97 protein-coding genes, 5 tRNA genes, 2 pseudogenes and 1 riboswitch (1 of these 105 running past the window's edge) are annotated in these 115343 nt (G+C 57.0%); of the genes and pseudogenes, 63 read left to right on the top strand and 41 right to left on the bottom strand.

Annotation, left to right across the window (positions count from 1 at the left end; all coding sequences use genetic code 11):
- On the top strand, positions 1-1228 hold the 3' portion of the coding sequence (gene guaA / locus ACWORE_RS06290; RefSeq protein ID WP_012730993.1) for a glutamine-hydrolyzing GMP synthase. The gene continues 347 nt to the left of window position 1, outside the view; only the last 1228 of its 1575 coding nucleotides appear in the window; its start codon lies off the left edge, out of view; its stop codon occupies positions 1226-1228.
- 85 nt (positions 1229-1313) lie between these two features.
- Here guaA and ACWORE_RS06285 read toward each other — a convergent pair whose 3' ends face one another.
- Complete coding sequence (locus ACWORE_RS06285; protein ID WP_052292322.1) at positions 1314-1778, bottom strand: hypothetical protein; 465 nt, start codon at positions 1776-1778, stop codon at positions 1314-1316.
- Between the two features lie 433 nt (positions 1779-2211).
- Between ACWORE_RS06285 and ACWORE_RS06280 the strand changes: the two genes are divergently transcribed.
- From ACWORE_RS06280 to ACWORE_RS06270, 3 genes are read left to right on the top strand one after another with little or no spacing between them, the layout of a single operon-like run.
- Entirely contained in the window at positions 2212-3084 is an 873-nt protein-coding gene (locus ACWORE_RS06280) for a hypothetical protein (protein WP_455303182.1), read from the top strand.
- Positions 3081-4802 (top strand): Y-family DNA polymerase, encoded by a 1722-nt coding sequence (locus ACWORE_RS06275; RefSeq protein ID WP_455303181.1) that lies wholly within the window; start codon positions 3081-3083, stop codon positions 4800-4802. The genes ACWORE_RS06280 and ACWORE_RS06275 overlap by 4 nt, the downstream gene beginning before the upstream one ends.
- A 31-nt stretch (positions 4803-4833) precedes the next feature.
- On the top strand, positions 4834-5937 hold the full coding sequence (locus ACWORE_RS06270) for a sucrase ferredoxin (protein WP_455303180.1): 1104 nt from the start codon (positions 4834-4836) through the stop codon (positions 5935-5937).
- Between the two features lie 16 nt (positions 5938-5953).
- Here ACWORE_RS06270 and ACWORE_RS06265 read toward each other — a convergent pair whose 3' ends face one another.
- The 3 genes from ACWORE_RS06265 to ACWORE_RS06255 are packed head-to-tail and all read right to left on the bottom strand — an operon-like array spanning position 5954 to position 8741.
- Positions 5954-6724, bottom strand: a complete 771-nt coding sequence (locus ACWORE_RS06265; protein ID WP_406605543.1) for a methionine ABC transporter permease — start codon at positions 6722-6724, stop codon at positions 5954-5956.
- Positions 6724-7851: a methionine ABC transporter ATP-binding protein gene (locus ACWORE_RS06260; protein WP_455303179.1), complete on the bottom strand. Its 1128-nt coding sequence runs from the start codon at positions 7849-7851 to the stop codon at positions 6724-6726. Before ACWORE_RS06260 ends, ACWORE_RS06265 begins: the two co-directional genes overlap by 1 nt.
- On the bottom strand, positions 7851-8741 hold the full coding sequence (locus ACWORE_RS06255) for a MetQ/NlpA family ABC transporter substrate-binding protein (protein ID WP_296137218.1): 891 nt from the start codon (positions 8739-8741) through the stop codon (positions 7851-7853). Before ACWORE_RS06255 ends, ACWORE_RS06260 begins: the two co-directional genes overlap by 1 nt.
- 600 nt (positions 8742-9341) lie before the next feature.
- Between ACWORE_RS06255 and ACWORE_RS06250 the strand changes: the two genes are divergently transcribed.
- Positions 9342-12533, top strand: coding sequence for an error-prone DNA polymerase (locus tag ACWORE_RS06250; protein ID WP_455303345.1), 3192 nt, complete (start codon positions 9342-9344; stop codon positions 12531-12533).
- A gap of 37 nt (positions 12534-12570) precedes the next feature.
- Here ACWORE_RS06250 and ACWORE_RS06245 read toward each other — a convergent pair whose 3' ends face one another.
- Together ACWORE_RS06245 and ACWORE_RS06240 are read right to left on the bottom strand one after the other, a co-directional pair.
- On the bottom strand, positions 12571-13158 hold the full coding sequence (locus tag ACWORE_RS06245; protein WP_455303178.1) for a tRNA (cytidine(34)-2'-O)-methyltransferase: 588 nt from the start codon (positions 13156-13158) through the stop codon (positions 12571-12573).
- Between the two features lie 74 nt (positions 13159-13232).
- Positions 13233-13997, bottom strand: coding sequence for an SDR family NAD(P)-dependent oxidoreductase (locus tag ACWORE_RS06240; protein ID WP_455303343.1), 765 nt, complete (start codon positions 13995-13997; stop codon positions 13233-13235).
- A gap of 724 nt (positions 13998-14721) precedes the next feature.
- Between ACWORE_RS06240 and ACWORE_RS06235 the strand changes: the two genes are divergently transcribed.
- Positions 14722-17442, top strand: a complete 2721-nt coding sequence (locus ACWORE_RS06235) for an ATP-dependent Clp protease ATP-binding subunit (RefSeq protein WP_455303177.1) — start codon at positions 14722-14724, stop codon at positions 17440-17442.
- A gap of 33 nt (positions 17443-17475) precedes the next feature.
- Here ACWORE_RS06235 and ACWORE_RS06230 read toward each other — a convergent pair whose 3' ends face one another.
- Positions 17476-18519 (bottom strand): A/G-specific adenine glycosylase, encoded by a 1044-nt coding sequence (locus ACWORE_RS06230; RefSeq protein WP_455303176.1) that lies wholly within the window; start codon positions 18517-18519, stop codon positions 17476-17478.
- 227 nt (positions 18520-18746) lie between these two features.
- On the opposite strand from ACWORE_RS06230, the gene ACWORE_RS06225 reads away from it, so the two are divergent.
- Positions 18747-19469, top strand: coding sequence for a carbonic anhydrase (locus ACWORE_RS06225; RefSeq protein WP_406605549.1), 723 nt, complete (start codon positions 18747-18749; stop codon positions 19467-19469).
- A 115-nt stretch (positions 19470-19584) separates the two neighbouring features.
- Positions 19585-20298 carry a hypothetical protein gene (locus ACWORE_RS06220; RefSeq protein ID WP_296137228.1) on the top strand — a complete coding sequence of 238 codons (714 nt, stop codon included), beginning with the start codon at positions 19585-19587 and terminating at the stop codon, positions 20296-20298.
- A gap of 150 nt (positions 20299-20448) precedes the next feature.
- Here ACWORE_RS06220 and ACWORE_RS06215 read toward each other — a convergent pair whose 3' ends face one another.
- On the bottom strand, positions 20449-21108 hold the full coding sequence (locus tag ACWORE_RS06215; RefSeq protein ID WP_455303175.1) for a hypothetical protein: 660 nt from the start codon (positions 21106-21108) through the stop codon (positions 20449-20451).
- Positions 21109-21320: 212 nt separating this feature from the next.
- On the opposite strand from ACWORE_RS06215, the gene ACWORE_RS06210 reads away from it, so the two are divergent.
- The 3 genes from ACWORE_RS06210 to rlmB all read left to right on the top strand — a co-directional run bounded on the left by ACWORE_RS06210 (position 21321) and on the right by rlmB (position 24414).
- Complete coding sequence (locus ACWORE_RS06210; protein ID WP_455303174.1) at positions 21321-21911, top strand: CarD family transcriptional regulator; 591 nt, start codon at positions 21321-21323, stop codon at positions 21909-21911.
- A gap of 40 nt (positions 21912-21951) precedes the next feature.
- Positions 21952-23373 (top strand): cysteine--tRNA ligase, encoded by a 1422-nt coding sequence (cysS, locus tag ACWORE_RS06205; RefSeq protein WP_455303173.1) that lies wholly within the window; start codon positions 21952-21954, stop codon positions 23371-23373.
- Between the two features lie 81 nt (positions 23374-23454).
- Positions 23455-24414 carry a 23S rRNA (guanosine(2251)-2'-O)-methyltransferase RlmB gene (gene rlmB, locus ACWORE_RS06200; protein ID WP_455303172.1) on the top strand — a complete coding sequence of 320 codons (960 nt, stop codon included), beginning with the start codon at positions 23455-23457 and terminating at the stop codon, positions 24412-24414.
- On the opposite strand, the gene ACWORE_RS06195 is transcribed toward rlmB, so the two are convergent.
- The 3 genes from ACWORE_RS06195 to ACWORE_RS06185 are packed head-to-tail and all read right to left on the bottom strand — an operon-like array spanning position 24368 to position 27166.
- A complete protein-coding gene (locus ACWORE_RS06195; protein ID WP_455303171.1) occupies positions 24368-25342 on the bottom strand; it encodes a metal ABC transporter permease in 975 nt (324 codons plus the stop codon). The genes rlmB and ACWORE_RS06195 overlap by 47 nt on opposite strands.
- A 16-nt stretch (positions 25343-25358) precedes the next feature.
- Entirely contained in the window at positions 25359-26138 is a 780-nt protein-coding gene (locus ACWORE_RS06190; protein ID WP_406605554.1) for a metal ABC transporter ATP-binding protein, read from the bottom strand.
- Between the two features lie 8 nt (positions 26139-26146).
- Positions 26147-27166 carry a metal ABC transporter solute-binding protein, Zn/Mn family gene (locus ACWORE_RS06185; RefSeq protein ID WP_448234548.1) on the bottom strand — a complete coding sequence of 340 codons (1020 nt, stop codon included), beginning with the start codon at positions 27164-27166 and terminating at the stop codon, positions 26147-26149.
- Positions 27167-27353: 187 nt separating this feature from the next.
- Between ACWORE_RS06185 and ACWORE_RS06180 the strand changes: the two genes are divergently transcribed.
- The gene (locus ACWORE_RS06180) at positions 27354-28547 is read left to right on the top strand and encodes a LacI family DNA-binding transcriptional regulator (protein WP_455303170.1); all 1194 of its coding nucleotides are present in this window, start codon (positions 27354-27356) and stop codon (positions 28545-28547) included.
- A gap of 59 nt (positions 28548-28606) precedes the next feature.
- Here the strand turns inward: ACWORE_RS06180 and ACWORE_RS06175 are convergent, their stop codons facing one another.
- The 5 genes from ACWORE_RS06175 to thrE form a co-directional block, all read right to left on the bottom strand.
- Positions 28607-29464 carry a trehalose-phosphatase gene (locus ACWORE_RS06175; RefSeq protein ID WP_455303169.1) on the bottom strand — a complete coding sequence of 286 codons (858 nt, stop codon included), beginning with the start codon at positions 29462-29464 and terminating at the stop codon, positions 28607-28609.
- Between the two features lie 8 nt (positions 29465-29472).
- Positions 29473-29844, bottom strand: a complete 372-nt coding sequence (locus ACWORE_RS06170; RefSeq protein ID WP_455303168.1) for a 2Fe-2S iron-sulfur cluster-binding protein — start codon at positions 29842-29844, stop codon at positions 29473-29475.
- The gene (locus ACWORE_RS06165; RefSeq protein ID WP_455303167.1) at positions 29837-31366 is read right to left on the bottom strand and encodes an alpha,alpha-trehalose-phosphate synthase (UDP-forming); all 1530 of its coding nucleotides are present in this window, start codon (positions 31364-31366) and stop codon (positions 29837-29839) included. Before ACWORE_RS06165 ends, ACWORE_RS06170 begins: the two co-directional genes overlap by 8 nt.
- Positions 31367-31591: 225 nt before the next feature.
- Complete coding sequence (locus tag ACWORE_RS06160; protein WP_455303166.1) at positions 31592-32059, bottom strand: histone; 468 nt, start codon at positions 32057-32059, stop codon at positions 31592-31594.
- A 102-nt stretch (positions 32060-32161) separates the two neighbouring features.
- A complete protein-coding gene (gene thrE / locus ACWORE_RS06155; RefSeq protein ID WP_296137254.1) occupies positions 32162-33769 on the bottom strand; it encodes a threonine/serine exporter ThrE in 1608 nt (535 codons plus the stop codon).
- A gap of 227 nt (positions 33770-33996) precedes the next feature.
- Here thrE and ACWORE_RS06150 point away from each other — a divergent pair.
- Positions 33997-34069, top strand: a tRNA-Thr gene (locus ACWORE_RS06150).
- Positions 34070-34188: 119 nt separating this feature from the next.
- Here the strand turns inward: ACWORE_RS06150 and trhA are convergent.
- A complete protein-coding gene (gene trhA, locus ACWORE_RS06145; protein ID WP_455303165.1) occupies positions 34189-34899 on the bottom strand; it encodes a PAQR family membrane homeostasis protein TrhA in 711 nt (236 codons plus the stop codon).
- A 130-nt stretch (positions 34900-35029) separates the two neighbouring features.
- A complete protein-coding gene (locus ACWORE_RS06140; protein WP_406605563.1) occupies positions 35030-37111 on the bottom strand; it encodes an alkaline phosphatase family protein in 2082 nt (693 codons plus the stop codon).
- Positions 37112-37418: 307 nt separating this feature from the next.
- Between ACWORE_RS06140 and ACWORE_RS06135 the strand changes: the two genes are divergently transcribed.
- The 5 genes from ACWORE_RS06135 (at position 37419) to ACWORE_RS06115 (ending at position 41082) form a co-directional block, all read left to right on the top strand.
- Positions 37419-38048, top strand: a complete 630-nt coding sequence (locus tag ACWORE_RS06135; RefSeq protein ID WP_455303164.1) for a hypothetical protein — start codon at positions 37419-37421, stop codon at positions 38046-38048.
- Positions 38049-38106: 58 nt separating this feature from the next.
- Entirely contained in the window at positions 38107-38322 is a 216-nt protein-coding gene (locus ACWORE_RS06130; protein ID WP_455303163.1) for a hypothetical protein, read from the top strand.
- 86 nt (positions 38323-38408) lie between these two features.
- A complete protein-coding gene (locus ACWORE_RS06125; protein WP_455303341.1) occupies positions 38409-39383 on the top strand; it encodes an ATP-binding cassette domain-containing protein in 975 nt (324 codons plus the stop codon).
- 30 nt (positions 39384-39413) lie between these two features.
- Positions 39414-40178, top strand: a complete 765-nt coding sequence (locus tag ACWORE_RS06120) for an ABC transporter permease (RefSeq protein WP_221924145.1) — start codon at positions 39414-39416, stop codon at positions 40176-40178.
- Between the two features lie 103 nt (positions 40179-40281).
- Complete coding sequence (locus tag ACWORE_RS06115) at positions 40282-41082, top strand: fructosamine kinase family protein (protein WP_455303162.1); 801 nt, start codon at positions 40282-40284, stop codon at positions 41080-41082.
- Between the two features lie 51 nt (positions 41083-41133).
- Here the strand turns inward: ACWORE_RS06115 and ACWORE_RS06110 are convergent, their stop codons facing one another.
- A complete protein-coding gene (locus ACWORE_RS06110; protein WP_455303161.1) occupies positions 41134-42228 on the bottom strand; it encodes an AbrB family transcriptional regulator in 1095 nt (364 codons plus the stop codon).
- 190 nt (positions 42229-42418) lie between these two features.
- Between ACWORE_RS06110 and ACWORE_RS06105 the strand changes: the two genes are divergently transcribed.
- Both ACWORE_RS06105 and ACWORE_RS06100 read left to right on the top strand, forming a co-directional pair.
- Positions 42419-43123 carry a response regulator transcription factor gene (locus ACWORE_RS06105; RefSeq protein ID WP_204582289.1) on the top strand — a complete coding sequence of 235 codons (705 nt, stop codon included), beginning with the start codon at positions 42419-42421 and terminating at the stop codon, positions 43121-43123.
- A 134-nt stretch (positions 43124-43257) separates the two neighbouring features.
- A complete protein-coding gene (locus tag ACWORE_RS06100) occupies positions 43258-45099 on the top strand; it encodes a sensor histidine kinase (protein ID WP_455303160.1) in 1842 nt (613 codons plus the stop codon).
- Here ACWORE_RS06100 and ACWORE_RS06095 read toward each other — a convergent pair.
- Complete coding sequence (locus ACWORE_RS06095) at positions 45074-46054, bottom strand: esterase/lipase family protein (protein WP_455303159.1); 981 nt, start codon at positions 46052-46054, stop codon at positions 45074-45076. The genes ACWORE_RS06100 and ACWORE_RS06095 overlap by 26 nt on opposite strands.
- A gap of 51 nt (positions 46055-46105) precedes the next feature.
- Positions 46106-46540, bottom strand: coding sequence for an HIT family protein (locus tag ACWORE_RS06090; RefSeq protein ID WP_303124522.1), 435 nt, complete (start codon positions 46538-46540; stop codon positions 46106-46108).
- A 72-nt stretch (positions 46541-46612) separates the two neighbouring features.
- Here ACWORE_RS06090 and purD point away from each other — a divergent pair, with 72 nt between their 5' ends.
- The 6 genes from purD (at position 46613) to ACWORE_RS06060 (ending at position 55705) form a co-directional block, all read left to right on the top strand.
- Positions 46613-47893, top strand: a complete 1281-nt coding sequence (gene purD, locus ACWORE_RS06085) for a phosphoribosylamine--glycine ligase (protein WP_455303158.1) — start codon at positions 46613-46615, stop codon at positions 47891-47893.
- Between the two features lie 22 nt (positions 47894-47915).
- Positions 47916-49196: a pyridoxal phosphate-dependent aminotransferase gene (locus ACWORE_RS06080; protein WP_455303157.1), complete on the top strand. Its 1281-nt coding sequence runs from the start codon at positions 47916-47918 to the stop codon at positions 49194-49196.
- A gap of 193 nt (positions 49197-49389) precedes the next feature.
- Positions 49390-50802 carry an adenylosuccinate lyase gene (gene purB, locus ACWORE_RS06075; protein WP_455303339.1) on the top strand — a complete coding sequence of 471 codons (1413 nt, stop codon included), beginning with the start codon at positions 49390-49392 and terminating at the stop codon, positions 50800-50802.
- A gap of 86 nt (positions 50803-50888) precedes the next feature.
- On the top strand, positions 50889-52295 hold the full coding sequence (locus ACWORE_RS06070) for an alpha/beta hydrolase (RefSeq protein WP_455303156.1): 1407 nt from the start codon (positions 50889-50891) through the stop codon (positions 52293-52295).
- A 114-nt stretch (positions 52296-52409) separates the two neighbouring features.
- Positions 52410-53303 (top strand): phosphoribosylaminoimidazolesuccinocarboxamide synthase, encoded by an 894-nt coding sequence (locus tag ACWORE_RS06065; protein WP_455303155.1) that lies wholly within the window; start codon positions 52410-52412, stop codon positions 53301-53303.
- 104 nt (positions 53304-53407) lie between these two features.
- A complete protein-coding gene (locus ACWORE_RS06060; RefSeq protein WP_455303154.1) occupies positions 53408-55705 on the top strand; it encodes a S9 family peptidase in 2298 nt (765 codons plus the stop codon).
- 6 nt (positions 55706-55711) lie between these two features.
- On the opposite strand, the gene ACWORE_RS06055 is transcribed toward ACWORE_RS06060, so the two are convergent.
- Positions 55712-56320: a TetR/AcrR family transcriptional regulator gene (locus ACWORE_RS06055; RefSeq protein WP_455303153.1), complete on the bottom strand. Its 609-nt coding sequence runs from the start codon at positions 56318-56320 to the stop codon at positions 55712-55714.
- A gap of 139 nt (positions 56321-56459) precedes the next feature.
- On the opposite strand from ACWORE_RS06055, the gene ACWORE_RS06050 reads away from it, so the two are divergent.
- From ACWORE_RS06050 to ACWORE_RS06010, 9 genes and pseudogenes are all read left to right on the top strand, one after another.
- Positions 56460-56951, top strand: a complete 492-nt coding sequence (locus ACWORE_RS06050; RefSeq protein ID WP_455303152.1) for a carboxymuconolactone decarboxylase family protein — start codon at positions 56460-56462, stop codon at positions 56949-56951.
- Positions 56872-57384 carry a cupin domain-containing protein gene (locus tag ACWORE_RS06045; RefSeq protein WP_455303151.1) on the top strand — a complete coding sequence of 171 codons (513 nt, stop codon included), beginning with the start codon at positions 56872-56874 and terminating at the stop codon, positions 57382-57384. Before ACWORE_RS06050 ends, ACWORE_RS06045 begins: the two co-directional genes overlap by 80 nt.
- 117 nt (positions 57385-57501) lie before the next feature.
- A pseudogene (locus ACWORE_RS06040) lies at positions 57502-58881 on the top strand (cation:dicarboxylate symporter family transporter); the annotation flags it as partial.
- Between the two features lie 54 nt (positions 58882-58935).
- Positions 58936-59424 carry a glutathione peroxidase gene (locus ACWORE_RS06035; protein ID WP_406605577.1) on the top strand — a complete coding sequence of 163 codons (489 nt, stop codon included), beginning with the start codon at positions 58936-58938 and terminating at the stop codon, positions 59422-59424.
- 84 nt (positions 59425-59508) lie between these two features.
- Entirely contained in the window at positions 59509-59802 is a 294-nt protein-coding gene (gene purS / locus ACWORE_RS06030) for a phosphoribosylformylglycinamidine synthase subunit PurS (RefSeq protein ID WP_455303150.1), read from the top strand.
- On the top strand, positions 59802-60470 hold the full coding sequence (purQ, locus tag ACWORE_RS06025) for a phosphoribosylformylglycinamidine synthase subunit PurQ (protein WP_296137293.1): 669 nt from the start codon (positions 59802-59804) through the stop codon (positions 60468-60470). The genes purS and purQ overlap by 1 nt, the downstream gene beginning before the upstream one ends.
- Positions 60471-60473: 3 nt before the next feature.
- On the top strand, positions 60474-63065 hold the full coding sequence (purL, locus tag ACWORE_RS06020; protein ID WP_455303149.1) for a phosphoribosylformylglycinamidine synthase subunit PurL: 2592 nt from the start codon (positions 60474-60476) through the stop codon (positions 63063-63065).
- A gap of 246 nt (positions 63066-63311) precedes the next feature.
- Positions 63312-64618: pseudogene (locus ACWORE_RS06015) on the top strand (glycosyltransferase).
- A 210-nt stretch (positions 64619-64828) separates the two neighbouring features.
- Positions 64829-67174, top strand: coding sequence for an ArnT family glycosyltransferase (locus ACWORE_RS06010; protein WP_455303148.1), 2346 nt, complete (start codon positions 64829-64831; stop codon positions 67172-67174).
- Positions 67175-67263: 89 nt separating this feature from the next.
- Here the strand turns inward: ACWORE_RS06010 and ACWORE_RS06005 are convergent, their stop codons facing one another.
- On the bottom strand, positions 67264-68325 hold the full coding sequence (locus ACWORE_RS06005; protein WP_406605580.1) for an acyl-CoA thioesterase: 1062 nt from the start codon (positions 68323-68325) through the stop codon (positions 67264-67266).
- A 101-nt stretch (positions 68326-68426) separates the two neighbouring features.
- Here ACWORE_RS06005 and ACWORE_RS06000 point away from each other — a divergent pair, with 101 nt between their 5' ends.
- From ACWORE_RS06000 to purM, 3 genes are all read left to right on the top strand, one after another.
- A complete protein-coding gene (locus ACWORE_RS06000; protein WP_296137305.1) occupies positions 68427-68801 on the top strand; it encodes a sterol carrier family protein in 375 nt (124 codons plus the stop codon).
- A gap of 56 nt (positions 68802-68857) precedes the next feature.
- Entirely contained in the window at positions 68858-70471 is a 1614-nt protein-coding gene (gene purF / locus ACWORE_RS05995; RefSeq protein WP_455303337.1) for an amidophosphoribosyltransferase, read from the top strand.
- 198 nt (positions 70472-70669) lie between these two features.
- Complete coding sequence (gene purM, locus ACWORE_RS05990; protein WP_455303147.1) at positions 70670-71782, top strand: phosphoribosylformylglycinamidine cyclo-ligase; 1113 nt, start codon at positions 70670-70672, stop codon at positions 71780-71782.
- A gap of 148 nt (positions 71783-71930) precedes the next feature.
- On the opposite strand, the gene ACWORE_RS05985 is transcribed toward purM, so the two are convergent.
- Positions 71931-72113, bottom strand: a complete 183-nt coding sequence (locus ACWORE_RS05985) for a DUF3073 domain-containing protein (protein WP_012731053.1) — start codon at positions 72111-72113, stop codon at positions 71931-71933.
- Between the two features lie 254 nt (positions 72114-72367).
- On the bottom strand, positions 72368-73678 hold the full coding sequence (gene ygfZ, locus ACWORE_RS05980; protein WP_455303146.1) for a CAF17-like 4Fe-4S cluster assembly/insertion protein YgfZ: 1311 nt from the start codon (positions 73676-73678) through the stop codon (positions 72368-72370).
- Between the two features lie 84 nt (positions 73679-73762).
- Between ygfZ and ACWORE_RS05975 the strand changes: the two genes are divergently transcribed.
- Complete coding sequence (locus tag ACWORE_RS05975; protein WP_406605583.1) at positions 73763-74710, top strand: aminodeoxychorismate lyase; 948 nt, start codon at positions 73763-73765, stop codon at positions 74708-74710.
- 103 nt (positions 74711-74813) lie between these two features.
- Here ACWORE_RS05975 and ACWORE_RS05970 read toward each other — a convergent pair whose 3' ends face one another.
- Positions 74814-75683, bottom strand: a complete 870-nt coding sequence (locus tag ACWORE_RS05970; RefSeq protein ID WP_455303145.1) for a hypothetical protein — start codon at positions 75681-75683, stop codon at positions 74814-74816.
- Between the two features lie 369 nt (positions 75684-76052).
- Positions 76053-78995, bottom strand: coding sequence for an FAD-binding and (Fe-S)-binding domain-containing protein (locus ACWORE_RS05965; protein ID WP_455303144.1), 2943 nt, complete (start codon positions 78993-78995; stop codon positions 76053-76055).
- 270 nt (positions 78996-79265) lie between these two features.
- On the opposite strand from ACWORE_RS05965, the gene ACWORE_RS05960 reads away from it, so the two are divergent.
- From ACWORE_RS05960 to ACWORE_RS05950, 3 genes are all read left to right on the top strand, one after another.
- Entirely contained in the window at positions 79266-79808 is a 543-nt protein-coding gene (locus ACWORE_RS05960) for a YceI family protein (protein WP_406605586.1), read from the top strand.
- A gap of 145 nt (positions 79809-79953) precedes the next feature.
- A complete protein-coding gene (gene hchA, locus ACWORE_RS05955) occupies positions 79954-80850 on the top strand; it encodes a glyoxalase III HchA (RefSeq protein ID WP_455303143.1) in 897 nt (298 codons plus the stop codon).
- A gap of 73 nt (positions 80851-80923) precedes the next feature.
- Positions 80924-81859 (top strand): esterase/lipase family protein, encoded by a 936-nt coding sequence (locus tag ACWORE_RS05950; RefSeq protein ID WP_455303142.1) that lies wholly within the window; start codon positions 80924-80926, stop codon positions 81857-81859.
- 15 nt (positions 81860-81874) lie between these two features.
- Here ACWORE_RS05950 and ACWORE_RS05945 read toward each other — a convergent pair whose 3' ends face one another.
- Both ACWORE_RS05945 and ACWORE_RS05940 read right to left on the bottom strand, forming a co-directional pair.
- Positions 81875-82609, bottom strand: a complete 735-nt coding sequence (locus ACWORE_RS05945) for an FABP family protein (RefSeq protein ID WP_455303336.1) — start codon at positions 82607-82609, stop codon at positions 81875-81877.
- Between the two features lie 70 nt (positions 82610-82679).
- The gene (locus tag ACWORE_RS05940; protein WP_455303141.1) at positions 82680-83573 is read right to left on the bottom strand and encodes an LmeA family phospholipid-binding protein; all 894 of its coding nucleotides are present in this window, start codon (positions 83571-83573) and stop codon (positions 82680-82682) included.
- Positions 83574-83713: 140 nt separating this feature from the next.
- Between ACWORE_RS05940 and ACWORE_RS05935 the strand changes: the two genes are divergently transcribed.
- From ACWORE_RS05935 to ACWORE_RS05900, 8 genes are all read left to right on the top strand, one after another.
- Entirely contained in the window at positions 83714-84391 is a 678-nt protein-coding gene (locus ACWORE_RS05935; protein WP_296137325.1) for a winged helix family transcriptional regulator, read from the top strand.
- 149 nt (positions 84392-84540) lie between these two features.
- Positions 84541-85617, top strand: a complete 1077-nt coding sequence (gene mshD, locus ACWORE_RS05930) for a mycothiol synthase (RefSeq protein ID WP_455303140.1) — start codon at positions 84541-84543, stop codon at positions 85615-85617.
- Between the two features lie 176 nt (positions 85618-85793).
- On the top strand, positions 85794-86909 hold the full coding sequence (pstS, locus tag ACWORE_RS05925; RefSeq protein WP_455303334.1) for a phosphate ABC transporter substrate-binding protein PstS: 1116 nt from the start codon (positions 85794-85796) through the stop codon (positions 86907-86909).
- Between the two features lie 101 nt (positions 86910-87010).
- A complete protein-coding gene (pstC, locus tag ACWORE_RS05920; RefSeq protein WP_406605590.1) occupies positions 87011-88075 on the top strand; it encodes a phosphate ABC transporter permease subunit PstC in 1065 nt (354 codons plus the stop codon).
- 63 nt (positions 88076-88138) lie between these two features.
- Positions 88139-89080, top strand: a complete 942-nt coding sequence (pstA, locus tag ACWORE_RS05915; protein WP_455303139.1) for a phosphate ABC transporter permease PstA — start codon at positions 88139-88141, stop codon at positions 89078-89080.
- A 52-nt stretch (positions 89081-89132) separates the two neighbouring features.
- Positions 89133-89909 (top strand): phosphate ABC transporter ATP-binding protein PstB, encoded by a 777-nt coding sequence (gene pstB, locus ACWORE_RS05910; RefSeq protein WP_012731068.1) that lies wholly within the window; start codon positions 89133-89135, stop codon positions 89907-89909.
- Between the two features lie 346 nt (positions 89910-90255).
- On the top strand, positions 90256-90972 hold the full coding sequence (deoD, locus tag ACWORE_RS05905; protein WP_448234496.1) for a purine-nucleoside phosphorylase: 717 nt from the start codon (positions 90256-90258) through the stop codon (positions 90970-90972).
- Between the two features lie 10 nt (positions 90973-90982).
- Positions 90983-92416 (top strand): MFS transporter, encoded by a 1434-nt coding sequence (locus ACWORE_RS05900; protein ID WP_455303138.1) that lies wholly within the window; start codon positions 90983-90985, stop codon positions 92414-92416.
- Here the strand turns inward: ACWORE_RS05900 and phoU are convergent.
- Positions 92413-93147 (bottom strand): phosphate signaling complex protein PhoU, encoded by a 735-nt coding sequence (gene phoU, locus ACWORE_RS05895; RefSeq protein WP_296137337.1) that lies wholly within the window; start codon positions 93145-93147, stop codon positions 92413-92415. The two genes, ACWORE_RS05900 and phoU, sit on opposite strands and share 4 nt — an antisense overlap.
- A 75-nt stretch (positions 93148-93222) precedes the next feature.
- On the bottom strand, positions 93223-94326 hold the full coding sequence (gene dusB, locus ACWORE_RS05890) for a tRNA dihydrouridine synthase DusB (RefSeq protein WP_455303333.1): 1104 nt from the start codon (positions 94324-94326) through the stop codon (positions 93223-93225).
- Between the two features lie 322 nt (positions 94327-94648).
- On the opposite strand from dusB, the gene ACWORE_RS05885 reads away from it, so the two are divergent.
- Positions 94649-96163: an acetyl-CoA hydrolase/transferase family protein gene (locus ACWORE_RS05885; RefSeq protein ID WP_455303137.1), complete on the top strand. Its 1515-nt coding sequence runs from the start codon at positions 94649-94651 to the stop codon at positions 96161-96163.
- Positions 96164-96320: 157 nt separating this feature from the next.
- Positions 96321-96393: transfer RNA gene (locus ACWORE_RS05880), tRNA-Lys, on the top strand.
- A gap of 44 nt (positions 96394-96437) precedes the next feature.
- Here ACWORE_RS05880 and ACWORE_RS05875 read toward each other — a convergent pair.
- The 4 genes from ACWORE_RS05875 to ACWORE_RS05860 form a co-directional block, all read right to left on the bottom strand.
- The gene (locus ACWORE_RS05875) at positions 96438-97505 is read right to left on the bottom strand and encodes an ABC transporter substrate-binding protein (protein WP_455303136.1); all 1068 of its coding nucleotides are present in this window, start codon (positions 97503-97505) and stop codon (positions 96438-96440) included.
- Positions 97506-97610: 105 nt separating this feature from the next.
- Positions 97611-98273, bottom strand: a complete 663-nt coding sequence (locus ACWORE_RS05870) for an ABC transporter permease (RefSeq protein WP_455303135.1) — start codon at positions 98271-98273, stop codon at positions 97611-97613.
- Positions 98270-98920, bottom strand: a complete 651-nt coding sequence (locus ACWORE_RS05865) for an ABC transporter permease (protein ID WP_455303134.1) — start codon at positions 98918-98920, stop codon at positions 98270-98272. Before ACWORE_RS05865 ends, ACWORE_RS05870 begins: the two co-directional genes overlap by 4 nt.
- Positions 98917-99729, bottom strand: coding sequence for an ABC transporter ATP-binding protein (locus ACWORE_RS05860; RefSeq protein WP_455303133.1), 813 nt, complete (start codon positions 99727-99729; stop codon positions 98917-98919). Before ACWORE_RS05860 ends, ACWORE_RS05865 begins: the two co-directional genes overlap by 4 nt.
- Before the next feature lie 205 nt (positions 99730-99934).
- Here ACWORE_RS05860 and ACWORE_RS05855 point away from each other — a divergent pair.
- Positions 99935-100007: transfer RNA gene (locus ACWORE_RS05855), tRNA-Glu, on the top strand.
- A gap of 193 nt (positions 100008-100200) precedes the next feature.
- Here the strand turns inward: ACWORE_RS05855 and ACWORE_RS05850 are convergent.
- From ACWORE_RS05850 to ACWORE_RS05840, 3 genes are all read right to left on the bottom strand, one after another.
- Positions 100201-100641 carry a hypothetical protein gene (locus ACWORE_RS05850; protein ID WP_455303132.1) on the bottom strand — a complete coding sequence of 147 codons (441 nt, stop codon included), beginning with the start codon at positions 100639-100641 and terminating at the stop codon, positions 100201-100203.
- 454 nt (positions 100642-101095) lie between these two features.
- Positions 101096-102181 (bottom strand): glycerophosphodiester phosphodiesterase family protein, encoded by a 1086-nt coding sequence (locus ACWORE_RS05845; protein ID WP_296137352.1) that lies wholly within the window; start codon positions 102179-102181, stop codon positions 101096-101098.
- Positions 102181-103656 (bottom strand): MFS transporter, encoded by a 1476-nt coding sequence (locus ACWORE_RS05840; protein ID WP_455303131.1) that lies wholly within the window; start codon positions 103654-103656, stop codon positions 102181-102183. The genes ACWORE_RS05845 and ACWORE_RS05840 overlap by 1 nt, the downstream gene beginning before the upstream one ends.
- Positions 103657-103977: 321 nt before the next feature.
- Between ACWORE_RS05840 and ACWORE_RS05835 the strand changes: the two genes are divergently transcribed.
- The 6 genes from ACWORE_RS05835 (at position 103978) to ACWORE_RS05810 (ending at position 108039) form a co-directional block, all read left to right on the top strand.
- A tRNA-Asp gene (locus ACWORE_RS05835) sits at positions 103978-104051 on the top strand.
- Between the two features lie 197 nt (positions 104052-104248).
- Positions 104249-104317: riboswitch (cobalamin riboswitch) on the top strand.
- Between the two features lie 69 nt (positions 104318-104386).
- Positions 104387-105610, top strand: coding sequence for an ABC transporter substrate-binding protein (locus ACWORE_RS05830; protein WP_406605598.1), 1224 nt, complete (start codon positions 104387-104389; stop codon positions 105608-105610).
- Complete coding sequence (locus ACWORE_RS05825; protein ID WP_455303130.1) at positions 105607-106644, top strand: FecCD family ABC transporter permease; 1038 nt, start codon at positions 105607-105609, stop codon at positions 106642-106644. Before ACWORE_RS05830 ends, ACWORE_RS05825 begins: the two co-directional genes overlap by 4 nt.
- On the top strand, positions 106637-107449 hold the full coding sequence (locus ACWORE_RS05820; protein ID WP_296137363.1) for an ABC transporter ATP-binding protein: 813 nt from the start codon (positions 106637-106639) through the stop codon (positions 107447-107449). Before ACWORE_RS05825 ends, ACWORE_RS05820 begins: the two co-directional genes overlap by 8 nt.
- 146 nt (positions 107450-107595) lie before the next feature.
- Positions 107596-107668: transfer RNA gene (locus ACWORE_RS05815), tRNA-Phe, on the top strand.
- Between the two features lie 68 nt (positions 107669-107736).
- The gene (locus tag ACWORE_RS05810) at positions 107737-108039 is read left to right on the top strand and encodes a GNAT family N-acetyltransferase (RefSeq protein ID WP_296137364.1); all 303 of its coding nucleotides are present in this window, start codon (positions 107737-107739) and stop codon (positions 108037-108039) included.
- Positions 108040-108081: 42 nt separating this feature from the next.
- Here the strand turns inward: ACWORE_RS05810 and epsC are convergent, their stop codons facing one another.
- Positions 108082-108702: a serine O-acetyltransferase EpsC gene (gene epsC / locus ACWORE_RS05805; RefSeq protein WP_455303129.1), complete on the bottom strand. Its 621-nt coding sequence runs from the start codon at positions 108700-108702 to the stop codon at positions 108082-108084.
- Between the two features lie 127 nt (positions 108703-108829).
- Positions 108830-109768: a cysteine synthase A gene (cysK, locus tag ACWORE_RS05800; protein WP_455303128.1), complete on the bottom strand. Its 939-nt coding sequence runs from the start codon at positions 109766-109768 to the stop codon at positions 108830-108832.
- A gap of 378 nt (positions 109769-110146) precedes the next feature.
- Between cysK and ACWORE_RS05795 the strand changes: the two genes are divergently transcribed.
- The 3 genes from ACWORE_RS05795 to ramA all read left to right on the top strand — a co-directional run bounded on the left by ACWORE_RS05795 (position 110147) and on the right by ramA (position 113059).
- Positions 110147-111022 carry an enoyl-CoA hydratase-related protein gene (locus ACWORE_RS05795; RefSeq protein ID WP_296137371.1) on the top strand — a complete coding sequence of 292 codons (876 nt, stop codon included), beginning with the start codon at positions 110147-110149 and terminating at the stop codon, positions 111020-111022.
- Between the two features lie 70 nt (positions 111023-111092).
- The gene (locus ACWORE_RS05790; protein WP_455303127.1) at positions 111093-111653 is read left to right on the top strand and encodes a DUF2505 family protein; all 561 of its coding nucleotides are present in this window, start codon (positions 111093-111095) and stop codon (positions 111651-111653) included.
- 566 nt (positions 111654-112219) lie between these two features.
- Positions 112220-113059 carry an acetate metabolism transcriptional regulator RamA gene (gene ramA, locus ACWORE_RS05785; protein ID WP_296137375.1) on the top strand — a complete coding sequence of 280 codons (840 nt, stop codon included), beginning with the start codon at positions 112220-112222 and terminating at the stop codon, positions 113057-113059.
- 46 nt (positions 113060-113105) lie between these two features.
- Here ramA and ACWORE_RS05780 read toward each other — a convergent pair whose 3' ends face one another.
- A complete protein-coding gene (locus ACWORE_RS05780; protein ID WP_455303126.1) occupies positions 113106-113705 on the bottom strand; it encodes a cob(I)yrinic acid a,c-diamide adenosyltransferase in 600 nt (199 codons plus the stop codon).
- Between the two features lie 187 nt (positions 113706-113892).
- Here ACWORE_RS05780 and murA point away from each other — a divergent pair, with 187 nt between their 5' ends.
- Complete coding sequence (murA, locus tag ACWORE_RS05775; protein ID WP_455303332.1) at positions 113893-115170, top strand: UDP-N-acetylglucosamine 1-carboxyvinyltransferase; 1278 nt, start codon at positions 113893-113895, stop codon at positions 115168-115170.
- Positions 115171-115343 lie beyond the last annotated feature (173 nt).

The raw sequence follows: 115343 nt of genomic DNA, 5'->3' as shown, positions 1-115343 counted from the left end.
CGTCGGCGATGGCGGCCTCCTGCACGACGGCGCGGTGAATGACGTATGGATGAGCCACGGCGATGCCGTGTCCGAGGCCCCGGAGGGCTTCGTGGTAACAGGCCGCTCATCCGGAGCACCGGTCGCTGCGTTCGAGGATGCGGATCGGCACATGGCCGGTGTGCAGTACCACCCGGAGGTCATGCATTCGCCCGAGGGACAGAAGGTCCTGGAGCGTTTCTTGACGCAGATAGCTGGGCTGAAGCAGACGTGGACGCCCGGCAATATTGCCGATCAGCTGGTGGAACAGGTTCGTCAGCAGGTTGGGCCTGAGGGGCGGGCCATCTGTGGTCTGTCTGGCGGTGTGGATTCGGCCGTCGCTGCTGCCTTGGTGCAGCGGGCGATTGGTGACCGCTTGACCTGTGTTTTCGTTGACCACGGTTTGTTGCGCAAGGGGGAGCGCGAGCAGGTCGAGAATGATTTCGTTGCGTCGACGGGTGCGAACTTGGTCACAGTCGACGAAACCGACGCATTCTTGTCGGCGTTGAAGGGCGTGACGGACCCGGAGAAGAAGCGTAAGGCGATCGGTAACGAGTTCATTCGTTCATTTGAGCGTGCTGTTGCCGGTGTGTTGTCCGATGCTCCGGAGGGTGCGCGTGTTGATTTTCTCGTGCAGGGTACGTTGTACCCGGATGTGGTGGAGTCCGGTGGGGGCAGCGGTACCGCGAATATCAAGAGCCACCACAATGTGGGCGGTTTGCCCGACGATGTTGAATTTACGCTGGTAGAGCCGCTGCGTTTGCTGTTCAAGGACGAGGTTCGTGCGGTGGGGCGCGAGCTCGGTTTGCCCAGTGCTATTGTGTCGCGCCAGCCTTTCCCTGGTCCGGGCTTAGGTATCCGCATTATCGGTGAGGTTACGTCTGACCGTTTGGCGACGCTCCGCGAGGCCGATGCGATTGTCCGCCAGGAGCTGTCCGCTGCGGGGCTGGACGATTCGATTTGGCAGTGCCCCGTGGTCTTGCTGGCGGATGTGCGGTCCGTGGGAGTGCAGGGCGACGGCCGGACCTATGGCCATCCGATCGTGTTGAGGCCAGTCTCGTCGGAGGATGCGATGACAGCGGATTGGACGCGCATTCCTTACGACGTGATGGAGAAGATTTCGACCCGCATTACCAACGAAGTCGCTGAAGTGAACCGCGTGGTGTTGGATTGCACGTCGAAGCCCCCAGGAACGATTGAGTGGGAGTAGCCCGCGTCGGCGTGTGAATCGGGGGTCGGCCGGCGCTTGAGCGGGGACCCTGTCGACGTGTGAATCGGGGGAGTCCCCGTCGGCACTACGGGGTGTCCGGTTCTTGGGTGTACGCGGTGCCGTCGATCCAGGGGAAAACGAGGTAGTTATAGACACTGGCTACGACGAAGGCGATGATGCCCAGGAACGTTCCCTGCATGGGGATAACGGGGAGGATCATGAGGGCTAGCCAGTCGGGGAAAAGGGGTATGAGCCGTCGGACTGTGGTCCGGTATTCCCCGTATCGGTTCATGTAGGCGGCGCTCACGTCGCGTCGGTACGGGTGAATAGTGATGAAAAGTAGCCCAGCTCCTGCGAGGACGATGAGCAGGATGACTTTAAGCAGCGGCGCGATAGCGAACCCCATGACTCCCACGGCTCCACCGAGGAGAAGCGACGCGATAGTTCGTACCAGATTCGGCGTCGAGACCGTGGTGATGTACTCGGATTCAGATAGTTCGTGGTCGGATGTTTCACGGTTGTTGTCGCGGTGAGTGTCGTAGTTAGTCATATGTTTCAGGGTAGTTGTTTGACGATCAGTAGCGGCTAGTGCGCCTAGGTCTGGGGAACTGACCAGGCGTTTTCTTTGTGTGTGGGGGCGTGTGGGGTGCGTTGTGTGCCCCTCTAGACTTTTTATATCGAACATGTGTACGATACTTCCACGAGTTTTCGATTTTTATGTCCGGGTGGATCGGTACAACTGTTCATAGCTCCTTCGGTTTGAAGGTGCGATGAGTATGAAGTATAGCCGACGCTCAACGAAGAAGAAGGTGGACGATAGTGGCTTATTTTTATGGGTACGTACATTCTAAAAATCGTATATCGTCCACTCTGCGAACGATGTGGATGGAGTGGTTGTCTCTCTTTTTGTCACCTCGTGGTCTTATGTATGAGCAGGTGAAAAGCCATTTCTATCCCGCGCTGGGTGTGAGGGCTGATCAAAGATGACACAGGCGGGAGCTGGTGCAGTAGCTACGGACCTTACTGCACTTTCGAATGATGAAAAGGTGGAGATCCTTCGCTCGCGCATGGCGCATCTGGTGTCGGTCCCTGACTATCCTCAAGTCAAGGAATCCGACTCTTTGCCGCATCCTGGTGAACGACGTTCATATCCTGAGGAAAAAGAATCGTTCGAACGTTCGATGCTGGAAGTTCTCTCTCTGCAGGGGCCTTTAGGGGAGCTGACATCGCTGGGCGGTCTTCCTCGTGGCGCGGCAACATCGATTGCGGATTGCCCGACCGCGCTGGTGCACATCATTGCCCAGGTGACCGCTGCGGGAAAACACGTTGCTGTTATCGGATTGAGTGACCTCTTGTGGGCCGCAGTCTCAGATGCGGGCGGTGATTTATCGTTAGTCGCCGTGGTCGATTGTCCCGACGCTACTGGCGACGCGGATATCAACGCCCCCGATCCTCTCAGCGTGCTGGGTGTGCTGTGCGAGGGGATGGACCTCGTCATTTATTGCGGCCAAGGGCAAGCAAATGTGCCGCCATCATTGGCGCGGCCAGTGATGAGCCGTGTCCGCTCGTCTCGGTGTGCCCTTCTTGTCTGCGGTGTGCGGTGGCCTGGTGTTTCTTTGCGTATCGACGCCATCGTGAGCGCTTTTCGCGGTTTAGGCCGAGGTCGCGGACGTATTCGTGGCATGAGCGTGGATATGCGTGTGGAGGATCGGCATCGACCTCCCCAGCGAGGGCAGTGGCACATGGGTGTGGGGTCCTTCGCCCAACCGATACGCCACCACCGTCCGACGCAGACCCACCATTGGCGCAAGAGTGTGAAAGCTCTTGATCTGAACGCAGTGGAGGCCGCAGGATGACACCGGATAACTCTATTGATGCAAGTCAGTGCGCAGATGATCCTCATCGTGAGCAGTCAGGCGTGCCCATGGATGAGCGAACAATAGTCCTCTGGGTTCCAGATTTCCCTCTCTATGCTGCCCGCTGTGACAACGAGGTTCCGGACGGGCCGCTGGCGTTAGTGGACCAGCATGGTGTGTATGTATGTGACCGCCAGGCGCGGCATGTAGGAGTCCGACGCGGCATGAAACGCAGACAAGCTCAGTCGTTATGCCCGACGATGCACATCATGCCCGCCGACGACGACCGTGATGCCAGATATTTTGAAGACTTTGTTGCCGACGTCGATTCCATTTCCGCTGGTATCGAGCTTTTGCGTCCCGGGCTCATTGCTGTGAAGTCAGCACCGCTGGTGAAATACTACGGCTCAGAAGAGCGTGCGATCACCATGGTTCTTGATGCGGTCGCTCGGCCGGGAGTGGACGTTATCGCCGGAGCTGCAGGAACACTACCTACTGCGGTATTCGCTGCTCGTCGGGGGATGACTATCCCGGAGGGACACGATGCAGATTTCTTGGCCGGGCTACCTGTACGAACATTGTGCGAGGACAAAGCATTAGGCCAACCCCAAGAACTGGTGGACACCCTCGAGAAAATGGGCATAACACGCATGAAGGACTGGGCGGGTCTATCGCGGCGAGATGTGTCATCTCGTTTTGGGGCAGAGGGCTTGTGGTGGTGGTCTATCGCCCGTGGTGCTCCATCGCGACGACTAACTCCCCAAGAAAACACCAGTGACCTGGCCATTACGCATCATTGCGATTCGCCCGAGTCCCGCTCCGATACGGTCGCGTTTATTGGTCGTCGTCTAGCGGCAGATCTTCACGATCAACTCTCCGATAGAGGGCAGATATGTTTGCGCGTCGCTATACGGGCACTTATTCGCACCCCCGATGGGGATCAAGAATTGGAACGAGTGTGGCGGTGCACGGACCAGCTCACCGAGCACGCCATAGCCCAGCGAGTGCGGTGGCAACTGGAGGGGTGGCTTCACCGTTTTGTGTCGCGTGCTGCTGCCACCGTCGGGCAATCTGACCATGAATCGGGTGCGTCCGATAACGCTGGGGTGCCCGATAGCGTCGAGGTCGATGCAACCCCGGTCGGTGTGGGCGCATGCGAACTCACCCTTGACCCCATTGAAACGACAAGCAGCTCCATGCGTGGTTTATGGTGTGCCAAGGAAGACCATGCTGCCCATGCCGCATTAGCTCGGGTGCAGACAATGCTGGGGCCAGACAGAGTATGCACTCCCGTGCTGAAAGGTGGGCGTGGCCCTGAGGACCGCATTGCTCTTGTCCCCGTGGGTGAATCCGCCCCCGATCTTCCGAGCAGCACGTATTCGTGGCCAGGTCAATTTCCAGCCCCCATTCCAGTCACCAAACGCGTCGAGCGTGGGCCTAGTGCTGCACACCCTGCGAGTGGAGTCTCTCTTCTCGACGAAGACGGCCACGACATTATCGTGACAGGACGCTCACTACTCAGTGCCCAGCCAGCCTGTGTGGCATGGGGAACTAAGCGCTATGACATCACAGGCTGGTCCGGACCCTGGCCCGTCGATGAACAATGGTGGGCACAAGGACGTCGCTTCGCACGCCTACAAGTGACCACAAACCAACCCAGCGGGTTGCTACTCATCTGCAGAGGAAAGAAGTGGCGAATTGAAGGTGTATATCGGTGAACCACGCAGTACGCGGGTACCCTCATGCTCTATGACCACCAAGGAAGGGCACATGGAGGAACAAGCCACGCAAGAAAACGCAGCGGAGCAAATAAGTGCACAGCGCGCGAGTTCAGCCCGTCAGGGTGTTGAGGCCAACCAGGCTGACGAGGCGTGGAAAACTATGCGATGCTCAGACTTTGGCAACGAAGCTCTCCCCGGCACGGCCAAATCCATGAGGCTTTTCCTGGCGGTTGAATATCTCAAAGGGTGGGGCCGGGACATTATGGATGACGATGTCTTGGGAGACCTCACCGCGCCCCTCAAGAAAGTCCTTAAAGACAATGGCGCATCAATGCAGTTCATCAGAAAACCCGGCAGAGCTGGGCAATTCCGCGACGAAAGAAAACTCTATATAGCCAGAACAGACCAAGGCACCTGCTTTACCACGCGCATCTCCGGCGTCGAAGACCTCCTGCACCTGGATATCCAAGCCCTTGCCGACGGCACATGGGGGAGAAGCGAACTTCCCGCCCGGCCCGTTGAACGCGTTAACCACCCGATCATGCTTGTCTGCACGCATGGGAAAAGGGACCGCTGTTGTGCAATTAAAGGACGACCCCTCGCAGCGGGGATGCAGACGTGCTTCTTCGGTGATGAAGTGTGGGAGACATCGCACTCCAAAGGACACCGCTTTGCGCCCACCATGATCCTGCTGCCCTGGGGATACTCCTACGGGCGGATTCCCACAGGTCAAGCCATCGACGCTGTGAAAACAAATGCGCAAGGACACATGTACCTCACCGGCTTGCGTGGTCGCGGATGCTGGGATGCGCCAGGACAAACCGCCGAAATCGCCGTCGCGCAAAAACTCGGAGCGCACACAGTTCCCGTCGGCAGTCTCGTCGTCAAAGAAACGACAGAACAGGAACAAGAAAGAGCAGAAAAAGAAATAGCGGCCCACGACCGCACATCGTCCAGAACCAATTCCGACGACCACCACCCAAAAACAGCGTGGCGAACCGTCGAAACATCACGTGGAGACACGTGGGTTGTTCACCTGGAGCAGGTGTCCGCTGGAGACGTCATGGCTTCGTGTGGAAAACCCCCGAAACATGGAAAAACCTGGGTGGCACACCATGTCACCCAGGTCTAGATCCTCGCGCTAAGCGCTATCGGCGCATGACCAGCCGCGCGAGCGTGTTACCAATCAACTGGGCGAATTGCACCAGCACGATGATAATCACCGTCGCCACCAAAGTGACGTTCCAGTCGAACGCACGGTAACCATAGGTGATGGCGAAGTCACCCAAACCGCCACCGCCGATGTAGCCAGCCATCGCGGACATATCGACAATCGCGATAAAGATGAACGTGTAACCCAAAATCAACGGGCCCAAAGCCTCACGGATCACCACGCTCCACAAAATCTTCAGAGGCGACGCACCCATCGCACGGGCAGCCTCAACAACGCCAGGATCAACACTCACCAGGTTCTGCTCCACAATGCGGGCCACCGCAAACGTTGCAGCAATCACCATGACGAACGTAGCCGCCTCCGTGCCGATCGTCGTCCCCATCACAGCCTTCGTCAGAGGACCAGCCGCCGCAATCAAAATGATGAACGGTATCGGGCGAATAATGTTCACCAAAATATTCAGCGTCCAGTACAAAGGCTTATTAGCCAACACACCAGACGACCTCGACGCATACAGCAACACGCCGATGATCAGGCCAAACAAGCCACCCAGAAGGATCGTCCACCCGACCATCCACAGCGTCGTCCAAAACGCTGTGACCATCGTGGGCTTCAGATTGTCCCAGTCCGTCGTCCCCGCGGCAAGAACGAGATCGCGCGCCACGGCGCTGTGAGCCACAGCATTGTGAATTGATGCGCCCACGCCAGCCAGGGCGTCGGCAGTATGTAACGCTACGCTGACCATTAGTTGATCTCCTCACACTCGGTTAACTCGGCAAGACGGGCAACAACATCCTTGACGCCGTCCTCTGGCCCGGTCAGCTTCACTGTCAACCGTCCAAACGAATGCTCCTGGATATTATTCACAGCCCCATGCACAAACCCGACGGTCACATTCCGCTCGGTAGCCAGGGCAAACGCCGAACTCAAGTCGCGCGCATCGTCGACACGAACCGTGATCAGCCGCTCACGCGGATTATCGGCAACTTCCGTAAGCAGTGAATCACGCTCGCGGCCCTCCGGAGTATCGCGAAGAGCAGTCGCGACGAACCGCTTGGTCACTTCCTCACGAGGGTGCGAGAAAATCTCGTGCACCGGCCCATATTCGACGACCTTGCCCTTTTCCATCACGGCCACGCGGTCCGCAATCGAACGAACAACTTCCATTTCGTGAGTAATCACAACGATGGTGATCCCGAGCTCACGGTTCACCTTGTGCAGCAAATCCAGAACATCTTGAGTTGTTTCCGGATCCAGTGCCGACGTGGCCTCGTCGGCAAGAAGAAGCGAAGGATCGGTTGCCAACGAACGAGCAATGCCCACACGCTGCTTCTGCCCGCCCGAGAGCTGGTCAGGGTAGTTTTTGCCCTTATCGCTCAGCCCGACGAAGTCGAGCAATTCCTTCACGCGCTTCGAGCGCTGAGACCGCGGCACCTTGGCCAGCGCGAGGGGGTACGCCACATTCGCGGCGGCCGTGCGGGAATTCATCAGGTTGAACTGCTGGAAAATCATGCCGATGTTCTTGCGCAGGCCACGCAGTTTCCGCTCCGGCAGATCGGTGATCGTGGTGCTACCCAGCGTGACCGACCCCGAGGTGGGTCGATCCAAACCGTTAATCATGCGAACCAGCGTGGATTTACCCGCGCCGGAATACCCGATCACACCCAGGATCTCGCCCGGCTCTACGGTGAGCGAAATCCCGTTGAGCGCGTGAGTGTCCCGTTTGCCCTGCTTGAACGTCTTGGTGACATCGCGGAACTCCACGCGGGTGCCGTGATCTGTCGGGCGGTCATCAAAAGTGAGTGTGGAGCTGCCGGAAGTCGGCTGGGTGGAAGTTGGCTGGGTGGAATTCTCTGTGGGAATCGATGCCATTAGGATTCCTCCCGTGTTTTCTTTTCAGTATCTTTCAAAATATCCTCTAGCTCGTTAGCGGGGAGATCAACAGATACGGACGTATCCTTGGTGTCCTCCGCATTCGCCTTTTGCACGGCGTCGCTGTGCCACACTTTCACCAATTTCTTGATGTTTTCGTCATTCTTTTTTTCGGGACGAGTGGCGAAAACATTGATATATGGCTTTGCATTATCGGCTTTGGGATCATCAGCGGCGATGGCCGTCTTCGGGTCAATTCCCGCACGTTGAAGATACGTGTTATTGACGACGGCGGGCGTTCCCTCACCCCATGCAGTAGCCGTTTGAGCAGCGTCGACAGGGGTCACGCTGACCTTCGACTGCGATTGATCGATGTCCGCTGGCGTGGGGTTCAAAAGGTCCGTTTTCTTCAGCGTCACCAAGTGCTGTGCTTCGAGAAGGTTAATAGCGCGACCCTGGTTAGTGCTGTCATTCGGAATAGCGATTGACGTTCCGTCTTTAAGATCATTAATGTCTGTATGACCCTTATAGAACAAAGCGAGCGGAACAATTTCTGTCGAACCAACGGGAACGAGATCCGAATTAGATTCGACGTTATACGATGCCAAGAATTTAATGTGCTGGAATAAGTTCACATCCAGCACGCCCTCGCTGAGTGCGGTGTTTGGCGTGTTGTAATCCGAGAAATCCTGGACATCCAAGTGGACGCCTTCTTTCTCAGCTTCTTGACGGAAAACTGTCCATGCCGTTTTCGACGAATCGGTCGTACCAATGGTCACGGTGTTAGATCCACCGCCGCTTTCTCCCGGTGGATGGCACGCGGTGAGGCCGGTCAGTGTGAGCCCGGACGCCAGGATGAGCGCGCTGAGACGCCGTAATGATGTGACCATGATGGTTATGTCCCTTCATTCATGTGGTTGTCGTGATGATGTGTAATTGTTCGTGCGAGTCTCTAAAGCGCTGCGCCCTCACGTGAGGCCACAGCGGTGAGGCCAGACAAGGCTGGCCATGCTCGGACGGTGGAGATGAGCTCACGTGAACCGATACCCCAACGGCCAAAATCATAGACCAAGCTGTCTAATTGTCGAGACTCATTCTGCCCTCTTGTGAAGAGATATAAAAATTTGGTTCTAACAGGCGAGGTAACAAGCCATGTTGCAACGGAAATATGACGGAAGTAGGTCGGGATAGGGTTGGGACGTAGAAAGGGTGCAGAGTGCGGGGTGAAGAGTTGACAGTGAGTGAAAATAGGGCGCCACCAGGCACTGCCTTGGTTGTGGCAAATGATACTAGCGATAATCGAACACGCGTACTAATCTATCGCTATGGATTGGGTGACGGCTCGAGGTTCAATGAATGGCGGACCACTGTCGTGGTCGCGGCTGGAGCGTATCTTATCAGGAATAGATACGGAGCCAATTACTTCCTCGGAAACCTCGCAAAATGCCACGTCATCGGGCTTTTTCCCGACGCGCGCGGGTACGGCGACGATGGTATCTCATCAGGACGAGAGCCCTAGTGTTGGAGTTAACCAACGCGATCATATTCCCTTCGCTGAACTGCACGCATGTTCGGCATACTCTTTTCTCCGCGGCGCGTCGTCGCCAGCAGAGATGGTGGATTCAGCTGCTGAATTAGGCCTCGAAGCGCTCGCGTTGGTGGATCGTGATGGAGTATATGGCGCTGTTCAGTTCGCGGAGGCTGCCGCCGATTCCGGAATCGCCACCATCTTCGGCGCGGAGCTGACATTGACGCCGTCTGTTTCCTCACCCCAGGCTGCGTCGGCGTCCGCAGCCTCGTCATCGTCGGCGTCGCCCTTGTCGCAGAGTTCGGTTTATTCGTCCCAGCCTGCGTCGTCGAAAAACGAAAGAATTTTAACGGTGCTTTGTCGTGGAGCGGAGGGCTATCGACGTCTCTCGCGCGTAATTTCCGACGCCCACATGTGTACCGGCGAGAAGAATGAGGTGCGTTATCCGCCTATTGACGAGCTGGCCCGGCGCGGTGGTGACCACTGGATCATTCTGGCGGACTATTCATGGACGCCTCACCTTGATGAGTTGGTGGAGCATTTTCCTCAGGTTGTTGTGGAGCTCGACCGGCTGCTCGTGCCCGATGATGCCGACCGTCATGAAGAACAATTGGAGGCCGCTGAACAGCTGGGTCTAGCGGCGGTGTATTCCTCCGCGGCCACCGCGGCGCGGCCCAAAAGTGGGCGTCTAGCTGGGGCGAAAACAGCGCTGAGGTATCGGAAGGACGTCGAGGATGCGGAGCCGTACACGCACCCCATCGGCGGAACATATTTGCGCAGTGGGGCCGAAATGTTCGACGCCGAGTATCCGGAGCTCACGGCGAACACGCTTGCCGTTGCCCGTGACTGTGCCTTCACGCTGACCACCATTGCGCCGGAGCTTCCTGATTGGCCGGTCCCGGAAGGATATACCGAAATCACCTGGCTCGAGCACATGGTGGAGGAGCGCGGCGCTGTGCGTTATGGCTCGCGGGAGGATAATCACGCAGCGTGGGCGCAAATTGATCACGAGCTCAACGTGATTGGGAGCTTGAATTTTCCGGGGTACTTCCTCATCGTGACGGATCTGGTCGACTTTTGCCGCCGGGCCAATATCCTGGCGCAGGGGAGAGGTTCGTCGGCTAACTCGGCGGTGTGCTTTGCCCTTGGAATTACCAATGTGGATCCCGTTGCCGCCGATCTTCTCTTCGAGCGCTTCCTCAGCCCGGAAAGGGAAGGCCCGCCGGATATTGATCTGGACATTGAGTCGGGCCGTCGGGAAGAAGTTATCCAGTATTGCTATAACAAATATGGCAGAGAAAACGCTGCTCAGGTGGCTAATGTCATTACATACCGACGACGGGGTGCCCTCCGCGATGCAGCCCGCGCTTTGGGGTATTCGCCCGGCCGTATCGACGCATGGGTGCGTGGCCTCGACGACGCCCCCAACGATGTAGCCACCCTTGCCGAGCAACTCCGCGGGCAACCCCGCCACCTGGGCATCCACTCGGGCGGAATGGTGATCTGTGACCGCCCCATTGCCGACGTCGTCCCCGTCGAATGGGCACGAATGGAGAACCGCTCCATCATCCAGTGGGACAAAGACGACGCAGCTAGCGGAGGTCTCGTCAAATTCGATCTCCTCGGGCTCGGCATGTTGGAAGCCATCCATCACGCCATCGACCAGGTCCGCGACCACCGCGGACGAACAGTGAATCTGTGGCAACTAGGGCTCGATGACCCCGAGGTGTATGCCATGCTCGCCCGCGCCGACGCTGTGGGCGTATTCCAAGTGGAATCCCGTGCCCAAATGTCCGCGCTGCCCAGGCTCAAGCCACGCGAGTTCTACGACCTCGTTGTCCAAGTTGCCCTCATTCGCCCAGGGCCCATCCAAGGCGGGTCGGTCCACCCCTACATTCGACGTCGAAACGGTGAAGAAGAAGTCACTTTTGACCACCCCTGCCTCAAGGACGCGCTATCAAAAACGCTGGGTGTTCCGCTGTTTCAGGAACAGGTCATGAGGGTCGCTGTTGACGCCGCAGGATTCACGCCCGTCGAGGCCGACGCACTCCGGCGTGCCATGGGGTCGAAGCGCTCTGCCAAGAAAATGGAGCAGCTCCACGCACGCTTTGCCCGTGGCTGCCTCGAGAAGCACGGCATGGATGAAGCCACCATCGCCACGCTGTGGAAGAAAATCATCGCCTTCGCCGCCTACGGATTCCCCGAATCCCACGCACAATCCTTCGCGTCGATCGTCTACTTCTCCGCGTGGTTCAAGCGCTACTACCCGGCGGAATTCTGCGTCGCCCTCCTCCGCGCCCAGCCCATGGGGTTTTACTCCCCACAGTCGCTCATTGCCGACGCCCGACGCCACGGCGTCGACATCCTCCCCATCGACGTCAACCACTCCGACGTGGAGGCCACCGCCATCGACAACCCTGGTCTGGAACCCGGCGCCGCCAACAGCCTGAGACTAGGCCTCGGCGCTGTGAAGGGGCTCGGCGCCCGTGGGGCGAAAGCTGTCGTTCAGGCGCGCCACGACGGCGGCCCCTTTACGCGAATTGCGGATCTGTCGCGCCGGGCGGGAATCAGCGTGTCCCAGGTGGAGGCGCTTGCCACCGCCGGTGCGCTCCGCAGCATGGGGATTGACCGGCGCGAAGGCCTGTGGGCTGCAGGAATTGCGGCCCATGAACGGCCCGGCATGCTCCCCGGGATGAGTGAAATCTCGATACCGTCCCTACCGGGGATGAGCGCGTTTGAATTCGCCGCGGCTGACATAGCGTCGACGGGCATCACAGCCGATATCCACCCCGTCGAACTGCTCAGAAAACACCTGGACAATGCCGGAATCGTATCCATTAGACAGCTGGCATCGTGCGAAGACTCCACCCGAGTGACCGTCGCGGGGACAGTCACACACCGCCAGCGGCCAGGAACCGCAGGAGGAGTGGTTTTCCTCGGCCTAGAAGATGAAACGGGCCTTGCGAACATCACAGTGTCCCCCGGGTGCTGGACGCGCTACAGAACGGTGGCCCAAACATCACGCATGGTCGCTATACGGGGAATCGTCCACAACGCAGCCGGGGCCGTCGCCGTCGTGGCCGACCGCATCGACTCTCTGGACACCTCACTGGGAGGAGCCGCCCTTGCCGGACCATCACGAGATTTCCGGTAACGACCTATACGCCCCGGGCAAGCACTACTACGCCCACCTATACGCCCTGGTAACCAAGCTGCCGCCACGCTTCATAAGCACCCACCGCCGCAGCGTTCGACAAATTCATCGACCGGCGCCCAGGAAGCATAGGAATCCGCACACGGCTCGTAATCCGAGGATCAGCCAACGCCTCAGCGCTCAAGCCGGTCGGTTCGCAACCGAAAAGGAGCACATCGCCCCACTGGTAGGACACAGTGTCCACGCGCACCGACGTATGCGACGTGAACGCATACACCTTCGGCCCATCCGGCGCCCCCGCGCCCAGCGTCGTTAAACACTCGTCCAAACTGGGGTGAATAGTCACATCCACCAAGTCGTGATAGTCCAGCCCGGCCCGTCGTAAATTCTTTTCCTCCAAATTGAACCCCAACGGTTCGCACAAATGCAGATGCGCCCCCACACCTGCACACATGCGGATCGCATTGCCAGTGTTCGGAGGTATCACCGGCTGGTCAAACACAACATGAAGAGGAGGGTTGGGGTTGCGGATCGTATCCTCGCCCAGCGCACGCGCTATCCCATGGGCCCGATCATGCACCGACTTAAGATCGCGCACCGAATTCACATCAGCTTCACTCATCACGGATTACCGTACTCACCCTCAATCCACTGATTTCCGCTGCTACTGCGCCGAGCTCGCTAACGTGCTCAGTGCGCTTAGCTAGCCGTAGCGCCACCGTCGATAGACAAGCTAGAGCCGGTAATCAGGCGCGCATAGTCGGAGCACAACCAAATAATCTGTGCAGCGACCTCATCCACCGTGGCCATTTCCTTGATCGAATTACGGTTCAGCAGCACTTTCTCTACGACTTCGTCTTCTGGGAGCCAATGGAGCGCAGCCTGCTGCCGGATCTGCTTCTGAACCTGTGCAGTCCTCGTAAAACCGGGGTTCACACAGTTCGCCGTCACACCGTGAGGCCCACCCTCAATTGCCGTGACCTTCGTCAAACCCTCCAGGCCATGCACCGCCGACGTGTAGGCCACGCGCCCCTCCGACCCGCGGAGCCCATGCACGCTACACACATTCACAATGCGCCCCCACTCTTCCTCGTACATGTGGGGGAGTGCCGCCCGCGTCAGCAAAAATGGGGCCGTCAACATGGTGTCGATAATCCGATCCCAGTCCGCTGGTTCGTAATCCTCAATATGGGCAATCACCTGCGACCCTGCACAGTTGACCAAAATATCGCAATCTAGCGTCATCTCCGCCAGGAGCTCATGGTCGCGCAAATCCACATCCCACACTTCCGCGGAACCACCGAGCTCATGGATATCGTCCACCGCTCCATCGGTATCCTGACCAATTAAATCAGCGACGATGACGTGCGCACCCGACGCCGCCAAAGCCCGCGCCGCAGCCGCACCAATCCCGCCGGCACCCCCAGTGACGACGGCGGTACGGCCACTTAAATCGACAGAAATAAAACCATGCGGTTCAGTTTCGACGACACTCTGGCCGGCGTTTGATTTCACATTCAACGATGATGCGGTGACGCTCTGGTCCTGCCGTGCGCCCGTGGTGTCGGTGGTATTCGCGGTGGCCTCGGCGCGGTCGAATTGTGATCCTTGCATCTCGTTCGTCGAGGAGGTCGAGGTAGAAGCGCTATCGGTGCCTGCCGGGTTATCCGAGCCCTCTGCGCCGCCGGAGTCTCCTAAGCCCTCCGAGTCGTCGGGACGAGGCGAAGCCGATTTCTTCCGAATCATGATGATGTGTCTCCCACATGGTGTTGTCGATTAATAATTGTGTGCGCCGGAGCGCGATCGTTATGTTGGGCTACTTTAGCCAGCGCCGGGGAACCCCGCAGCCGCCGTCGCGGTGAGTTCGGGCGGGGGATGCCGCCGATCGTGCGATTTTGGGCCTCATATGGCTATGTTCGCTCCCGGCGTACGCACGTCTGAACAACCGTCGACAATGCCTTTGAACTGCATAAATAGCGGTGTGGCAGTATGTCTGATGTCCCGATTTTGACGTTTTCGGGCAAGTAATCTCCTCCAAGGGGAAGTTCATGTCCGGCCCAGCCGTTACAGTGGTGTGAAACCATAAGTCGCTGGTGTGTCTGCAATCCAGTTCGGTGGGCATCCACCGTTCCGGAGAAAAGACCCCAACGGCCGGATAACGCTTATTTTTCAATGCGAAGGACAGTACATGTTTGAGAGGTTTACCGACCGCGCCCGTCGTGTGGTTGTGTTAGCTCAGGAAGAAGCTAGGGCATTAAATCACAATTACATCGGTACAGAGCACATTCTGCTCGGCCTCATCCGCGAGGGTGAAGGCGTTGCTGCCAAAGCTCTCGAGTCGATGGGAATTTCCCGCGAAGCTGTCCGCAGCGAAGTAGAAGACATCATTGGCAAGGGATCACAGCCGCCCAGCGGTTACATCCCCTTTACCCCGCGCGCGAAGAAAGTCCTGGAACTTTCCCTGCGTGAGGCACTGCAGTTAGGCCACAAGTACATCGGTACAGAGCACATTCTGCTTGGCCTCATCCGCGAGGGTGAAGGCGTTGCTGCCCAGGTGCTCGTGAAATTAGGGGCAGATCTCCCGCGCGTCCGCCAGCAAGTTATCCAGCTGCTGTCGGGCTACGAAGGCCAAGGCGATGAATCTCAGGAGCCTGGAACGAGCGAGCCTGCCGGAGCTGGCGTCGGTTCGGCCACGTTAGGGCGTTCGTCCAATAACGAGTCCGGGCGCAAGTCTAATTCGCTGGTCCTTGACCAGTTCGGCCGGAACCTCACCCAGGCTGCGAAGGACGGCAAACTCGACCCGGTCGTCGGCCGTGAAAAAGAGATCGAGCGCATTATGCAGGTCCTCAGCCGCCGGACCAAGAACAACCCGGTCCTGATCGGCGAGCCCGGTGTTGGTAAAACCGCCGTCGTCGAGGGGCTTGCTCTGGACATTGTCAATGGCAAGGTTCCGGAGATTTTGAAGGACAAGCAGCTGTACTCCCTGGATATGGGCTCACTTGTTGCTGGTTCTCGGTACCGCGGTGACTTCGAGGAGCGCCTGAAGAAGGTCCTTAAGGAAATTAACCAGCGTGGCGACATCATCCTCTTTATCGACGAGATCCACACCATTGTTGGTGCGGGCGCCGCCGAAGGTGCCATCGACGCTGCGTCGCTGTTGAAGCCGAAGCTGGCTCGCGGTGAGCTCCAGACCATCGGTGCCACGACGTTGGATGAGTACCGGAAGCACATCGAAAAAGATGCTGCTCTGGAGCGTCGTTTCCAGCCTGTTCAGGTTCCGGAGCCGTCCGTCGAGCTGTCGGTGGAGATCTTGAAGGGCCTGCTCCCGAAGTATGAGGCACACCACCATGTGTCGATTACCGACGCTGCCCTCGTCGCAGCTGCGTCGCTGTCTGACCGCTATATCAACGATCGTTTCTTGCCAGATAAGGCCGTTGACCTTATCGACGAGGCCGGCGCACGGATGCGCATCAAGCGGATGACGGCGCCGGAGTCCCTCCGCAAGGTCGACGAGAAAATCGCGAAAATCCGTAAGCAAAAAGAAGCGGCTATCGACGACCAGGATTTCGAAAAAGCCGCTGGCCTGCGAGATCAGGAGCGGAAGCTCGGCGAAGAACGTGAGGAGAAAGAACGCCAGTGGCGTTCGGGCGAACTGGAAGACGTTGCCGAAGTCGGTGAAGAGCAGATCGCTGAGGTCCTGGCTAACTGGACTGGTATCCCCGTGTTCAAGCTCACCGAGGAAGAATCCGACCGGTTGCTGCACATGGAGGAAGAGCTCCACAAGCGCATCATCGGTCAGGAAGACGCAGTCAAGTCCGTCTCCCGCGCTATTCGACGCACCCGTGCGGGCCTGAAGGACCCGCGTCGTCCGTCCGGATCGTTCATCTTCGCCGGTCCGTCCGGCGTCGGAAAGACCGAGCTGTCGAAGGCGTTGGCGGAATTCCTCTTCGGCGAAGACGATGCCCTCATCCAGATCGACATGTCCGAGTTCCACGACAAGTTCACCGCGTCGCGGCTCTTCGGTGCACCTCCGGGGTACGTCGGCTACGAAGAGGGCGGCCAGCTGACCGAGAAGGTTCGCCGCAAGCCGTTCTCCGTGGTGCTCTTCGACGAGATTGAGAAGGCCAATAACGAGATTTACAACACCTTGTTGCAGGTCTTGGAAGATGGCCGGCTCACCGATGGTCAGGGTCGCGTGGTCGACTTCAAGAACACGGTTCTGATCTTCACCTCGAACCTGGGTACCGGAGACATTTCGAAGGCCGTGGGAATGGGCTTCTCTGGGGTCGGCGAGACCGACGAAGAGGGCCGCTATGAGCGGATGAAGTCGAAGGTCAACGATGAACTCAAGAAGCACTTTCGCCCCGAGTTCCTCAACCGTATCGACGATATCGTCGTGTTCCACCAGCTGACCCAGGATCAGATCATCCAGATGGTCGACCTGCTGGTGAACCGTGTGGGCATCGCGTTGCGCGCCAAAGACATGGATATCGAGCTGACCGACAAGGGCAAGAAGCTCCTTGCGAAGCGCGGATTCGATCCTGTTCTGGGCGCCCGCCCGCTGCGTCGCACCATCCAGCGCGAGATTGAGGATCAGCTTTCGGAGAAGATCCTCTACGGTGAAGTTGCCGCTGGGGAACTGGTCACCGTGGATGTTGAGAACTGGGACGGCGAAGGCAAGGGCGACGACGCCAAGTTCACGTTCTCCACGTCGACGAAGCCGGGTGCCGTGATGGGCGAGGGTGAGTCCAGCCTGGAGGAACGCAAGGAGGATGCGGACGATTCCTCCGCCGAGCCTGACCAGATCGTGCCGATGGAGTACTCCTCCAACGCCTCATCGTCAGGTAGTGGTCCCGACGCTGGTACCGCAGGCTCCGGATCCGGAGCCGCCCAGCCCGAATCTGAGTAGGCTGGGGCCGGCCCGAATCTGGCCTGGCCAAGGCTAACAGGGAAGCCCAAGCTTTCCATCAGTGTCCACAACGAGCCCATCAACCAGGAGTGATTGAAGGGCTCGGTGGAGCTGCTCTTCATCCTTTGACGCGTGTGCAATCGCGTCCCTCCCGACGGGGCCAGTTGCGTCGCGTAGAACCTTCATGATCGCTCCGCGGACTTGCCGGTCCGTGCCCTCAAACTTCTGAACCCGGCGTGCCACAGCGGAGCGTTCCGATTCCGTCGGCTCCGGGCAGCCCGCCAGGCGCCACGCACATGTACGAACAAGCGGGCACTGTTCGCAGCGCGCTACTCGCGAAGTACACACCAGTGCGCCGAGCTCCATGATTGACGCCGGAAATACGGCAGAGCGCTCCACATCCGTTAGCTGCTCATTGCTCAGATGCCCGAGCCCGACACCGGGAACGTCGAAAAGAGTCCCGGCTTCCGCTGGGACCTCAGGAATCCCAGCCTTTTCCCGAATGCGCTGCACAATAGCGCCCACTGAGGAACCAGCTTGTTCTTCCGACACCGGCATCAGCGCCCGCATGTCATCCAGATCCGCACGCCGCGCCGGACCCTGCAAGTACTTCCCGTGGACAGCGCGCGCCATCACACGCCGGATATTCGTATCCACTACTGGAACCGCCCACCCATAGGCAAAACAGGCCACCGCCCGCGCGGTGTACTCACCAATACCAGGCAAATCGAGCAGCTCATCCACTGTGGTGGGTACCGCACCAGAATGCTTATCGACGATCGTCCGCGCACACTCGTGCAGACGGAGCGCCCGGCGAGGGTAGCCCAGACGACCCCATGCACGAAGAACCTCATCACGTCCGGCGCGGGCGAAATCGGCTGGAGTGGGCCAACGGTCCATCCATTCGCGCCACGCAGGTTCGACGCGGGAGACCGGCGTTTGTTGGCTCATGACCTCGCTGAGGAGAACTCCCCACGCGGAGCACCCGGGCTCACGCCAGGGGAGATGGCGTCCCGCCAGGATAAACCAGTCGTTGAGTTCTTCGACAAGAAAAGGTTCTGAATGGCCAGTAGACATTGCGACTGATTGTAGTGCTGTGGCCAGTCAGTTGCTGCGGGCGGCCACGGGGCTGAGTACGGTTATGAGGCGACGCCCCTGATCGCATTGCCCGGTGGTGACCCGCGTGTCTGTGTGCCCCTGATGACGCGCGCCGGTGATGAGCAGAGGTGCAGAGGTAGAGCCACCCATGACGAGCAGTGGCACCCTGCCAACCAGTATGTGGACTTTTCTTCCGGAGGATTTTCATGACGACATCAGCACCCGGCTCCGACCCGCAGCCCACCCCTAGCACGAACGCGTACCGTAGTACGAACGCGGGCCCTAATAAGAACGCGAACACCGGTACGTCTGCGGACGACCGCACCCCGCAGGCTGTGCTGCAGCAGTTGCTGGACGGCAACGACCGCTTCGTGCAGGGGAAGGCGCTGCGCCCGCACCAGGACCGCGACCGGCTGTCCAGCCTGACCCAAGGGCAGGCCCCGAAAGCCGTGGTCTTGGCGTGCTCGGACTCCCGCGTCCCCGTCGAATTGCTCTTTGACCAGGGGTTTGGCGATGTCTTCGTAATCCGTACGGCCGGCGAGATCGTGGACATGTCCGTGCTGGCCTCACTCGAGTTCGCGGTGGAGGGTCTTGGTGTCTCACTGGTCGTGGTCCTCGGGCACGAGAGTTGCGGCGCCGTCAAAGCCGCCTCGGAGGCCATGTCTCAGGGCGCCGTCCCGGAATCCTTCCAGCGCGTGCTCGTGGAGAAGGTCGCGCCATCGGTCATGGTTGCGCGCTCTGAGGGGCACACCACCACCGATGACTACGAAAAGCAGCATGTGCGGTCCATTGTTGATCACGTGGTCGGTCGTAGTCCGGAAATCACAGCAAAGCTTGCCGACTGCACCGTCGGCGTTGTCGGTCTCCGGTATTTACTGGAAAACGGCCAGGTAGAGGCGGTGACCGCGCGCGGCGTGGCGATGCCGTAAACCATAGCGAGTTGGCCGCACATAACCACTCCGCGTCGGACTACCAGACCCCGCATGAGGTGACACGCCGTCCGCTTTCCGGCGGGGCAGCGCGAGTTCCCGTTAATCTAGTCACGTGAGCGCTCAAGGTAACTACAACGGTCTTCCACATCCACCCGAGATCTATCGCCGGCGGAGAATCGCCGCCGTCGTCATCGTGGTTGTTGTCATCGCGTTGTTGTGGTGGGTCATTTCGGCCTTGAGCGGCGGCGGGGACTCGTCGTCAACTGCGACGGAATCCAGCGTCACGACCACCACCACAAAGTCGACGAAACCCACGACGTCGTCGCGCTCGTCGGAAAGCGCACGTCCGTCGTCGGAATCTGAGAATCCTGATGAGTCTGAGTCGGAAGAACCCGACGAGTCAGCAGAGCCGTCGGTCGCACCCGACGCGAAAGAGACGTGCGATGTCAATGACCTGCAAGTTGAGGCGCGCACGGATGCGGATTCTTACGAGCCGGGGCAGATGCCGCGCTTATACTTGATCGCGCACAATCCCAACAAGGGATCGTGCCATGTGGACCTGGCTAAGGCTCCGATGAAGTTTGAGGTTTACAACCTCGAGACGAATGAGCGCGTCTGGTCCGATGTGGACTGCAACAATCCGGCAGCAACGGGCGCGTTGGATATCGGTGCTGGTCAGACGAAGAATTACATGCTGAGCTGGTCCCGGACTACGTCCGCGCCGGGCGAGTGCTCGGACCGCGTCGCCGTGCCCAGCGGCTCGTACTACCTGCATACCTTGATTGGTGACCAGCACTCAGAGCCGACGACGTTTAACCTGACGTAGCAGCAGCGTGGCGGCGTGTCGCCGCCCGCCCGTGACAGCGACAGAGCGACACAAGAAAGCCCCGGAGCAGTTCAACTATGAACTAGCCTCCGGGGCTTCGGTCTGCCTGGCTGCGCTTTAGCTCTCAGTCAGCTATCGGTTGCTGAACGATTAGTTGCTGTACGCGTCCTTCAAAACGCCTTCCTCGTCACGGTAGGTCTGGCCAGCTTCCGGAACAGACGCAGCGACCGGCGCCTTCATGGAAACCTCACCGTTATCCAGGGTGAAGGTGACGTTGACGGCGGTCCCTGGCGTGGGAGTCCCGTCGAAACTGGTGTGAACGTAGCTGACGCAGTTGATGCGCGATTCGCCATTGGGATCAGCCTTGGCGCTCTTCGACGCAGAGCTGTTGGTGTGCACATCGTTGGCGCCCATGGCCTCGATGGCCTTTTCGTTATTGCCGACGATCTGGCACTGCGGCTTCAGATCCTTGTTGCCATCAACCTTAACCTCTTGGCCATCGACGCTAATACGCTGCAGTTGGCGCTCAGTGTTGGTGGGGTCGATGTTAGAAAGAGCGAAGGCGACGGCTCCGCCGTGGTCGTCGGTCTTGGGCTGGACGGTCACATCGCGCAGCGTGATGTTGTTGTCCTCAGCATTGGCTGCTCCCCCGTCGACGGCGGGGACTTGGTTGGCGGTTTGGGAAATTTGGCCCGCGCCGCATGCACTGAGGGCCAGTGCGGAACCGGCAGCGACAATGGCGATGCCGGAACGTAGGGAAGCCGACTTCAACGACATTTTGTCCTCCATAGGAAGCTGTGGGGCAGCCACGTATTCGTCTTATTTTGCGTCAGGGTTTTCTGTTCAGCGCACAGAATTTAATTATTACATTAACGCGACGTATCTGTTTCCACATAGTCTTGTGACGTTCGTCGTGGCTAATCAGGGGGTAGTGCTATGATAGACGCGCTGAAACGTCAATTTTTCACACCGCTTTACCTGTCCGCACGCGGTGGGCGTGCGCGGCGGATCTGAAGGGACTCATGGAATTCAACATTGGGGATACCGTCGTTTACCCGCATCATGGTGCTGCCGTCATTGAAAAGAAAGAGCAGCGCCAGATTAAAGGTGAGACTGTCAATTATTTGGTCCTGAAGGTTCACCAGGGAGACTTAACGGTCCGTGTTCCGGAAAAGAACGCGGAGTCTGTCGGTGTTCGCGATGTTGTCGGGGAAGAGGGGCTCCTCAAGGTTTTCAGCGTTCTCCGCGAAACCGATGTTGAAGAGGCCGGCAACTGGTCCCGTCGGTACAAGGCCAACCAGGAGCGTTTGGCGTCGGGCGATGTGAACAAGGTTGCAGAGGTTGTTCGTGACCTGTGGCGTCGTGACCAAGACCGCGGCCTTTCCGCTGGTGAGAAGCGCATGTTGGCGAAGGCCCGCCAGGTGTTGGTGGGTGAGCTCGCCCTTGCCGACGGCACCGACGACGCCAAGGCCGACGCGATGTACCAGGAGGCCCAAGAGGCTATTGCCCGGCACCGCGCCAAGCTGTTGGGGGAGGACGAGGACTCGACGAAGAAGCCGGGCCCCTCGGACGATTCCGACATTATTGACTTGGACGAGGACGTCGAGGATTAGTTTTTCGCTAGGTCACGCTCCGAACCGATAAGCTGGGGGCGTGACTTTACGTATTTTCGATTCCGCGTCCCGTCAGTTACGTGATTTTGTTCCCCTCCGCGAGGGGCATGCGTCGGTGTATTTGTGTGGTGCGACAGTGCAGTCGGCGCCGCATATTGGCCACCTGCGTTCGGGCGTGGCTTTCGATATTTTGCGTAATTGGCTGACCTACATGGGCCTTGACGTGGCGTTTATCCGGAACGTCACTGATATCGATGACAAAATTTTGAACAAGGCCGCGGAGCACAATCGTCCCTGGTGGGAGTGGGCGGCGACGTATGAGCGCGAGTTCCAGTGGGCCTACGATCAGTTGGGCGTGACGCCGCCGTCGTTGGAGCCTCATGCGACGGGGCATGTTCCTGAAATGATCGAGTACATGCAGCGGATTATCGACGCTGGCCATGGCTACGCCGTGGACGGAAACGTGTACTTGAGTCCGATGTCGTTGCCTGATTATGGTTCCCTGTCTGGCCAGAAGCTCGACGAGATGGATCAGGGCGAATCCGCAGGAACGGGTAAGCGCGATCCGCGTGACTTCACGTTGTGGAAGGCTGCGAAGCCGGGGGAGCCGAGTTGGGATACTCCGTGGGGCCGTGGCCGTCCGGGGTGGCACTTGGAGTGCACGACGATGGCGACGAAATATTTGGGCGCGGAGTTTGATATCCACGCCGGTGGCCTGGATTTGAAGTTCCCGCACCATGAGAATGAGATCGCTCAGGCGCATGCGGCGGGTGATGGATTCGCCCGCTATTGGATGCATAACGGCTGGGTGACCATGGCTGGCGAGAAGATGTCGAAGTCCTTGGGCAATGTGTTGTCCGTGCCTAACCTTCTTCAGATCGTCCGGCCCGTTGAGCTGCGTTATTACTTAGGGTCAGTGCATTATCGCTCCATGTTGGAGTTCTCCGAGGACGCTCTGCGTGAGGCAGCCGCGGGGTATCGGCGACTGGAGAAGTTTGTTCACGCGGCGTCGAGTGTGGCGGCGAAAAATGATCGCACTTTGGGCCGGTCCGAGGTTACGGACGCGTTTACCGACGCGATGAATGATGACATTGGCGTTCCGGCCGCGTTGGCTGAGGCACACAATGTTGTTCGTTCGGCTAATTCGCGTCTGGATGCGGCTCGTCGGGACGATAGTGATGCCGTTGAGAGCGTGGTATCTGCAGGTGAACAGGTTCGCGCGATGCTTGGCGTGCTGGGCGTCGATCCGCTGGACGAGAAGTGGCAGGAGATTGCCGCGGAGTCTGGTGCGGAACACGACGCGTTGGATACGTTGGTGCGCGCGGAGTTGGATATCCGTGCGAAAGCTCGCGCTGAGAAAGACTGGGCGACGGCCGATGCGGTCCGTGATCGGTTGGCAGCTGCGGGCATCGTTGTGACTGACACGCCCTCTGGGGCCGAGTGGGAGTTGTGGGAGCAGTAGGATCGTCGGGCGCTGAATAGATCGGGCCCCGAACACGACGGGCCTGGGACTACGTAGGCAGCTGGGACAGAAGGAGGATTAATGGCAGGTCATTCGCGGAACCATGGCGCTATTCGTAAATCGAATAAGAAGGGTGCAACGAAGGGTTCTGGTGGTCAGCGACGCCGAGGTTTGCGCGGCAAGGGGCCGACGCCGAAGGCTGAAGACCGTGTGTACCACAAGGCGCACAAACGGAAGGTCGAGCAGCAGCGGAAGGCATCTGGGCGTCACGATCGGCGAAATTTGCATGGTTCGGAGCTTGTTGTTGGCCGCAACCCGGTTGTGGAGTGCCTGCGGGCGAAGGTCCCGGCGACGGCTCTATACGTTGCGGAGGGTACCGATAATGATGACCGCCTGACCGAGGCGGTGCGCGTTGCCGGTGACCGTGCAATCACTGTCCTGGAGGTTCCGCGTATTGAGCTGGACCGGATGACTGGCAACGGGATGCATCAGGGCCTCGGGCTGCTGGTTCCGGAATACCAGTATGTCGACGTTCAGGATTTGATTGATCGTGCCCACGCGTCATCGTCGCCGGGATTGATCGTGTGCCTGGATAACATCACGGATCCGAGAAACTTGGGTGCCGTGATCCGTTCGGTGGCCGCGTTTGGTGGTCACGGTGTGGTCATTCCGGAGCGCCGGAGTGCGTCGGTGACGGCGGTGGCGTGGCGGACCTCGGCGGGTACGGCTGCTCGCCTGCCCGTCGCGAAGGCGACGAATATGACTCGCGCGCTCAAGCAGTTCCAAAAAGAGGGTTATCAGGTCGTCGGTTTGGATGCCGGCGGGGACCATACTTTGGATACCTACGACGGGACGACGCCGGTGGTGGTGGTCGTCGGGTCCGAGGGCAAGGGCCTGTCCCGTTTGGTGTCCGAGACGTGTGACACGGTGATGTCGATCCCGATGGCGGACAATGTTGAGTCGCTCAACGCGTCCGTGGCCGCCGGTGTGGTGCTCAGCGAGTTTGCGCGGCAGCGTCGTGCGGTGAAGTCGCGGGGCTGACGTTATCGGGGCTGACATCCTGCGAACTGACGTCGTGATGTGAAGACCCGGGCGTGGTTTCGCGCGACGTAGCCTCCGATCCGACGATGACGCGCTGTGTCCGCCACCCAATCAGTCGGCACACTAGGTAGATCGCGAACGAAATCGTCGTGACGAATACGCTGACGGGGAGTCCGGGCGCCAATGAGAGAACAAGCCCGCCTACCGCAGACACCTCGGCGAAAATCGTCGATAAGAGGACTGCTTTTCGTGGCGACGCTGTGACGTGAACAGCTGCCGCGCCGGGGGTGATGAGGAGGGACACGACGAGGAGCGCGCCGACGATCTGCACTCCTTGGGCCGCGACGAGTCCGACGAGGGCGGCGAACACGATGCTGATCGTGCGTAGGGGGATGCCGCTCGCTGCGGCGACGTCGGGGTCAACGGACGCGAAGAGCAGTGGGCGCCACAGTAAACCGAGTGTCGCGATGACGATGATGGTGATGGCGATGAGCATCCCCACAGCCGCGCCGGACACGCCCACGATTTGGCCGGTGAGCAGGGAGAACGCGTTGCTCGCCTTGCCGGGGTAGATGTAGATGAAGAGAACAGAGAGCCCCATCCCGAAGGAGAGGATCACGCCGACAGTGCTGTCGGTATCGCGCATTCCGAGCACCGCGAGGGCGATGGCCGCGACGATGGATCCGACGACGGCGCCGGCACCGACGTTAATCCCGGCGAGGAGCGCAGCCGACGCCCCCATGAGCGCAAGTTCCGATGTGCCGTGCACGGTGAATGACATGCGCCGCATCACGATCAGCGGTGCGATGAGCCCCGAGATAATTCCGAGGAGTGCGGCAGCCAGCAGCGCGTGGTGGACGAAGGGGTAGTGCAGGAGTTCGGTGGTGTCACTCCACCAGGTGTCCCAGGTGATCGTGGTATTTGGCATGAACTGGTGCGCTCTCCTAAACGATGACGAGTCTGCTGTTGACGTGGACCACATCGACGTGGGTGCCGTACAGCTCGCTGAGGACGTCGGTCGTGATGACGTCGTCAATCGTGCCGATAGTGTGGCCATTCGGCGCTAGATACAGCACTCGGTCGGTGACGTCGATAACGGGATTGATCGTATGCGTGACGAAAACGACGGCCGTGTTGTGGTCGCGTCGTTGTGCGTCGATGGTCCGGATCGCTTGCTTTTGTGCAGCGTAATCCAGGCTGAGCAGGGGTTCGTCGCACAGGAGGATATCGGGGTGTGTCGCGATCGCGCTGGCTTGACGGATCAGCTGCTGTTGGCCGCCAGAGAGGTGGCCGATGCGTCTATTTGCCAGGTGCGCTGCGTCGACAGTGTTGAGTGCCTCGTCTATTTGCGCTGCTGGGAGTCGTCGACGGCGAAAGATACCGTGCCCACCGGATAGACCGACGATGTCCCGCGCGCGCAGCGGCAGCGTCGGGCTGAACATGCGCTGCTGCGGGATAAAACCGGTGGTCCCGTTGACATGGACTTGCCCTGAGGTCAGTTTTCGCGTCCCGGTGAGGGCACCGAGGAGTGTGGATTTTCCTACGCCGTTGGGCCCGAGGACGGTGAGCCATTCGCCGGGGTTCAGTGCAAGGGAGAGGTCGGTCCAGAGTGGCTCGATACTCGCTTTGCTGAGTTCGATGACGGGACCGGAGGCGCGGTCGGTAGGCCCGGTGGGGCGGTCATTAGCCCCGGTGGGACGGTGGGGGGTGCGCGGATTATTCACGCGTGGTCTTACTCCTTGCTGGCATCGTGGAGCCGTTGGACGGCCTCAGAGAAAAAGTCCAGGTAGTGGGTGCCTTTTTCCGGTGTTTCGTAAATATCCACAACCGGGATTTCCGCCTTCTTGGCAGCGGAGACGAGGTCCTTGGAGACACTGTCTTCGGTTTGCGGATTGTTAACCAGAATATCGACTTTTTTATCGTTGATGAGTGACGTGAATTCGGCAACATCAGCCGCGGACGGATCCGATTCCTTCAACGACGCACTGAGGTAGCCGTGGGGAGTCACATCCTCCATGGGAGATTCCTTCAGCAGGTACCCGGACACGGACTCGGTGCTCGCCACCTTCTTGGCTGGCAGCGCCTTGATCTTCTCATCAATAGCGTGGATTTTGTCGCTGAAGTCCTTGGTCGACGCTTTGATATCGCCGTCCTTGTCATTCAGCGTGTCCGCAATCTTTGTTGCAAAGCTATTGACAGTGGCGACGTCGTACCACACGTGAGGGTTGGTGGGCAGGTCGGAGTCGCTATCCGCGTGATCGTGTGCGTCGTGGTCGTGCGCGTCTTCGCTCTCGAGATCATGCGCCTCGCCGTCATGACCATGTGCATCGTGGTCGTGCCCATCATGCTCGTCCCCGTCGTGATCATGCTCCTCCTGGGGAAGAGCAGTGATGACGGTCGCGTCGGAACTGGCGTGCTCTGTCAGCCAGGTGTCGTACCCGGCCCCATTCCCGACGACGACGTCGGCGTCCTTAATCTTCGCCATATCCTTGGCGGAAGGGTTGTAATCGTGGGGGTCGACGGAGTCGCCTTCGATCAGGCCCGTGATCTTGACGTGGTCGTTATCCCCTGCGATGTCGTGGACGACGTCGGCCCACAGCGCAGTTGATGCAACGACATCCACGGTGTCCGACGAGCCAGACGTCGTGGAGGAGTCGTCTGAGCAGGCCGTGAGCCCGCCCATTCCGGTAAGAAGCCCAGTGGCGAAAATGAATGCTAATGCTGACCGTCGCCTATTTTTTATCGCTCGCATGTCCCCCAATGAACCACTAATGAAATATGATGTCAATTGGTTTTCTTAAGCTCCGTCCGCCCCCGACAATGCGGCTTATTGACAACCAAAAGAGTTCGGGCGCATCTCAGGGGAGAAAACAGGACCCAAGGCCCGGAATGCGCGAAAGTTCCGTCCTGGTAGTGCCAAAGGTCTAAGATTGCTACACATGAGTCCGCGGCGATCCCCGAAAAATAGTCATAAGGCTACGTTGGCGTCACTCGCGGAGGCCGTCGGGGTGTCGCGCACAACGGTGTCCAACGCCTACAACAAACCCGACCATTTGTCGCCCGAGACCCGCGCCCGCATCTTCGCTACCGCCGACAAGCTGGGATATTCCGGCCCGGACCCCGCCGCCCGCTCCCTGCGGACGCGCCGGGCAGACGCGATCGGCGTCCTTTTTACCGACGAACTCACCTACGCCTTCGAGGACCGCTCGTCGGTCGATTTCTTGGCGGGCCTGGCGGAGTCCTGCCAGGTTCTGGACTCGTCCCTGGTACTCATTCCTGCTGCTCCCGGCCGTGCTGCCTCGGGAATTAACCGCGTGGCGCAAGCCGCCGTCGACGGCTTCGTGGTGTACTCGGTTGCCTCGGACGATCCCACGTTGGAGGTCGTGGCCTCGCGCGGCCTCCCGACTGTCGTGTGTGATCAGCCGTATTCCACACCGAAGCTGAAGGATTACGCTTTCGTCGGCATTGATGACCACGCTGCCATTCAGCCCGGGGCTCAACAGCTTATCGACGCTGGTCACCGGAAAATTGGTGTGTTGTGCATTCGTCTTGACCGTGAGGCCAACGCGGGCGAGGTGTCGCCGCAGCGTCTGCGCACTGCCCACATGCATGTGCAGAAACACCGCGTCGAGGGCATCGTTGATGTGATTCGCGGCGCCCACCCGGATTCTGCGGAGGACATTCCGATCGTAGAGTGCTATATCAACGATGCCGACGGCACCCGCGAGGCTGCCCGCGCGTTATTGGATGCGCACCCGGACTTGACCGCTGTCGCATGTACAACGGATTCCTTAGCGCTGGCTGTGATGCAGTGCGCTGCTGATCGCGGGTTGTCCGTGCCGGGCGATCTGTCTGTCACCGGGTTCGACGGTATCGACCTCGCCGTGCAGCAGCAGATCACCACGGTGTCGCAGCCGAATAAGGACAAAGGTCGTACCGCCGGCCATGTTCTTCAGGACCTTATTTCCGACGCCACAAGAGGGAGGGTAAGTGCCGGCGCGTCTTCGTCCAGGAACGCGACGACATCCACGGGCGCTGGTCGTACCCGAGGTCAGGTATCGGCACCCCATGGTTCACACACGTTGTTGGAGACGACGTTGATCATGGGGCGCACTGTCGGCCCGCCGCGGTAACGTAGCAGCGACTTTGCGCAACACCGCCACCGCAGCGTCGCGCTCTGACGTCGCCGACGCTATAACACTCTGTTCTCAGTGAGGTACTCGCGCCGCATGGTGGCCAAGCGCTGGTATACGTCGGCAATAGCGTCGGTATCCGGAACACGCAACACAGCCGCGGTGTGAGAGTCACCGACCTTGATGGACACATCATCGCCATGAAGGACGCGGAACGCGTTCTCGTCGGTCGTGTCATCGCCGGCATACACGATGGCGTCAACGTTGTACCGGTCGCGGGCGCTTTCCAGCCATTTACCCTTATCGACCTCCATGATCTGCGCTTCCAGAATGTGCTTGCCGTACATGTAGGACCCCGTCGTCCCATTCAGCAGCGAATCCAGGATGTTAGCGAACTTCTGCTGCAGTTGGCGTTCCAGCTCGTCATTATTCATCGCCACACCATGCAGGCCGACACCCAGCGGTTTTTCCTCCACAAACATGCCCGAGTGCGGAGCGCTATCGGCGACGGCGTGTGCCTCACGGATCATGCGCTCAAGGAGCTTCTTTTGCTCCTCATTGGGTTCGACGCCACTGCCGTCATTCGCCTCAGCGCCGTGGGACCCCGCCAGAATTATTCCGGAGATGTCGCGAACATCGTCGGGGCCGTCGTCGGCAATGTATTGTCCCTGAGGTCCGGTCCGTCGTGCGAGGCGTTCGAGTTTCGAAATATCCCGCCCGGAGACGAGTGCGCCGAAAGTGTGCGGCATGTGGGCGAGGTCGATGACGGCATTCATGGCGGTGGGATTAGCGGTGACGGCCATGGCGTCTTTGTTGAGCGGTGCTAAGCAGCCGTCGAAGTCGCTGGCCAGCATCAGTGTGGGGCAGTGGGCAGCGGTGCGAAGGGCCCGGTTAATGTCATCGGACGGGGTAAACACTCGTTCTCCTAAAAGTCGTAGCTGACGTCGAATTTTCCGCCAGGAGTGTCGGACACAGTTTGGCAGACTAAGGTCATGTCGTCGGCGATGTCGTACTCATCCAGCACATTGTTGTGCACCATGTGTGTTGTGGCATTGTCATGGGGTTCGACGACGCACTGGCAGGCGCCACATTCGCCCTCGGTGCAGCCGTAGGGTGCGTCCAAGCCCGCGTCCAACATGGCGTAGAGGAGTCGTTTCCCCGCGGGCCATTCGATATCTTCCTCCGTGTCCTCCATGAAGACGTGCGCGGTGGAGGGCTTTGCGTCGGAAGGGGTGGCGGCGGAGTCGTCAGCGGGGTCGTCGCCCGCGGAGTTGTCGTCGGGAATGCTGTTAGTCATTGTCGCTCTCTAAGCAGTCGAGGAATGCCGATGCCCAGGCGTGGACGTCGTGTTCGGTCACTTCGTTGAACATGGACATCATGCGGTCACGCAGGTCCTCTTTCTTCGCCACCGCTGCGGAGTGAACCTGCCGCTTGATCGAATCAATGTCATGCGGGTTGCACAGGAACGCTCCATCAAGCTCAGCCGCGGCACCCGTAAACTCGCTGAGCACCAGCGACCCCGTGCCATCCGGGTGGCACGCCACATACTCTTTGGCGACGAGGTTCATGCCGTCCTTCAGGCTCGTGACCAGCATAATGTCTGCGGCCTTGTAGTAGGAGACGAGATCCGGGAACGGAATAGACCGGTGCATATAGGTGACCGCGGAGTGCCCAATGCTGCTGAAGTGGCCATTAATCCGCCCGACGGCTTCTTCCACTTGCCGACGCGCCACCTTGTAGTGCTCAATGCGCTCGCGCGACGGCGTCGCCACCTGCACGAACGTGGTGGTCTCGGGATTGAGCGCACCGGTTTCCAGGAGTTCCTCGTACGCTTCGAGGCGCTGGAGGATTCCCTTGGTGTAGTCCAGCCTGTCGACGCCGAGGATCAGGGTTTCAGGATTGCCCAGCTCAGAGCGGACCTTCTCTGCGTCAGCGTCCTTCGCGGCGGCGGTCACCGACTTGGTGTCGATGGAGATCGGGAATACACCGACGCCGACGGGGCGACCGTCGGATGCAGTGATTGTGGCGGTGATCTCCCTCATACTGGCTTTGCCGCGGACGGGCAGGCTATCCGGCTGGCCCGTACTGGGGGTTGCGAACCCGCCGACGTCGCGGGAGAGCTCGAGGAAGTTGGTTGCGTTGTGGATGGAGTGGAAGCCGATCACGTCTGCGCCCAACAGGCCGCGGACCAGCTCTTCACGCCACGGCAGCTGGCGGAACAGCTCCGCCGGCGGGAACGGAATGTGCAGGAAGAACCCGATTTTCAGGTCGGGGCGCATTTGCCGCAAAATGCCGGGCAGCAGTTGCAGCTGGTAGTCCTGCACCCACACTGTTGCACCTTCGGCTGCGCGCCGGGCCACCTCCATCGCGAAGCGCGTGTTGACGTCGCGGTAGGTCACCCACCAGTCGCGGTTGAAGATCGGCGTCACGATAAGGTCGTGGTAGAGGGGCCACAATGTGGCGTTGGAGAACCCTTCGTAGTATTCGCTGTAATCCCTCTTGGTCAGGCCCATCGGGATCAGTGTGATGCCTTCGTCAGTCGTGAACGGGTCGGCGACGGGGGTTGCCGTGGGCCCTTCGGATGTCGCGCCGGGCCAGCCGATCCATGCGCCTTCGTGTTCCTTGAGTACCGGTTTGAGTGCGGTGACCAGGCCGCCGGGGCTCGGTTCGAAGTGTTTGGTGCCGTCAGGGTCGATCTCAATGTCGACAGGTAAACGGTTGGCTACGACGATGAACGAGTACGTGTCTTTGACGGCGTCGTCGGCGTGCGTGTCGGTGCTGGCGGCTTTGGCCGGTGTGGTGTTGTCAGATGAGGACATGGTTTTGGTACCTCGTTTAGGTTGATGGGTGCTCCGGATAGTTCCGTCTTCCAGGGTAGTGCCGAGGAAGGTGGCGTAGCGACTGTGGCCGTAAGCTCTTCTGAAGAGTGCACAAGAGGTGTGTAAAAAGCGACCGCCTCCGCGCGCGTGGCGTGGTGGGTGGTCGCTGGTTGTCGTGCCGTCGAGCCCGGACCTACTCGGTACTCTGCTAATTGCCCTAACTAATTATGAGGATTTCTTAGTCGTCGATTTCTTGGCTGTTGACTTTTTTGCAGTGGATTTCCGCGTACTCTTCTTAGCTGCGGATCCGGTCGACTTCTTCGTGGATTTCTTGGTGCTCTTCTTGGTTAACTTCTTCGTGCTCTTCTTCGCTGACGATTTAGTCGATTTCTTGCTGGTCTTCTTCGTGCCCTTGCCTGTGGATTTCTTACCGGTCGATTTCTTGCTGGACTTCTTGGCTGCTTTCTTTTCCGGTTTCTTGCCGGGGATTTCGGGTTCGCCGAGTTCTTTGGCGACCCGACGGTAGATCAGCCCTTTGGGTTCAACGCCCAGCATGCTGGTCAGCGTGGTGTAGTCAAAGAAGTCCTCTGCATATGTAGCGACGATGCGTTGGGCCGCGATAGCTGTTTCTTCTTCGACGGCGTGCAGCGATTCTGCGTTGGTTGCCCGTTTATCAGTGACCTTGGGGGGCACAAATCCTCCTGGAAAATCCTCCTGGGATGGATGGTGAACAGAATAATGGTAGCTCACACGTTGGGATTCGTGGTAGCCGCCACCGTGGGTTTTATCCGGTTTTTATCGACGACGCCACTGCGAACGTGCTTTCGTGTTTCGGTAGGAGCGATTGCGCCAGCGCGCTCGGATAGATCCCGCGTTGGGTGTCCGTGGACTCCCATGGCCGTTGGTGCGTGGACCATGAGTTCGAGGGCCGTTGGTGCGCGCCTTCACCGCGAGTGGCCGTCGGACGATGTTGCGAACTCCGCGGTAGGCAGTGGCGATGCGGGGGCGCCGTAACCTACGCGCAATCCATTCACCGAGAACAACGCCCGCCGCCAGGCTTGTGGCGATGGCAAAGGCAGTGGCCATCGAGGAGAACCCGATGGATGGTCGGTCGTTGAGGAGGGAGTACATGCCGCGGTACAGAGCAAAACCGGGCAGGAGCGGGGTAATGCCGGAGACTGCGGTAATCAGCGGTGGGATCATGAATCGGCGGGAGAGGAGGCCACCGAATAGTCCGATGAGCGTGGCCGCCATGCCAGAAGCTGCGATGGTTCCGAAGCCTATGGGGATAAGGATCATGTAGTAAATCGCAGCACCGATGAGGGTAGTTACCGTCGTGATGACGGTGGATCGCAGGCGCGCGAAGCACGCTACCGCGAAGAATGCGCCCGCAAGTGCCCCGGACACTGTAATGACGACATTTTGAACGACGTTGGTGGACGCAGAGCCTTCAAATTCGGGAAGAGGAATGCCCAAACGGGAGGCTATGTTGAGCCCGAAGGCAACACCGGCGATAATCGCACCGGTGGAGAGTGCGGCCTCGAAGAATCGTGCGGACGCTGTAACGGGTGCGCCAGTGATGCCATCTTGGAGAGCTTGGACCAGGGTGAGCCCGGCCAGCATGGCGACGATACCGGCACCGATACAGACTGACGGGTTGACTTCTATTCCATAGTGTTGGCCGACGTGGTAGGCCAAGGCGGCGGGGACGGGGGCCACAAGCCCGCCGAAGACGTTTTGGAAGAACAAGGGAAGACCGTGGCCGGCCAACACTGCAGACCCCCACATGATAATGATGGCGGAGAGGCAAGAGATGATGGCCTCGGCAAGGTGTCCACCGATCATGAATGCTACTGATCCGGTGAAAAACCCCCACATGATCAGGATAAAAACGGAATTGTAAGTGGGGGGTGCTGTGACGATCGCGTGAAGCTCGTCGGCTGCTTCGGCCCGTGTGTACCGACCGGTGAGAATGCGTCGGACGAGGACGTCGATTTCCTCTAACCGCGCGAAGTCCATGCTGAGTTTACTAACGACGCGAAACGCTGAGAGTGCACCCTGTGTTGGCCCCATGGTGGTGTGCAGCATGAGGGTGTTAAGAGTGATGTCCACGTGGACGTCGTGAATGCCGTATGTTTCGGTGATCGCGTGCATGTGGGCTTTGACGTCCCCGTTGCTCATGCCGCTGGCCAGGAGGACGTCGCCAATACGGGCGGCGAGGTCGAGAACCGCGTTGATTTCGTCGACATTGGTGAAGTCGATGGGTTTCAGTGGCGACGGTGCTGGAGCGGCTTTGACGGCGTCGATGGTGGCGACAGGATTGGACCCGCCGGCGGTGGAGCCGGGGGCGCGGGAGCCAGCGATGCGGCGGAACGCCTGGCTGAATCCTGAGACAAAATCCATGGGGAGATCGTTGCCTTCGCTGGTCGGGATTGGTGAAATGAGGAGTCTTTGTGGTGACAGGCTACGACAGAACTTACCGTGTAGGCGAGTGGGGTAGTGGCCGGTTTTGTTTTCACTGGTGGGGTGGTGTTTGTTTCGTTGTGGACACAGTTATGTGTATTATGACGGAGCTGGTTAACGGAACCTGTCCGCGCGGTTGCGCATGGCGTAGGCAGGTTGTCCAGTGTGCTGGAGTGGCGCAATCGGTAGCGCAACGGTCTTGTAAACCGTAGGTTGTGGGTTCAAGTCCCATCTCCAGCTCAAAACGGCAGGTTGGGGGTTGAGGGGCTGTACGTCTCAGGGTCGGAGCCTATGGCGAATGCTGTGCGAAGCCGAGGATGGTAGTTATCGCCTCTCTCGGTGAGTTGTGCTGAGACCGTTCACTTCACCATTAATAACCAAATAGCAATGTGGCGCAACGCAGCCGCGACGATGGTGCACGCATGGAACACTTCGTGGAAGCCGAACCAGCGATCAGACGGGTTGGGGCTTTGAGCCCCGTACACTATGGCACCAAGTGAATAGATAACGCCTCCGACGATAATTAAAACTAAAGCGGCAACAGGGATAAGTGACACGAGCGCGGCGGCTTTCACTACCACCAGCCAGCCCAAAACTAGATAAATGACGACATCAAGCCAGCGGGGATGGTCGGGCCACAGAAGGTTAACCGCGACGGCTCCACCTGCAGCGATCCACGCCGTAGGGAGGATCCACAATCCGTCGCTCATCGAGTTGAAGGCGTACACCGCGACGGGTGCATAGGTGCCGGCAATAAAAATGGCGATCATGGAGTGGTCTGCGCGTCTCCATATATCCACAGCGCGCTTCGTATGCCACGGCACCCGGTGATAGAGAGCCGACACCGTAAGCATTCCAAGGAGGCACACGCAGTAAAGGGCTGTTGCAGCGATAAAAGGTGCACTGTCATGGAGCGCAGCAGTGGCAGCCACGAGTGCAGTACAAGTGCCTGCGAAATAGATGGCGGCAATTTCATGCAGGCGACCACGAAAAATGGGCCTGGGCCCGCGATCATACGGAACGGCGGAGTGTGCATGACGTCGTGGCGAGTCCGCTGAAACAGGTTTCATAGCAGAAAGTATATGTACTCTCGCGTGCGAATGCGTCGGGGTATACGCATGCCGGATTGCTCGCCTATTGGAATGCAAACCCAATGAACGCTTCGCGTATTAGTCGAGGCCCGTTCCCTAGTGTCCGAATTCAACTATGCAGTGTGTTGGACTTAAGCACGGTTCCGTTCGTTTCATAGTGAAAGTTTGCTGGGCCTCTCACAACGATGGCGTAGTGGCCGTCTTTCGCCGTGGGAATCTTGAGAGTCATCGTGCCACGAACGTCGCATGCGACAACGTCTTTTCCAGGCGTTCCTAAATCGTCGCCGTCCCCATCCTCGCGGTGGTTGTCGCTGGATGGCCTCTCGCTTCGGTCGTCTACAGCCCCCTGGGCCACACTACTCAACCCGCGTCCGCTCTCGTTCTCAACAGGTTCCACCATCCGTACCGGGTCTTTAGCCTCGTGGAAACAAAACACCAGAAAATTCGCAGTGGCGGGGCCGTCGTTAGTCAGGTGGAGTTGGATAGTTTTATCTGAGGACTGCTCCGTAGTTGCCGCAGAGAGTTGGTAGGGCAGGGGCCGCTGGGGACGCCGTCCCGCCTCTTGCTGTGGCATCACGCCCTTTTCCGGCGGTCGTGGGTGCCAGCGCGGCTCGAGCTCTGTCGTCGGTGGCGGCTGTGATGCAGGCGTGAAAGGCTGAGGATGAGAGAAATCAAAAGCGCTGGTTAAGTTCCCGCTAATTGTGCGGCGCCATCGCGACACGGTGGGAACCGAAATTCCCTTCCACGCCTCTAAGAACTGTGACGCAGAGGTGTGGTCGAACACCTCCGAACAGCGATATCCGCCGACGCTCCACGGGGACACCACGATCATGGGCACCCGGTTACCGAAGCCGAGGGCTTTACCCTGATACCACTCGTCCTCCTCACTGCGCGGTGGCCGGGGCGGTGGAACGTGGTCGAAATATCCGTCATTTTCGTCGAAAGTAATAAATAGTGCGGTGTGTTTCCACACATCAGGGTGTTTTCCCAGAGCATCTAAGAGGCGATAGATAAGGTTCGCCGACGCACGCGGCGACGATGCCGATGGGTGTTCAGATTCGGTGCTCGACGGCACGATCCAGGAGACGGGCGGCAGCGTTCCTGCGGCGATGTCGTGCTCAACGCGCTGAGTTATGGTGTGCGGCTCAGAGCGATAGAGCGCGCGGTCGAAAATGCGTCGCTCCGTCGGCGTTAACTGCTCAAGCTTCTGCGTTAGTTCCTCGGTCAGTTTCTGAACTGTTGGGCGGTCGTTCTTTTCAGTCGCGGTGGCGAGCGCCGAGTAGTAATTCTCCCCGAAGTTGTTGTGGCCAGCGAAAACTTTTTCTGAAATTCGCTTGGTGTAGCGGAAGTACTCGAAGTTGTTATCGGTAAAATTGTCCCACTCTTGGTACACGCGCCAGTCAATGCCGGTATTATCCAGGATTTCCGCTAGGCAAGGCCAGTCGTAGCCGGGGTGCCCATCATCGTAGGCTCGGTTATCCACCGCGCGTACCGACGGAGAAGCGGGTTCGAATCCGGTGTATCCGGAGAAGTAGTAGTTTCTGTTGGGCGACGTACTCGTCGGCACTGAGCAAAAGTATTGGTCACACACCGTGAATGTGTCGGCGAGTTCGTACTGGAATGGCAAGTCGTGCCGGTCGTAATAGGCCATCGTGGAGGAAGTTTTGGCCTCTATCCAGTTATCGCACCACCCGCCGTGTAAGGCAGAGGTGCCTCCTTCCCATTCATGGTCGAGGGCGTCGACGTTTTCCGCGTTCATTGATTGACGGCCTGCAGCATCGCGAATAGAGAATGGCAGAGTTACGGTGCCACGCGAGTCCTTTTGCTCGAACACCGTTCCGCCGGTGCGTTGAGGCAGCGGGTGGGGATCACCGAAGCCTTGAACACCCTTGAGACAACCGAAATAGTGATCAAATGCTCGGTTTTCCTGCATGAGGAAAATAACGTGTTTGACGTCCTCGAGAGAACCAGCAGGTGCGGCGGTAGCAATTTGCTGAAGAATAGAACGGGGGAGAAGTGAGCTACCAAAAGTGGAAACACCGACGGCTGCTGCACTGGCTGCTGCACCCTTTAAGAAGGAACGCCGGCTCAGACCCGTGCGTCGGACGCGAGGCTGCTCCCGTTGGCCGTGTGGTTGCGTATCGGACTCGGTGTTGTCGTGGGGATTAACTGCTTGCTGGAACCTTTTCACAGGGTTTGTAGCGTATCTGAGGAAGGGAAACATGAGGTGGCAGGCGCATGAAATCTAAAAGAATGGAACCGATGCAAACGCGAAGGACTATTAGTTCCTCCGATAGAAAAGAGCTGGATGAGGTGCTCTCTTCTCGTTGATTAACTGGATAAATTCCTAGCCGAGTGATTGTTATGCCTGGTTGTGGGGGTAATAATAATCTCGATCGCTCCGTTAATGCTGCTAAGTGAATGTAAAATCTGCCTATGAGTAGTGGGGCAAAAAATTATTAGCAGGCGTCGTTGCTGTTGCGCTAGTAGCTGTCGTTGTGTCTCGAAATAATGATGATTCGGACAAATCCAGCCCGCCAGAGACTTCAGTTACACAGAAGATAGAACCATCGTTCAATCCTGATTGGTCGAATCAGACCCGACGTTCACGTCCGACTATCGATCAATCTCAAGTCGGCGGTGGCAACCTCGGACGGGCTGCAAGTGGACAACGAGTGCGGCAGGATTCTTCCATACCTCAGAAAAGAAAAATTCTTCGGGACTCCCAGGACTTTGAATCACTGGAACAAGGTAATCTGTTTACGCCCGGTGGAAAATATTATATTGAGGATTCAAACGGTAATGTTAGTACATGTTCGTGGGGTTGGACGGTATATGACCCAGGTAACTCAGGTCGTGTTTTTAACCTCACTGCGGGACATTGCGGCAATAAGGGCGACAAAGTTTATCTGGAGACCGACGATGGTGAGGAAGTCAATGTAGGTGAATTTGTATGGAGCGCTCTCGATGGAACTATAAAAAACATTGGTCCAGGAAGAGACTATGGATTGATCGAGATTTATCCTAAGTACCGCAAATTTATTCATACGGCTCCGGGGGGTCACATGGGATGGTGTTCCAGTCACAGTGAAAGGTTTTTGGGGTCCGAAAGAATTAGAACAGATTAGGCCATATACTTGTCGCCTGGGCTGGCGTTCGGGTTTGTCGTGCGGAGATTACCAGTCAATGGTCTCGAAATATTCATTTGAGTTTGATGGCATTCAGGACCACGGCGATTCTGGCGGGATCGTATGGGCTACGGATCCCAGGGATCCATCTAATGCGACTGCCTACGCAGCAGGTATAGCGAGTTATGGTAGTGAAGAGGATGCTACTACCCCAGGGGCCAAGGTCATTCAGCCAGTACTCGAAGGTTTAGGTCTTCAGTTGGTGACGTTGTAGGTTTTTCGCCGAGGGGTTGTGTCCCGTGCCAAGCTAGCCGGTTTTCTGGCATGATGTGAGCCATGCCTAATAGCCCTGGTAAGCCGATGATTGAAGCGCATGACCTGACCCAAACCTTTCGTGGTCGCGGTCGTGATAATAAACCGGTAAAAGCCGTCGATGGTGTGAGTTTGCACGTTGATCCCGGCGAAATTATCGGCTTCGTGGGCCCTAATGGTGCTGGTAAGACGACGACGCTTCGCATGCTCACGACATTGTTGAAGCCGACGAATGGTTCTGCCCGTGTTGCAGGCTTCGACGTGGCTACCCAGCCCGTGGAGGTCCGTCGCCATATCGGGTATGTCAGCCAGGTGGGCTCGGCCGGTTCCAATGCGCATGCGGGCGAGGAACTGATGGATCATGGCATGCTGTATGGCTTACGTAAAAAAGATGCTCAGTGTCGCGCACATGAATTATTTGAACAGTTTAGTTTAGATGGTTTGTGGGGCAGGGAACCCAAGAATATGTCGGGCGGTCAGCGCCGGCGTCTTGATATCGCGATGGGGTTGATTCATAGCCCGGGCCTCGTTTTCCTGGATGAACCGACGACTGGCCTGGATCCACAGGCGCGAAGCAACCTTTGGGACCACATTCGTAGCCTCCGTGAAGACCAAGGTACAACGATTTTCTTAACAACTCATTATTTAGATGAGGCCGATGCATTAGCAGATCGGATCATTGTTATCGATCACGGACGAATTATTGCATCAGATACAGCAGAGAATCTGAAGAGCTCGGTTTCTGGGGATCACGTTTCTCTCCGCCTTGACGACGCCACACGCCAGGCCGAGGCCGCGGAGATCATCACCCGCGTGATGTCAGGAGCAGATGCGTCGACAACTCCTGATTTAAAGGTAACTGGCGACCTCATAGAAGCAGAACTCTATAACTCCGGCCATCTGTTGCCGGATCTGATCAGGTCGTTAGATGAGAAGTCGATCGGTATCGCGGATCTTAATGTCCGGCGCCCCACCCTGGATGACGTCTTTTTATCACTGACTGGCCGGTCGTTGCGAGATTAATTCTCCACAATTTTATTTTGAGGATAGTTCATGGGTATATCTAATTTCTTCCGTGAGAGTTTCATTATCTGCCGCAGACAATTGCGCATGAATCTCCGTAACCCCGCCTGGATCATCATCGGCTTATTGCAACCAGTGATGTATTTGGTATTGTTCGGCCCCTTACTCAAGCCCTTGACAGCCCAATTCGGTGCGACGAACGCCTACACGTTCTTTGTTCCCGGTTTGCTGGTTCAGCTGACCGTTTTCGGTGCGATGTTCGTCGGCTTTGGCGTTATTGCCGAGTGGCGTGACGGAGTGATCGAAGCTGAGCGCGTTACCCCAGCTAGTAGGACTGCACTGCTATGCGGGCGCCTCATGCGCGATGTGACCCAACTGGGCGTCCAATCCACCATCCTCATTGCTTTGGGCTATGCGATGGGGATGAAAGCGCCTATCGCGGGTGTGGTCCTAGGCATGATCATCACGCTGTTTGCCGGTGCGGCGTCGGCAGCCGCATCGAATGCACTGGCTTTGACCAGTAAAGACGAAGATGTCATGGGTCCCCTAACCAATATGCTTATCATGCCTATTCTGTTGTTATCCGGAATTATTTTGCCAATGTCACTGGCTCCCGCGTGGCTCGAACGGCTATCGGACTTCATGCCCACTCGGTATATCGTCGATGCTGTTCGCGCGATCTTCGCGGAAAACCCTGATGCCGCAACCGTGACCTGGGGAATTCTGTGGTCTCTTGTCATTTTCTTTGCCGGTATCTGGTGGGGGACTCGTACATTCCGTAAGGAAAATTCATAACAATAGGCCAGATTGCGCCAGAGACCGTGAATAAAAGCCATAAATAATCGTTAGAGAAAGAATGATGTCACCTATAGGCATGTAAACGTCTACGGTTGGGGGCATGGCTTTTATTGACGACGATACGTTCACCAAGAACACACATGGCCGGGCTGCTGAATGGGAAGCAGCCGGCTTGAATTGGTTGCGCGAGGCTGAATCGTCGGGCGGGGCACGCGTCGTTAAGGTTTTCGGTCAGGATGATTCCGTCCCTGGTGGCGGGCTTGTCTTGGAGCGTTTGGACAATGGTCGCGCCTCCACCCGGTTTGCTCGCGAGTTCGGTGCTGCGCTGTCACACACCCACGAGGCAGGAGCTGCGGCATTCGGTGCTGGCCCAGACGGTTGGGAGGGTGATGGTCTTCACGGCCCGAATGATGAGTTAATGCCGCTGAGTTTGAAGCATTATGACCACTGGGGCGAAATGTATGCGGAAGCTCGCATCATGCCGACGCTCGAGCGCATCAATAGTTCGCAGCGCGGAGCATCCTTGGGAGAACAGGGCAATAAGGCTGTTGAGGCCGTGTGTGAGCGTCTTCGTGACGGTGATTTCGACGATATCGACACTCCGGCCCGGATTCATGGAGACCTATGGGCGGGCAACGTGATGTGTACGTCGTCCGGGGCGGTGCTGATCGACCCTAGTGCTCATGGTGGACACCCACTGACGGATCTCGCCGCACTCGCTCTTTTTGGTGCGCCCAAGCTCGACGCTATTTACGAAGGTTATGAAAGTGAGGGCTTTCTCAATAAAGGATGGCGGAAACTTATTCCGTTGCACCACCTAAGTATGTTGCTTAGCCACGTGTACCTCTTCGGTAGTAGCTACGTCCCGTCGACGGTTCAAGCAGCCAGCCGGTACGCATAATCCGGCCGCATAGTCCATTACGTCTAGTCCGCTGCGCATAGCCGAGTATGCCTAGTGATGCGTGGCGGTATTTTTAATCCGTCGTAAAGCGCGGATGAGCTGTGGCACAAATGCAGTGACAATCAGCATGACGATCATCCTGGTCACTTGCATGACGGTAACAATGGGTCCCGCTCCGCGGTCGTGCGCGATAGCCAGGACGATATAAAGGCCGCCAGGTGTCGTCGCTAAGTATGTTTCAGTGAGGGTTCCGAGGCCTAAGGCTGTGAGTATTCCGGCCATAACGCCACATCCGCCCATCAAAACAATGATGCACAGGAATGCGAGCGGAAGGCGTTTTGCGTTAGTTACCAATGATTGACGGTCGAACGCGCCACCGGCCTGCCAACCGATCAAAACAAATGCGGCCGCTTCCAAAACGCCAGGTATCGCAATGAGATGTGGTTGCCATTCACCTATCGCGATGGCTATGGCCAAAGGTGCAAGCAGGCGGGGTGCGGGCAATGGCGTAAAACTGGCAAGCCACCCAGGAATGGTGATCACGGCCAACACGACTAGCCAATTCATTACCGAGTGAGAGGAAAGGTTCACGAGGGGTTCTGAACCAACATCAACATTTCCGCCAACCAGTAATGGAATTAAAAATGGCAACGAGAAGGAAACGATAAAAACGCGGAGATACTGAGCAACAGTGACATATCGGAAATCTGCTCCCAGTTCTTCGGAAAGAACAGACATTGCCGACGCCCCACCCGCGAGCGTCGACATGACTGCTGTGGGTGAATCAATGGTTGAAAAACGCGTGATCACCCAGGCACAGGCCGCGCAGAGAAGCAAAGTGATTCCAATAGCAATTAGTGATGGGATCGCATAGGAGGCCAAACGGTCAGGGGAAGAATTGACCAAAGGTCCTGCCGCCAAGAGAGAAATAACACCTTGCGAGGGGCCGATCGTGGAGCGCGGTGGACGGATTCGTGTGCTCGCGATAATGGCTCCGCATAGCCCACCGACCATCGAACCCAACATGAGAGGGGAGGGAAGTTGCGCTACCCGGCAGAGTCCTACGGCAACTAGCGTCGCAATGATCGCGATGGTCCACCCGACTAGTGACCTGCGGGTGCTGGCCTTGATGTGGTGGGTAGTCACCTGATGCATCGCCTCCCAGTTGGTATTGCTAAGTTTACGCTGATTGCAGGTGAGCTGAGCATTCACAGCGTACGTACACCAGGCTCCCAGAATGCTCACACCCGGCTTACAGGAAACAGGCTGAAAGTGCTCAGTAACTTCATATGCGGTGTATGCGGACAAATCACCAGTAATCGTGCACACTGGAACTATGAGTTCTGCTGAAGCCCCCACACGCGTTCTTGTTGTTGATGATGAAGCAAACATCGTAGAGCTTCTCAAAGTGTCCTTGAAGTTCCAAGGTTTCGAGGTCGCGACCGCGAGTGATGGTGGGGAAGCGTTGGATATTGCGCGTTCGTTCCATCCCGACGCATTTATTCTGGACGTCATGATGCCCCGCATGGACGGGTTCACCCTATTGAGCAAGCTTCGCGCGGACGGCCACGATGCACCGGTCCTCTTCCTAACAGCTAAAGATGCAGTTGATGACCGCATTCACGGTTTAACAATTGGTGCCGACGATTACGTCACCAAACCGTTTAGTTTGGAAGAAGTCGTTACGCGTTTGAAAGTGATTCTCCGTCGCGTCACACCGCCAGAGGTGGACGACGATCAACGAATCACGTACGCCGACCTCACTCTGGATGACAATTCACATGAAGTAACCAAGGCGGGCGAATATGTGGATTTATCCCCGACCGAATTTAAATTGCTCCGTTACTTGATGGTTAATGCCGAAGTTGTTCTGAGCAAGGCAAAAATCTTGGACCATGTGTGGAATTACGACTTCGGTGGTGATGGAAACGTTGTTGAATCTTACGTTTCCTATTTGCGTCGCAAAGTGGATAAGGACGAGCCACATTTGATTCAGACCGTCAGAGGTGTGGGATACGTTCTCCGCACACCCAGGGCGTAATGAGTATCGCCATCTGGATGCACTGGTGGACCGATGTACGGTGCACCAGTGAATTTTATGTGATCGCATAACGGTCATTCGATTGCTTAACGTAAGGGGCCATTGCCATTTCACTACATTCGCGTTTCAACGCAGTGTTACAACGTCTGAAAAAGAGTGATGCGCCGAACGACGCTGACACGAGCCAGCCGGTAGCCGCGCCGCAGCCCAGTACTATCGATCAAACGAACTCATGGGCACTTCCCGCAACGTCTGCTTCCGACGAGGGCACCACCGGCGCTGCCGACGTCCGCCACGACGCTTCCGCCAACGTCGACGAAGTCACCGCCTCCAGCTCCACGGACGGCGTGTCCGGCAACGACGTCGAGTCCTCTGGAAACGAGGAGGACGCTTCAGCGCAGAAGAAAAGCGTGCCGGTCGCCCCGCCGGGACGGGAAACAACGCGCCCGCGAAGCTATAGCGAAAAACGTCGGCAAGAATGGGAACGCAAACAGCACACAGGCGCAGCTAAGCGCGGCCTCTCGCGGTTGCCGTTGCACACGTCCCTCATCATCATCGTGATGGTGATTTCCGCAGGTGGAATGTTCTTCACCGGGCTCGCAGTGACCTCCACGCTGAGGGAATTCATGCAGTCGCGCATCGACGCCTCGCTGGAATCCACAGCGCATTCGCCCTTCATCGAGCAAGGCCGCTTGCCCGTGCAAAGCGCATACAGCGAAAACCCTAGGCTTCCTAGCCAATACTTTGTGCAAGTCACACACTCCGACGGGTCCGTCGTGTCCTACGACTACGGGTTCGAATCCTACCCCAACCTTGACTCGGTCACCCACGAGACGGGCCCCGTCACCGTCTCGGCCGCGCGAGGTTCGAAATCCACAGCGCATTGGCGCGCCATGGCGCTGAAAAGCCAAGACGGCGATCTCGTCGTCGTCGCGGTCTCTCTCGACGACAATGAGCGCACAATCTCCCGACTCTTCCTTCTCGAAGCCGGCCTGGGAATGCTCGTTCTCGCTGTTCTTCTCATTCTGACCTGGTACGTTGTCCGTCGATCACTCCGGCCCCTCAGCCACGTGGAACGCGTCGCCGGAAAGATTGCCGACGGTGACCTCTCCCAGCGTCTTCCAGAATGGCCACCGGACACGGAGGTCGGCGCGCTCTCACGGTCGCTGAACAAGATGTTGGCGCAAATCGAGCAATCCTTCGTCGCAGTGGAACGAAGTGAGGCGGAAGCTCAGGAAAATGCTCGCGTGGCACGCAAAGCAGAAGTGCAAGCGCGTGAAGCAGAGCAAACAATGCGTCGTTTCATAGGCGATGCATCTCACGAATTGCGCACTCCATTGACATCAGTCAGCGGATACGCGGAACTCTATCGGACAGGCCAAACCGACGATCTCAACCTTGTGCTGGATAGCATCTCCGCCGAGGCAGAAAGAATGAGCGTTTTAGTTCAGGATCTTTTGGATCTTGCTCGGATGGATAATTCGCGTCCATTGGAGCACAAGAGCGTCGATATCCTCAGTGTCGCAATCAGTGTTATTCAGAACATGAAAGTGAATTACCCTGATCGCGATATTTCCATGACAAACAACTGCGTGGAACCACCCATAGTGACAGGAGATAGTGCCCGCCTTCACCAGGTTCTCACCAACCTCATGACGAATGCGCTCAAACATGCAGGTCCGGAGGCTGCCGTCCGCATTGCTCTTGATGATTCCACCCTGGGAATGTCACGGAAGAAGAAAGCGGTGCGTATTCGGGTCATCGATAACGGTGTGGGAATACCGCCGGAGGATAGCGAGCACATTTTCGAGCGCTTCTATCGAGCCGATTCATCCCGCTCACGGCACCAGGGTGGAGGCTCCGGACTGGGATTATCAATCGTCCAAGGTTTAGTGGAACAGCACGGCGGAAAAGTCACCGTCGATAGCGTCGTCGATGAGGGAACCACGTTTACTGTTCTTTTGCCCCACGAATAGACTCGCCACGAATAGAATCTCCGCGAGCAGATTGCTCACGAATAGAGTTCCCACGAATAGCGCCTTTCGCGATCGCTGCCTTCACCATCGCGATGGCCCTCCCATCGCGCGGCAACAAATTATGCAGTATTTTCGCGCCGGGAAAATAATCCTGAAGAAGAACCGGCGTCACGTGGTCCGTCGGCACATCAAAAGCAGCACTAGGCCTCACGATGTAATCGGTGTTACTCGCGATAGGAATAACTTCTATCGATCGATCGACACCGCGCAACGCGCGCTGCAAGTCCGCTGAATCCTTGAACTGGTCCTTAGCGGACGCACCCACTGCCCAATATGCAAACCTGTGTGTCAACCGAAAGAAAACCGAAAGAACAGGACCATACGGGGACACATCTTTCGGTAACAGTTTCCACCGAGGAATTCCCGAAAAATGGGCACCCAAGCCAATAATCCGGCGAATCGTGACCACACTCTGAACCTCAGGTCGGGAGGCCGCAAGAAGCGCAATCAATCCGCCCCGAGAATGCCCAAGAAGAATAAGCTCCCGCGCATGAATCTTCTGGCTCAGCTCAATGATCTGTTCTGCTAATTCATCCACACACTCATCAACGGGAGCGGTCCCTGCTTCGCCATAATCAACATAAAAAGTCCGTCGGTCCGTGATGTATCGAACAAGAACTTCCCAATTACCTTTCGCCCCTATCATTCCGTGCACACAAAGCAGCGGCGGCTTCTCATCATCCGCCAGCGGGCTAAAATCCTGCTCCGGCACCCGGCCCATGTCGGGAACGTGCGCCATGGCAGGTATCCGGTCGGCCCGATGAAAACGCCCATCCTCGTCGATGTAGGGATGGACGCGTGACGAACCAGCCCACTGATGACCGCGGGGACGGAGAATCCGCGGGTTCATGTGCAGAGGATGTGCGGTCATAGCCTCACGCAGTCGTTGAGACACTCTGAGCATCGTCAGCTATTCACCGTCAGCTGTCGATCGTTTATTTACCGTCTAGTTGTCGTCGACTCCAGTATCGATCCCGGCCTTGGTCAGCTCCGCACGGATCTTTGCCGCAGCAGCGTCCATAGCATCCGGGTCGGTATCGTCGGCACGCATGATGTTCTGCAAGCTATAACCGGACATATCGGAAGCCGGGAAGACGTGGACGTGAGCATGGGGAACTTCAAATCCCGCGATGAGCATGCCAGCACGGGGCGCGTCGAAGGCGTCGGTAATGGCACGGCCAATGTTGTGGGCGACGGCAGAGACATGCGCCCATTCGTCGGCACTGAGGTCAGTCCATCGGTCAACTTCCTTAATCGGCACAACTAAGGTGTGCCCGTATGCGATGGGTTCGATGGTGAGGAATGCGGCGACGGTGTCGTCGCGGTAGACGAACCGACCTGGGATCTCGCCGTTGATGATTTTCGTGAATACGGTAGCCATAAGTCTAGGGTAGCTATTTCCGAAGTGGGTAAAAAGCTTTGTATGTCAGGTGGGTGCCTTAGAGTATTGGGTATGCAGATTCTTGTCCTGGGTAATGGTTCTCGTGAGCACGCTCTTCTCTATTCGTTGTCCAAAGATTCGCAGGTGAGTGGGCTGCACGTCGCCCCGGGTAATGATGGGTTGACGGCGATCGCGCAGCTTCACCCCGATATCGATATCAACGACGGCTCGCAGGTTGTTGGCTTAGCGACGTCATTGGGCGTGGACCTGGTGGTGATTGGTCCGGAAGCGCCGCTGGTTGCTGGGGTGGCCGACGCTCTTCGCGACTCTCACATCCCCGTGTTTGGGCCGGGTGCTGAGGCCGCGCAGATTGAGGGGTCTAAGGCATTTGCCAAGGACGTAATGAAGGCTGCTCATGTGCGTACCGCACAGGCGGAGTCCCTGCAACCAGGAGCTTCGAAGGATCAGGTCGACGCAGTGTTGAACGACTTTGGCCCGACGTTTGTCGTGAAAGATGATGGGCTGGCCGGTGGTAAAGGTGTTGTTGTGACACAGGACCGTGACGAAGCGCGCGACCATGCCGTCGTCGTGTTGGAGTCGGGCCACCCGGTGTTGGTGGAATCTTTCCTCGATGGCCCCGAGATTTCTCTGTTTTGCCTGGTGGATGGGGATACGGTGGTGCCCCTGCTGCCCGCTCAGGACCACAAACGCGTCGGTGAAGGGGACACGGGGCCCAACACGGGTGGAATGGGTGCCTATGCGCCGCTTCCGTGGTTGCCCGATGGTGCCGTAGATCGGATCGTTGACGAGATCGTGCAGCCGGTGGCCTCAGAGATGGTGAAGCGCGGTTGCCCCTTTAACGGTCTGCTCTACGCAGGCTTGGCCTGGGGGAAGGAAGGCCCGGCCGTCGTCGAGTTCAACTGCCGCTTTGGGGATCCGGAAACCCAAGCGGTGCTGGAGCTCCTCGAGACTCCGTTGGCAGGGGTGCTGAACTCGGTGGCGACGGGGCACCTGGCGGACGTACCCCCGTTGACCTGGAAAGATGGGTACGCCGTGACGGTGGTGTTGGCCGCCCAGGGGTACCCCGCGGGACCACGAAAGGGAGATCCCGTTTCGGGCGCGGAGCCCGGCACAGAGGACGATGGTGTTCGGCACGCGGGTGTCGCGCGACTTGGTGACCGCTTAGTGTCCTCAGGCGGACGCGTGCTCAGCGTGGTTGGCGTCGGCAAAGATTTAGACGAGGCACGGGCAAAGGTGTATCGAATGATGGAAGGTATATCGTTGCCGGGCGGGCATTATCGGCGCGATATTGCTCAGAAGGCCGTCGAGGGCCGTATTGGCATCGCAAACTGATCTGGAGGAGTGCAGAGTAACAGTGGGACGTGACAATTCGGAGTCAGCCGATTACAGCGGAATGAATTATTCGGAAGATCAGCATTCAGACTCGGGTAGCTCTGGAAAGGATTATGGCTTAGCAATTCAACGTGGCCATGCCGATCCTTTTTATACGATGGAAATGGTGGCCCGCACCGCGGAAAGAGAAGCTGAGAAGCGTGACACGGTGCCGTTATGTATCGGCCAACCGTCGACTCCCGCGCCGCGCGTTGTCCGAGATGTTGCTATTGAAGCCATCCAAAACGACAAACTGGGATATACCGAAGCGTTAGGTATTCAACCGTTGCGTGAGCGTATTGCCCGGTGGCATTCCGAAACATATGGGACGGATACCAAGGCCGATAACGTTATTGTCACCACGGGGTCCTCGGGCGCATTCGTTGCTATTTTCGCAGCATGCTTGCCTTTCGGTGGGACTGTTGCCCTGTCCAGCCCTGGGTATGCGGCATACCGCAATGTTCTCCAAGCATTGGGTAATTCTTTTATTGATATTCCGACGACGGCTGAAACCCGTTTCCATATGACCCGCAAGCACCTTGACGATCTTGCTCAGGCGGGGAATAAGCCGGATATGGTGTTGATTACGTCGCCAAATAATCCGACCGGGTCAATTATTGATCCCGACGAATTGCGCGCAATTTCGCAGTGGTGCGATGAAACCGACACAGTCTTGGTTTCTGATGAGATTTACCACGGGATTAGTTATGGTCGGCCCACCGTGACGGCGAGGTCGCTTTCTGATCGTGCCGTGGTTATTGGCTCTACATCCAAGTACTTCTCCATGACGGGCTGGCGCTTGGGTTGGCTGATCATTCCTGATGATCCGACGCTACGGGAAACAATCGAAAATATATTAGGAAACATTTCTCTCTGTGCTCCCGCTCTTTCGCAGATCGCGGCGACCCGCGTGTTTGACGATGACGCCCTGGCTGAACTCCGCGTCCACGTCGAGCGCTACAAGGAAAATCACGACATCCTTAACAAGGAGTTGCCCGCAGTGGGGCTGCCCCGCTTCGCGCCCTCCGACGGAGCTTTCTACTTCTGGGTTGATGTCTCGGATTACACCGACGATTCCGTCGCCTTTGCTCATGAACTTCTTGACGCCACGGGTGTGTCCGTCTCTCCGGGGACTGACTTTGACGGAAGCGCCGACAAAGCGCTGGGCAAGAAGTACGTTCGCGTGAGCTACGCGGGCACACCGGAAGAGATGCGGGAAGCGTGCCGTCGTCTGAAGCCATTCCTGGAGGCCCGGCGTCGGTAAAACTGATGTCGGTAAAAGTGTCTGCCATATCCGGGTGGTGTCGTGGCTGGTTATGGCCCTGGTAGCCCCCTAGACTGATAGTGTGGCTGAGAACAAAACGGACAACTCGCGTACCAATTCCGTCGACACAGGCAAGGGCACATCACCCGACCAGGGCAGCACTGGTGCTCCGGCGGGCACACACAAGAAAGACATAGCGGATGTGCTAGCGCATCGGTATGCCTCTCCAGAGCTGGTCAACCTCTGGAGCCCCGAGCACAAAATCATCATGGAGCGTCGGCTCTGGATCGCCGTTCTTCGTGCGCAGAAAGAGTTCGGCGTCGATGTTCCCGATGAGGCTATCGACGCCTACGAGTCAGTTATTGACCGCATTGACCTGGATTCCATCGCCGCGCGGGAGCGCATCACGCGGCACGACGTCAAAGCGCGTATTGAGGAATTCAACGCCCTGGCGGGGTATGAGCACATCCACAAGGGAATGACCAGCAGGGATCTCACTGAGAACGTTGAACAACTGCAGGTGTACCGGTCGTTGGAGCATGTGCGGGACAGAATGGTGGCTGTTCTCCGGGCGTTGGCCGATTGCGCGGTTCGCTACCGCGATCAAGTGATAGCCGGTCGGTCTCACAACGTCGCTGCGCAGGCGACCACGTTGGGTAAGCGTTTCGCGTCGGCAGCTAATGAGATTCTTGTTGCTTATGAGAGGTTGGAAAACCTTATTTCGCGGTATCCGCTGCGCGGTATTAAAGGCCCCATGGGAACCTCCCAGGACATGCTGGACCTCGTCGGTGGGGATGAAACTAAGCTTGAGCAGTTGGAAAACTCTGTATCGGAATACTTGGGAATTTCCCGACGGTTCGATTCGGTCGGGCAGGTGTACCCGCGCAGCCTTGACCTGGATGTGATCTCGGCGTTGGTGCAGCTGGGGGCGGGGCCGTCGTCGCTGTCCATGACCATCCGCTTGATGGCCGGAAATGAGCTGGTCACGGAGGGATTCAAGGAGGGGCAAGTGGGGTCCTCCGCGATGCCGCACAAGATGAATGCCCGCTCGTGTGAGCGTATCGGCGGCCTGCAGATTATCCTTCGCGGCTACCAAACGATGGCTGCAGATCTGGCCGGCCAGCAATGGAATGAGGGCGATGTCTTTTGCTCTGTTGTCCGCCGCGTGGCGCTCCCGGATGCGTTCTTTGCTTTCGACGGAATGGTGGAAACCTTATTGACCGTTCTCAAAGAATTCGGCGCATTCCCCGCCATGATTGATAAGGAACTAGAACGGTATCTGCCATTCTTGGCGACGACGCGCATCCTCATGGCCTCTATTCGCGCTGGCCTAGGACGCGAAACCGCCCACGAAATTATTAAAGAAAATGCCGTGGCCACCGCGCTTGATATGCGCGAGAAAGGCACGGAACAAAACCTCATCGAGCGTCTCGCCGCCGATGATCGGCTTCCGTTGAACCGCGAGCAGCTGGATGCGGCGATTGCCGACCGTCATGCCTTCATCGGAGCAGCGGGTTCGCAGGTTGATCGCGTTGTCGCACGCGTGAAAGACATTGTGGCGGAGCATCCCGAGGCTGCCACATACATGCCCGGCGACATTGTGTAACCCCCAGCCCATCGCACGGTTAGCCATTCGGCGGAACACCGCTGTATGGCCAGCCATTCCGTGCGGCGCGACCGTATGATGGGCCGGTGCATATTCTTGGAGACATTCCCCTCGTGGGGACGATGCCCTCATTAGTCAATGGTGTTGTCATCATTCTGGTGTGGGCTTTCTTCTTCGTATCGACGGCACGCGCGCGCAGTGTCGGCTATGTCACCCGCCTGGCATGTGTGCTGTTCGGCGGCGTGACTACGGTAACCGCATTGGTGTGGATAGTCCTGGAAAAGACCTGGAAGCCGTTCGGTGGCGGGACCGCTATTGGGGTGTACGTCGCAGGCTGGGCCCTCATTATTTTGATTGGGCTGGCGATTGGATCCTATTGCGCGCGAGGTCGAACCCGGTTGGTGCCGTGGTTCAAGAGGATGCGTTCGTCGAAGCCACGCGCCAGTTTTTCGCAGCGGTGGGCGTCGATCAGGTGGAAGTCGGTGCTCCGCATCATTGGAGCGTGTGCTGCGTTCGCCTGTGGCACAGCTGCGTGCGTCAATGTGGTGAATAACAGTTTTGCCCTGTATCCGTCGGTCGATTCTCTGGTTGGCAAGGAGCCGTACACCACCGCCCAATATGCTTATGTCAAGGGAACGTCGACCCCCTTTACTCCTCCTCAGGGCAGCACGATTGCCGGGGCATGGAACGGTGTTTCACCACGCAACAAAGGTGTGCTTGTTCCGTTTATGATCCCGTCACCGGTATCCCATTTCCAGACGACGGAATCTCAGGTTTATTTACCACCGGCATATTTCGCGAATCCACGGCCATTGTTGCCGGTAGTTGTCCTGATGAATGGCCTGCCGGGTTCCCCGTCACAGTGGTTCGAAATCGGCGATGCGGGCCAGACGCTTCATCATTTTGAGCGCGTTCACCACGGCTTGGCGCCAGTGGTTGTGGCCATTAATACGACCGGTAATGATGATGAGGATTTAGGGTGCTTTGATACAAAGAAAGCCAAAGTGCAGACCTATATGGACACCGACGTTCCGCAACAAATACAAAAGTATTTTCAGGTATCCAATGATCCGACCCAGTGGGCCATCGGTGGCCTGAGCTATGGCGGAACATGTGCGCTTCAGGCCATCGCGAACAATCCGGAACCGTACCGTTATTTCCTTGATTTTTCGGGCGACCGCACCCCGGGGACCATGTCGGCCAAAGGAAACGCGGATACGTATTTCGGCGGGAACCTCAATGCTTATCTACGGGTTAATCCGGAAGATATCCTAAAGAGAGGAAAATTCACGGGGATTAAAGGTGTCTTTGTTGCCGGCCAGTCGGACAAGTCGTCCGTTCGAGATTTGAAGTATATGAATGGGTTGGCTCAGAGCGCTGGAATCGACTCATCGTTCCGTGAGGCTCCCGGCGGCCACGATTTTGGCACCTGGCGGCTGGCCTTGGTTCTCACTCTTCCCGATGTGGCCCGAGCCACGCGGTTAATCGGTTAGCGGTTCATCCGTTAGCAGTTAACCGGTGAGAGGTCGTCGCTGCACAGCGCGGTAAATCGCCATTGTGGGGATATGAATCGGGTTTTCGGGTTCAGGGGAGTAACATACCGGGCCATGCGCCCTGAACTCTCTTCATATGAGCACCTTTCCGCGGGAAAGGTTCGCGAAAATTATGAAATTGACGACGACACTTTGTTGATGGTGGCGTCGGATCGTGTTTCTGCGTTCGACTATATTCTGGATACCCAAATACCGGATAAGGGCAGAATCCTTACGGCAATGAGCACGTTCTTTTTCGAGCAGCTCGATATGCCGAACCATTTGGTTGGCCCCGTTGAAGATGAGCGGATTCCAGAGGAAACGTTGGGCCGCGCCTTAGTCTGCGAAAAGTTAAAGATGATTCCTTTCGAGTGCGTTGCCCGGGGATATCTGACCGGCTCGGGTCTGAAGGAATACAACGAGACCGGCCGGGTTTGCGGCATCGAGCTTCCCAAGGGCCTAGTTGAGGGCTCGAAGCTTCCGGAACCCATTTTCGCTCCCGCGACGAAAGCAGAGTTCGGCAGCCACGACGAGAACGTCGATTACGACTACGTTCTTGAGCACCTGGGGGAGCGTCGCGCGGAAACGATCCGTGACGCAGCACTGTCGCTCTACTCCCAAGCAGCTGCTATTGCCGACGAGGGCGGCCTGATCCTGGCCGACACCAAGTTCGAGTTCGGCGTGGACGCTGACGGAAACGTGAAATTGGCGGATGAGGTGCTCACCCCTGATTCGTCGCGGTACTGGCCCAAGGAAGGGTACCGCGAAAGGCACCGCCAACCCAGCTTCGACAAGCAGTACCTGCGTAACTGGTTGATCGGCCCGAAGTCCGGCTGGTCCCGCGAATCCGGAGTGCAACCACCAGCGCTACCGGGCTCGATCGTGGAGGCCACCCGCGACAAATACGTGGAAGCCTACGAACGCGTGTCGGGCTTGAAGTTCGCCGACTGGATCGGCCCGTCAGCGTAAGGTCCGTCAGCCTAAGTCCAGCCGGGCACGCTATACGCGCAGATCATCCCTGCTCTCGACGCCATCACATGATCGTGTCCGGGCCGAACAGTAGGGTAGTGGCTATGTCTCACGTTGATGATGCTCATAACGCAACTCACCCACCGCGCAACGTAGCCTCCACGGATCCCGACGGGGGCTCCCTCCAATACAGTTCTTCGGGCGCACCGATCCCTCCGACGGCGCATATTCATCCGACGACGCTCTCGCATCATGGGCATGACGTCGTCGACAATTATGAATGGCTGAGGGATAAGGAAAGCCCTGAGACCTTGGCTTATCTTCGGGCCGAAAACGAGTACACGGAGGCCCGTACTCGTGATTTAGCTCCTTTGCAGGATTCCATTTTCCACGAGATTAAAAGCAGGACGCAGGAGACGGATTTGTCCGTTCCGGTTCGCTCGGGGGATTGGTGGTATTACGGCCGCAGCCTTGAGGGGAAGAGCTACGGGGTATCGTGCCGCGTTCCGGCGTCCTCGACGGGGGACAAAACCAAGGATTGGACTCCGCCGGCAATTGATGCCGAGTCCGCGCCCGAGAATGAACAGATCATTCTTGATTCCAATGTCCTGGCCGAGGGGGCGGAGTTCTTTTCGCTCGGTGCGTCGAGTGTTTCGGTGGACGGAAATTACTTGGCATATTCCACAGATACGACGGGTGACGAGCGGTTTGACCTGCGCATCAAGGATCTCCGGACAGGCGAACTCCTAGACGACGCTATCGACGGCATCGGGTATGGAGCCACTTGGGTCGGTTCGGAGTGGCTGTTTTACGAGCGCGTTGACGATTCCTGGCGCCCGAACGAGGTGTGGCGTCACCGCGTCGGCACCCCAACGGACCAGGACGTGTGCATCTTCCGTGAGGACGACGAGCGCTTCTGGGTTGGGTGCGGAACAACTCGCTCAGAGAAGTACCTTTTTGTCGAAGTCGGATCCAAAGTCACCTCCGAAGTGTGGTTCCTGGACCTGGGAGCCACCGGTGACGGGAAGTCGAAGACGGTTGACCCCGAGCGTGTGACGGGTGAATTGCAGTGCATCTTGCCCCGGCATACGGGTGTGCAATATGACGTTGATCATGCCGTTATTGGTGGGGGTGACCGCTGGATTGTGCTGCATAACGCGCATGGCGCGGACTTTGAGCTCGGAATGGCCAGTGCCGCGCCGCTGACCAGCCTGGACGACCTGGACGTTGTGATCCCTCACAAGCAAGGCCGTCGCATCGAGGGAATGGATGTGTTCGCGCAGCACATGGTTGTGGGCTACCGCGAGAACGCCAATAACAAGTTGGGGCTTTTCTCGTTTGCCGACGGCACTGTCGGGAATCTCGAGCCTATCGATTTTGATGAGGAACTCTACAGCGCCGGTACCGGGGGAAATGCGGAGTGGGAGTCCCCGTATATCCGCATGGCCTATGAGTCCTTTGTGACGCCCGGCCTGGTTTTCGATTACGACCTGGCGACGGGCGAGCGGTTGGTGCGCAAGCAGCGGATCGTGAAGGGCGGATATGACCCGTCTGACTATGTTGCGCGCCGGATGTGGACGACAGCCCGGGATGGTGCGAAAGTCCCGGTCTCGTTGATTTATCGAACGGATCTTGAAGGGAAAGCAGATTCCGACCGTCTCCCCACCGACGGCCCTCATCCGACGATTCTTTATGGTTACGGATCATATGAAGCGTCGATGGACCCCGCGTTTTCGATCGCTCGGCTGTCGTTGCTCGATAGGGGCATCGTGTTCGCGATTGCGCATGTCCGAGGTGGCGGAGAGATGGGCCGATCCTGGTACGACAACGGCAAAACGCTGGCCAAGAAGAACACGTTCTACGACTTCATTGACGTTGCCGATGACTTGATCAGCAGGAACGTGACCGACAACAAGCACATGGTTGCGCTCGGGGGATCGGCAGGCGGACTGCTGATGGGCGCCGTCGCCAATATGGCAGGAGACCGGTTCGCTGGGATCGAAGCTGTCGTTCCGTTCGTGGACCCCCTGACGTCGATCCTCATGCCGGAGCTTCCGTTGACCGTGATCGAGTGGGATGAGTGGGGCGACCCCCTCCACGATCCCGAGGTGTACGACTACATGGCGTCATATGCCCCGTATGACAACGTGTCGGCCGACAACACGTATCCGCCGATTCTCGCGTTGACCAGCCTGAACGATACGCGAGTGCTGTATGTGGAACCGGCCAAGTGGGTTGCGAAGATTCGCGCGACTATTCCACAGGCCGACGTCTGTCTCAAGACCGAAATGATTGCGGGGCACGGAGGCGTGTCCGGTCGCTACGAACAATGGAAACAGACCGCGTTTGAGTATGCCTGGATGATTCGCCGCGCCGGCATCGCCGATGATGCAGCCGTGTAAACCCTGTCACTCTCGAAACTGAGCTGCGCCATGGCTTAGCAACTGTGTGCTAAGCGTGATCAGCTCATCGAGGGGCATTGTTTTACCATTGGCAATCCACTGACGGTACATATCCAATGTGCCGGCTACTAGAAAAGTATTGATGGTGTTTTGCTCTTCACGGGACAGATGCGCATACGGATTATGCCGTGCCCGGTTATGAACAAGATTCATGTGGAAGAAACGTTCGGCATAGTGCCGATATTCGGGAGACACCACCAGCTGTTCAAATAAAGGCTCTTGCCGTGTGGCGAAGTCGAAAAACATGCGGTTGATGTCGGCAATAGTCATTGTCGGAGGAATTGCATCAATAGTATCTGCATAGTCTTGCTCCATTGATTCCAATTCCTCGCGGAAGAGTTCATCCACCGAGTTGTAATGCAAGTAAAAGGTTTTCCGGTGAATATTTGGGCGCCGGGTAATTTCCGCAACAGTAATTCGATGCGGAGGTTTTTCGCAGACGAGCTCTTCTAACGCACGATGGATAGCCGCTTGAGTTTTGACAACACGACGATCGACACGGCCCTGCTCTGTAGAGCTGTCACGCGAATTGTCGCGTTCGGCAGTGTTGGTCATCGCGCCTCCATCATCGCTACGTGCATAATCACCACTTCGGCATAGAGTGTTGATTATTCGACAATTACACCCTTTCTGTTCATTGTGCATGAGGGAGCGTCGTGTGAATATGACTGGCACCACGTGATAGGAGGTCACTATGTCCGCTTCACAACCAGATGCAGACGCACAGCCAGATCCACGTCATACCGGTCGATCCATACCCGACGTATTCCGTGAAGCTTTCGACCATGACTATTCGGCGCTGGAATCCTCAGCGCGGGTGGGCGACGAGTTTAACCAGATCACCGACCGGTTTGCCTTTGGCGAGATGTGGCCTGCGAGTGAGCTCGATGACCGTCGCAAGATCTTGGTCAGCGTAGCGTGCGTGGCTGCGAGTGGTGGCGATGAACTATCCGCCTTATTGCGGGCAGGCCTTCATCTTGGTGTTGCGGCGAAAGAGCTGCAGGAAGTGTTCCACCAAATAGCGCCCTACGTTGGAATCAGCCGCACACGCCACGGACTACAGGAACTAGACAAACTCGTCCGCTCCCATCGGCATCCAATCGACAGTGACCGAGGACGATCGCCTGGCCAAAGGAATTGCCGCCCAGAAAGCAATGTTTGGCGACGGAATCGATGCAATGCGTGAGAATGCACCCGAGGATGAAGGTTTCATTCAAGATGCTTTGTCAGCCTATTCCAACGATGCATTTGTCGAATACTTCGTCGGACAGTCACTCTTGCAACCCATTGCCCAGCTTGATGCGGCGAAGTTGGGGATCGCCAATGTGACCTTTGAACCCGGATGTAGGAATAACTGGCATATCCACCACGCCCGGCGCGCCGGTGGCCAGATCCTGATGTGTACTGCCGGAGAAGGCTGGTACCAGGAAGAGGGCAAGCCCGCCGTCAGCATGACGGAAGGTTCCACAGTGGTCATTCCGCCGAATGTGAAGCATTGGCACGGCGCTAAGGCGGATAGCTGGTTTTCCTATATCGCTATCTCGGTGCCTGGGGAAGAGACCAGCAACGAGTGGTTGGAGTCCGTCTCGGACGAGGAATATCAATCCCTCACGTCGTAGCGGCCGGTGTTCTGGTTCGGGGGTAATCTTTTCGATAATGATTACCCACACAGGGGAACCCGGCTGTAGCATCTCAGCTCATGAGCTCCTCTCCAGTTCGGATCGTCGAACCCAAAAAAGAGAAAAAAAGATAAGTCCCACTGGCTTTATATCTCTGTCATTGTTGCCGTTCTTGCGGGCGTCATTCTGGGGCTTGTTGCTCCAGACGTAGCGGTCAAATTCGAGTTATTAGGAAAACTCTTCGTCGCGTTGATCAAAATGATGATCGCGCCCGTTATTTTCTGCACGATTGTGCTGGGGATCGGCTCCGTTCGAGCAGCTGCATCGGTGGGGCGGTCCGGCGCTATTTCGCTGGTGTACTTCATCGTCATGTCGACGTTCGCCCTGGCGATAGGCCTCGTCGTCGGCAATATTGTTAAGCCCGGATCCAGCTTGGCAATGCCAGAGGCTGGGGCGGGAATGTCGTTTGTCGATAACAACAAAGAAGCCGCTCATGGGCTGAGCGGGTTCGTTATGTCCGTTATCCCGGACACACTATTCTCTTCGTTGACCAGCGGTTCTGTTCTTCAGGCCTTGTTTATTGCACTCCTGTGTGGCTTTGCTATTCAGTCGATGGGCAAAGCGGGGGAGCCTTTATTATCCGCCATTGCTCAGGTTCAAAAGCTTGTTTTTAAAGTTCTGATGATGGTCCTGTGGACAGCCCCTATTGGTGCTTTCGGTGCCATCTCCTGGGTTGTGGGGTCCACTGGTTTCGATGCCGTCAAGCAGCTTGTTTTGTTGATGCTCTGCTTCTACGTCACCTGCGTGATTTTCATTTTCGGCGTGTTAGGTCTGGTTCTCTATGCCTTTACTCGTTTCAACATCTTCAAGTTAGTGAGGTATTTAGCCCGCGAGTATCTCCTCATTTTCGCGACGTCGTCGTCAGAGTCCGCGCTGCCCACGTTGATTCGCAAGATGGAGCACGTGGGTGTTGATAAATCTACCGTGGGTATCGTCGTTCCGACCGGTTATTCGTTCAATTTGGATGGCACGGCGATTTATCTCACGATGGCGTCGATTTTTATTTCCGACGCTATGCACAAACCCCTTAACTTGGGTGAGCAAATTGGGCTTTTGGTGTTCATGATGATTGCTTCCAAGGGCGCTGCTGGTGTTTCCGGTGCCGGGTTGGCAACCCTGGCTGGTGGTCTGCAGGCTCACCGGGCTGAGCTGTTGGATGGTGTCGGGATCATCGCTGGTATCGACCGCTTCATGTCTGAAGCAAGGGCTTTGACGAACTTCGCCGGCAATTCTGTGGCGACGCTGGTTGTGGGCGTCTGGACTCACACGGTCGATAGGAATCGGGTCAATGCCGTATTGTCCGGGGAGATTCCGTATGTGGAGACTCCGGAAGATATGGAGTCGGACGTGAACCTGCGTAATCCTTCTGTGAAGAACCCAGCTGACAAACTTCAGCCCACGCCTCAGGTGGATGTCGACGAGTATCAGCGCGCCTAAATACACCTAAATATTTCTAGATATTCTGCCCCCAGACACGCGTACTCTGGAGGTATGAGTATTTATGACACCCCAGTAACGACGATCGATGGTAAAGAAACAACGCTGCGCTCGTGGGAGGGCCACGTTCTTTTAATTGTGAACGTCGCTAGCGAATGCGGTTTTACGCCACAATACGAAGCTCTCGAGCACATTTTCGAGGAATATGCGGCCCGTGGCTTCTTTGTCATTGGCGTTCCCTCCAACCAGTTCGGTGAGCAAGAACCTGGCTCGAATGAGGAGATCAAGGAGTTCGCGTCATCGAAATTTGGTGTGACGTTCCCACTGCTCAGCAAGACGGATGTGAATGGTGACAATGAGCACCCGCTCTACACCGAGCTGAAGAAAACCGCTGATAACAATGGTGAAGCGGGCGACGTGAAGTGGAACTTTGAGAAATTTGTTCTCTCCGATTCGGGAGAGGTCCTGGGCCGGTTCCGCAGCGACGTCGACCCCGAAGATGATGTCCTTCTGGATCTGATTGAGGACAACCTCCCTCTCTAGCTGGCTTTTCAATTGGTTGAGTTCCCCAACTATTCGGTAATGTTGTCGGTGGTGTAGTCAACTGACCTGATAGGGAGCGCCACTGTGGCTCGAGTTGTTGTCAATGTCATGCCGAAAACCGAGATTTTGGATCCGCAGGGGCAAGCGGTTCTGCGTGCGTTGGGGAGAATCGGGGTGAATGGGGTTCGCGACGTCCGCCAAGGCAAGCGTTTTGAGCTGGATGTCGACGGTTCAGTATCCGACGAGGAGCTGGACCGGTTGGCATCGACGCTTCTGGCCAATACCGTCATCGAGGATTATGACGTCGTTGCCGAGCGTGCCGACGATTCCGGCGCCACCCCCGTGACCTCAACCAGCGGGAACGAGGGGGCCAACTAATGCCACGTATTGGTGTGGTGACATTCCCCGGCACCCTCGACGACGGCGACGCTGCCCGCGCTGCCCGGCTGGGTGGCGCCGAGGTGGTGCATTTATGGCACGCCGACGACGACCTGAAAGGCGTCGATGCTGTGATCGTGCCGGGAGGTTTTTCGTACGGGGATTATCTCCGAGCGGGCGCTTTGGCAAGCTTAGCGCCGGTGATGAGTGAGGTCGTGCGACAAGCTCACCAGGGACTTCCGGTGCTAGGTATTTGCAATGGATTCCAGATTTTGCAAGAGGCAGGCCTTCTTCCAGGAGCGTTAACCAGGAATAAGGGCCTGCATTTTCATTGTGTGGACACATACTTGCAGGTGGAACGCACATCCACCCCGTGGACTGCCGGTTTCACGCAAGGCCAGAAGATTTTGGTGCCAGCCAAGCACGGTGAGGGCCGTTTTCAAGCGCCCGCGGAGACGATTTCTCAGTTGGAAGACGAAGGTCGCGTCGTCTTTCGGTACACAGATAATTTCAATGGCTCAGTGAATGCCATTGCCGGGGTTTCCAGTGCCGACGGTCGCGTCGTCGGGCTCATGCCGCACCCGGAGCACGCGGTGGAATTGCTGACGGGCCCGTCGACGGATGGGTTGGGTTTGATTCATTCGGTTCTTGATTCGGTGGGAGTGTAAGCGATGGTGAACCAAACGAATACGAACCAAACGAATAAGACTGACTTGAATACCGAGGATGACCAGATGCCCAAGTCCACAGAGACTGCGCGCACCGACGCGGGCGCTGATAATGCGGCCGCTGACAACGCGGTCGAAAGTTTTACGGCTGCTCAGGTGAATGACACTGTTGCCGCTGCCCAGTCGGACCCGGATGCGTTGCAACCCTATGCGTCATTAGGTTTGAAGGACGACGAATACGCCCGAATTAAAGATATTTTGGGCCGACGTCCCACCGATGCGGAATTAGCAATGTATTCCGTCATGTGGTCGGAGCACTGTTCTTATAAGTCCTCCAAAGTACATCTTCGTTACTTCGGCGAAACGATGACAAAAGAAATGTCGTCGAAAATTCTGGCCGGCATTGGCGAAAACGCTGGTGTGATTGACATTGGCGACGGCAACGCGGTGACCTTCCGCGTGGAGTCCCACAATCACCCCTCCTATGTCGAGCCGCATCAAGGCGCGGCGACGGGTGTCGGCGGAATTGTTCGCGACATTATGGCCATGGGTGCTCGCCCCATTGCCGTCATGGACCAGCTGCGTTTCGGCCCCGCCGATGCGGCCGATACCCAGCGCGTTCTCCCCGGCGTGATTGACGGCGTGGGCGGTTACGGCAACTGCCTGGGCTTGCCGAATATCGGTGGTGAAACCGTCTTCGACGAATCCTATGCGGGGAATCCCTTGGTGAACGCTCTGTGTATTGGGACGTTGAAAGTTGACGATCTCAAACTGGCCTTCGCCTCTGGTAAGGGGAACAAAGTGATGCTCTTTGGTTCCCGAACGGGATTGGACGGCATCGGGGGAGTCTCCGTATTAGCGTCAGACACTTTCGAAGATGGTGCCGAGCGGAAGTTGCCGTCGGTTCAGGTGGGGGACCCCTTTGCTGAAAAGGTCCTCATCGAATGTTGCCTGGATTTGTATCACGCCGGGATCGTCGTGGGTATTCAGGACTTGGGTGGTGCGGGATTGTCCTGTGCCACATCCGAGCTGGCTGCGGCCGGGGACGGTGGCATGGAGGTCAACCTCGACGCGGTACCGCTGCGCGCGGAGAACATGACTGCGGCCGAGATCCTCTCGTCGGAGTCCCAGGAGCGCATGTGTGCCGTCGTCACCCCGGAAAATGTTGATCGCTTCCGGGAGATCTGCGCCCATTGGGACGTGACCTGCGCGGAGATCGGCGAGGTCACGGACGGCGATCATTTGGTCATTCGCCACCACGGCCAGGTTGTGGTGGACGCGCCGGCACACACGATTGCCCATCAGGGGCCCGTTTATGATCGCCCCTATGAGCGCCCTGATTGGCAGGATGAGCTGCAAGAATCGGGTGTAGAGGCGAAGGGCTTCGCCCGTCCGCAGGGTGCCGACGAGTTGCGCGAGACGTGGCTTCGCATGGTTGCTTCCCCTGCACTGTGTTCGCGCGCCTTCATCACCGAGCAGTACGACCGCTACGTCATGGGGAACACGGTGGAGGCGCAGAACGCCGATGCCGGTGTATTGCGTATCGACGAAACCACTGGCCGTGGTGTTGCTGTGTCGGCGGACGCGTCGGGACGGTACACGAAGCTCGATCCGAACATGGGTGCCCGCCTGGCCTTGTCGGAGGCCTACCGCAACGTCGTCGTGACGGGTGCCCGTCCGGTGGCGGTGACCAACTGTCTGAATTTCGGTTCCCCGGAGGACCCCGCCGTCATGTGGCAGTTCCGGGAGGCCGTGCATGGCCTTGCCGATGGTGCCCGTGAGCTGGGCATTCCCGTGTCGGGCGGCAACGTGTCGTTCTACAATCAGACGGGGTCGGAGGCGATCTTGCCGACGCCGCTCGTTGGTGTTGCGGGCGTCGTGACCTCGGTGGATCACCACATCAACCACCTCCTCGGGGGCTTGACGACGGAACGCTCGGCCTTCCCCGAGAGCGAATCGGATGCCGGTGATACGTCGGATTCGACATCGGAGCCGTCGTCGGCCAATGATGAGTTCGAAGAGCTGTATCTTTTGGGTGAGACCCATGATGAGCTGGGCGGTTCCATCTGGCAGCAAGTGGAACACAACGCACTTTTGGGACTTCCCCCGCAGGTGGATTTGGCAGCGACGTCGGCCCTGGCTGATTTCTTCTGCGATCAGGCTGATCCCGATACGCCGCGGGTTGTCACTGCCGCGCACGACCTGTCCGAAGGCGGACTTGCGCAGGCCCTGGCCGAATTGGCGATGATCTCTGGCGTCGGCATGGACGTGGATGTGTCCAAGGTTCACGCGGATCCCTGCGTCGCGCTGTTCTCGGAATCAGCCAACCGAGTCGTGGTCGCCTGTGCCCACGGAGATGGCGACAAGCTAGTTTCTCTTGCAAAACGCTGTGGCATCCCTGTGCTGCGGTTGGGTTCTGTGACCTCACGCGCATGTGGGTCTTCACAGGAAACGTGCGCTCAGGTACGAGTCAGGGTTAGCACTGATGAAGCAGATGAGATTACGCTCTCTGTCACAGAATTGAGAGACGCCTGGACAAGTACGTTGCCTAAGCTTTTTGCTCACGCAGCGGGCGCGAACTCTGTAGTGGAATAAGATATTCAACTTTTTCTGGGAAGAATATCTAAGTTTTCCGTGACAGATTTTCTAAAGGCTACTTTCGCAAACCTGCCAGCGGAGAATACTTGAGTATAGGCCATGACATTTCATGCGCTGTATACCAGTAAGTCCAAGAATCCGACCATCGAGCCCGGCTCCTTCGTATCGACGGCACAGCCATCTGATCTCAGTGCCGTCGCTGGGGGAGTCTCCGCTGGTGAAACCCGCTCCGCTGTATCCACGTTGAATTCGCGTGCCGACTCGGAGAAGTCACAAGCCGCGCCGGGTGACTCAGCTCAGGGGAAAGCCGAGTCCTATCACCCCACAGATCCGCGCCAGGCCACCGTGGAAATCGTCATTCCCGTGTACAACGAGGCCACCTCCTTGCCCACCTCCATCCCCCACCTGGTGGAGAGTCTGTCGAGCCTGGTGCCATTCACGACGATGGTCACGATTGCTGATAATGCGTCGATCGATAGCACATGGATCGTCGCTGGCGAGTTGGAGCGCCAGCTGCCGTCGGTTCGACGCGTTCATTTGGATCAAAAGGGCCGCGGGCGGAAGCTGAAGAAAGTGTGGCTTGAGTCGGAATGCGATGTTGTAGCGTATATGGATGTAGATCTCTCAACCGATCTGCATGCTTTGCTTCCGTTATTAGCGCCCTTGGTTTCTGACCATTCCGATATCGCTATTGGTTCACGGTTAGCTCGTTCAGCCAATGTAGTTCGTGGTTCAAAGCGTGAATTAATTTCGCAAACATATAACCACATGCTGCGTCTCATGATGTCAGCACATTTCTCCGATGCTCAATGTGGTTTTAAAGCAATGCGTACCGACGTTGCCCGTGTCATTTTGCCTCATGTTGAAGACCCCAATTGGTTCTTTGATACCGAAGTGCTTCTCCTCGCAGAAAAAGCCGGGTACCGGATTCATGAGGTCCCCGTCGATTGGACCGACGATCCTGATTCGCGCGTGAATGTCGTCGAAACTGCTTTGCAGGATTTACGTGGAATGTGGAGAGTGAGACGAAACATTGCATCTCATCGGATTAATCTCGATTCATTTCGTCGATCGTCGAGGGCATCTGAACCCCCGGTTTTAGAGGGGGTGAGGGGCCGGCCGGAACCCCAGCAAAGTTTTTTAGGCATGTCTGGCGGTTCGGCGTTGTCGGAATCGCCTCGACGGTAGCGTATGCCGTCCTCTATTTGGCTCTCTCGGCGTTTTTACCAGCACAAGTTAACAACTTTCTTTGCCTTCTGATAACGGCAGTTTTAAATACCGCGGCTAATAGGGCATTCACCTTTGGCATATCCGGTCGTAAAAACGCGGCCAAAGATCAGCTAAGCGGTTTGTTTATTTTTTTTGTGTGCTGGTTGGTCACGTCGTTATCCCTCGTGGGGTTGTCGTGGGTGAATCCTCACGCTTCGGCAACGACGGAGTTGATCGTGTTGACAGGGGCCAACGTCGTCGCCACGATCATCCGTTTTGTTGCTTTACGTGCGTACTTCTATTCATTCCGACGTTGGCGTCGCACGGGTAGCAGGCAGTAAACCACGCGCTGAGCAAAGGGAAATGGCAGAGATATATGACAGGCAAATATTCATTGCGCAGTGTGTTCAATCGGATTACTAGGCAGTCGTTGGAGTCACGACAAGGCCGTGTCATGATCGGTCAGATTAAAAGAATAAGGAGCATCACATGACAACCGATGGCGTATGCGGATTGTGTGGAAAAGATGTGACGAGAACGAGGAGAAAGAAATGACGATGAGCATGGTGAAAGGAGCTGGTGGCAGTCATAGTGAGACCAAACATCACAGACAGCATCACACCAGCGTTCCGCAGGGGTCGAAACCCAAGGAAAACACCACAAAGTCCGGGATTCGTGCCCAGGTTCAGGGTTTCCCGCGTGGAAAAGAATTAGCTGGATTCATAGCCTTATTACTAGGCTCAGCATTCCTTTTCATGTGGGAACTGGATAACAACAACTATGGCAATGACTTTTATGCTGCCGCTAGCCAAGCCGGGTCGAAAAATTGGACCGCATTTCTTTTCGGTTCATCGGACTGGGGCAACACCATTACCGTGGATAAAACTCCACTATCACTCTGGCCTTCAGCTTTAGCCATCAAGATTTTTGGCTTAAATTCATGGTCCGTCCTGTGGCCATATGCTCTCCTTGGCATGGCATCCGTTGCCGTCCTGTGGGCTACGGTCCGGCGCTATGCCGGGTCGACGGCGGCTTTTGTGTCGGGAATTGTACTGGCCCTCACTCCAGTCGCGGTGTTGATGTTCCGCTTCAATAACCCCGATGCGATGCTCGTCCTCCTCATGACGTGCGCGGTCTGGGCGGCCATGCGTTGCGTGGAAACCGGTAAATGGCGCTGGGCTGTGTTAACCGGCGTCTTCGTCGGCCTTGGTTTCTTGGCGAAGCAGGGCGAAGTTTTGCTGATCATTCCCGCGCTCGTCGTTCTCTTAGCGGTGGTTTCCCCGCGTTCCTGGAAGGTCAAGCTGGGGCAAAGCCTCGCCACTGTGGCCGCCATGGTGGTCTCTGCTGGTTGGTACATCGTGGCGGTCGCGTTGTGGCCATCGTCGTCACGGCCTTATATCGGTGGCTCGACCAATAACTCTATTTGGGAATTGACCCTCGGATACAACGGATTCAGCCGGCTCAGTGGCAAGGGCAGTGCCCCCGGCGGTGGCGCAGGTGGCGGCCCCGGTGGTGCCGGCCAAGGGGGCAATTCGGCTTCCGACGCTGTTCAGGGCGCTGCTTCTGCTGCCAGTAACGGCATGGGACAAACTGGAAGCTTCGGGCAGATGGGTAACATGCCGCAAGGCGGATCCCCAGGTGGCGGTGGCCATGGTGGCCCGACATTCTCTGGTGAACCGAGTATCCTCCGACTGTTCAATGAGCAGTTAGGCGGCCAAGCTACGTGGCTATTCATTGCAGCGCTCATCGCCCTCGTGATGGGGATTGTGCTGTGCGGCCGAGCACCTCTGAAGAACACGAAACGCGGCCTGTACGTCGGGCTTGGTGTTTGGCTGCTCATGTGTGCCGGGACGTTCAGCTTCATGGAGGGCACGATGCACCAGTACTACACCGTGGCTATGGTTCCTCCGATGGCTGGACTGGTCGGCATGGGCGCGGCCGATGCATGGCAGCACCGCGACCACCTCTGGGTTCGTGCCGTGAGCGCCGTCGCTATCCTCGCGTCCGGTGTGACGGGATTCGGCGTCCTCCGCCGTGCATCCGATTCATTCCCGACGTGGCTACCGTGGGCTATTCTCGTCGCCACCGTCATCGGTGCAGCGGGATGGTTCGCTTTGCCGTGGGTGTCCGCGGCAGGGGCTCGTCGGCACGCTGATGGATCTGTGCCTTCGAAGCTTTCCGCACGAGTTCTGTCGCTCCGGGTAGCTGTCGTCGGTGTTGTCGCAGCCGCGATGCTTGCGGGCCCGAGTGCGTACAGTGCGTACACCATCGCCCACGCCAATACCGGTTCGGTCGTCGCGGCTGGTCCGAAATCCGATTCCGGCATGGGAGGCCCAGGTGACGGCGGTCCCGGTGGTACTGCTCCGAATGCCGGTGGCACTCCTCCGAACGGTGGCAATGGCCAGGGTATGCCTGGCGGGCCTAATGACAGCGGCACGGCGTCGGATAACTCGAGTAACGGCATGCCGGGCGGTTCGTCGGATGGAAAAGGTGGATCGTCGGCTTCAGCTGGTAAGCAGCGTGGAGCGTCGTCGCCGGGTGGCCCGGGTCAGATGACTGTCAGCGATACTCTGAAGAGCAAGCTGAAAGAAGATTCGGACAAGTATAAGTGGTCCGCGGCGACGATCGGTTCCCAAGGTGCCGCTAGTTACCAGTTGGCCACGGACACGGATGTTATGCCGATCGGTGGCTTCAGCGGCAGCGATGATGCGCCGACGTTGGATCAGTTCAAGAAGCTGGTCTCGGAGAAGAAGATTCACTTCTTCATTGCTGATTCTGGTCAGGGCGGTGCCCCTGGTGGGAACAATGAGATTACCTCATGGGTGAAGGAGCACTTCACTGCTACGACTATCGACGGTGTGACCGTTTATGACCTCACTCAGGAGAAGAGCTCATAACGCTCGGGGTTGCCGGGGTTTAGCGAATCGCCATCGCCAGAGCCCAACTTCCTGCCCCACGCATCATCGATCGCGCCCCATCGACCGCCTTACTGAATCCGCCTAGAGATCGGGTTCTGCGGCACCAGCGGGTGGGGAGAGTACTCGGCACGCAGATTACGCAGCGTCTCCGCGTGTTCGGCGAGGCGCTTATCCTCCTCCGTCGTAGGAGTGAAGTGGCGCGCAGCCAGCGGGTTTCCGTCCTCGTCGATACCCATATAAGCGGACGAGGCGTGAATCGCTAGCTTCATCCCGCTACGCCCTTCTCGCGGGTCGCCGGCGTAAACGTGAACACTAGTTTGCATGGAGCGCGTGTCGGTGCGGATGATCCGGGCGTCGGCTTCAATGAGATCCCCGATCTGGATCGGCCGGTAGAACCGGATCCCGCCCGCATAGACCGCGACAGTGCGATGACCAGCGAATTCCATCGTGCAGGCGGTGGCTGCTTCGTCGATCCATGCCATCGCGGTGCCGCCGTGGACCTTGCCGCCCCAGTTGACGTCTTGGGGTTTCGCCATAAACCGGGTGACCAGCTCCGGGGCCGTCGAGTCCTCCGTGTACGTTTGTTTCAGCATCTCGTCTTCGATGGCTTTGCGCAGGTCGACGCGGGAGAGAGCGGCGTCGCGGACTCGGATCTCTTCCTCCGTGGTGGGGGTCCAGGTGGGGACGGGAATGGATTTTCCGTGCTCGTCCAAAGCAACGAAGATGACCAGACAGTCGCAGGCGCGGCTAAAAGAGCCGTCACGCGGGTCGGCGGAGAAAACTTCGTTGACAATATGCATCGATGATCGCCCTGTGTAGGCGATGGTGGATTTCACCTCGACGAGGTGCCCGGATGGGATCGGGCGAGTGAAATGAATGTGTCCGACATATGCCGTGACACAATAGGCGCCGGACCAGCCGACAGCGCACGCGTAGGCAGCTTTGTCGATCCACTCGAGAACGCGCCCGCCGTGCACACCCATGGCACCCGCGAGCAAGATGTCATTGGGGGCTGCGAGGAACCGGAGTGTGACGCTGTTGTTGCGTCGGCCGGTCGCGTGGGGCTTCTCGGCTGTCGCTCCGGATTCTGCGGTGTTTGTGTCGGTATGCACTGTGTTCTTGGTCGTCATGGTTTCCTTTGCTGATACGTCGTTGTCGATGTGGTGTCCCGCAATGCGGGTAGCGAAGTATGTAACTCTTGCATTGTAAGGGTTGGCGATACAGTTAGTGGGTGACTAAGAGAATTGACGCTCAGCAGTTGGTAGCAGCCCTGGAACAAGTCAGGCACTGGGCGATGGACCCACAGAACGTAGAACGCCCTCCGCGGAGCGTGATTGCCCGCGCGGTCCGCACGAGCCTGAAGGCGTTGGAAGCCGACGCCCCCGGACATAGCGTGGAAGTTCGCGTTCCTCCGTTCGCGGCGGTGCAGTGCATTGAAGGTCCGCGCCATACCAGGGGAACACCGCCGAATGTGGTGGAAACTGATGGTCTCACGTGGATTCGGCTCGCCTTGGGGATCGTGGATTGGGAGGACTGTAGCTCGGAGGTGGAATTCTCGGGTTCTCGCGCAGCGGAGGTGTCGCGCTGGCTGCCCCAGGTTCGGTAGCGGTAGATGCCCGTCCTGTGCTCCGCATCGTCGGGATTTAGTTGGGAAAACCAGCAATTGTTATTACAGTGGGGAGCGTGTCGCGCACTGATTGTGTTGATCCGTGGTGTGTAGAGGCCGATGCCCCCACCGCGAGCGAGCCGTTCACGACCGGGCCCCGGGAGGCTGATTCCGGTGTACCTAGTGGAGGATTCGCACCAATCAACCTCGACGATCGTGGTGAAACCGAGCCGCACGAAGAATGTGGCGTGTTCGGAGTGTACGCGCCGGGGGAGGAGACAGCGAAGCTCACCTACTACGGTTTGTATGCTCTGCAGCACCGGGGGCAAGAAGCAGCGGGGATTGGCGTTGGGGACGGACAGCAGATTCTGGTCTTTAAAGACCTCGGCTTGGTATCGCAAGTTTTTGACGAGCCCACCTTGTCGGCTCTCAGAGGCCATGTGGCCATCGGACACACGCGATATTCAACCGCCGGCGGTGTCCGTTGGGAGCACGCCCAGCCTATGTTCCGCACGGCGCGCAGCGGTGGCGACGTCGCCCTTGGCCATAACGGAAACCTCATCAACCAGGGCGAGTTGCGCCGGGAAGCGGCAGCATATGGTTTGATCGATCCCGCGTCAGATCCCACCGATTCCGATGTCATGTGCGCGTTGCTGGCGTACTACCACGACGAGGACACCTCACTGATCCAGTCGGCTCAAGAGCTTCTGCCACGCCTTCACGGTGCTTTCTGTCTGACATTCACCGATGGTGAAAAGCTCTACGCTGCACGGGATCCCCACGGCGTTCGCCCCCTCTGCCTGGGGCGTCTAGAACGTGGCTGGGTTGTCGCGTCGGAAACATGTGCCCTGGATATTGTCGGTGCCCGCTTCATTCGCGAGGTCGAGCCAGGAGAATTTCTTATTATCGACGATGATGGCGTGCACTCGCACCACTTTGCCCGCCCGCAGCATCGCGGGTGCGTGTTCGAGTACGTGTATTTGGCCCGCCCGGATTCGACGATCCGCGGCCGTGCGGTCAATGCGACGCGCGTGGAAATCGGCCGTCGTCTCGCCGAGGAAGCCCCGGTGGAGGGCGATTTGGTGATCCCCGTGCCCTCATCGGGGACGCCGGCGGCGGTCGGCTACGCGCAGGGATCGGGTATCCCGTTCGGCGAGGGACTGACGAAGAATGCTTATGTGGGTCGCACGTTCATTGAGCCCTCGCAGACCATCCGTCAGCTGGGAATCCGCCTGAAGCTTAACCCGTTACGCGAAGTTATCCGCGGAAAACGGTTGATTGTTGTCGACGATTCCATCGTGCGGGGCAACACCCAGCGTGCCTTGGTGAAGATGCTTCGCGACGCCGAAGCGGCCGAGATTCATGTCCGCATTGCGTCCCCGCCGGTGAAATGGCCGTGCTTTTATGGGATCGACTTCGCCTCCCCCGACGAACTGGTGGCTAATGATTTTGATTCAGATGACGTCGTAGAGGGAGTGCGTGCCTCGATTGGCGCAGATTCTTTAGCCTATGTGTCGGTGGAAGGAATGGTTGCTGCGTCGCGTCAGCAAAGGTCGGAGCTGTGCTGTGCCTGTTTCGACGGTCATTACCCGCTTGGGTTACCCGATATCGGCCGAAAGGCGGGTGCCGTGCGTGACCTGCAAGAACACACCGCGCCGGGTGAACTCTGAGTAGGCGATGGGTTTCGGCTAGGTGGTGGCGGACCACGCGGTGGTGTTGGCGGCACCCAAAACACTCCGCGTACTTCTGCGGTTCGTTTAGTTTTATGTCGATCGCGTTGTGTTGACAATGATCGAGATTAATTGCCCAAGGTTATATTAGTTTTAGCGAGATCAACATTTATTTAGTGAGGAAGAGACATACACAATATGAATGCCCATGAAGTAGACAGCACGGACAATGGCCACGATACGTTCGCAGCACGTTCTGAGGGAACATCGTATGCTCAGGCCGGCGTGGATATTGAGGCAGGGGATAAGGCTGTTGAGCTCTTCGCACCACTAGCTAAGAAAGCGACCCGGCCAGAGGTCCGTGGTGGCCTCGGTGGCTTTGCCGGGCTTTTCGCGTTGGGGAAGTACAAGGAGCCGCTGCTGGCTGCCTCATCGGATGGCGTGGGCACGAAGCTCGCTGTGGCCCAGGCGATGGATAAGCATGACACGATTGGCCAGGATCTCGTGGCGATGGTCGTCGATGACCTTGTGGTGTGCGGTGCGGAACCCCTGTTTTTGCAGGATTATATCGCCATCGGCAAGGTGATTCCGGAGCATGTGGCGCAGATCGTCGGCGGTATTGCCCAGGGTTGTCAGATGGCGGGGTGCGCGTTGCTGGGTGGTGAGACCGCCGAGCACCCCGGTGTGATGGAGCCTGGCGAGTACGACATTTCTGCGACCGGCGTGGGCGTCGTAGAGGCGGCGGATGTGTTGGGGCCCGATAAGGTCCGCGATGGTGATGTCATTATTGGCATGGCATCGTCGGGGCTTCACTCGAACGGATACTCACTGGCTAGGAAGGTTTTGCTGGAGGACGCCGGCCTTCCGCTTGATGGGGTTGTGGAAGAGCTTGACCGCCCCTTGGGCGAGGAACTCTTAGAGCCGACGCGGATTTATGCGCTGGATTGCGTGGAGCTTATTCAGGAATGCGAGACTCACACGTTTTGCCATGTGACCGGTGGCGGACTCGTGGGGAACATGGAGCGTGTGATTCCCGACGGGCTCGTCGCGGAGATGGATCGTGCATCGTGGACGCCGAATCCCATTTTCCGGTTGATCGCGGAGCTGGGCTCTGTGTCGGATGCGGGAATGGAGAAGACGTTCAATATGGGCGTGGGCATGGTCGCCGTGGTGAGCGCGGATGAGGCCGATCGCGCTCAGGCACTGTTGACGGCCCGACATGTGGATTGTTGGACCTTAGGCCGCGTGCGTGTTGCCGGCGATGGTGAGCAGGACCGCGCGGTTCTGGTCGGGGATCACCCGCAGGCGTAGGCTCGGATAAATCGCGGAAAGGGTGCCCTGCCCTCTGGGCATACGAAAATGGCCAGCTCAGCTATGCCGCGCTGGCCTGGGTTTTCGTTGGGTTGTTCCGGGGGTGAGGTGTACTGGATGTGCCCAGGAAAGACGCCCCCAGTGGTAGTTAGCGCCAGTCGTCTTCGTCGGGCTCGTCTTCTGCCCAACGATCCCACTTGTCGTGGGAGTCTTCTTCTTCCCGTTGTCCGGTCAGTTCACGCTGGAGGCGCTCGAGGTCCATCTCAGGTGAGTTGTACTTCAACTGACGTGCTACCTTGGCTTGCTTTGCCTTGGCGCGGCCGCGACCCATGGTCTGACCCCCTTGGGTTAGCGGGCCGGTGCGGTAATCCTGCGCCGGCCCATGACGAGTTCATAGTTTCTTCCTGCCCATACCCTACCGGTTCTGAACAAAAAATTCTGCATAGGGGGACGCTATGTCGCCGAATTGCGCTGTTGTTGCAGCGCACAGGGCCCTTATTGACTAAAAATTCGGGGTAGGTGCCCGGAGTGTGAAGGCATGGGGGCGCTCCGAGTCTGGTGTAGCGGCGCGCGTGGGGTGGTCGGTTAAGGCGTTTTCCCGCGCAGCTTGTCGACGGCTTGTCGTCCGGCTTTGGGGGCCTCGTCCAGGTGAGTAGTGTCGGGGTCGATGGCGAGCGTTGTGCCCTCGACCTCAAGGGCGGTTGTTTGCGTCCCCACTGCCGACCGTGCCCCACCGGTTGCGCCACCAGCAATTGCTTTTTCGACGATGCTCCGCTTGACGAGCCCCAGCGCGATAGGTCCTTCGTCGCAGTCGTCAACGACGGTTCCGATCCGGCCGACCTTCCGTTTCCCAGAGGTGATTGCCTCACCTGGTTCGGGCCGGCGAGCAGAGTAACCGTCGGCTTGAAGTTTGACCAGAAGACGGGGCGGTCGCCCGAGGTTTTGTATCCGCGAGACCGTCTCTTGCCCGCGGTAGCACCCTTTGTTCAGGTGAACATAGGAGGCCGTGGGCCCATCGTCGGCGGTTGCCAGTTGAGTCGGCGCGTTGGCCGGGGTTCCGATAAAGGCTTCTATCTCGTGCGGCACGGTGCGACTGTCTAGGTCAGCGTGTACCTCCGGCATGACCGCTTTGACGCGTTCTGCCTCGTAGGCCATGAGGCCGGTGGGTTTCGCACCCGCCTTGATGAACGCCGTGAAAGCGTCGGTCAGCGCACGCCTGGGAACCAAAAGATGGACAGAATCTTCCGTGCCGACGAGGGGATCGGTGAATGTGATCGTTTCTTCGGGAAGCGTACCGGGCGGGGTAGTGGTCGTCGGCGTGCCCGTAGCGTGATGGTCCTCTAAGGTGTGTGCCACAACTGTCGACGTGTCCGGCCCGATGACGGTAATCAGGGCAAGGTCTGCTTCGTGGACGCTGACTGCGGACCAGAAGACCATTTGTGTCAGATACGTTTGAAGGGCGCCGAAAACCTCTGGTTCGGAGATCAGGTAGACGGTGGGCTCGTCGGCACACGTGGGCGAAGATGCTTGAGGCCGTACAATAGTGAACGCGTGTTCGATGTGCCCCTTCGCGTCCAAAATCAGGCCGTGGGTGGTCGAGCCAGGTTCCAGCGCATCAATTTTCTGGCTGATCAGCGAGTTCAGCCACGACAACGTGTCCGCTCCGCTGATCTGGAGTACCCGGTGGTGGGATCGGTCGACAGCCCCCGCGGATCGCTCAAAGGCGCGTTGCTCGCCCAGAGGGTTTCCATAATGCCAGGCCACGCCGTGTTGTTGGTGCCCGTCGGGCGCGTCGGCGGCTCCGTCGATGGTGTCGAGAAGCGGGCTCTGATACGTCGTGGGAGTCGGCGTTTCTCCGGGGGTCTTGCTGGTGTTCGAAGTTTCGCGGGTGGCCACGAGTGTCAGTGTAGCCGGGAATGTGGTGGTTATCATGAATTGTTTAACCAGGTTTATGTCCCAGGGCCGTCATACAATACGGATATGTCTTCTGCTTCATCTGTGCTTCCACCGTTGTCGCCCCAGTCGCCGGGTACGAACCCCCTGCTCGTTGTCTCTGTGTTGCACGCAGGTTTGGATTCGGTAGGGCGCGAGCCCCGTGTCCACGATTCGGCCCAGCCGCTGTTATTTGCCGACGACCTCGCCGCCGTCCGTGGTGATGGAATTTTCGAGACTCTCATGCTCCGCGGTGGAAGTGTGCGGAATCTGGACCGGCATGCGAAGCGGTTCCGTCGTTCCGCTGCCATGTTGGGGTTGCCCGAGCCGGACCTGGATTTGTGGGGTCGCGCCACGGATTTGGCTGTTGAGGAGTGGAAGAAGCAGTACCCGGAGCTAGCGGAGCGCGATTGTGGCCTGCGGTGGGTGTTGTCTCGTGGCCGTGAGTCGACGGGCCGGCCGACGGGGTGGATTACGGTAGCGCCGATGTCGGACGAAGTTGAGCGTGGCCGTCGTGAGGGTGTCAAGGTGATGTCGGCGGAGCGAGGATTCCGCCTGGATTTGTCGGAGCGATCACCATGGGCCTTGATCGGCGCGAAGACCCTCTCATACGCAGCGAATATGGCGGCCCTGCGCTATGCCCATGAGCACGACTTTGACGACGTAATTTTCATTTCCGACGACGGTGCTGTGTTGGAGGGGCCGACGTCCACTGTGATCGCAGTGTCTGATCGTCGCATGATGACGCCGAAGACAGACGCGGGGATTCTTGCAGGTACGACGCAAGCGTCGATGTTCGGAATCGCACGCGAGCGTGGTTGGAATTGTGAGGAGCGTCGTCTCACGCTTGACGACCTCAAAGCGGCCGATGGTGTGTGGTTGGTGTCCTCAGTACGCGTTGCTGCGCGGGTGCTGAGCTTGGACGGGTTTGAGTTCGATCGGCCGGATACGGCGGACGAGGTACAGGAGATTGCTGCCGAAGCCGTCGGGGAGTGAGCGTGATTATGCGATGTCGAGATTATAATGAGTTGTCCATATACGCGGGCTAGCCAAATATAATCCGGAATCCGTGTGACTCTGCTGGCTACTCAGAACCGACTTACGTGAGATGCGGCAGCCGATCTTCTCCATCCGCTTCGGGTGTCGTTGACAACTGCGGGAATTGGTCAGCCGCTTTGGAAAACGCACGTGTTAGATGGTCCAATGTCTGTCCAGCTTGGCCAGATTTGGGGTCTCGGAGGCTGCGGCTTAATTCAATCTGTAGGACGGAATGTCCCTTTTCCTGCAGGTAATCGGTCACTGTGTAACCAGACTCTGCCTCAAATTTATCCTGCGACACATGGCCATCAAACTCGTCTTGCAAGGCGCCGACGATCGCATCCGTCGACTCTGATGGTTTATGACCGGCACCGGCAGATACAGGTTCGTCCAGTGAAGAATCTTTCATCCCGTGAATTTCAACAATGACGGCATTCTTGGGAAGGCGGTCGATGATCCGTGTGAATTCGTCATTTCTCGTAGACCAATTCTTATTCCAATCTGAAACCTTGCCTGTCGTTGTTAATGATGACGCGCCCATGCGGTCGGCCACAATCTCAGTAATGCCGCCGGTGTACAGGTCAGCCGGTTTCCGTTTGCCATCGCGAATCTGCGTGGTGGCATGAGGGGCGATTAAAACAAGAGGTGAGCTTGCTGTTCTATCTATCCACCGCACCGAATCGGCCTTTCCAGCGCCATCATTGTGATTAGCCTGGTACTTTGCATTCCGTTCGATAAGCTCCGCAGTGCCCGAGTCGTGGGTTGTCGAAGATTCTGATGTTCCGGAATAGGAAGCAGCATGTTGAGCCGTCGCTGAAGCCTCAGATATGGGTGTCGCTCCAGAAACAGATGCGTGTGCCGATCCTAAAACTCGCCCACTTACTGCGCCATGAATAAGAAATGTGCCAGCGAGACCGAGAGTCAGTCCCAACGCTATCCCGAATCTTTTGTTGCTTAATAGGGGGTCGCGTTGATCTGTGGAGCGGTGAGCTCTTCGGATGTACGCCTTGGCAAACTCCGTCGATTTGGAACCGCTTGTTAGAAGATTTTTCGAGGGCAGAGGGCGGCCATCAGGCCGGCTAAGGGGAGACTGATTATGAATAGGTTGATTATTACGCATACCCAGACAATAACCCAGAATTGACACTGAAAACCAGTAATTGTGATCGGCGTGACTCTGCTGTAAGGGCTGCATTTCCGCTGCTTAGAGGCTTATATTGTGCCCCGCAGTCCCGAGAGTCACACCGACGGGCTACACCTATACCGACCACACGCCCGCGGCCGACCACGCCACTGAGGCTTAGGCTGTCGCGTCCACCTTTTCTTGTCGCGTCGCCCAATCCAGAAGTTGGAATAGGTTCTGGTAATTCTGGCCAGTTGCCTCGGTCATCCCTTGCTCGCACGTCCGGTTGATCGATGCGTAAGCTGAATACGCCCGCTCATTGACCTCATGCGCTTCCGCCCGTGTTGCGCTTTTCGTCAACTCAGGGTGAAGCATCCCACGGTCACCCGCATACGCGCAGCAACCCCAATGCTTCGGTACCGTCACATCCCGGGCGACAACGCGCGCGATCGCGCACATCTCGTCGATAAGACCTAAATGGGTCAGAGAGCACGTCGGGTGGAGTACCAGAGAATCCAGCTGCCGCTTCGCTTCCAAGTGGGAAAGCAGATAGCGCACACAGAACTCGACGGCGTCCATCACCTGCACGTTCTCCCACTTAGGGTCGCAGGTTGCGGCCGTTTTAACAGTGTCCCGCATGACCTGAATGCCCTCGGTACAGGAGGCAGCATCGCACACGATCGGCAGTCGGCCTTCCTCTGACGCCTCCCACAGCCCAGAGAGCACACGTGTGCGCATGACCTCGTAGCCCTCCAAAATGCCCTTGGATTTCCGCGGCGTACCGCAGCACATGCCACCGATACCTTTCGGGGTGCGCCACGTGAGCCCGGCACGCCGCGCTACCGTCTCGAAAGCCTTGGTCGCATTCATTGCTCGCTTTCCATCGCCATCGATGCCACCGAACATCTCGTTGACGCAGGCGGGAAAGAAAACAAAATCCACGTGATCGGCGGAGACATCATTGCGCAAAGGGCCGCCCTGGGGCAGCGCACTCTTATAAAAGGGCATCGTGTCATCGCCGACCACTTTCCGCACAACCCGCGTGGCAGCCGTCGGCAAGGACGACGGCACAGCATGTGCGGCAGTCATCGCCAGCGAACCAGCCTTGGCACCCAGGTTCCACCCGTGTGCAGCCGCCTTCCAGCCCTTCTGAGCAACACTGCCGGCACTTTCTGCACGCAGCTGACGGATCAGATCGCCTGTGTTGATCCCCACAGGGCATCGCGTGAGACACATACCGTCCACCGCGCACGTATCCTGCCCCTCGTACTGCCACCGCTCCTGCAACTCCGTGGCCAGCTTCGTATCCCCGCGGTTCTTCGCCGCAGCAATCTCACGGCGAAGAACAATCCGCTGGCGTGGCGTCAACGTCAGATTTCGCGACGGACACACCGGTTCGCAATACCCGCACTCGACGCACCGATCCGCCACCTTCTCGATCCGGTCAGCCACCTTCAGATGCTCAACGTACTCATGCGGATCGTCGGTAATAATAACCCCGGGGTTGAGCATTCGCTTCGGATCAGCCGCATCCTTAATCCGACGCATAATCTGGTACAACTCCGAACCAAATTGGCGCTCAATAAACGGAGCCATAATGCGCCCCGTTCCATGCTCGGCCTTGAGCGAACCGTTATATCCCAGAATGACATCAACCATATCCTCGGTGAAACGCTGATATCGCTGAAGTTTCTTCACATCCCTGAATTGTTCATTTAAAAGGAAGTGAACATTGCCATCTTTTGCGTGGCCGAAAATAACGGAACCGGGATAATCGTGTTTCTGGAAAAGATGCGTGAGATCATCGCACGCGCGCCCCAAATCTTGGACCGGAACGACAACATCCTCCAGCAACGCATTCGTCCCGCTTGGTCGGGCTCCCGCAACGGCCGCATACAAATTATTTCGCGTTGCCCACAAGAGATTCCGTTCTTTTCTATCCGACGTCATCTCGTGGGGCACCGCCAAGGGCATGGCTTCAAGGTGAGGGAGCGCAGCCGAATACCGGTCGTGCAGCTCGTCGTCGCTGTCCCCGGTGAACTCCACCAGCAGCGCAGCGTGATCCTTAACGTCAATTTCATGAATTGAACGCGCTACCGTTCCCGTCCGCTGTGCCACCTTGAGACTCGTCGCGTCCAACAACTCGGCAGTCTGAAATCCATCCGCGACCAACTGAGGAACTGCCGACGACGCGTCGATTAAATTAGAGAAAACCAGAAGCCCAGTAGAAACTCGTGGTTTTACTTCCAGAGTATTAAACGTAGCCTCGGCAATATATGCCAGAGTGCCCTCCGAACCGATCAAGAGGTGCGTGAAAATATTGAGCGGGGACTCATAATCCAAGAACGAATTTAAGCCATACCCCATGGTGTTCTTCATCGAGTACTGGTGCTTGATTTTCCGCACTAATTCAGGGCTCGACGTAATCTGCCGACGCATCTGAACGAGAGCATCAAACAACTCTGGCTCCTGCGTGCGGAACTGTTGCTCAGCATCATGGTCAGCTGAGTTAATGACGGTTCCACTAGGAAGAATAAATACCAAGGAATCCAGCGTCTGATAGGTGTTGAATTGCGTACCGCAATGCATCCCTGACGAATTATTCGCCACCACGCCACCAATCGTGCACGCACTTGATGACGCGGGATCTGGACCCAGCTTCCGTTTGTATAGCGACAGATAGGCGTTAACCATTTGGATCGTCGCTCCCGGCTGAACGCGCACCTTGCGGCCATTATCCAAAACCTCGATGTCTTGGAACCGCCGTCGCGTATCGACCATCACCGCGTCAGTCGTCGCCTGCCCGGATAGACTGGTCCCACCAGCTCGGAAGCTGACCTGCAGATTGCACCGGTCGGCGGCTGCCATGATGCGGGCGACCTGGTCGGCGCTGTCCGGGCGCATGATTCCCCTCGGAACGAGCAGGTAGTGCGAGGCATCGTGCGCCTGCGCAATGCGGGACAGGCCGTCATCCGCATAGTCAATATGTTCCTTGCCGTTTGACTGAAGGGTGTTCAGAAAACGCCGGAATTGTGGGTCTTCATCGGCGTGAGGATGAGTGATGGGGGATTCCGCCTCCGTGACAGGGGTTGAGGTCGGATCCATATGTGTCGTCGTCATGATCCTTAGTCTAGGAACGCAATACAAAAATCCATGCACCGGTGGCTCTGGATCGTGGCACGTCACACCCATAAATGCTTCATGAAAGTGGGTCCAGCTGCCGACTAGATATTAGTAGCCTCCTGTCGGTCTGCCGCGCATTTATGAGTCCTGTGTGAGATATTTTCCGCCATTTAGTTGACAAGTCACCAAAAGGTCAGCAACATAGTTGATGTGTCACATAAAGTGGCACGGGCACAACGTGTCAAGCACTTAAAAAAGGAGAAAATAATGTCCGACCTGTCCACCATTAACGGAACCTACGACATTGATGCATCGCACTCGCGTTTAGGATTCGTCGTTCGCCACGCCATGGTGACGAAAGTTCGCGGATCGTTCTCGGACTTCACCGGGGAAGCCTCCGGCGACGCCTTCGATCCGTCGTCAATCAAGGTGAATGTGACAGCACAAGCTGATTCATTTACCACTGGTAATGCTGACCGTGATAAGCACGTCAAATCAGGCGATTTCCTGGACGTCGACAGTAATCCAACGTTAACGTTCACTTCCACCTCGGCAGAGATTAAAGGGAACACGCTGGAACTCACTGGTGACCTTACTATTTCAGGAACCACCCGATCTGTGACGATTCCATTTGAATTCGGTGGTGAGGCCAAAGATCCATTCGGCAACGTGCGCGTGGGCTTCGAAGGCGGCATCACCATTTCCCGAAAGGACTTCGGATTGTCCTGGAACGCGGCCCTCGAAACTGGAGGAGTGTTAATTTCCGACGCCGTTGCGTTGGAATTGGAAATCAGCGCAGTGAAGAAGTAAGCGTAACCAAGAAACAATAGTTAGCGAGGGCGCTTAACTAATCGTCGCCGGCGGAATGCCGGTCGGGGATATCTTGCCGGTGTTGTTACCTCGTGGCCGCCTGGTACCGGTGGCACGATCCTGCCATTCCTTGTAGAAAGGCGATATGGCTACTAAAGCAAAGGAATTTGTCCAACAGTACGCAACAAAAGCCGACGGTAACCGCAAGCCAACCCCTGATCCGGCGGAGGATAACGCCTTCTTCCCCTCGGCGTACTCCCCCGAGCAATATACCGCGGATACCACCGATTTCTCCGGGCTCGCCACCGAAGACACGTACACCGGTGACCGGTGGAAAGTCCTCGTTATCGCAACCGAAGAGCGCTACATGCCGATGCAGAATGGCACGTTCTTCTCTACCGGCAACCACCCCGTGGAAACGCTCCTTCCCCTCTATCACATGCACAAAGCGGGGTTCGGGGTCGATGTCGCGACTATCTCAGGTGGCCCGGCGAAGTTCGAATGGTGGGCGTTTCCGTCGGCGGACGACGCCGTTAACGACGCGTGGGATGCAACGAAAAACGCTTTTAAACAGCCCAAGAAGCTGAGCGACGTCGTTGCACAGGGGCTCGATGATTACGCCGCAGTCTTTATTCCAGGTGGTCACGGTGCCATGAATGGTGTGCCGTCGGACAGTTCAGTAGGTGAAGCGCTGCGCTACTTTCTGAACAATGATCGGCTCATTATCACGCTGTGTCACGGCCCAGCAGCACTCTTAGCGGCGGGTCATGGCTCTGACGAGAATCCTTTCGCCGGATATAGCGTCGTGGCTTTCCCGGATGCCCTCGACTTCGGCGCCAATATTGAGATTGGCTATTTACCTGGCGAGATGCCGTGGAAGCTGGGGGAGAAGCTCCAGGAAGCCGGTATCACCATTTCTAATGAGGACATGTCCGGGGCAACCATACGGGACAGAAATCTCCTGACAGGGGATAGCCCCTTAGCTGCGAACGCTCTAGGGAAAGAATCGGCGCTCGCCTTGTTGGAGAAATTTAACGGCTAACTAAAAAGCGGCTAGGCAGAATTAAGTTACCAACACTGTAGCTACGCGCGGCCGAGTGATGTAGGTTAGCCTCATGATCCCCATGACCGCTCCCCGCCGCACAGTGTTGTTCCTGTGCGTCATCCTCACGGCCGCGATCACGCTATTGCTGTCGTCCTTGCCCGCCCACGCTGGTGGTGCTCAGCCTCCAGCGGCCGCCGAATCACCATCCACGGATGGCCCGCTCCCAGTCATCTACGTGTCCGCCTCCAATGAATCACGGGAGTCCGCGGAATCGTATGCAGATAGCCTGCGCAAGCACGGATTAGACGTTCATGTCTTCATGACATGGGAGCCGAACGATCCGACTACCAGCCCCTATGTGACCGTCAAAGGCAACTCGGCGCGCCTGGCCACCTACGTCGACAAGCTGAAAGAAGAAACTGGGCACGATAAGTTCGACGTCGTCACGTGGTCCCAAGGTGGACTCGTGACTCGGTACTGGCTCAAGGATTTCGGCGGTGCCGATTTCGTCCGAAAAGCCGTGATACTTTCCGGGATGATCAAGGGATCGCCCCATCACGCGGATGCCTTGCGCAAAGGCCAATGCCCGCCACCGAATGCGCGGCTTTATGTTCCGAAAGAGCTGCTCAAGAGCCCCAGTGACACCTGCCTAGAGATGTCCTCAGAGGGCGAGAGTATTCGCGCACTCAACACTCCGTCGGAAGCGCTGCCGGGAATCAAGTACTACGCCATCACGACGAAGCAGGAAATCAACGCCGCACCGTATGACATCAACCTGATGGACGGCCCGGGTGACTACACCAACATCATCACCCAAGATCTGTGCCCCAATGACATCGTCGGGCACGGTGGGCTGACCAAACTTCCATCTATGCAAGCGTTGGTGTCCAACCTCCTGAAAGACGACAATCCGACGATGCCTTGCATGGCACCCCATTCGCCTGATGGCCTGCCGACTCTCGGAGAGATCATCCCGTCGCTGACGTCAGCGCCCAGTTTTGGCTAAGAGGCGTGAACTGACCTACCCCGCGTGGCGAGTGAGTTCCGCCGACATACGAGGAACCATCTCATTGTCGACGACACGCTCGTCAACCCAACCCAAGTGGTTATTCGGCATCAACCCGTAGAGGCGCTTACCGGGGCCCAGCGTGGAGGGGCCAGACGCCGTCACCATCGTCGACGCGGACTGCACATCCCATTGGCGCTCAGTCGTCGGCTGGCCATAGAAAATTTCGACCACGCCGCTGGCGTGCGCGCACACGAATTCAATCTCATCTTTATCGTTAATACGCCAGAAACCTGATTCGCGCTCATCGGGACCGGAGGCCGCGCCTTCTTTATTTATCCTCCATGTGCGGGACTCATAGGACAGATAGTTCTGGCCGTCATGAGCAAACGTGATTTGCTGACCAAAGGGATATTCTTCGCCCGTCGATAGATCCCGGGCTTGTCCTTCGCCCCGCCAGACCCCAACCAGGGGAAGAAGTGCCAGAAGACCATCGTGAAGAGAGGGACCCTGGCGTAAATTCGCCGTGTCATCCGGAATAGGCAGATCACCAAAAACAGGAATGTTCCGGCTGGCCGTCGTTTTGGCCTGCTCCGCAGCGCGATTCACGGCCTCATTGCCGTCGAGTTTGTGACCCTGCGGCGTGCCCTCATCAGCGGAACCGTCGCTGGGGGAGCGATCTGCCTGTCCCGCAGAACCAGTTCCGGGAACGCCGAATTTCTGTGCATTGTCTTTGTCGTTTTCAGCCATGGTGCCCAGCGTACCGGAGGGGTAGGACACGTCACGCCCCTCGTCCTCGCTACTCCTTACTCCGTACCTCTTACTCTTTGTCGTTTTCGTACTTCGCTTCCTCAGGTTCCTCCCGAGCCATGGGCGCCAGATCCGACAAATTAATCGTCACATTTTGTTGGCTAGCCTGCAGGAAAATAGATCCACCCTCGCAATAAATAAAATCTGGACGTGCCCTCAGTGGAAGATATTTTCCTTCTAATTGAAGGGAAAAGGCTTTCTTTATTTCATCCCGAATGTCCTCGGGGATCTCTCGGCCTTTCACAACCGGGGCGTCTTTATCCCTGCTTGTCGGCCCGTCGAGAACCTCGTAGGCATCCATAGAAATAACGTCGCCTTTAATTCTCAATCGAACTGCAACTGTGGCTGGCTTATCTAAACCACCAATAGAACCACTAAACACCGAATCCGATTCTTGACCGCCGTTCGGCGCCGTATTCGCTAATCGTCGGATAGTCAGGTCGGTAATCCCGAGCCGCTCGCCCAAGGCTAATCCGTCCAGTGAGAGCGTCGTCGATACTGTCTCTACCGGGGCATCCTCAATCCGACCGTGAAGAATGTCGTGTGTCGACGCCTCAATATTTGTTGCCGAGGAATGGACGGTCACCAAACCAAAACCAGGAACGTCGAGATCCTGAGCATCGACCGTCAGCGATGATAACTTCCCACGTTCGGCTTCATACAAGAAAGGAAAACCGCCGGCTGTCACATCGGGTTGAACAGGCAAATTAGAGTAGTGCTGCAGTTCACGCGAGATACGCGACTCCGTTCGAGCTGCCACCAATGAATCTCCCACCCATGCGCACACAGCAAGAACCATCAGGGCGATAGCGGCGATGATGCCCACTTTGCGCACCGTCCGACGGCGACGAGACCGCGCCACAACGGGCACGGAACCGGCGGGCGAGGAAGGCTGATGAGTCACCCCTACAGTTTTACCGGTTTCTGGGCTATTCATCGAACCTACAAGCGCAAATAGACTATCCGGTTCGGTCAATGGGGCGAACTGGGCTAAAGTGACCCAGTATTGAGCTGTTGAGCTAGTCAACGAAAAAGGATTACACCGTGAGGATAGCGTTACTCACCAATGCCACAAGCGTGGCCGAGGTGCTCCCGCCTTTGGCGCTGTTGCCACACGAGACCGTCATTCTTCCCCCCGACGCTACGTCCTCACGACAACTCGACGACGTCGAACTCGCAGTTATCGACGTCACAGGCTCCGACCTCCTCGGCGCACGCGAGCTCTGCCGCACCGTTGCCGCTGCTCACCCCGACATGCCCGTGGCCGTTGCCATCGCTGAAACCAGCCTGATCGCCCTAGATTCCTCCTGGGCCGTCGACGAATTCCTCCTGGCCAGCGCCACGCCGGTCGAAATCGACGCGCGCTTCCGGCTCCTGCTCACCCGTCGGCCAGTTCCCGTCAACGAGATCGACGATTCGAACGTCGTCACTGTCGGTGAACTTGTTGTTGATGACGCCACCTACACTGCGCGGATTCACGGGACCCCGCTGGATCTGACGTATAAAGAGTTCGAATTGCTCCGCTTCCTGGTCCAGCATTCCGGCCGTGTGTTTACGCGAAAGCAGCTGTTGCAAGAAGTGTGGGGGTACGACTTTTTCGGCGGCACCCGAACTGTCGACGTGCACGTTCGGCGGCTCCGCGCCAAGTTGGGCACAGAGTACGAGGGCATGATCGCCACCGTGCGTAACGTCGGTTATAAGGCTATCGACGTTGACGCATGATCGTTGCGTGCCCGAAACTGTGACTCGAAACTATGACTCGCGCCAGAACCCCGGTAGCCTGTGCGACGAAAGTCAACCACATTCGGCCGGAACAGTACAGACGAACAGCTCAGACGAGCAGAACCAAGAAATGAGTGAGGATTGTAGTGATGGCAGACGCACCCACGTTCAACGCACAGCCGTGTGACATCATCACGCAGCTGGTGCTAGGGCCAGTTTCTCCCCGGGTTCGCAATGCTCGACAAGCCTCAGCCGATCGCTGGATGGAAATCGAAACAATTCTGCACGAGAGCACCCGGCATGACGGCGTCGCACCGTTTTCCGAACAATTCTTGCGCGGGATGGAGGAGCCGGACCTCAATCATTGGCACGCATTAGTCAGAGTCGATGGGCATGTGCGCGGCATTGCAGCCGTCGACCCTTCTGGCCCGGCCGTTGAGCTCGCGGTTCATCCTTCTTATCGACGAGGCGGACTGGCGACGGCGCTGCAACGTGCGGTGCGTGCACATGCGTCGTCGCTTGGTCTGGGCGATGAGCGTGATATCCACACCAATGGAATTGGGTTGACGTGGTGGGCGCACGGGGACCTCCCCGCGGCGCGGGCGGCGGCTGAACATATTGGCGCTACTGCTGATCGTGAACTCCTCGGGATGGAGCTTCCCGGGTCTGTCGTCAAAGATAAGTCTGATAGCAATCCCGTCGCTCAGGCGGCAGCGACGCTACCCGATGATGTCACGGTTCTCAGCTGGACGGAATCGGCGCGTCGATGGGGGAAAGACGCGGTTGATGCTGCATGGTTGGCTGTCAACAATGAGGCCTTTGACTGGCACCCCGAACAAGGCGGCTGGGATCAGGCACGGTTGGGTCAAGCCCGGAGAGCATCGTGGTACGACCCTGACGGCGTGCTTTTGCTCTGGGGGAGTAGTGAGGGTGATGATGCCGATTCGCTTCCCCCTCTTTTAGGGTTCCACTGGACGAAATTAGCGCGTGAGGGTGACGACGAAGCCGGGCGTAAAGTCGGCGAAGTGTACGTGATTGGGCTCGCGCGAAAGGCTCAAGGACGCGGCTTAGGACGCGCCTTAACCGCGAAGGGAATTCAGTACCTGGCCAGCAACGATGCGGCCTACGTCGAACTCTATGTCGAGGCGGATAACGCACCCGCCGTTCACGCGTACGAAGCGCTCGGATTCACGGTGGTTGAGCGTCACACAGCGTGGAAATTCTGAGTGTTCACTCTCTGTTCATCTTGAATCTGCTCACTGGCAACCTCCACGGGTTACTTTCAAACCTGAAACCGCATGTGTCGGAATCAGTAGGCGCCGAAGGAGGCAGATGACGTCAGCAATCCGACGTGGCTCGTTCTGCTCCTGACCTGGCGAAATCCCTGAGTCCCGGAGGAAAAGTGAACAGGAAACAAGTAGGACGTGGCACTGCCCTGGCTACCATCGCAGCCGTCTCTGCCCTCACCTTGGTGGGCTGCAATAGTGATGACAACAGCGCGGACGGGGAGTCATCGTCATCCAACGGAGATTCGAACCTCTCTGGAACCACCGGACAACTCACCGCAGAGGGCTCATCTGCCCAGCAGAAAGCCATGAGCGTTTTCTCTGCGAAATACTCACAGGCAGTTCCCGGCGCACAGTTCTCCTACAACAGCACCGGTTCAGGTGCTGGTCAAAAGCAATTCATAGCCGGACAGGTCAACTTCGGCGGGTCGGATTCGCCTCTTGACGATAGCCAAATGGCTGAGGCGAAGGACAACACCTGTAAATCCGACGTGTGGCAGCTTCCTATGGTGATCGGGCCGGTCGCTGTCGCTTACAAGCTGGATGGCGTTGACAGCGTCGCCCTCAGCCCTGAAGTGATCGCCAAGATTTTCAAGGGCGAGATCAAGAAGTGGAATGACGATGCCATCAAGAAGCTCAATGATGGAGTTAATCTTCCCGATAAAGACATCAAGGTTATCTATCGTTCAGATGAATCGGGAACCTCAGATAACTTCCAGAAGTTCTTGAAGACATCTGCGCCGGGGCAGTGGGATTCCGAAGGGAAAGCGTTCCCCTCCACCACAGGGTCGGGGGCGAATGGGTCCTCCGGCGTCGTCCAGGAAGTCGGAGCCACCGACGGGGCCATCACATATGTCGAAGCCGGGTTCGCCAAAGAAGCCAAGTTGAAAGAGGCGGCGATCGATTTCGGGCAGGGCCCCGTCGAACTCAATAAAGAGACCGTGGGCAATGCCTTAGACAAACTCACATATAAAGGTGAGGGCAACAACATGGTTGTCGATACCGACGCCCTGTTCGGTCTGAAAGAAAAAGACAGCTACCCGTTGTTCCTCACAACCTATGAACTGGTGTGCTCGAAGTACCAAGATTCGTCCACCGGTGATCGCGTTCGCGACTTCCTGACCGTCGCTATTAATGATGGGCAGGACTCGAATTTGGAAGACCAGTGCTATATTCCGGTCACCGGTCAATTGAAAGACAAATTGACCAGCGCGATTAAAGAAATCAAGTAATCCGAGGGATGCGCGTCATGTCAGACCTTCTGGATTGCACGTTCCCCGGATACAGCCAAGTTCAAGCGTTCCAATAGACCCCAATGAGTGCAGAGACACCAATGACCACTACATCTAGCGCCGGAGCTGCGACATTCCAGCCCGCCGGATCTCATCTTCCCTCCGCTGCCGACCAGGCGGGACTATCATCACCCGACAACGGAGATATCCCGCCGAAGGCCCAAGACGGCCACAACGCACCAGGAAAAGTCCGCGCCGGTGACCGAATCTTCCACGGCTTGGCGACGGGGTCCGCAATGATGATCACCGTCATCATCGCTGCTATCGGAGCGTTTTTGCTGTGGCGTGCAGTCCCCGCACTACGGAACAACACCGAGAACTTCTTTACGTACAGTGGTGACTGGAATACCGCGACGACGTCGGCCATGCACTTCGGTATTCCGAACCTTTTCTTTGTCACCGTGACAGTGTCCCTGGTGGCCCTTGTGTTGGCGATGCCGGTAGCGCTGGGAATAGCGATCTTTTTAGCGCAATATTGTCCCCAGCGATTCGTCAAACCGATCGCATTTGTTGTGGACCTTCTTGCGGCCGTTCCCTCCATTGTTTTTGGTTTATGGGGTGCCCAAGTTCTGGGGCCGAAACTTGGGGGCTTCTATGAATGGATTCATTCCTGGGCAGGTCAGTTCATTCTTTTCAAAACCTTTGCTAATTCCCCTGCTTTCGCAACAAGCAGAAACCTGTTGACCGGTGGGATCGTTCTAGCCATCATGATTCTCCCCGTGATCGCGGCCACGGCCCGAGAAGTTTTTGTTCAAACTCCTCAAGGCCACATTGAATCTGCCTTGGCATTAGGGGCAACCCGATGGGAAGTCGTCAGGTTGACCGTCTTACCTTTCGGCTTTTCGGGATATATTTCCGGAGCCATGCTGGGGTTGGGTCGTGCTCTCGGCGAAACAATGGCCCTGTACTTAGTGATCTCACCCAGCTCAGAATTCCGTGGATCTCTTTTCGACGGTGGCACGACGTTCGCCACGGCTATTGCGAACGCCGCTCAAGAATTTAATAACAACATTCAGGCGGGGGCGTACATTTCGGCTGGCCTCGTTCTTTTCCTCTTGACGTTTGTCGTCAATGCCATCGCCCGGGCCATTGTGGCGAAGAGATAAACGCAGAGATAAGCCCCGACCCGACACACCAGCTATCAGTTACACAAAGTAGGGAGCGCCACGATGTCACACGCGGTCTCATCGCCAGCATTACAACCACATATTTCTCCGCATCAAACAATCGAAACCTCCACAACCTTTACTGCTATTTCGACTCGTCGAAAAGTGACGAATGAAATAGCGCGGGTTCTCGTCTTTGCGACGGTGATCGTTGCGTTCATTCCGCTGCTTTGGGTGCTGTGGGAGCTGGTCTCACGCGGTGCTACCGTCACCTTGAGTTCCACCTGGTGGATGAAATCCCAGATGGGGATTATCGAATCCCAGGCCGGTGGCGGTGCGTATCACGCGATTATGGGGACGCTCATTCAAGCGCTCATAACCTCAGCGCTATCGATCCCAATCGGTGTGCTGACGGGAATTTATCTGGTTGAATACGCGGGACAATCGCGCCTGGGGAAAGTGACCACGTTTATGGTGGATATCTTGACGGGCGTGCCCTCTATCGTTGCGGCGCTGTTTATCTATTCGCTATGGGTAGTGCTCTTCGGATTTGAACGCTCAGGTATGGCCGTATCTCTTGCCTTAGTTCTTCTTATCGTCCCGGTGATTATCCGAAACACTGAAGAGATGTTGCGGGTTGTTCCTCAAGACCTGAGGGAAGCAGCCTACGCATTGGGAGTTCCGAAATGGAAAACTATTGCCCGTATCGTTTTTCCCACTGCAATGTCGGGCATTATCACCGGAATCATGTTGTCGGTCGCAAGGGTCATGGGGGAATCAGCGCCCGTTCTCATCTTGGTTGGATATAGCGTCGGTACGAATTTCAATCCGGTCGAAGGGCCACAAACGTCGCTTCCGTTGATGATGTTGGCCATGTATAAGGCGGGAACGACGGGCGCAGCCGTCGACAAAATGTGGGGTGCGGCCTTCACACTCGTCGTCATTATTGCTGTATTGACTATTGCGGCTCGGCTTATTTCCCGTCGGTTCTCGGTCAAGTCATAGCAACGTCAGTCCGGACAATTATCTGCACACGGTTATAAGGAGAACGGTCACGATGGCTAAGCGCTTAGATCTAGAAGATGTCAATATTTATTACGGAGATTTCCACGCGGTGCAAGACGTCACCATGCATGTTCCGCCGCGATCTGTGACCGCTTTTATTGGACCGTCGGGATGCGGTAAATCCACCGTGCTCAGGACAATTAACCGGATGCATGAAGTGACGCCCGGGGCGTATGTCACGGGGTCGATCAAGCTAGATGGCGAAGACATTTATGATGCCAAAGTAGATCCCGTCGCCGTGCGAAACACCATCGGTATGGTTTTCCAAAAAGCGAACCCTTTTCCGACAATGTCCATCGAAGACAATGTCGTCGCGGGATTAAAACTATCCGGCGTTAAGAACAAAGCGCGTTTGAAAGAAGTGGCCGAACGGTCGCTGCGTAGTGCGAACCTGTGGGATGAGGTAAAAGACCGTCTGGATAAACCAGGTGGGGGGCTCTCTGGTGGTCAGCAGCAGCGACTGTGCATTGCGCGTGCGATAGCCGTGGAGCCAGAGGTGTTGCTCATGGACGAGCCCTGCTCGGCGCTTGACCCCATTTCCACGTTGGCGGTGGAAGACCTCATTCACGAGCTGAAGAAAGAATTCACCATCGTCATCGTCACCCACAACATGCAGCAGGCTGCGCGCGTCAGCGACCAAACGGCGTTTTTCTCACTCGAATCGACGGGTAAGCCAGGCCGGCTCGTCGAAACTGGGCCGACACAGGAAATCTTCGAGCGCCCCAAGCGGAAAGAAACGGAAGACTACATTTCCGGTCGGTTCGGATAGCAACTCGAACTAGTAGATTGTGTAGGCAAGTAGCCCGCCGAGACACGTCGCCCGCATAGGTCAGGTTGTCGAAACATACTGTCGTGAAAAGTGACGGGGCCCATACTGCGCCACGGGCAAAGACATGAGATAGTCATAGGGGTGTGCAACCACATCCGCGTTGGCTGGACAAGGTGAGGTGGTTGCGGACCGGTGTTCGCGGGCACAGCGCCCGACACAACAGGTAGCTCACGCGGACATCCAGATCAGAGGGCGAACTGGGGGTCATTCGGGCCTAGGGGAGTCCTGCAACCTTGTCAACGTAACCGCACGGTGGCGTTATGACGTGTCCCGAACAGGAGAAAACATGGGCCGACAATCAACTCCGCATATCAACCCGAACGGCGTACCCATCGCCGAAACGATCCTCCTGCCCGGCGATCCGCTCCGCGCAAAATTCATCGCAGAGACCTACCTCGACGACGCCGTCCAGTTCAACTCCGTCCGCAACGCTTTCGGATACACCGGCACCTACCAGGGCAAAGAAGTTTCAGTGATGGGGTCGGGGATGGGCATCCCCTCTATCTCCCTCTACGCCTGGGAGCTCATCCATGACTTCGGTATCAAGAAACTCGTCCGCGTCGGCTCATGTGGCTCACTACAGAAGGATCTCAACCTCTACGACGTCGTCATTGGGCAAGCTGCCTGCACCGACTCGAATTTCCTGTCCCAGTACAACCTGCCCGGGGTGTATGCGCCGATCGCATCGTATCGGTTGATTGAGGACGTTCGAACTCGGGCGAAGGAAGCTGGAATCACCACCCACGTGGGCAATGTCCTGAGCTCTGACGTGTTCTACAACTACCAGGATGACGTCAACCAGCGGTGGGCGGCAATGGGTGTTCTCGCTGTGGAAATGGAATCTGCCGGGTTGTATGCCACCGCCGCAGAAGCAGGCGTCGAAGCGCTGGGGATTTTCACCGTCAGCGACAACATCGTGACGGGCGAGGCCACCACCGCGAGCGAACGGGAAAAAGCATTCACCACCATGATGGAGCTCGCGCTTCCACTCGCGGCGATCTAAGCAGGCAACGATGGCACATACTGAAACAGCAACACTCGCCCCGGAGAAGGCCGGCAAAAAGGTACTTAACCCCAAAGCCGCCGTTCCGGTTATTTTATTTACCTTCGTATTCAGCTTGGTCATTGACAACGGCTTTAAGTTCATGTCCAAGCCCATTGCCGACGACCTCCACCTCTCTGCGACGACGGTGAGCTTGCAAGCCACACTGGCAGGAATTGTCATCGGTATCGGCGCTGTGGTGTATGCCGCGCTTGCCGATACGTTTAGCATCAAAAAGCTGTTGTACGTGGGGATCGGGCTGACCGTCATTGGGTCCATCATCGGGTTTGTTTTCCAACACTCGTGGCCGATGGTGCTGACCGGGCGAATTATCCAAACCACCGGATTGGCCGGAGCAGAGACACTCTACGTCATCTACGTCACCAAGCACATCTCCGCGAAAGACCAGAAGACGTACCTCGGATTTTCCACCGCTGCGTTCCAATTGGCCATGCTGATCGGTGTGCTCACCAGCGGATTCGTGTCCACGTACATCTCGTGGACCGCAATGTTCTTGGTCTCTGCGGCCCTAATCCTCGCAGTGCCTTTCATCGCGAAAACTGTTCCCGATGATGAAAAAGTCAGCGCCAACCTGGATGTCATTGGTCTCTTTCTCATCGGTGTCTTCGCCACATTCGCCGTCATCTTCATGCAAGAGTTCCAGCCGATCTACGCTGTCATTTCAGTCATCGGGGTTGCGCTCTTCGCGGTGTACATCAAGATCAACAACAAAGCCCTTGTCCGGCCAGAATTCTTCCTCAACGGCCGCTACGTGTGGGCACTCGTCGTCGTCCTCATCTTGTATTCCGTGCAGCTGGGGTACATTTTCTTCTTCCCCTTCATCGTGTCCATCCTGCACGGGTTGGGAACCGATACGGCATCCATGTTGATCGCGCCGGGCTACGCCTGCGCAACCGCCGTCGGAGCTGCTTCGGGTGCTATCGCGAAGGTTCTGAAAACACGGCCGGCCATCATTATTGCGTTGTCCTCAATTTGCGGTGCCCTTGTCATCCCCGCAATTATTTCCGACACATCCCTGTGGTTGTTGATTCTTTCCATGATGTTCTTCGGGAGCGGATTCGCGCTCATGTACGCACCGCTGATGGCCTCAGCGATTAAGAAGATTCCAGCCGAGAAAACGGGCGTTGCCATCGGTTTTTACAACCTGACCATTAACATCGCGATTCCCGTCGGCATTGCGTACACAGCTAAGTTGATCGATATTGAACCGACATTCCTCAGCGGGCTGACGCAGGGCTCAGGACACACTGCCCACGCATATGCCACCGTGCTGTGGATCCTCGCAGGCATTACCGCCGTGGCCTTCGTCGTTTATGTGGCGTCCGATCGTTATCTCACCAGGAGAGAGAAGCGGCGTGGTGAGACGCTCGATGGGGCATCCTAAAACGTTCCGCCATAGCGTTGCTGGATCTCGTCAAAGTGGCGGGTGAACGTGGCTTCGCGGTCGCGTTCATCTTTCCCTCCGACGTACTCTTCCGGGCGCATACCCGTCGCCAAGTAAATAACGCGGGCACCAATTTGGACCGCGTGATCGGAATAACGCTCGTAGTAGCGCGATAGCAAGGTGACGTCCACGGCGTTCGTCGTCGTGTATGGCCACTCGCGCTGCGTCGTCAAGACGAAAATGTGGTGGTGGAGATCATCGATCGCGTCGTCGTCGCGGGCCAACTGCAATGCCAACTCCGGATCGTAGGACACCAGGACGTCGTGCAAGGTGGCCGTGATGTCCAAACACTGCTTCGCCATCTCGGAGAAATACGGCACCATGGATTCTGGAACCGCACAGTCCGGGTGGCGGCGGCGGGTTACCTTCGCGATGTGCACCATCAGCGCCGACATTCGTGACAGATCTTCCACAATGTACGTGCCGGAAATCACACGGCGAAGATCCCGGGCCACCGGGCTCTCCAACGCCAGAAGCTGAAAAGCTTGTTGTTCGCACTTCACGCGAAGCTCTTCGACGTCCTCCACGCTGGTCAACACATCTTCTGCAGAAGTGAGATCAGCGCTCAATAACGCTCGGGAAGCATGCGACGCCATCTCTTTAATCGAATCGCACATGACGATGAGATTATGGGCGAATTCCGCCAAGTGTTCCCGATAATCGTCTCTCATGATGGCCTAGTTTAGGACAAATTGGCTAACAATGCTTGGCTAACCCAAGGCCACGCGGTTCGCGCCGGCCCAGAATTAGCCACCCGAGTGCATGATGTCCGCACCAGCGGGGACAGTACGATCATCCGGATCACCCAGCCACCCCTCCGGCAGCGTCACCGCCTTCGCGGATCCTTGGCGGCCACGAGGGCCGTCGGCATCGTCGGGAAGAGCCGACGCCAACGCCGGATCGCTCACCACCGTATTCAGGATTTCTTCCAGCTCATTGATGCTCGTGATGCGCGTGACCTTTTGACGCAAGTCCGATCCCGCAGGGTAGCCGCGCAAATACCAGCCCATGTGTTTCCGCATGTCCCGGCACGCGGTGGACTCCCCGGAGTGAGCCGCCAACAAGCGGGTGTGGCGCAGAATCACATCACATACCTCCGCGAAGGTGGGCTGAGCAGGGAGGGGCTCGCCGCGCAGGGCTGCCGATAGCTCCGCAAACAACCAGGGGCGGCCCAAACAACCGCGCCCCACAACCACACCGTCGCAGCCCGTCTGATCCATCATGTCCGCGGCGTCCGTCGCCTTAAATATGTCGCCATTGCCGAGCACCGGCACGCTCGTACCCGCCAAATGCTCCTTAAGCTCGCCGATGCGGTTCCAGTCCGCCGTGCCCGAATACCGCTGAGCTGCCGTCCGCGCGTGTAACGCCACAGCCTGGGCGCCCTCCGCGGCGGCAATCGCACCCGCGTCCAAAAACGTCAGATGGTCGTCGTCGATACCCGTCCGCATCTTGACCGTGACCGGGATCGTCGTTCCCTCGACACCACGGACGGCCGCTGCGACAATCTCGCCGAACAGGCGTCGCTTATAGGGCAGGGCAGCCCCGCCGCCTCGTCGAGTCACCTTCGGCACCGGGCATCCAAAATTCATGTCAATATGGTCGGCCAGGTTATCGTCGGCAATCATGCGAGCAGTTTCGTACGTCCACTTCGGGTCCGTGGTGTACAACTGCATGCTGCGCGGCGTCTCTTCGGGGGCGAACTCCGTCATGTGCAGAGTTTTCTCATTCCGCTCGACCAGTGCCCGCGCGGTCACCATCTCGCAGACATAGAGCCCCGACGTCGTCCCCGTTTTTTCTATCTCGAGTTCACGACACAACAACCGAAAAGCCACATTTGTTACCCCCGCCATGGGTGCAAGAACGACGGGGGACGATAGCTCAAATGGGCCGATTCGGAGGGGTGCGCGGGATCCAGAAATCACCGTGCCAGTGTAAGCGTGTGTGAATCTTACACCAAGCGAGGGAAGGGGGAACCCATTTAGGGGAATAGTCTGGGCTAAGACTGCCGTTTCTGTCCTCCTCTTGACCTAAAGTGGTACACGTAACAACACACCACGATCGTGGTGCGCCTCACCGAGCGATGCCCCTCGACGACGCGCTAAATTACGGACGTGGAATGTAAAGAGAACCCCCGATTGACCAGGAATTTCGGCGGGAGCACAGGAGGAAAATATGTCAGGACGGATAGCCAACCCGAAGTTGCAAGGCCTCATTATGAGTGCCGACGAAGCCGCCGCCAAGATCAACCCCGGCGATCAGATCGGTTTCAGTGGATTCACCGGTGCCGGATATCCCAAAGAATTCCCTCAAGCCCTGGCCCGCCGGATCAAAGAGGCACATGACCGCGGTGAAGAATTCAAAGTCAATGTGATGACTGGTGCATCGACCGCTCCGGAGCTCGACGGTGCATTAGCCGAGGTCAACGGCATCAACTGGCGCATGCCGTACCAATCTGACCCGACTCTTCGTAAGCGGATCAACGCTGGCGACACGTACTACAGCGACATTCACCTCTCTCACTCGGGAATGCTCCTGGACCAGGGGTTTTTCGGGGCGACCGATGTGGCCGTCGTTGAGGCGGTGCGTATTAAGGAAGACGGGGCAATTATTCCGTCGTCGTCCGTCGGTAACTCGACAAACTACCTGCGTAATGCCAAGAAAATCATTATTGAGGTCAACTCCTGGCAGTCCGAAGACCTCGAAGATATGCATGACATCTGGAGCTATGGTCAGCTGCCTAACCGTCAGCCGATTCCGATCGCCGACCCCGGCGACCGCATCGGGACCCCCTACATTGATATCGACGTCGACAAGGTCATCGCAGTCATCGAAACCGACGCTGCGGACCGTAACTCCCCGTTCAAGGCGATCGACGACGATTCCAAGAAGATCGCCAACTACCTGCTGGATTTCCTCGACGGGGAGATCAAGGCTGGGCGTCTGACCAAGGAACTGCTCCCGATGCAGTCCGGTGTGGGTAACATTCCGAACGCTGTTCTCGCGGGCCTGTTGGAAGGGCCGTACCACCACATCACGTCCTACACGGAGGTTATCCAGGACGGGATGATCGACCTGATGGACCAGGGCACCATGACGGTGGCGTCGGCAACCGCATTCTCGCTGTCGCCGGAATACGCACACCGGGTCAATGAAAATGCTGCTGAGTACGCCAAGAAGATTGTTCTGCGCCCACAGGAAATCTCCAACCACCCAGAAGTTATACGACGCCTCGGCGTGATTGCATGTAACGGAATGATTGAGGCCGACATTTACGGCAACGTCAACTCCACCCACGTCACGGGCTCCAAGATGATGAACGGCATCGGCGGATCCGGTGACTTCACGCGTAATGCCTTTGTGTCGTGCTTCGTGTCGCCATCGCGCGCAAAGGGCGGTGCTATCTCCGCCATCGTGCCCATGGTTTCGCACGTTGACCACAATGAGCACGACCTCGACGTGATCATTACTGAGCAGGGTCTGGCTGATCTGCGCGGACTTGCTCCGCGGCAGCGCTCCCGGAAGATCATCGAGAACTGTGCCTACCCGGACTACCGCGAGCCGCTGTTGGAGTACGTGGAGCGGGCAGAGAAGAACGCATCCGGATTGCACACTCCTCATGACCTCCACGAGGCGTTCAATTTCCACACTCGTTTCATGGAGACTGGCTCCATGATGCCGGAGAAGTAGTTGACGGTGGCGGCGGCCTTGGGTGGTTCTCCAGGCCGTTTGCCAGGTGTCCGCTGTCATGATCTATACTGACTAGCGCACATTCAAACATTGTGTTGAGTGCTGCCGTTTACTTTCGTGGTGGTGGCAGCAGTTAGCGCTTAATCAGAATGTGTGTGGGCCTTTAGCTCAGCTGGTAGAGCTACGGACTTTTAATCCGCAGGTCGAGGGTTCGAGCCCCTCAGGGCCCACAACATCGCCCCTCACCGGAATTGCCTGGTGAGGGGTATTCGCGTTAGTCCTTCTGCACGCTGATGTCGTTGTGAGCTAGCCATTCTTTTGCAATACGCGCGGCCCGTTTTTGATCGGTGACGCTTTCGTTGTTGAGTCCCGCCAGGTCCTCTGTCGTCATCTTTTTACTTATTGAATTGATGATGTCCTCTGCTTTGCCATCCTTAAAGTTATTCAACTTCTTACTAGGAAGAGGAACGACATTTGACGGGAGGAGCAGGTGCTGTGGGTCATCGAGAACAGTGAGATTATTTTTCTTGATGGCTGGATCTGCGCTGAAGATATTCGCCACCTGAATTTTTCCGTCCGTCAGCGCCTTGACTGTTAACGGCCCGCCAGAATCTTCGATAGGGGTGAAGTCAACATCGACGCCGTACACCGCTTTAAGTCCCTTCGGCCCGTAGGGGCGGGATTCAGCCTCTGAGGGTCCTCCGTATTTTACCGACTTCGGCACGCGCGCAAGGTCACCGACGCTGTGAAGGTGATAGCGCTGGGCAAAGTCATGGGTGACGGTGTATGTGTCCTGGTCCGACGCGGGCGAGTAGTTGAGGAGGTGAAGCCCCTGTGGCGTGGCGTGAACGAGGTCGCGATACACGTCGTCAGGATCTTTCGCAGCTGTCGCGTCGTCATCATCCCCGTGTGATGATTCTTTCTCGAAGTACTGGAGTAAGTTTCCCGAATATTCGGGGATAAGGTCGATCGATTGGTGCTCTATTTCTGGGATATAGACCTCACGCTGTCCTATCCGAAATTGTCTATCAACCTTAATGTCGTTCTTTTCGAGCGCTTGAGCATAAATTTCGGCGATTATTTCATTCGAATAGTAGTCCTGTGAACCGATAACGACGGTATCTGAATCAGCACTCCCACTGGACAAAGGATTAGATCGCGCGCACGACGATAACGTGAGGATAAGAAGGCATGAGGTGGCGATGGCCGCAATAATCGTGAAAGATCGTGATCGTGACTGTGACAGGGATCGCGGTCTTATACCTGTAAGAACTGTGTCGCTGGCGGGAAACGGGGGTCGGCGTGATGCGGTGTGTGCGTAATCCAACCGGTTGATCGTCATGGTAAGTGTCCCAGCTTTGGTGTCTGTAGTTTGTGTTGCAGGGTGGGAGTTTTTATCCACTGCATCGTTGCAGCTACATAGCTATCGTTAGCTCTGCCGTAAGGATTAATGAGCGCCGAACCGATTCCCAGCCCATTTCTGAGCACGCCCAAGGACGGCATCAATGACAACTGCGAGCGCAATGACAATAAGTGAAGATCCCAACATTTCGGAATAATCGCGCGATTTCAATCCTGCGAACAGGAATCGCCCAAGCCCAATATCAGCGGTGTATGCCGCCAGCGTTGCTGTCGCGATGACTTGTAATGTCGCCGCCCGAATTCCACCCATAATGACGGGCAATGCCAGTGGTAGTTCGACGGAAGTGATGACTTGCCAGGGCGTCATTCCTATTGCTTGGGCTGCCGACGGAATATCCGGCGAAATCGATTCCACGCCAGAATAAGCTCCGGCCAATAAGGATGGAATAGCTAAAACAATGAGCGCGAGGGTGGGCGCTTTCAATCCGATTCCCAGCCACAGTCCGAATAGCGTCAGCAGTCCCAACGTAGGGATCGCGCGTGCTGCTCCGGTCAGCGCGCCAATGAGGCCAGCTCCTCGTCGAATATGGCCAATGACTATTCCCGTTGGTATTGCTAATACAGAAGAAATAGCAACAATCATTAGCGTGAACCATAGGTGTTCAATCAATCGCTGTGTGATCGAATTAGTTCCTGACCAATGATCTGCCGAAAAAGCCCAGCTTAGGGCGTCAATAAAATAGTTCATGATGATGCGCCACCCGATGCGTGGCTCCATGGGGTGAGTAGCCAGGTAAGACCTTGAATGATGGCGTCGATGACGAGGGCAACGATAATCGTGGCGACGATACCTGCAGTGACTTCTGCTGTTATGCCGCGCTGAAAACCGTCGGTGAGCAGTGAGCCCAAACTAGGGATACCGACGAGTGCGCCGATGGTGACCAGGCCAATCGTGGAGGACGCGACAACGCGGAGCCCCGACGCGATGACGGGAATAGCCAGCGGTAGATCGACTCTCCAGAGGATTGTGCGGGGGGAGTGCCCGAGGGCGAGTGCCGCGTCCCGAGTGTGTGCATCGACGGAGGCGAATGCGTCGGCCGCGGTGCGGACAAGTAACGCCACACCATAGACCGTGAGCACGGTGATCATCGTGAGGTTTGATCGCAATGGTGTGCCAATGATGATCGGAATTGTAATGATAAGTGGTAAGGAAGGCACTGCGTACATGAGAGAGGCCGCATTTAGCAATGGCCTACCGAACAGAGGGTGGGAAAATGCATAGCGCCCTATTGGAATGGCAATAAGTAGTGAGAAAAGAATCGGGGGCAGCGCTAATTCAAGGTGTTGGCGCGTTAATTCCGCAATATCCTCCCAATTGGTGATCACCCAATTCATGAGGTAAGAACTCCCACGCTTCTTCCATAGGAATCAACAGCAACTGTTTGTCCATTGACTGTTCGCGTTGTCAATCTCCTATTTGTATTGCTTGCTCCAGTAAACGATGCAACGAAGTCATTCTTTGGGTTGGTCATTATCTCGGAAGGTGATCCATGTTGCGATATCACTCCACCTTTTTCGAGAATAACGACCGAGTCGCTAAGCCGAAATGCTTCGTCGATGTCGTGGGTCACAAAGAGGATCGTTTTCCCCAATTCTTGTTGGAGGCGCAGGAGCTCGTCTTGCAAGTCCCGACGGACGATCGGATCAACAGCTCCGAAGGGCTCATCCATGAGCAGAATGTTCGGATTTGATGCAAGGGCCCGTGCCACACCAACCCTCTGCTGCTGACCGCCAGAGAGCTGGTGGGGGTATCGCTTGGCTAAGGCTGGATCGAGCCCCACGCGCCCCATAATCTTTCGAGCGTTTTTCCGGGCCTCGCGACGAGGTGTGCCTTGGAGCGTCGGTACGACGGCAATGTTCGCTTCGACTGTCTTGTGGGGCATGAGCCCGCCAGATTGCATGACGTACCCAATTCGACGCCGGAGGTCGACGGCGGACTCGTCCATGACGTTGTGACCGTCGATGCAGACTTGGCCGCTCGTGGGCTCGGTCATGCGGTTAACCATGCGTATTAACGTCGTTTTCCCTGAGCCGGATGTGCCGACGAGTGACACGATGTGATGTGACGGTATGACCAGTGAGAAATCGTGGACGGCGGTTGAGCCATCTGGGTAGGTCTTGGATACGTGATCGAAGGTAATCAATTATTAGGCCTCCTCAGCAATAGTATCGAGGCTATCAGAATTCGACGTACCGGGGCCGGGAGGTAGTGGGGGGAGAGTGGTTCTTCTGGGGTTGAGGTGGTGTTGAGGAAGTGGCCGAAAAAGAGGTGGCTTACCAGGCGATTTTGTGAATTTTAGGTGGTTAACGTAGTCTGTAGCAGCTGCTGCAGAGAACTCTGTAGCGCGTGCTCTCATCGTCTAGTGGCCTAGGACTCCGCCCTTTCACGGCGGCAACACGGGTTCGAACCCCGTTGAGAGTACAGCGCCCCCAACCTGCTATTGCAGGTCAGGGGGTATTTTTCGTTTGTCAAGGCAGGATCTTCGGCCCGCTTGACTACATTTTGGCTACATCCTAAACAGGCCGTCCACTCCCCGGTCGGCGTATAAGCTTCGTAAAGCGCTTTTGTGATCCGTAAAGCCCGCGCTCAACACGACTCGCTGGTACAACACGGTCTATCCCTGGGCGTCTTCTTTGCTTGAGCTCTCTTTCTTCGCCTTTTTACGTTTTCGAGCCCAGAAATCAACATCCCAGATAGTAGTGTTCATGTGAATCACCATGAGGGGAAAGAACCATTTAGGAGTGTGTCCCGAATACATGGGATCGTCTTCGTCGGATACGGCGATTTTCTTGACCCCGTAATAACACCACATGACATCGATGATGATTGTGGCCAGGAGGGTTTGCCAGTCCATAAACACATAAATGGGGGCTAAAGCCGCGGTAAAGAGGAAATGGAGTACTCCGACTAACCATTGTCCTAAAAAGAAATTATGTCCGCCGAGGCATGAGCTCCACACTGCAAATTTGTAAGCACGGGATTTCGTTCTTTTTACTTCTTTGAAATCAACATAGCGAGAGTCGAGATCATGTTTCTCGGGGATGTAGTCAAACACAATCAGTACCCTCCGGATATCGAAATCCTGGTCGCTAACAGGCTGGACCTGCGTTTATGACCTTTTCCGAATTCTATTGAACTCAATGGAATAGATACCTCCCAGAAGTAGGCTAATTCCTCCGACTTCTTTCGGAACGACACCAAAGACATACGGGATGCAAGCGACAATACCGACCACGCCGCCGATCACAGTGAGATATAAGATTGTCTTCGAAGAGGACATCTAGTTCACTTCATCTCGTCCGTGACGGGCAGCCACCGCTACCCTGAGTGTGTTACTAGGCTAAGTATATCGAACTTAATTCCAGTGTCGTTCCGGGCGAAGGTACTTGGCCGTGTCTAAGTCGGTCCCGCTAGCCGCGAGTGGCCGTTAACCCCCATTGCAGCCTGAGCTGCCAGTAATTAGTAAACGCCCGGCAAACAGCAGCCGGGCGAATACATGGTGGATCTATCTACGAGAGCTCTTTAAGGACCTCCATTCCTCGTTTCGGGTAATCGGTGATAAGCCCGTCGACGCCTGCATTATCGATAAAGTACTTGATGGTCTCTTTATCGTTGACTGTCCAAGGGAGAACTTTGATATTCATTCCGTGCGCTTTTTCTACATAGTCGCGGTCTGCGACGGGGTGGAAGTCCTTGTCGCCAACCTTCGTGTCGTAGGGCTGCGCATAGCCAGGCGACGTGATCTGAGCCCCGAGCGCCTGGATCGCCTTGAGGGCATCACCGTCATACTTCTCGTAGGTGTAATCGGCTAGCCACGGTGAATCTTTTTTCCACGTGGTCTCGTCGTACAACGCGGCTAAGGTGACGTCGGGCTGCTGTTCTTTCAGGATTTTGAGTGACCGCCAGTCGAAACTTTGGATGGTCACTTTGTCACGGACGCTGTATTGGTCGACAACCCCCATGATGGCTGAGACGAATTCTTCCGGTGTTGCGGAGACTTCTCGCTTATCCGCCTCAATCTTCGTTTCAATGTTGTAGCGGACGTCGGCCCCTTTTTCTTTAACGAGGCCAAAAACGTCGTTGAGCTTCAGAATGTGGTTATCGGGGGCCACCTTCTGGTCGGGAAAATCAGCTAGCTTTTTGTCACACTTCAGCGTGCTGATCTGATCCCACGTCAGATCATGAACATTTTTGCCGACGTACGGGAATTGCGGATCATCAGGCGTGGCGGGTTGGGTGTCAGAGCATTTCTCGTCCTCAATTTTCGGATCGTGCCACACCGCCGGCACGCCGTCCTTCGTAAGGACAATGTCCATTTCGAGAGTGCGCGCGCCTTCATCGATCGCTGTTTCAAAAGCTTGTTTGGATTCTTCGGTGTTCTCACCACGGCCACCGCGGTGCGCCTGAAGGTCAAAACTTGCGAGATCGACGTGGTTTCCGCTGGTCTTCTCTGCGGACTGTGTCGTCGAGTCTGATGTTGCCGACGTGGCGCTGGAGGTGTCATTGTCGTTGTCAGAGCTGCTGCATGCTGCAAGCGACCCGACGGCTGTAAGCAGAAGTGCTGCGGTGTAAATCCGTGCCCGGGGAGTTCTCATTACTTGGCTCCTTCGCCGTTACTCTGTGTGGTGGTGCTGTTGGTGGTTGCCTCGGTTGTCTCAGTTTTGTCGGTCGCGTCCGCCGGGGTCGCGTTGACCGTGGAATGATGCTCCATCAGCAATTTTTCATCCTTGCCGACGCCGGCAATAAGAGCAATTGCGATGAAGGCGCAGACCAGCAGGAAGATGAAAGTGACATTCCATCCCCAGTGCTTGATGATAAAGCCGATTCCTGTGGAGGCAAGCGTTGCACCAACGACGTATCCCATGAGCCCGGTGAATCCAGCCGCTGTGCCCGCAATATTTCGTGGGGCGAGATCGATGGCTTGGAGTCCGATCAGCATGACAGGTCCGTAGATAAGTCCGCCGATGAGGCTGACTAACAGCAAAGGAATCCACAAGGGGGAGTTATGGGGGACGAGCCAGTAAGCAAGGGTGCACAGAGCAACCGCACCGAGGAAGAGGATCCCGGTGCTTGTGCGATATCCGCGGAATATCTTATCGGTGACCCAGCCACATATGAGGGTGCCAATAATTCCGGCAATTTCGAAGGTCGAGAATCCGGCGATCGAGCCGTTGAGACTAGCGCCGTGGATGTCGTGGAGATACACAGGCGTCCAGCTGAGGATTCCGTAACGTAGAACGTAGATAAAGATGTTGGCCAGAGCTAGGAGCACCATAACGCGATTGGTTAAAATGTGGCGCCAAATGATGGTGAAGGTCGACTGGTTCGCGATCTCGCTGTCGTCGATTGCGTCGGTTTTGGCCGGATCGTTCCGGTACTCCTCGATGGGAGGGAGGCCTTCGGATTCCGGGGTGTCCCTAATTAATAGGAAAGCGATGAGAGCAAAGATGAGTGAGATAATGCCTGGAAGCCAAAACGCTGATTGCCATTGATTTCCTGTGATGGACAATGCCCATGCGATCGAGATACCGACGCCAGCACCGCCCACGTTGTGAGCGCAGTTCCAAATTGCCGTTTTCCACCCGCGCTCTGTCGTCGAAAACCAATGGACGAGGGCGCGGCCGGACGGAGGCCAACCCATGCCCTGGAACCACCCGTTGATGAACATGACGAGAGTGAAGATGGCCACCGTGGCATGGAGGGCGGGGATGGTTCCCAAAAGGATGTTGGTGATGCCTGACAGTGCGAGGCCGAGTGGCATGAACAGTCGTGCGTTCGCGCGGTCAGACAGCGTGGCCATCATGAACTTGGAGAGGCCGTACGAGATATAGACGGCGTTGGCAATAATGCCGATGGCGACCGTATCGAGGATGCCGTCGTTCTTGATCAGTGCGGCGACCGGCGAAATGTTGTTTCGGACCAGGTAAAAGCCTGCATATCCTATGAATATCCCCATGAATACTTGCAGACGGAGCCGAGGATATTTATAGGCGATTTCGTCTGCGGGCAGCAGGGGTTGTGGTGGAAGCACGCGGAAGGATAATTGGCGCGCAGTTTTCTCTTGTGACACGCCAAATATTATGCGGTTGCTGGGACCCTAAAGAATATTATCAATTGGTAACCGTCGCATCGGTCGAGGTCAGACAGGCCCGTATATCCCCCGAATGGGGATAAAACCCTCATCCTTAAGTGACGGTTGCGTAGGTTTCGGGGCCCTCCGGTGGCCCCGCGACGGTTTAGAGCATTTTTTCGCGCTGTTTTCTTACAGAAAACGCCCTTGACGTGGTGATTTGTGGACATTCTGTGTTCTGTGTAGAGTTCTAACACGTTCGAGCGGCTCCCCGAGAGAGCTACTCAACACAATCGGCACTCTATTAATAGAAGTGTTGATGGCCCTGTGGCGCAGTTGGTTAGCGCGCCGCCCTGTCACGGCGGAGGTCGCGGGTTCAAGTCCCGTCAGGGTCGCATTTATTTCGGCCGGACTTCATGTCCGGCCGTTTTCGCATTCCGGGGGACCAGCAGCATCGCTGTCGTAGAGGCCGCCGTTGTAGGGGCCGAATTTGATCCCCCAGTACTGCCGTGTTTCTCCTGCATAAATGGGTAGTTGGGAAGCTCTACCGTAAGCTACCTGTAGACGGATAGCCATCAAACTGGGAAACGCGGGGAATGCAGTGAAAATCTGCAACTGACGCGCAACGGTGACACGCTATTTTGCGTTAAGTCCGGATACCGTGTTTTGCCTTGGAAGGCTATCCGTGAGCTTCGATATCTCGCGTTTAGGTAGAGAGGATAGTTTTTCCATGCGCGGTTTCTCACTCTTTTCCCACACAGGTCCCGACCATTCGTGGAGGACTTCAACCCTGGCAAGCCAATCAACACGCAACCGCCGAATAACACGGAAACGCGGGTTGAGCGTCGCTATTCTCGCGTCGGTAACGATGCTGGGAGTGACCGGTTGTCAGTCGGGAAATGAATCCTCAAATGATGCAGAAAAGTCAGCATCGGATAGCGCTTCGTCGAAAGGGGATCAATCGGGAGACTATCCGGTTACCCTGAAGAATTGCGGCCGGGATTTAGAGATTAAGCAAAAACCTGAACGCGTCGTTGCTTTAAACCAGGGTGTGACCGAGGAATTATTGTCAATGGGCTTCGGTGATCGAGTTGTTGGTACAGCGACCTGGACCGATCCTATTTTGGATAATCTCAAGGCTCAGAATGACAAGATCAAACGTTTGTCCGATAACAACGCCTCAATGGAGACAGTTCTTGACCAAAATCCGGATTTTGTAGCCGCGACATTTGCGCAAACGTTGGCTGATAGTGGTTCCGGAAGTTACGAGAGCTATAAGAAGGTCGGTGTACCGGCATATCTCGATCACACGGAATGCACGAAGTCGGATAAGCCGGGTGATAATGGCGACGGTGGTCGGAAAGAAAAACTCCGGATGTCTGATATCTATACAGATATCCACGATCTCGCCGAGATCATGGGTGACAAAGCCGCAGGTGATGGCCTTCAGAAGAAGTTAGAGGACCGCATTGCCAACCTCAGCTCTTCAAGTAAAGACATTCCGTCCGGGACGTCTATAGCCTTTTGGTTTGCCAATTCAGAAAGCCCGTACATGGCAGGCGGTAAAGGCGCGCCCCAGATTATTGCGGACCAGCTCGGGCTCAAGAATGTGTTTGAGGATAACTCGGAAGAATGGCCACAAATTGGGTGGGAAGCCATAGCAGCGAAAGACCCCGATTATCTCGTTGTGGGAGACCTCACCCGTAAGCAGCAAACTGCTGAGACCGCTAAGGAAAAGATCAAATTCCTTAAAAATAATCCGGTCACGAAGAATATGAAGGCAGTGAAGAATGACCATTTGATTGTGGTTGCCGGTGGTGATCTCAACCCTGGAATTCGCACTGTTGATGGCATGGAAAAGGTTGCTCATGCTCTCGCCGATGGCAATAAGAATGATGGTCAGGGCTCCTCAGAGGACAATTCTCCGTCAGAGCAGGGGAATAAAGAAGAGTGACGTCGACAGTCAAACTCTGGATTCTCGTTAGTGCATCGCTGGTAGCTCTTTTTGTCTCAATTTTGTTTTCTATAACGTTGGGGCCATTGAGTGGTTCGATGACCGATGCATGGCGAGTTGTCGCTTTCAAACTAGGACTTAGTTCGACGCCCGAAGGGGTCACTCTTTTAGAGCAGAACGCGATTTGGGAATTGCGTATGCCACGTGCGTTGCTGGCTGCAGTGGCAGGTGCTGCGCTCGCCATATGCGGTGCCGTGCTGCAGTCTTTGCTACGCAATGGTTTGGCCGACCCCTACCTGCTTGGTATCAGTTCCGGAGCCTCGGCTGGGGCCGTAGTGGTCGTTCTGACTGCCTCGACGGCGGCGTCGTTTGTGATGGCATCGGGAGCTTTCGCAGGAGCACTAGCAGCGTTTTCGCTCGTCCTTCTCCTCGCCTGGGCGGCGGGGAATGGTAACCACAACATTATTCTCGCGGGCGTTGCCATTACTCAGCTCTTCTCCGCGCTCACCAGCTTCCTCATCATGTTTTCAGCCGACGCAAACACCACGCGCGGAGTGTTGTTCTGGATGCTGGGCTCATTGGCGAGTTCATCCTGGCAGACGGTTGCTCTCAGCGCTGCCATTTTCGCGGTCAGCTTCGTGGTGCTCTTTTGTCATTCGACGGCACTGGACGCCTTCACTTTCGGCGCCGATAGCGCGGCGTCACTGGGCATCAACGTCAAGCGCGTCCGCATGGTGGTTATCGGCGTCGCCTCCCTTTTAGCCGCGACGATCGTGTCCAGTTCCGGGGCGATTGGTTTCGTCGGCCTGGTCCTTCCGCATGCCGCTCGGCTGATTGTGGGAACCGGTCACCGCCGGGTGCTTCCTGTCTCTGCTGCTCTGGGTGCCATTCTGTTGGTCTGGGTCGACGCCCTGGGCAGAACGGTGGCTGCGCCTGTCGAGATTCCCGTGGGCGTCATCACGGCCCTCGTGGGGGTCCCGTTGTTCATCACTCTGTTAGTCAAGCAGGGGAGGGGGAGGCGTACTCATGTCTAACAACCATGATGCAGCAACTAATCACGCCACGAACACGGACCAGTCGGTGTCGTTTGTTGTTTCCGACGTGAGCTCCCGCGTTCCTCCAGTGAATAACGTGTCATTCGAGGCCCGTTCAGGTGACACGGTCGGAATAGTCGGGCGTAATGGGTCAGGCAAGACCACTTTGTTGCGTGCTATCGCCGGCCTGGCGCCACATTCCGGGCACGTCACGATTGATGGTGAAGATTGGGATGTGATCCCGCGGAAGATTCGCGCACGTCGGATGGCTTTTGTCGCGCAACACAACGTGGCTAGTGCCGACGTCACCGTCCGGGATGTTATCGCGTTGGGGCGAACGCCGTATCTCGGTGTGCTCGGGATGCGCCAAAGCGACCGCGACATGGTGGTGGCGTCGGCACGAGAGGTGGGAGTGCATGACCTGCTTGATCGGCGCTTCGTCCATCTATCAGGCGGTGAGCAGCAGCGTGTGCATCTCGCGCGCGCTCTGGCGACACAGCCTGATGTGATCCTGCTTGATGAGCCGACGAACCACCTTGATATCAGTGCTCAACTGCAGCTGATGGGGTACGTGTCGAGCTCGAGTTTGGTGACCGTCGTGGTCCTCCACGACTTGAACCTAGCCGCGAAGTTTTGTGATTACGTCATTGTTTTGGATGGTGGGGACCCTGTTGCTGCGGGACCGCCGCGCGATGTTTTCACCGAAGAGGTCATTGAGCGGCACTTCGATGTGGAATCGCGCGTGTGGGAAACTCCGGATGGGATTAATCTTGAGTTCCACTCGGCGACGACTAACGCTGGTTGAGTAGCCAGATTCCGTCGACTGTGCACCCCCTGTGCGGCCTTGTAGGCGTTGTACATGCAGGGTGTGGGCCTATTTGCGTTCCTTCTCAGACGACAGGTAAAGTATCGTCTCGTGCGTGAAGCCCGGTTTACCTGGGCTGACGTGGTGGCCAGATAGCTCAGTCGGCAGAGCGTTCGCCTGAAAAGTGAAAGGTCGCCGGTTCGATCCCGGCTCTGGCCACATCCCCCCCTACTACACCGTTGTGTGGAGTAGGGGTTTCCTTCGTTTAATCCGTCTAGAGTGGGCTTATGTCAGATAACGATGTCAATGCCCACGTTAAGCATGAAGCTGATCGTCACCGTTTCATCATTGAAGTCGACGGTGAGATAGCAGGATTCGCCGAGTACGCTCCCACAGCCACTGGGGACGTGCGGGATTTCCACCACACTGTGGTGCATCCCGAGTTCCGCGGCCAGGGGCTGTCGTCCAAGCTTATTAAGTCAGCTCTCGATGAGACTAGAGAAGCCGGCATGCATATCATCCCGACGTGTTCCGCCGTTGCCCACTTTGTGTCCAAGAATCATGATTACGCCGACCTAGTCGTGGACTAGCTGCGACGTTGGCCCACTCGTCCACCAGCTCCTGTGAAGCGTCTATGAAGCGTCTGACTTTTTAGATCCACCCTTGAGCGGGTTGTGAGCACTCGTGACGTATTTGTCGGGGTCAACCAGCTTGGTGCACTCGCATTCCTTGCGTCGCCTGCACGTTGCGGGGATTCCGACGGCGATGCAGTTTGCCGGGATATCTTTCGTCACAACGGCGTTCGCGCCGATCGACGTATTGTCACCGATCGTGATCGGCCCGAGCACCTTCGCACCAGCGCCGATGGTGACGTTGTCGCCCACGGTGGGGTGACGCTTGGTTTGTGTAAGCACCTGACCGCCCAGAGTCACGCCGTGATAGAGCATGACGCCGCTGCCAATTTCGGCAGTTTCGCCGATGACAACGCCCATCCCGTGGTCGATGAAAAACCTGCGTCCAATCGTCGCGCCGGGGTGGATCTCGATTCCTGTCATAAATCGGGTGAATTGCGAGAGTATGCGGGCAGGGCCTTTCCAGCCGCGTTCCCACCAACAGTGTGCTACTCGGTACGCCCAAATCGCGTGAAGACCTGAGTAGACCAAGGCGTTTTCCGCGTCGCCTCTGGCTGCAGGGTCATGTTCGCGTGCGTTGCGCAGATCCTCTTTGAGGGTTGTGATGATCGAACCGAGCATGCCAAGAAGAGTACCTGTTATGAACAAAACGGGCAGATGGAGGGTGTCCATCCGCCCGCGCGGCCTCCTCAGTGGTCGGGATCAGCCGGCAGGTTTAGCCGTCTTCAGCCGTCGGAAATAGCCAGCTTTAGTCGTCGCGAAGACCTTCGAACAGCGGCGTGGAAATGTAGCGCTCACCGAAGTCGCACACCACAGTCACAATGGTCTTGCCCTTGTTTTCCGGCTTCTTCGCTTCCTGAAGCGCAGCCCAGATGTTACCGCCGGAGGAAATCCCGCCGAGGATACCTTCCTTCGCAGCCGCCGCCTGTGCCGTCGAAACGGCGTCCTCAAAGCTGACGGTCAACACATTGTCCAGGATGTCGCGGTCAAGCGTCTCAGGGTAGAAGTTGGTTCCGATTCCCTGGATCTTGTGAGACCCCGCGCGGCCCTCAGAGAGCAGCGGAGAATCGGATGGCTCGACACCAACAACTTTGACGTCGCTCTTTTGTTCTTTCAGGTACTTGCCGACGCCGGTAATGGTGCCGCCAGTGCCGACACCGGCAACGACAACGTCGACGTTTCCGTCGGTGTCGTTCCAGATCTCAGGCCCGGTAGTGTCGTAGTGCTTCTTGGGGTTGGCCGGGTTGGTGAACTGAGACGCCAAGATGGAGTTTTCGGTGCTATCGGCTAGTTCTTGAGCCTTGTCGACGGCACCCTGCATGCCTGATGGGGGCGGGGTGAGGACGAGTTCTGCACCGAGTGCGCGGAGGAGTGCGCGGCGCTCTTTCGACATGGATTCCGGCATGGTGAGCACTACTTTGTAGCCGCGTGCGGCACCGACCATAGCCAGGGCGATGCCGGTGTTTCCGGATGTTGCTTCAATAATGGTGCCGCCGGGTTTGAGGGAACCATCGGCTTCGGTTGCGTCGATGATTGCTGCACCGATGCGGTCCTTCACCGAGTTTGCGGGGTTGTAGTACTCCAGCTTCACGAGGACCTCTGTGTCAAGGTCCTTGGTGAGAGTGTTCAGTCGAACTAGTGGCGTGTTGCCGACGAGTTCAGAAACATTGTCATAGACTTTTGGCATGGGTGAATCTCCAATTCGTGATTTCTAACCGGTCCTTGGCCTAATGGCCACAGACCTTATTTTCGCTGCGTGCTGAGGGGATCGTAGTTGTAGTCCCTCGCCGTTCGTCAGTCTACGCCCTCTTCCCCGAAATGAATAGACAGATCGGTCTGTAACGTGCAAGTGTGCACTGAGTTTGTAACGCGCGAACGCCTATTGAGAACGAAAACTGCGTTTCGTCCCGTATGGCCGGACCTCACGTTAGGATCGTCCCCACAGACCTCGACTGGATCGCCGAGGCTCGGACGGCCACAGATCTGGAATGGGGGTCTGGCGTAAAAATCCAGTTGAGACGAACATGTCATTAACACTGAGTACTAACGCTGAGGTGGAAATTACATGGCTAGTAACGCGAGCAACAACGCGGAGGACTCGTCGACGATGAACGAAAAGAATAGTGAAAATAAAGCGAGCGAATCGACAGTTCGGCCCGATTCGGCTGAATACGAGACGGTGCTGGTGTCACAGGACGATCGCGTAGCGACGGTGGCGCTGAATCGTCCACGCGCGCTCAATGCGCTCAATGCGACGTTAGTGCGTGACTTGGTGGATGCCGTTGAGAGTTTGGATACCGATCCATCCGTCGGCGTGATTGTCATAACCGGATCTGAGAAGGCTTTCGCCGCGGGCGCAGACATTAAAGAGATGAAGGACCGCACCTTTCCTGAGATCAGGGAACGACGGATGTTCGGCGAGCTCGATCGCCTGCGCGAGGTTGATACGCCAATCATTACCGCGGTGTCGGGGTACGCGCTGGGGGGCGGGTGCGAACTGGCCATGACCGGCGACGTTGTGTTGGCCTCGGAAACCGCGCGCTTCGGGCAGCCGGAAATCACGCTCGGAATTATTCCCGGCCTCGGTGGTACTCAGCGTTTAACTAGGGCAATCGGTAAAGCGAAGGCGATGGATTTGGTGCTAACGGGTCGGCCGATGAGTGCCGACGAAGCTGAACGCTGCGGCTTGGTCTCCCGGGTATTTCCCGCTGACTCGTTCACCGAAGATGTTTACGAGGTTGCGAAAACCGTCGCTGGTTTCAGCGCTACAGCTCTTCGCGCCGCGACGAATGCTGTGGATCGAGCCTTTGAGACGACGTTGTCCGAGGGGCTTCGTGCGGAGAGAGAAAGCTTCTACAGCCTGTTCGCCACTGCTGACCAGAAGGAGGGGATGTCGGCCTTCGCTGAAAAACGCCCGGCGAAATGGCAGCACAACCAGTAGAAATTGCTGCTAGTGCATCCGTGCCAGTGTGTTCGGCATGCCAGTGTGACTTCATGAAAGAATGACACGTATGAGTGCGTCGAAGACGGAACAACGTGACTTTGCTCAGCCGATTGACCGCGTGTACGAAATTTGCTGTAGCGAGGAATTTCTACTGCGAAGTGGTGGCACGTCCGAGCGGCCGGTAACAATCGTTGACTCGCACTATGAACATCGCGACGACGGCTCAGTGTTCTCTGAGGCGACGGCTGAACAGGTCATGCAGCCGCCGGAGGATGCTGGCGAGGGCGCCAAGCCGAAAACACTGCGCATGACGCAGTCGAGTACGGTCTTTCCGTTGGAAAATAACTCATTCCGCATTGAAAGTGAAGCGTCGCTACCGGGGAACACTGGGCGGATGAGCATCACGTTTCGCTATTCTGCGTCGTCCGGTGGGGTTGAGCAGAGTGAAACTAATCAAGTTGGTGAAAAATCGCTCGGTTGCCATGTTGAGGCGAAGGCGATCGCGAAGTCTCGTATTCCTGTCGTGGGGCGGAAACTCGAAAAAAGCGTCGTCTCGAGTCTCGGCTCCTCCTTGGATAGGACGATTGAGCGGATAAATGATCTGGCCATCCAGACGTGGGGGCAGTAGGTGTGCTGGGATGATGAAAACACCGCGCTCAACACGCATGGGGGTAGAGGGGGTAAAAACAACGGAACCGTAGGTTTTAATTTTTGGTTTTAGACGGCGCTAAACCCCCTTTATAGCGGGCTATCATTCCGTCGTCTTATTGTGAGGTTTCGGTTGCCGTTTCGTCATTCTGGTGGCTCGTTGCGTTCATCATTTCGTGTGTCCTTTTATGAGCCGGATGCCTTGATGTATGCACATATTTACTGTAAGTCCTGGTAGATAGGTTTTTATGTGCCGGCTGGCGATCGGATATCGGTGCGGTGGTAAAAAGCGGTGCGTAATTTTGCTGCTAAAAGAATATGAGAAATCTTATTTATCTCTGTGAGAGAAAGTTCACATTTTTCCGCACTCGCGTAGCCTGCTCACAGTGGAAAACCCCTGCTCATAGCCGGTGAAACGATCGTCGATGATCGTTTGAATCATCTGGTTACATTTTGTAGGGCAATTTAGTGGCTTTATAGTGAAGCTCGAAGCGTGTTTTTGCCCCCATCGGGTGTAACCCGGTGGGGGATACCAGGAGGGTAGTCGTGGACGCACTACGATACAAAGACGATGGTGAAGCCGTTCGGAGAGCTCTCGCCTCGTTGAAGAACGCCACCGGAATTCCCGTGACTATGTATGGCGCAATCGAGAGGGATAACAGCCTTAAGATCAACGCGTGGGTTGGGCTTCGTACACCGGCTTTACACAATCTTTCCATTGACGCCGGTTCAGGTGTGGGCGGTCGCGTAGTAACGACCCGTCGTCCGGTCGGTGTGAGTGATTACACCCGGGCAAAGGTTATATCTCACGAGCACGACCGTGCCATTCAAGATGAGGGCCTGCACTCCGTGGTTGCGGTACCGATCATCGTCTCTCGTGACCTGCGCGGCGTGTTGTATGCAGGCGTTCACTCACCAGTCCGCCTAGGTGACAAAGTCCTCGAAGAAGTCACGATGACTGCTCGCACTCTTGAACAGGATCTCGCTGTCGGCGATGCTTTCCGTCGCACCGACCCGAGCCGCGGTGGCGGGAAGAGCGGCCGGTTGATGAACGGTGCCGAGTGGGAGCAGGTTCGCTCTACCCACTCAAAGCTCCGGATGCTGGCGAACCGGGTTGAGTCTGATGATCTCCGCCAAGAGCTTGAACAGCTGTGTGATCAGATGGTTCAGCCAGTTCGGGTAAAGCAAACGACTAAGCTTTCCGCACGTGAGCTGGACGTTTTGGCCTGTGTGGCCTTGGGTCACACCAACGTGGAGGCCGCGGAAGAGATGGGCATCGGAGCGGAAACCGTGAAGAGCTATCTCCGTTCGGTGATGCGTAAGTTGGGTGCGCACACCCGCTATGAAGCGGTGAATGCTGCTCGTCGCATTGGGGCCCTGCCGTAACACAGAGCTCTGGACGCTGAGACCGCCTGTACCGTTACAGGTGCGTCTACAACGAGTCGCGTGTGCCTCCGCCAACCCATTTCACGTCGTTTCCGTCGTTCGCCACACGCGACAAAATAAACAGCAGGTCAGAGAGCCGGTTGAGGTACTTGGCGGGCAGCTTCGACGTCGTGTCCGGATAGGCCTCCACAGCTGCCCATGCCGCCCGTTCCGCACGCCGCACTACTGCTCGCGCGTTCTGCAAGAACGCCGACGTCATTGTTCCCCCGGGCAGTATGAACGAATCGAGTTTCGGCAAGTCTTCATTAAATTCGTCGCACCATTTCTCGAGGCGGTCGATGTAGCCTTGCTCAAGCCGAAGCGGGGGGTATTTCGGATCCTCGACGACGGGCGTTGAAAGATCGGCCCCCGCGTCGAAAAGTTCGTTCTGAATAATGGCGAGCGCGGATTGTACAGCGTCGGGAAGTTGCGACTTCTCGGCGCTATTTTCAGCTGCGAGAGCCATGCCGATGATGGTGTTCGCCTCGTCGCACGTCGAATATGCGACAAGCCGTGGGTCGTTTTTGCTGACGCGCGAAAAGTCGGACAGTCCGGTGGTTCCGTCGTCGCCGGTTCGTGTGTAGATGCGGGTGAGATGGACGCTCATGATTTTATGTTACGTCCGAGCCGGTCTACGTGGTCCCCATTCGCCTGCTTTATATAGCCCCGTCGCCCATGAACGGTTTCGTCCAGTCGGCAAGAAATACTCCACGAATATTTTTGATAACCGCGCTGCTAAGACGGGTTTCTGCGCATTCCCGATCATGCTTGTTTAACCTGTAAGTGTGAGTGACGTGAAATCCCGAAACGATAGTTTCAAGGTAACTGGTGGAGCCCGTTTGCAAGGGCAGGTTCGTGTGGCGGGGGCGAAGAACAGTGTCCTTAAGTTGATGGGGGCCGCGTTGTTGGCCGAGGGCACGACGGTGCTGACCAATTGCCCCGAGATCGCCGACGTTCCTTATATGGCTGACGTCCTGCGGGGGTTAGGGTGCCGAGTGGTTCTGGATGGGCCGACGGTTTACATCACGGTTCCAGAGCACGTGACGAGTGACGCAGATTTCGACGCTGTGCGTAAGTTCCGCGCGTCGGTGTGTGTGCTCGGGCCGTTGACTGCTCGTAGTCACCGTGCGGTGGTTGCCTTGCCAGGGGGAGATGCGATCGGGTCGCGCCCGTTGGACATGCACCAAAGTGGTCTCGAAAAGCTGGGTGCGACGACGAAAATCGAGCATGGTTGTGTCGTATCTGAAGCTGAAAGTTTGCATGGTGCGTCGATTAAACTCGATTTCCCTTCGGTTGGTGCGACGGAGAATATTTTGACGGCCGCGGTGTTGGCGGAGGGCACCACCGTTCTGGATAACGCTGCTCGCGAGCCTGAGATCGTGGATTTGTGCACGATGCTCTCAGAAATGGGCGCGAAGATTTCGGGGGCTGGCTCGAACACGATCACGGTCGAGGGGGTTCCTCGGCTGGACCCGGTTCGCCACGAGGTAATCGGCGACCGGATTGTCGCGGGTACCTGGGCATATGCCGCTGCTATTACTCAGGGAAATATCACCGTCGGCGGAATTGATCCCTCTTTCCTCCACCTTGTTCTGGAGAAAGTCAAGGGTGCGGGCGCCGAGGTAGAGACCTATGCGACGGGGTTCCGCGTTGTACAGAACCACCGCCCGAAGGCTGTCGATTACCAGACGTTGCCTTTTCCCGGCTTTCCGACGGACCTCCAACCGATGGCGATTGCGTTGTGTTCAGTGTCGGAGGGGACCTCGGTGATCACCGAGAATGTCTTCGAGTCGCGTTTCCGGTTTGTTGATGAAATGACCCGCCTTGGTGCCGACGCCTACATCGACGGCCACCACGTCATGATCCGAGGGGTGGAACAATTGTCGTCTGCCCCGGTATGGAGCTCCGACATTCGCGCAGGTGCCGGGCTTGTTTTGGCCGGTTTATGTGCCGACGGCATGACCGAAGTCAACGACGTTTATCACATAGACCGCGGTTACCCGGACTTTGTGGAGACGTTGACGGAGCTGGGAGCGACCATCGAGCGTGCCCACCACGACTCTGCGGAGTGATGCTTTGTGCACCTGCAGCGCGATACTCGGTAGGCACGTGGAGCGTTCCCTTGTAGACCTACTGCATGGTCTCTCCCAAGGGCGATTTTCACTGAGCACTACTGGGGTCAACTAGATTGCCGACGTCGTAACGGTCGGGAAGGGGTCGCGTGTGCGGTCCCTTTTTTGTTTTG

The sequence above is a fragment of the Corynebacterium sp. c7Ub_26 genome, assembly GCF_053760365.1.
This window is presented reverse-complemented; position numbering and strand designations above follow the sequence as displayed.

Excerpts from the sequence above, each read along its gene's own strand:
- purD (WP_455303158.1), top strand. The coding sequence starts at position 46,613 with ATGCAGATTCTTGTCCTGGGTAATGGTTCTCGTGAGCACGCTCTTCTC.
- ACWORE_RS05945 (WP_455303336.1), bottom strand. The coding sequence starts at position 82,609 with ATGGCTGAAAACGACAAAGACAATGCACAGAAATTCGGCGTTCCCGGA.
- pstA (WP_455303139.1), top strand. The coding sequence starts at position 88,139 with ATGTCACACGCGGTCTCATCGCCAGCATTACAACCACATATTTCTCCG.
- ACWORE_RS06115 (WP_455303162.1), top strand. The coding sequence starts at position 40,282 with ATGGCTTTTATTGACGACGATACGTTCACCAAGAACACACATGGCCGG.
- epsC (WP_455303129.1), bottom strand. The coding sequence starts at position 108,702 with ATGCTCGGTTCGATCATCACAACCCTCAAAGAGGATCTGCGCAACGCA.
- ACWORE_RS06265 (WP_406605543.1), bottom strand. The coding sequence starts at position 6,724 with ATGGTCAGCGTAGCGTTACATACTGCCGACGCCCTGGCTGGCGTGGGC.
- pstC (WP_406605590.1), top strand. The coding sequence starts at position 87,011 with ATGACCACTACATCTAGCGCCGGAGCTGCGACATTCCAGCCCGCCGGA.
- mshD (WP_455303140.1), top strand. The coding sequence starts at position 84,541 with ATGGCAGACGCACCCACGTTCAACGCACAGCCGTGTGACATCATCACG.
- ACWORE_RS05810 (WP_296137364.1), top strand. The coding sequence starts at position 107,737 with ATGTCAGATAACGATGTCAATGCCCACGTTAAGCATGAAGCTGATCGT.
- ACWORE_RS06210 (WP_455303174.1), top strand. The coding sequence starts at position 21,321 with ATGGAATTCAACATTGGGGATACCGTCGTTTACCCGCATCATGGTGCT.
- ACWORE_RS06170 (WP_455303168.1), bottom strand. The coding sequence starts at position 29,844 with ATGACTAACAGCATTCCCGACGACAACTCCGCGGGCGACGACCCCGCT.
- pstB (WP_012731068.1), top strand. The coding sequence starts at position 89,133 with ATGGCTAAGCGCTTAGATCTAGAAGATGTCAATATTTATTACGGAGAT.
- ACWORE_RS06055 (WP_455303153.1), bottom strand. The coding sequence starts at position 56,320 with ATGACCAACACTGCCGAACGCGACAATTCGCGTGACAGCTCTACAGAG.
- ACWORE_RS06010 (WP_455303148.1), top strand. The coding sequence starts at position 64,829 with ATGACGATGAGCATGGTGAAAGGAGCTGGTGGCAGTCATAGTGAGACC.
- ACWORE_RS06180 (WP_455303170.1), top strand. The coding sequence starts at position 27,354 with ATGAGTCCGCGGCGATCCCCGAAAAATAGTCATAAGGCTACGTTGGCG.
- ACWORE_RS06090 (WP_303124522.1), bottom strand. The coding sequence starts at position 46,540 with ATGGCTACCGTATTCACGAAAATCATCAACGGCGAGATCCCAGGTCGG.
- ACWORE_RS05845 (WP_296137352.1), bottom strand. The coding sequence starts at position 102,181 with ATGAGAACTCCCCGGGCACGGATTTACACCGCAGCACTTCTGCTTACA.
- thrE (WP_296137254.1), bottom strand. The coding sequence starts at position 33,769 with ATGGATTTTGTCTCAGGATTCAGCCAGGCGTTCCGCCGCATCGCTGGC.
- phoU (WP_296137337.1), bottom strand. The coding sequence starts at position 93,147 with ATGAGAGACGATTATCGGGAACACTTGGCGGAATTCGCCCATAATCTC.
- purQ (WP_296137293.1), top strand. The coding sequence starts at position 59,802 with ATGCCACGTATTGGTGTGGTGACATTCCCCGGCACCCTCGACGACGGC.
- ACWORE_RS06255 (WP_296137218.1), bottom strand. The coding sequence starts at position 8,741 with ATGGTCACATCATTACGGCGTCTCAGCGCGCTCATCCTGGCGTCCGGG.
- ACWORE_RS05985 (WP_012731053.1), bottom strand. The coding sequence starts at position 72,113 with ATGGGTCGCGGCCGCGCCAAGGCAAAGCAAGCCAAGGTAGCACGTCAG.
- ACWORE_RS06250 (WP_455303345.1), top strand. The coding sequence starts at position 9,342 with ATGGTATCTCATCAGGACGAGAGCCCTAGTGTTGGAGTTAACCAACGC.
- ACWORE_RS06120 (WP_221924145.1), top strand. The coding sequence starts at position 39,414 with ATGGGTATATCTAATTTCTTCCGTGAGAGTTTCATTATCTGCCGCAGA.
- ACWORE_RS06225 (WP_406605549.1), top strand. The coding sequence starts at position 18,747 with ATGACGACATCAGCACCCGGCTCCGACCCGCAGCCCACCCCTAGCACG.
- deoD (WP_448234496.1), top strand. The coding sequence starts at position 90,256 with ATGGGCCGACAATCAACTCCGCATATCAACCCGAACGGCGTACCCATC.
- ACWORE_RS06105 (WP_204582289.1), top strand. The coding sequence starts at position 42,419 with ATGAGTTCTGCTGAAGCCCCCACACGCGTTCTTGTTGTTGATGATGAA.
- cysK (WP_455303128.1), bottom strand. The coding sequence starts at position 109,768 with ATGCCAAAAGTCTATGACAATGTTTCTGAACTCGTCGGCAACACGCCA.
- ACWORE_RS06065 (WP_455303155.1), top strand. The coding sequence starts at position 52,410 with ATGCGCCCTGAACTCTCTTCATATGAGCACCTTTCCGCGGGAAAGGTT.
- ACWORE_RS06270 (WP_455303180.1), top strand. The coding sequence starts at position 4,834 with ATGACCACCAAGGAAGGGCACATGGAGGAACAAGCCACGCAAGAAAAC.
- ACWORE_RS06005 (WP_406605580.1), bottom strand. The coding sequence starts at position 68,325 with ATGACGACCAAGAACACAGTGCATACCGACACAAACACCGCAGAATCC.
- ACWORE_RS06050 (WP_455303152.1), top strand. The coding sequence starts at position 56,460 with ATGTCCGCTTCACAACCAGATGCAGACGCACAGCCAGATCCACGTCAT.
- ACWORE_RS06260 (WP_455303179.1), bottom strand. The coding sequence starts at position 7,851 with ATGGCATCGATTCCCACAGAGAATTCCACCCAGCCAACTTCCACCCAG.
- rlmB (WP_455303172.1), top strand. The coding sequence starts at position 23,455 with ATGGCAGGTCATTCGCGGAACCATGGCGCTATTCGTAAATCGAATAAG.
- ACWORE_RS06275 (WP_455303181.1), top strand. The coding sequence starts at position 3,081 with ATGACACCGGATAACTCTATTGATGCAAGTCAGTGCGCAGATGATCCT.
- ACWORE_RS05780 (WP_455303126.1), bottom strand. The coding sequence starts at position 113,705 with ATGAGCGTCCATCTCACCCGCATCTACACACGAACCGGCGACGACGGA.
- trhA (WP_455303165.1), bottom strand. The coding sequence starts at position 34,899 with ATGAAACCTGTTTCAGCGGACTCGCCACGACGTCATGCACACTCCGCC.
- ACWORE_RS05875 (WP_455303136.1), bottom strand. The coding sequence starts at position 97,505 with ATGACGATCAACCGGTTGGATTACGCACACACCGCATCACGCCGACCC.
- ACWORE_RS06130 (WP_455303163.1), top strand. The coding sequence starts at position 38,107 with ATGGTCTCGAAATATTCATTTGAGTTTGATGGCATTCAGGACCACGGC.
- ACWORE_RS06035 (WP_406605577.1), top strand. The coding sequence starts at position 58,936 with ATGAGTATTTATGACACCCCAGTAACGACGATCGATGGTAAAGAAACA.
- purM (WP_455303147.1), top strand. The coding sequence starts at position 70,670 with ATGAATGCCCATGAAGTAGACAGCACGGACAATGGCCACGATACGTTC.
- ACWORE_RS05795 (WP_296137371.1), top strand. The coding sequence starts at position 110,147 with ATGGCTAGTAACGCGAGCAACAACGCGGAGGACTCGTCGACGATGAAC.
- ACWORE_RS05950 (WP_455303142.1), top strand. The coding sequence starts at position 80,924 with ATGATCCCCATGACCGCTCCCCGCCGCACAGTGTTGTTCCTGTGCGTC.
- ACWORE_RS06165 (WP_455303167.1), bottom strand. The coding sequence starts at position 31,366 with ATGTCCTCATCTGACAACACCACACCGGCCAAAGCCGCCAGCACCGAC.
- ACWORE_RS05865 (WP_455303134.1), bottom strand. The coding sequence starts at position 98,920 with ATGAATTGGGTGATCACCAATTGGGAGGATATTGCGGAATTAACGCGC.
- ACWORE_RS05900 (WP_455303138.1), top strand. The coding sequence starts at position 90,983 with ATGGCACATACTGAAACAGCAACACTCGCCCCGGAGAAGGCCGGCAAA.
- hchA (WP_455303143.1), top strand. The coding sequence starts at position 79,954 with ATGGCTACTAAAGCAAAGGAATTTGTCCAACAGTACGCAACAAAAGCC.
- purL (WP_455303149.1), top strand. The coding sequence starts at position 60,474 with ATGGTGAACCAAACGAATACGAACCAAACGAATAAGACTGACTTGAAT.
- ACWORE_RS06285 (WP_052292322.1), bottom strand. The coding sequence starts at position 1,778 with ATGACTAACTACGACACTCACCGCGACAACAACCGTGAAACATCCGAC.
- ACWORE_RS06195 (WP_455303171.1), bottom strand. The coding sequence starts at position 25,342 with ATGCCAAATACCACGATCACCTGGGACACCTGGTGGAGTGACACCACC.
- ACWORE_RS05820 (WP_296137363.1), top strand. The coding sequence starts at position 106,637 with ATGTCTAACAACCATGATGCAGCAACTAATCACGCCACGAACACGGAC.
- ACWORE_RS06185 (WP_448234548.1), bottom strand. The coding sequence starts at position 27,166 with ATGCGAGCGATAAAAAATAGGCGACGGTCAGCATTAGCATTCATTTTC.
- ACWORE_RS05975 (WP_406605583.1), top strand. The coding sequence starts at position 73,763 with ATGTCTTCTGCTTCATCTGTGCTTCCACCGTTGTCGCCCCAGTCGCCG.
- ACWORE_RS06280 (WP_455303182.1), top strand. The coding sequence starts at position 2,212 with ATGACACAGGCGGGAGCTGGTGCAGTAGCTACGGACCTTACTGCACTT.
- ACWORE_RS05885 (WP_455303137.1), top strand. The coding sequence starts at position 94,649 with ATGTCAGGACGGATAGCCAACCCGAAGTTGCAAGGCCTCATTATGAGT.
- ACWORE_RS06235 (WP_455303177.1), top strand. The coding sequence starts at position 14,722 with ATGTTTGAGAGGTTTACCGACCGCGCCCGTCGTGTGGTTGTGTTAGCT.
- ACWORE_RS05830 (WP_406605598.1), top strand. The coding sequence starts at position 104,387 with ATGCGCGGTTTCTCACTCTTTTCCCACACAGGTCCCGACCATTCGTGG.
- ACWORE_RS06060 (WP_455303154.1), top strand. The coding sequence starts at position 53,408 with ATGTCTCACGTTGATGATGCTCATAACGCAACTCACCCACCGCGCAAC.
- ACWORE_RS05960 (WP_406605586.1), top strand. The coding sequence starts at position 79,266 with ATGTCCGACCTGTCCACCATTAACGGAACCTACGACATTGATGCATCG.
- ACWORE_RS05790 (WP_455303127.1), top strand. The coding sequence starts at position 111,093 with ATGAGTGCGTCGAAGACGGAACAACGTGACTTTGCTCAGCCGATTGAC.
- ACWORE_RS06230 (WP_455303176.1), bottom strand. The coding sequence starts at position 18,519 with ATGTCTACTGGCCATTCAGAACCTTTTCTTGTCGAAGAACTCAACGAC.
- ACWORE_RS05870 (WP_455303135.1), bottom strand. The coding sequence starts at position 98,273 with ATGAACTATTTTATTGACGCCCTAAGCTGGGCTTTTTCGGCAGATCAT.
- ACWORE_RS05965 (WP_455303144.1), bottom strand. The coding sequence starts at position 78,995 with ATGACGACGACACATATGGATCCGACCTCAACCCCTGTCACGGAGGCG.
- dusB (WP_455303333.1), bottom strand. The coding sequence starts at position 94,326 with ATGGCGGGGGTAACAAATGTGGCTTTTCGGTTGTTGTGTCGTGAACTC.
- ACWORE_RS06125 (WP_455303341.1), top strand. The coding sequence starts at position 38,409 with ATGATTGAAGCGCATGACCTGACCCAAACCTTTCGTGGTCGCGGTCGT.